This is a genomic window from Micromonospora sp. NPDC048871 (assembly GCF_043198155.1).
Lineage (GTDB): Bacteria > Actinomycetota > Actinomycetes > Mycobacteriales > Micromonosporaceae > Micromonospora.
The window spans coordinates 329454-444796 of the sequence record NZ_JBICUM010000002.1 but is presented as its reverse complement, the minus strand read 5'-3'; the positions used below and the strand labels follow the sequence as shown (position 1 = coordinate 444796).

The 115343-nt window shown below is 70.5% G+C and carries 100 protein-coding genes and 1 tRNA gene (1 of these 101 only partly in view); 54 read left to right on the top strand and 47 right to left on the bottom strand.

Annotated elements, in window-relative coordinates:
- Positions 1–593: 593 nt before the first annotated feature.
- The 5 genes from ACGFIK_RS06620 to ACGFIK_RS06600 all read right to left on the bottom strand — a co-directional run bounded on the left by ACGFIK_RS06620 (position 594) and on the right by ACGFIK_RS06600 (position 3752).
- Positions 594–1559 carry a hypothetical protein gene (locus ACGFIK_RS06620; RefSeq protein WP_393338068.1) on the bottom strand — a complete coding sequence of 322 codons (966 nt, stop codon included), beginning with the start codon at positions 1557–1559 and terminating at the stop codon, positions 594–596.
- 5 nt (positions 1560–1564) lie between these two features.
- Positions 1565–1885 (bottom strand): hypothetical protein, encoded by a 321-nt coding sequence (locus ACGFIK_RS06615; protein ID WP_393338066.1) that lies wholly within the window; start codon positions 1883–1885, stop codon positions 1565–1567.
- Between the two features lie 199 nt (positions 1886–2084).
- Positions 2085–2372 (bottom strand): hypothetical protein, encoded by a 288-nt coding sequence (locus ACGFIK_RS06610; protein WP_393338064.1) that lies wholly within the window; start codon positions 2370–2372, stop codon positions 2085–2087.
- A gap of 293 nt (positions 2373–2665) precedes the next feature.
- Positions 2666–2860 (bottom strand): DUF397 domain-containing protein, encoded by a 195-nt coding sequence (locus ACGFIK_RS06605; RefSeq protein WP_393338062.1) that lies wholly within the window; start codon positions 2858–2860, stop codon positions 2666–2668.
- The gene (locus tag ACGFIK_RS06600; RefSeq protein WP_393338060.1) at positions 2853–3752 is read right to left on the bottom strand and encodes a helix-turn-helix domain-containing protein; all 900 of its coding nucleotides are present in this window, start codon (positions 3750–3752) and stop codon (positions 2853–2855) included. Before ACGFIK_RS06600 ends, ACGFIK_RS06605 begins: the two co-directional genes overlap by 8 nt.
- A 651-nt stretch (positions 3753–4403) precedes the next feature.
- On the opposite strand from ACGFIK_RS06600, the gene ACGFIK_RS06595 reads away from it, so the two are divergent.
- From ACGFIK_RS06595 to ACGFIK_RS06575, 5 genes are read left to right on the top strand one after another with little or no spacing between them, the layout of a single operon-like run.
- Positions 4404–4658, top strand: coding sequence for a hypothetical protein (locus ACGFIK_RS06595; RefSeq protein WP_393338058.1), 255 nt, complete (start codon positions 4404–4406; stop codon positions 4656–4658).
- The gene (locus ACGFIK_RS06590; RefSeq protein WP_393338055.1) at positions 4655–4882 is read left to right on the top strand and encodes a hypothetical protein; all 228 of its coding nucleotides are present in this window, start codon (positions 4655–4657) and stop codon (positions 4880–4882) included. Before ACGFIK_RS06595 ends, ACGFIK_RS06590 begins: the two co-directional genes overlap by 4 nt.
- The gene (locus ACGFIK_RS06585; RefSeq protein ID WP_393338053.1) at positions 4879–5607 is read left to right on the top strand and encodes a GPP34 family phosphoprotein; all 729 of its coding nucleotides are present in this window, start codon (positions 4879–4881) and stop codon (positions 5605–5607) included. The genes ACGFIK_RS06590 and ACGFIK_RS06585 overlap by 4 nt, the downstream gene beginning before the upstream one ends.
- A 38-nt stretch (positions 5608–5645) precedes the next feature.
- Positions 5646–7139, top strand: coding sequence for an APC family permease (locus ACGFIK_RS06580; protein ID WP_393338050.1), 1494 nt, complete (start codon positions 5646–5648; stop codon positions 7137–7139).
- A 13-nt stretch (positions 7140–7152) separates the two neighbouring features.
- A complete protein-coding gene (locus ACGFIK_RS06575) occupies positions 7153–7809 on the top strand; it encodes a GNAT family N-acetyltransferase (protein WP_393338048.1) in 657 nt (218 codons plus the stop codon).
- Here the strand turns inward: ACGFIK_RS06575 and ACGFIK_RS06570 are convergent, their stop codons facing one another.
- A complete protein-coding gene (locus tag ACGFIK_RS06570) occupies positions 7810–8427 on the bottom strand; it encodes a TetR/AcrR family transcriptional regulator (protein ID WP_393338046.1) in 618 nt (205 codons plus the stop codon).
- A 93-nt stretch (positions 8428–8520) separates the two neighbouring features.
- Between ACGFIK_RS06570 and ACGFIK_RS06565 the strand changes: the two genes are divergently transcribed.
- Positions 8521–9441 carry an NmrA family NAD(P)-binding protein gene (locus ACGFIK_RS06565; protein ID WP_393338043.1) on the top strand — a complete coding sequence of 307 codons (921 nt, stop codon included), beginning with the start codon at positions 8521–8523 and terminating at the stop codon, positions 9439–9441.
- Positions 9442–9997: 556 nt separating this feature from the next.
- Here ACGFIK_RS06565 and ACGFIK_RS06560 read toward each other — a convergent pair.
- The 4 genes from ACGFIK_RS06560 to ACGFIK_RS06545 all read right to left on the bottom strand — a co-directional run bounded on the left by ACGFIK_RS06560 (position 9998) and on the right by ACGFIK_RS06545 (position 12879).
- Entirely contained in the window at positions 9998–10381 is a 384-nt protein-coding gene (locus tag ACGFIK_RS06560; protein ID WP_327025115.1) for a PIN domain-containing protein, read from the bottom strand.
- The gene (locus tag ACGFIK_RS06555; protein ID WP_102660696.1) at positions 10378–10626 is read right to left on the bottom strand and encodes a type II toxin-antitoxin system Phd/YefM family antitoxin; all 249 of its coding nucleotides are present in this window, start codon (positions 10624–10626) and stop codon (positions 10378–10380) included. Before ACGFIK_RS06555 ends, ACGFIK_RS06560 begins: the two co-directional genes overlap by 4 nt.
- A 147-nt stretch (positions 10627–10773) precedes the next feature.
- Positions 10774–11361: a DUF1707 domain-containing protein gene (locus ACGFIK_RS06550; protein WP_393338040.1), complete on the bottom strand. Its 588-nt coding sequence runs from the start codon at positions 11359–11361 to the stop codon at positions 10774–10776.
- Positions 11362–11550: 189 nt separating this feature from the next.
- A complete protein-coding gene (locus ACGFIK_RS06545) occupies positions 11551–12879 on the bottom strand; it encodes a glycosyltransferase family 4 protein (protein ID WP_393338037.1) in 1329 nt (442 codons plus the stop codon).
- A 315-nt stretch (positions 12880–13194) separates the two neighbouring features.
- On the opposite strand from ACGFIK_RS06545, the gene ACGFIK_RS06540 reads away from it, so the two are divergent.
- Positions 13195–15105 (top strand): Xaa-Pro dipeptidyl-peptidase, encoded by a 1911-nt coding sequence (locus ACGFIK_RS06540; protein WP_393338035.1) that lies wholly within the window; start codon positions 13195–13197, stop codon positions 15103–15105.
- Positions 15106–15181: 76 nt separating this feature from the next.
- Here ACGFIK_RS06540 and ACGFIK_RS06535 read toward each other — a convergent pair whose 3' ends face one another.
- The gene (locus ACGFIK_RS06535; RefSeq protein WP_393338033.1) at positions 15182–17116 is read right to left on the bottom strand and encodes an amylo-alpha-1,6-glucosidase; all 1935 of its coding nucleotides are present in this window, start codon (positions 17114–17116) and stop codon (positions 15182–15184) included.
- Between the two features lie 42 nt (positions 17117–17158).
- On the opposite strand from ACGFIK_RS06535, the gene ACGFIK_RS06530 reads away from it, so the two are divergent.
- The 4 genes from ACGFIK_RS06530 to ACGFIK_RS06515 all read left to right on the top strand — a co-directional run bounded on the left by ACGFIK_RS06530 (position 17159) and on the right by ACGFIK_RS06515 (position 22703).
- Positions 17159–19858: a glucosidase gene (locus ACGFIK_RS06530; RefSeq protein ID WP_393338031.1), complete on the top strand. Its 2700-nt coding sequence runs from the start codon at positions 17159–17161 to the stop codon at positions 19856–19858.
- Positions 19859–20017: 159 nt separating this feature from the next.
- Entirely contained in the window at positions 20018–20692 is a 675-nt protein-coding gene (locus tag ACGFIK_RS06525; protein WP_327027059.1) for an HAD family hydrolase, read from the top strand.
- Positions 20693–21061: 369 nt separating this feature from the next.
- Complete coding sequence (locus ACGFIK_RS06520; protein ID WP_327025121.1) at positions 21062–22063, top strand: hypothetical protein; 1002 nt, start codon at positions 21062–21064, stop codon at positions 22061–22063.
- A 79-nt stretch (positions 22064–22142) separates the two neighbouring features.
- Complete coding sequence (locus ACGFIK_RS06515) at positions 22143–22703, top strand: cysteine hydrolase family protein (protein WP_327025122.1); 561 nt, start codon at positions 22143–22145, stop codon at positions 22701–22703.
- Between the two features lie 35 nt (positions 22704–22738).
- Here ACGFIK_RS06515 and ACGFIK_RS06510 read toward each other — a convergent pair whose 3' ends face one another.
- From ACGFIK_RS06510 to ACGFIK_RS06500, 3 genes are all read right to left on the bottom strand, one after another.
- Positions 22739–23008 (bottom strand): hypothetical protein, encoded by a 270-nt coding sequence (locus ACGFIK_RS06510; RefSeq protein ID WP_327025123.1) that lies wholly within the window; start codon positions 23006–23008, stop codon positions 22739–22741.
- 47 nt (positions 23009–23055) lie between these two features.
- Positions 23056–23487: a hypothetical protein gene (locus ACGFIK_RS06505; protein ID WP_357531023.1), complete on the bottom strand. Its 432-nt coding sequence runs from the start codon at positions 23485–23487 to the stop codon at positions 23056–23058.
- A gap of 242 nt (positions 23488–23729) precedes the next feature.
- The gene (locus ACGFIK_RS06500; protein ID WP_327025124.1) at positions 23730–24308 is read right to left on the bottom strand and encodes a DsbA family protein; all 579 of its coding nucleotides are present in this window, start codon (positions 24306–24308) and stop codon (positions 23730–23732) included.
- Between the two features lie 246 nt (positions 24309–24554).
- Here ACGFIK_RS06500 and ACGFIK_RS06495 point away from each other — a divergent pair, with 246 nt between their 5' ends.
- The 5 genes from ACGFIK_RS06495 to ACGFIK_RS06475 all read left to right on the top strand — a co-directional run bounded on the left by ACGFIK_RS06495 (position 24555) and on the right by ACGFIK_RS06475 (position 29257).
- On the top strand, positions 24555–25835 hold the full coding sequence (locus ACGFIK_RS06495; RefSeq protein WP_327025125.1) for an ABC transporter substrate-binding protein: 1281 nt from the start codon (positions 24555–24557) through the stop codon (positions 25833–25835).
- Positions 25836–25863: 28 nt separating this feature from the next.
- The gene (locus ACGFIK_RS06490; protein ID WP_327025126.1) at positions 25864–26865 is read left to right on the top strand and encodes a sugar ABC transporter permease; all 1002 of its coding nucleotides are present in this window, start codon (positions 25864–25866) and stop codon (positions 26863–26865) included.
- A gap of 1 nt (position 26866) precedes the next feature.
- Positions 26867–27703 carry a carbohydrate ABC transporter permease gene (locus ACGFIK_RS06485; protein ID WP_327025127.1) on the top strand — a complete coding sequence of 279 codons (837 nt, stop codon included), beginning with the start codon at positions 26867–26869 and terminating at the stop codon, positions 27701–27703.
- A gap of 10 nt (positions 27704–27713) precedes the next feature.
- Positions 27714–28895 (top strand): sn-glycerol-3-phosphate ABC transporter ATP-binding protein UgpC, encoded by a 1182-nt coding sequence (locus tag ACGFIK_RS06480; RefSeq protein WP_327025128.1) that lies wholly within the window; start codon positions 27714–27716, stop codon positions 28893–28895.
- A gap of 149 nt (positions 28896–29044) precedes the next feature.
- Positions 29045–29257 (top strand): hypothetical protein, encoded by a 213-nt coding sequence (locus ACGFIK_RS06475; protein ID WP_327025129.1) that lies wholly within the window; start codon positions 29045–29047, stop codon positions 29255–29257.
- A 13-nt stretch (positions 29258–29270) separates the two neighbouring features.
- Here the strand turns inward: ACGFIK_RS06475 and ACGFIK_RS06470 are convergent, their stop codons facing one another.
- The 4 genes from ACGFIK_RS06470 to ACGFIK_RS06455 form a co-directional block, all read right to left on the bottom strand.
- Positions 29271–31001 carry an L-lactate permease gene (locus ACGFIK_RS06470; RefSeq protein WP_327025130.1) on the bottom strand — a complete coding sequence of 577 codons (1731 nt, stop codon included), beginning with the start codon at positions 30999–31001 and terminating at the stop codon, positions 29271–29273.
- Between the two features lie 243 nt (positions 31002–31244).
- Complete coding sequence (locus ACGFIK_RS06465; RefSeq protein ID WP_393338532.1) at positions 31245–32309, bottom strand: winged helix DNA-binding domain-containing protein; 1065 nt, start codon at positions 32307–32309, stop codon at positions 31245–31247.
- 327 nt (positions 32310–32636) lie between these two features.
- Positions 32637–33227 (bottom strand): HAD family phosphatase, encoded by a 591-nt coding sequence (locus ACGFIK_RS06460; RefSeq protein ID WP_327025132.1) that lies wholly within the window; start codon positions 33225–33227, stop codon positions 32637–32639.
- A gap of 37 nt (positions 33228–33264) precedes the next feature.
- Positions 33265–33753 (bottom strand): GNAT family N-acetyltransferase, encoded by a 489-nt coding sequence (locus tag ACGFIK_RS06455; protein WP_327025133.1) that lies wholly within the window; start codon positions 33751–33753, stop codon positions 33265–33267.
- Between the two features lie 145 nt (positions 33754–33898).
- Between ACGFIK_RS06455 and wrbA the strand changes: the two genes are divergently transcribed.
- Complete coding sequence (gene wrbA / locus ACGFIK_RS06450) at positions 33899–34516, top strand: NAD(P)H:quinone oxidoreductase (protein ID WP_357530971.1); 618 nt, start codon at positions 33899–33901, stop codon at positions 34514–34516.
- 88 nt (positions 34517–34604) lie between these two features.
- On the opposite strand, the gene ACGFIK_RS06445 is transcribed toward wrbA, so the two are convergent.
- Complete coding sequence (locus ACGFIK_RS06445; RefSeq protein WP_357530970.1) at positions 34605–36518, bottom strand: anthranilate synthase family protein; 1914 nt, start codon at positions 36516–36518, stop codon at positions 34605–34607.
- 255 nt (positions 36519–36773) lie between these two features.
- On the opposite strand from ACGFIK_RS06445, the gene ACGFIK_RS06440 reads away from it, so the two are divergent.
- The 3 genes from ACGFIK_RS06440 to ACGFIK_RS06430 all read left to right on the top strand — a co-directional run bounded on the left by ACGFIK_RS06440 (position 36774) and on the right by ACGFIK_RS06430 (position 41202).
- On the top strand, positions 36774–38159 hold the full coding sequence (locus ACGFIK_RS06440) for an FGGY family carbohydrate kinase (protein ID WP_393338021.1): 1386 nt from the start codon (positions 36774–36776) through the stop codon (positions 38157–38159).
- Between the two features lie 119 nt (positions 38160–38278).
- Positions 38279–40783, top strand: a complete 2505-nt coding sequence (locus ACGFIK_RS06435) for a nitrate- and nitrite sensing domain-containing protein (protein WP_393338018.1) — start codon at positions 38279–38281, stop codon at positions 40781–40783.
- A gap of 5 nt (positions 40784–40788) precedes the next feature.
- On the top strand, positions 40789–41202 hold the full coding sequence (locus ACGFIK_RS06430; RefSeq protein ID WP_327027061.1) for a roadblock/LC7 domain-containing protein: 414 nt from the start codon (positions 40789–40791) through the stop codon (positions 41200–41202).
- A 62-nt stretch (positions 41203–41264) separates the two neighbouring features.
- Here ACGFIK_RS06430 and ACGFIK_RS06425 read toward each other — a convergent pair whose 3' ends face one another.
- Both ACGFIK_RS06425 and ACGFIK_RS06420 read right to left on the bottom strand, forming a co-directional pair.
- Positions 41265–42491 carry an MFS transporter gene (locus ACGFIK_RS06425; protein WP_327025138.1) on the bottom strand — a complete coding sequence of 409 codons (1227 nt, stop codon included), beginning with the start codon at positions 42489–42491 and terminating at the stop codon, positions 41265–41267.
- Positions 42492–42611: 120 nt separating this feature from the next.
- Positions 42612–44105 carry a GH1 family beta-glucosidase gene (locus ACGFIK_RS06420; RefSeq protein ID WP_327025139.1) on the bottom strand — a complete coding sequence of 498 codons (1494 nt, stop codon included), beginning with the start codon at positions 44103–44105 and terminating at the stop codon, positions 42612–42614.
- A 948-nt stretch (positions 44106–45053) separates the two neighbouring features.
- On the opposite strand from ACGFIK_RS06420, the gene ACGFIK_RS06415 reads away from it, so the two are divergent.
- The 3 genes from ACGFIK_RS06415 to ACGFIK_RS06405 all read left to right on the top strand — a co-directional run bounded on the left by ACGFIK_RS06415 (position 45054) and on the right by ACGFIK_RS06405 (position 50531).
- Complete coding sequence (locus tag ACGFIK_RS06415; protein WP_327025141.1) at positions 45054–47954, top strand: glycoside hydrolase family 48 protein; 2901 nt, start codon at positions 45054–45056, stop codon at positions 47952–47954.
- A gap of 423 nt (positions 47955–48377) precedes the next feature.
- Positions 48378–49265 carry a phosphatase PAP2 family protein gene (locus ACGFIK_RS06410; protein WP_327025142.1) on the top strand — a complete coding sequence of 296 codons (888 nt, stop codon included), beginning with the start codon at positions 48378–48380 and terminating at the stop codon, positions 49263–49265.
- Between the two features lie 429 nt (positions 49266–49694).
- The gene (locus tag ACGFIK_RS06405; protein WP_393338527.1) at positions 49695–50531 is read left to right on the top strand and encodes a hypothetical protein; all 837 of its coding nucleotides are present in this window, start codon (positions 49695–49697) and stop codon (positions 50529–50531) included.
- A 38-nt stretch (positions 50532–50569) separates the two neighbouring features.
- On the opposite strand, the gene ACGFIK_RS06400 is transcribed toward ACGFIK_RS06405, so the two are convergent.
- A complete protein-coding gene (locus ACGFIK_RS06400; protein ID WP_393338013.1) occupies positions 50570–51481 on the bottom strand; it encodes a DUF1028 domain-containing protein in 912 nt (303 codons plus the stop codon).
- Positions 51482–51613: 132 nt separating this feature from the next.
- On the opposite strand from ACGFIK_RS06400, the gene ACGFIK_RS06395 reads away from it, so the two are divergent.
- Positions 51614–52594, top strand: coding sequence for an LLM class F420-dependent oxidoreductase (locus ACGFIK_RS06395; protein WP_357531021.1), 981 nt, complete (start codon positions 51614–51616; stop codon positions 52592–52594).
- Positions 52595–52621: 27 nt separating this feature from the next.
- On the opposite strand, the gene ACGFIK_RS06390 is transcribed toward ACGFIK_RS06395, so the two are convergent.
- From ACGFIK_RS06390 to ACGFIK_RS06370, 5 genes are all read right to left on the bottom strand, one after another.
- On the bottom strand, positions 52622–54976 hold the full coding sequence (locus ACGFIK_RS06390) for a transglutaminaseTgpA domain-containing protein (RefSeq protein WP_393338010.1): 2355 nt from the start codon (positions 54974–54976) through the stop codon (positions 52622–52624).
- Entirely contained in the window at positions 54952–56130 is a 1179-nt protein-coding gene (locus ACGFIK_RS06385; protein WP_393338007.1) for a DUF58 domain-containing protein, read from the bottom strand. Before ACGFIK_RS06385 ends, ACGFIK_RS06390 begins: the two co-directional genes overlap by 25 nt.
- Positions 56131–56144: 14 nt before the next feature.
- Positions 56145–57140 (bottom strand): AAA family ATPase, encoded by a 996-nt coding sequence (locus ACGFIK_RS06380; protein WP_393338004.1) that lies wholly within the window; start codon positions 57138–57140, stop codon positions 56145–56147.
- Positions 57141–57166: 26 nt separating this feature from the next.
- Positions 57167–59779 (bottom strand): fibronectin type III domain-containing protein, encoded by a 2613-nt coding sequence (locus ACGFIK_RS06375; RefSeq protein ID WP_393338524.1) that lies wholly within the window; start codon positions 59777–59779, stop codon positions 57167–57169.
- 195 nt (positions 59780–59974) lie between these two features.
- Positions 59975–62401, bottom strand: coding sequence for a tetratricopeptide repeat protein (locus ACGFIK_RS06370; protein WP_393338002.1), 2427 nt, complete (start codon positions 62399–62401; stop codon positions 59975–59977).
- A 184-nt stretch (positions 62402–62585) separates the two neighbouring features.
- On the opposite strand from ACGFIK_RS06370, the gene ACGFIK_RS06365 reads away from it, so the two are divergent.
- The 6 genes from ACGFIK_RS06365 (at position 62586) to ACGFIK_RS06340 (ending at position 68465) form a co-directional block, all read left to right on the top strand.
- Positions 62586–62669: transfer RNA gene (locus ACGFIK_RS06365), tRNA-Leu, on the top strand.
- 355 nt (positions 62670–63024) lie between these two features.
- A complete protein-coding gene (locus ACGFIK_RS06360; protein WP_327025196.1) occupies positions 63025–63753 on the top strand; it encodes an NUDIX domain-containing protein in 729 nt (242 codons plus the stop codon).
- Positions 63750–64907, top strand: coding sequence for a 5'-methylthioadenosine/S-adenosylhomocysteine nucleosidase (locus ACGFIK_RS06355; protein WP_327025197.1), 1158 nt, complete (start codon positions 63750–63752; stop codon positions 64905–64907). The genes ACGFIK_RS06360 and ACGFIK_RS06355 overlap by 4 nt, the downstream gene beginning before the upstream one ends.
- Positions 64904–66895: a hypothetical protein gene (locus ACGFIK_RS06350; protein WP_327025198.1), complete on the top strand. Its 1992-nt coding sequence runs from the start codon at positions 64904–64906 to the stop codon at positions 66893–66895. The genes ACGFIK_RS06355 and ACGFIK_RS06350 overlap by 4 nt, the downstream gene beginning before the upstream one ends.
- 36 nt (positions 66896–66931) lie before the next feature.
- Entirely contained in the window at positions 66932–67132 is a 201-nt protein-coding gene (locus tag ACGFIK_RS06345) for a hypothetical protein (protein WP_327025199.1), read from the top strand.
- Positions 67133–67433: 301 nt separating this feature from the next.
- The gene (locus ACGFIK_RS06340; protein ID WP_327025200.1) at positions 67434–68465 is read left to right on the top strand and encodes a hypothetical protein; all 1032 of its coding nucleotides are present in this window, start codon (positions 67434–67436) and stop codon (positions 68463–68465) included.
- Positions 68466–68913: 448 nt separating this feature from the next.
- Here the strand turns inward: ACGFIK_RS06340 and ACGFIK_RS06335 are convergent, their stop codons facing one another.
- A complete protein-coding gene (locus ACGFIK_RS06335) occupies positions 68914–70821 on the bottom strand; it encodes a BTAD domain-containing putative transcriptional regulator (protein ID WP_327025201.1) in 1908 nt (635 codons plus the stop codon).
- A 255-nt stretch (positions 70822–71076) separates the two neighbouring features.
- Entirely contained in the window at positions 71077–71931 is an 855-nt protein-coding gene (locus tag ACGFIK_RS06330) for an NAD(P)-dependent oxidoreductase (protein ID WP_327025203.1), read from the bottom strand.
- Positions 71932–72130: 199 nt separating this feature from the next.
- Between ACGFIK_RS06330 and ACGFIK_RS06325 the strand changes: the two genes are divergently transcribed.
- The 15 genes from ACGFIK_RS06325 to ACGFIK_RS06255 are packed head-to-tail and all read left to right on the top strand — an operon-like array spanning position 72131 to position 91918.
- The gene (locus ACGFIK_RS06325; RefSeq protein ID WP_327025204.1) at positions 72131–73924 is read left to right on the top strand and encodes a non-ribosomal peptide synthetase; all 1794 of its coding nucleotides are present in this window, start codon (positions 72131–72133) and stop codon (positions 73922–73924) included.
- Entirely contained in the window at positions 73921–75354 is a 1434-nt protein-coding gene (locus ACGFIK_RS06320) for a condensation domain-containing protein (protein ID WP_327025205.1), read from the top strand. Before ACGFIK_RS06325 ends, ACGFIK_RS06320 begins: the two co-directional genes overlap by 4 nt.
- Entirely contained in the window at positions 75351–78437 is a 3087-nt protein-coding gene (locus ACGFIK_RS06315) for an amino acid adenylation domain-containing protein (protein WP_327025206.1), read from the top strand. The genes ACGFIK_RS06320 and ACGFIK_RS06315 overlap by 4 nt, the downstream gene beginning before the upstream one ends.
- On the top strand, positions 78431–78751 hold the full coding sequence (locus tag ACGFIK_RS06310; RefSeq protein ID WP_327025207.1) for a phosphopantetheine-binding protein: 321 nt from the start codon (positions 78431–78433) through the stop codon (positions 78749–78751). Before ACGFIK_RS06315 ends, ACGFIK_RS06310 begins: the two co-directional genes overlap by 7 nt.
- Positions 78748–82179, top strand: a complete 3432-nt coding sequence (locus ACGFIK_RS06305) for a thioester reductase domain-containing protein (RefSeq protein ID WP_327025208.1) — start codon at positions 78748–78750, stop codon at positions 82177–82179. Before ACGFIK_RS06310 ends, ACGFIK_RS06305 begins: the two co-directional genes overlap by 4 nt.
- On the top strand, positions 82176–83042 hold the full coding sequence (locus tag ACGFIK_RS06300; protein WP_327025209.1) for a 3-hydroxyacyl-CoA dehydrogenase family protein: 867 nt from the start codon (positions 82176–82178) through the stop codon (positions 83040–83042). Before ACGFIK_RS06305 ends, ACGFIK_RS06300 begins: the two co-directional genes overlap by 4 nt.
- A complete protein-coding gene (locus ACGFIK_RS06295; protein ID WP_327025210.1) occupies positions 83039–83314 on the top strand; it encodes an acyl carrier protein in 276 nt (91 codons plus the stop codon). The genes ACGFIK_RS06300 and ACGFIK_RS06295 overlap by 4 nt, the downstream gene beginning before the upstream one ends.
- Positions 83307–84407 carry an acyl-CoA dehydrogenase family protein gene (locus ACGFIK_RS06290; protein WP_327025211.1) on the top strand — a complete coding sequence of 367 codons (1101 nt, stop codon included), beginning with the start codon at positions 83307–83309 and terminating at the stop codon, positions 84405–84407. The genes ACGFIK_RS06295 and ACGFIK_RS06290 overlap by 8 nt, the downstream gene beginning before the upstream one ends.
- Positions 84404–85369: a 3-oxoacyl-[acyl-carrier-protein] synthase III C-terminal domain-containing protein gene (locus tag ACGFIK_RS06285; RefSeq protein ID WP_327025212.1), complete on the top strand. Its 966-nt coding sequence runs from the start codon at positions 84404–84406 to the stop codon at positions 85367–85369. The genes ACGFIK_RS06290 and ACGFIK_RS06285 overlap by 4 nt, the downstream gene beginning before the upstream one ends.
- The gene (locus tag ACGFIK_RS06280; protein WP_327025213.1) at positions 85369–86481 is read left to right on the top strand and encodes an HAD-IIIC family phosphatase; all 1113 of its coding nucleotides are present in this window, start codon (positions 85369–85371) and stop codon (positions 86479–86481) included. The genes ACGFIK_RS06285 and ACGFIK_RS06280 overlap by 1 nt, the downstream gene beginning before the upstream one ends.
- Complete coding sequence (locus ACGFIK_RS06275) at positions 86441–88048, top strand: amino acid adenylation domain-containing protein (RefSeq protein ID WP_393337991.1); 1608 nt, start codon at positions 86441–86443, stop codon at positions 88046–88048. The genes ACGFIK_RS06280 and ACGFIK_RS06275 overlap by 41 nt, the downstream gene beginning before the upstream one ends.
- A complete protein-coding gene (locus tag ACGFIK_RS06270; RefSeq protein WP_327025215.1) occupies positions 88045–89346 on the top strand; it encodes an MFS transporter in 1302 nt (433 codons plus the stop codon). The genes ACGFIK_RS06275 and ACGFIK_RS06270 overlap by 4 nt, the downstream gene beginning before the upstream one ends.
- Entirely contained in the window at positions 89343–90287 is a 945-nt protein-coding gene (locus ACGFIK_RS06265; protein WP_327025216.1) for a hypothetical protein, read from the top strand. The genes ACGFIK_RS06270 and ACGFIK_RS06265 overlap by 4 nt, the downstream gene beginning before the upstream one ends.
- A gap of 12 nt (positions 90288–90299) precedes the next feature.
- On the top strand, positions 90300–91355 hold the full coding sequence (locus tag ACGFIK_RS06260; protein ID WP_327025217.1) for a MupA/Atu3671 family FMN-dependent luciferase-like monooxygenase: 1056 nt from the start codon (positions 90300–90302) through the stop codon (positions 91353–91355).
- Positions 91352–91918: a flavin reductase family protein gene (locus tag ACGFIK_RS06255; protein ID WP_327025218.1), complete on the top strand. Its 567-nt coding sequence runs from the start codon at positions 91352–91354 to the stop codon at positions 91916–91918. The genes ACGFIK_RS06260 and ACGFIK_RS06255 overlap by 4 nt, the downstream gene beginning before the upstream one ends.
- 49 nt (positions 91919–91967) lie before the next feature.
- Here ACGFIK_RS06255 and ACGFIK_RS06250 read toward each other — a convergent pair whose 3' ends face one another.
- On the bottom strand, positions 91968–92771 hold the full coding sequence (locus ACGFIK_RS06250) for a metallophosphoesterase (protein WP_327025219.1): 804 nt from the start codon (positions 92769–92771) through the stop codon (positions 91968–91970).
- Between the two features lie 756 nt (positions 92772–93527).
- Between ACGFIK_RS06250 and ACGFIK_RS06245 the strand changes: the two genes are divergently transcribed.
- Positions 93528–93884: a hypothetical protein gene (locus tag ACGFIK_RS06245; protein ID WP_327025220.1), complete on the top strand. Its 357-nt coding sequence runs from the start codon at positions 93528–93530 to the stop codon at positions 93882–93884.
- 155 nt (positions 93885–94039) lie between these two features.
- Here ACGFIK_RS06245 and ACGFIK_RS06240 read toward each other — a convergent pair whose 3' ends face one another.
- Positions 94040–94345, bottom strand: a complete 306-nt coding sequence (locus ACGFIK_RS06240) for a hypothetical protein (RefSeq protein WP_327025221.1) — start codon at positions 94343–94345, stop codon at positions 94040–94042.
- 102 nt (positions 94346–94447) lie between these two features.
- Entirely contained in the window at positions 94448–95035 is a 588-nt protein-coding gene (locus ACGFIK_RS06235) for a YdeI/OmpD-associated family protein (protein WP_327025222.1), read from the bottom strand.
- 129 nt (positions 95036–95164) lie between these two features.
- Between ACGFIK_RS06235 and ACGFIK_RS06230 the strand changes: the two genes are divergently transcribed.
- From ACGFIK_RS06230 to ACGFIK_RS06220, 3 genes are all read left to right on the top strand, one after another.
- Entirely contained in the window at positions 95165–96040 is an 876-nt protein-coding gene (locus ACGFIK_RS06230; RefSeq protein WP_327025223.1) for an alpha/beta hydrolase, read from the top strand.
- A gap of 65 nt (positions 96041–96105) precedes the next feature.
- Entirely contained in the window at positions 96106–96537 is a 432-nt protein-coding gene (locus ACGFIK_RS06225; RefSeq protein WP_327025224.1) for a hypothetical protein, read from the top strand.
- Entirely contained in the window at positions 96531–96659 is a 129-nt protein-coding gene (locus tag ACGFIK_RS06220) for a hypothetical protein (protein WP_327025225.1), read from the top strand. The genes ACGFIK_RS06225 and ACGFIK_RS06220 overlap by 7 nt, the downstream gene beginning before the upstream one ends.
- Before the next feature lie 51 nt (positions 96660–96710).
- On the opposite strand, the gene ACGFIK_RS06215 is transcribed toward ACGFIK_RS06220, so the two are convergent.
- The 5 genes from ACGFIK_RS06215 to ACGFIK_RS06195 form a co-directional block, all read right to left on the bottom strand.
- Positions 96711–97889 (bottom strand): serine hydrolase domain-containing protein, encoded by a 1179-nt coding sequence (locus ACGFIK_RS06215; protein WP_327025226.1) that lies wholly within the window; start codon positions 97887–97889, stop codon positions 96711–96713.
- A 65-nt stretch (positions 97890–97954) separates the two neighbouring features.
- Complete coding sequence (locus ACGFIK_RS06210; RefSeq protein WP_327025227.1) at positions 97955–100480, bottom strand: FtsX-like permease family protein; 2526 nt, start codon at positions 100478–100480, stop codon at positions 97955–97957.
- 3 nt (positions 100481–100483) lie between these two features.
- Positions 100484–101257: an ABC transporter ATP-binding protein gene (locus tag ACGFIK_RS06205; protein WP_327025228.1), complete on the bottom strand. Its 774-nt coding sequence runs from the start codon at positions 101255–101257 to the stop codon at positions 100484–100486.
- Between the two features lie 110 nt (positions 101258–101367).
- Positions 101368–102027 carry a response regulator transcription factor gene (locus ACGFIK_RS06200; RefSeq protein WP_327025229.1) on the bottom strand — a complete coding sequence of 220 codons (660 nt, stop codon included), beginning with the start codon at positions 102025–102027 and terminating at the stop codon, positions 101368–101370.
- Positions 102015–103283: a sensor histidine kinase gene (locus tag ACGFIK_RS06195; RefSeq protein ID WP_327025230.1), complete on the bottom strand. Its 1269-nt coding sequence runs from the start codon at positions 103281–103283 to the stop codon at positions 102015–102017. Before ACGFIK_RS06195 ends, ACGFIK_RS06200 begins: the two co-directional genes overlap by 13 nt.
- 168 nt (positions 103284–103451) lie before the next feature.
- Here ACGFIK_RS06195 and ACGFIK_RS06190 point away from each other — a divergent pair, with 168 nt between their 5' ends.
- Positions 103452–103658 (top strand): hypothetical protein, encoded by a 207-nt coding sequence (locus ACGFIK_RS06190; protein WP_327025231.1) that lies wholly within the window; start codon positions 103452–103454, stop codon positions 103656–103658.
- A gap of 128 nt (positions 103659–103786) precedes the next feature.
- Here the strand turns inward: ACGFIK_RS06190 and ACGFIK_RS06185 are convergent, their stop codons facing one another.
- Positions 103787–104719 carry a hypothetical protein gene (locus ACGFIK_RS06185; protein WP_327025232.1) on the bottom strand — a complete coding sequence of 311 codons (933 nt, stop codon included), beginning with the start codon at positions 104717–104719 and terminating at the stop codon, positions 103787–103789.
- Positions 104720–105011: 292 nt separating this feature from the next.
- Here ACGFIK_RS06185 and ACGFIK_RS06180 point away from each other — a divergent pair, with 292 nt between their 5' ends.
- The 3 genes from ACGFIK_RS06180 to ACGFIK_RS06170 are packed head-to-tail and all read left to right on the top strand — an operon-like array spanning position 105012 to position 106018.
- Positions 105012–105143 (top strand): hypothetical protein, encoded by a 132-nt coding sequence (locus ACGFIK_RS06180; RefSeq protein ID WP_327025233.1) that lies wholly within the window; start codon positions 105012–105014, stop codon positions 105141–105143.
- A gap of 12 nt (positions 105144–105155) precedes the next feature.
- Positions 105156–105419 (top strand): DUF4386 domain-containing protein, encoded by a 264-nt coding sequence (locus ACGFIK_RS06175; protein ID WP_327025234.1) that lies wholly within the window; start codon positions 105156–105158, stop codon positions 105417–105419.
- Between the two features lie 59 nt (positions 105420–105478).
- On the top strand, positions 105479–106018 hold the full coding sequence (locus ACGFIK_RS06170) for a hypothetical protein (RefSeq protein WP_327025235.1): 540 nt from the start codon (positions 105479–105481) through the stop codon (positions 106016–106018).
- On the opposite strand, the gene ACGFIK_RS06165 is transcribed toward ACGFIK_RS06170, so the two are convergent.
- The 6 genes from ACGFIK_RS06165 to ACGFIK_RS06140 all read right to left on the bottom strand — a co-directional run bounded on the left by ACGFIK_RS06165 (position 106002) and on the right by ACGFIK_RS06140 (position 109625).
- Positions 106002–106586 (bottom strand): TetR/AcrR family transcriptional regulator, encoded by a 585-nt coding sequence (locus ACGFIK_RS06165; protein WP_327025236.1) that lies wholly within the window; start codon positions 106584–106586, stop codon positions 106002–106004. The two genes, ACGFIK_RS06170 and ACGFIK_RS06165, sit on opposite strands and share 17 nt — an antisense overlap.
- A 91-nt stretch (positions 106587–106677) precedes the next feature.
- Positions 106678–107136, bottom strand: coding sequence for a hypothetical protein (locus tag ACGFIK_RS06160; protein ID WP_327025237.1), 459 nt, complete (start codon positions 107134–107136; stop codon positions 106678–106680).
- Between the two features lie 11 nt (positions 107137–107147).
- Positions 107148–107642: a hypothetical protein gene (locus ACGFIK_RS06155; protein WP_327025238.1), complete on the bottom strand. Its 495-nt coding sequence runs from the start codon at positions 107640–107642 to the stop codon at positions 107148–107150.
- Positions 107639–108034, bottom strand: coding sequence for a BlaI/MecI/CopY family transcriptional regulator (locus ACGFIK_RS06150; RefSeq protein ID WP_327025239.1), 396 nt, complete (start codon positions 108032–108034; stop codon positions 107639–107641). The genes ACGFIK_RS06155 and ACGFIK_RS06150 overlap by 4 nt, the downstream gene beginning before the upstream one ends.
- Entirely contained in the window at positions 108031–108984 is a 954-nt protein-coding gene (locus tag ACGFIK_RS06145; RefSeq protein WP_327025240.1) for a cytochrome c biogenesis CcdA family protein, read from the bottom strand. Before ACGFIK_RS06145 ends, ACGFIK_RS06150 begins: the two co-directional genes overlap by 4 nt.
- Positions 108981–109625 (bottom strand): thioredoxin domain-containing protein, encoded by a 645-nt coding sequence (locus ACGFIK_RS06140; protein WP_327025241.1) that lies wholly within the window; start codon positions 109623–109625, stop codon positions 108981–108983. Before ACGFIK_RS06140 ends, ACGFIK_RS06145 begins: the two co-directional genes overlap by 4 nt.
- Before the next feature lie 265 nt (positions 109626–109890).
- Here ACGFIK_RS06140 and ACGFIK_RS06135 point away from each other — a divergent pair, with 265 nt between their 5' ends.
- A complete protein-coding gene (locus ACGFIK_RS06135; RefSeq protein ID WP_327025242.1) occupies positions 109891–111309 on the top strand; it encodes an MBL fold metallo-hydrolase in 1419 nt (472 codons plus the stop codon).
- Positions 111310–111485: 176 nt separating this feature from the next.
- Here the strand turns inward: ACGFIK_RS06135 and ACGFIK_RS06130 are convergent, their stop codons facing one another.
- From ACGFIK_RS06130 to ACGFIK_RS06120, 3 genes are all read right to left on the bottom strand, one after another.
- Positions 111486–112718, bottom strand: a complete 1233-nt coding sequence (locus tag ACGFIK_RS06130) for a cellulose binding domain-containing protein (RefSeq protein WP_327025243.1) — start codon at positions 112716–112718, stop codon at positions 111486–111488.
- Positions 112719–112913: 195 nt separating this feature from the next.
- Positions 112914–113906, bottom strand: a complete 993-nt coding sequence (locus tag ACGFIK_RS06125; RefSeq protein ID WP_327025244.1) for a PaaX family transcriptional regulator C-terminal domain-containing protein — start codon at positions 113904–113906, stop codon at positions 112914–112916.
- 167 nt (positions 113907–114073) lie between these two features.
- Positions 114074–115343: the 3' portion of a DEAD/DEAH box helicase gene (locus ACGFIK_RS06120; protein WP_327025245.1), read on the bottom strand. The gene runs 125 nt beyond the window's last position; only the last 1270 of its 1395 coding nucleotides appear in the window; its start codon lies beyond the right edge, outside the window; its stop codon occupies positions 114074–114076.

Below are 115343 nucleotides of genomic sequence, written 5' to 3'. Positions count from 1 at the left end.
TGAGCTGATGGATCGGCCAGTCGTCGAATGACCACGGTAGTATTGGTGCGACGACTTCGACGTCGCTTGCTTCCCCAAGATCGACACTTGTCGCATTCTGCCTGCCAGAACATGGTGGCTGTCGCCTGGGCCTCGGGCCGCGTCCTCTCAGCCAGCGGGTCCGCCTGACGATTAACTCTGAAGTAGCCAGTCCCCGGGAAACCCTCTCGAGGTCCAGCGACGTGGACGACGAGGGAGTCAAGTGGAGGAAGACCCCTGGCGGCGCACCGGTGGTGGAACTGCTCCATGAATGTGGTTACGAGATGAGACTCGCCCCCAAAATGTAGGTTCTGAGGCGACGGCAGGCCAGCGGCCTCGAAGACCCGCGAGTAAGAGACTGTCTGACCGCGGTCCTCTGCGCCATTGGTCACAACATAATCAATCGCGGCGTCAACCTGGTCCGTAGTGAAGCTGTGTGTGGTTGGCATCACCGCAAGGTACGATGTCTTCATGCGGTGGGACACCGGCCTTTCGGTTGCACAGTGGGCCCTCATGTCGCCCCGTGCGCACGTCGCTGCCTGACGCCGCCACTGATAGCGGCTACCGCGCCGCTTTTAGATCGCTTCCTTGATCTCAAGGACTACCGGCCCTGTTGGCGTCGGAGCGATGATGGCATCGTAGTTGGTTGTACGGTTCTCGCCCTTCGCGGATCCGAGCGATTTGTAGCGCACTGTCAATCCGTAGGTGCCCTTTACATGCAGGATACCGAATTTCGGGTCAAACGAAGCGCGTGCCGTCAAGAGTGGATCGCCCGTCAAGGACCACTCGATCTTTGTGGCACCCGATGGCGGACGCCAGTCCGGACATCCGGCTGGCATGCCAGAGCCGGCACCGCGCACGCACTGTGTGAATGCATCCTTCAGCTTTGCCGCCACGGGGTCCCATGCCTGCTTCGGATCTTGTTTTGCTATTTCGGGATCGCCCAAGGCTGAGTGTTCTTTGATCTCCTGCACATCGAGCCGCCCATCCACCCAGTGCACCTTCGCCCAGTACTTCATTGGCGTCACCACGCGGCGTGACTCCTTGCGGACCGTGTAGTCGGCTGCCACCACGACCGTCCCCAACACGTCGAAGCGGGTCTCAGCCTCGTTGTAGTGGATCACCACAGCTTCGACGGGATTTCCATAGAATGTCCAGTGGACCTTGGAAACGTTGCCCGAGGTTTCTACGAGGGACTGAGGGCAGTTGGCGGGGCTTGGAGAATCGGACTTTTGGCACCTATCGAGCCAGTCGCTTGCAGCCGCAGCCACAGCTTGCTGCGTCACGCCATCTGGCCATGGGTCCGATTCGGTCGGGAATGGCTCATTTCCCCCAAAGAGAAAGTAGGCAAGAATCCCAAGGATGGCGATGACGCCGATCCCGCCGCCTGTTGCTGTCGCCGCAGCACCTGAACCGGATTCCGGCGACTCAGCTGCGACTTGGTCGTCGCCGACTCTCGATCCATTGAACGTGCAATTGACGTAGGCATCGCGTGCGGCATTAGCTTGGTCCCGTTCGGCGTAGCCAACCTGATCCCCCACGCTGGTCACCTGCCGTCGGAGCGCGAGCCATAGTAGTCGCGCCCCACGTTAATTTGATCACGCTGGGCAAAACCGATCTGCGTGTTGCCGTGCGCGCCGGAGGCCGGCGACATCGGGCGACCAAGCGTATTCCGATCTTGCGCTCTTGACCCTGCCCGAACATCACTTAGTCCGCGAAGCGTCAAGGTCACCCCAGTGATCGCTACTGGCAGCGCGATGATGTTTGCCCAGGCTGCGGCACCATCAAGGCTTCCACTGAAGATCATGACCAGCGAGGCAATGATGATCAGAAAGAGCGCAGAGATGGTCCAGAGTCGTTTGGGCACGACACCCATGATGAGACACGGGAGCAAGCCACGGAAGTATCGGCAAAGGGTGTCGCCGATTTGACACGCAACACCGAAGCTCGCTCTTCGCAAAGCGAGCGGCAGCGGAGCTGTCAGGCCGTCAGGGCGGCTTTCAGGTCGCGACGGGTAAGGCGGTGTGGAGTTGTAGCGCCTCGGCTGACAGGTTCTCGCGACCGCCCTACTCGCGGTCGATGGCGCAGACCACCGTGTCCACCCGGGCACCGATGGCGCGGAGCTGTCTCAACGACGCCAGTAGCGCGCTTCCGGTGGTCGTGCCGCTTTGATCAGGACGCCCCGCCGCCCGTTCGCGGATCGCCATCGGGGGACCTTTGGTGGTGCCGTACTCCTTGGCGCGATCGCGCACGAAGACGGTGGGAAGCCCGGTCGGCTGCGACATCACAGTGGTCAAGGGAGTGCCGCCCATCTCCATCCCCGCCAACACGTCGCACTCGGGCAGCAGGGCCACCGTAGCCTCGACGGCCTCACGTAACAGATCCGGCTGTCCCTCGAACAAGTACGTGTCGAAGTACTTGTTCGCTGACCTGTCCGGAAGACAGACGGAACCGTCCGGTCAAATGCAGGTGTCGTAGACGCGATGCGCAAGCGGGTAGGTCACCTACTCAGCCTCGCATGCCAGCGTGGACCGAGCAGGCCGTGCCCTACTTCAGGATCCTCGGGAACGTCTTCTCCTGAGCTGATGGTGGCCGCCGACTCGGCGGCCACCATCAGCAAGAGGTGGGTGGTTTGCTTTGCTGCGGGTTACGGGGTGGGGGAACGCAGGCTGGTGGTGAAGGTGGTCCAGGAGGTGGGGGAGAAGGTCAGTACGGGGCCGTTGGGGTCCTTGCTGTCGCGGACGCCCACGCCGCCACCGGGCAGCGCGTCGGCGACCTCGACGCAGGCTCCCTGGTTGCCGCTGCGGCTGCTCTTGCGCCACTGGACAGTCGTGTCAGCCACGGGTGAATGCCTCCATTGTTGCGGTTATCAACGTCCTCGACGACTCCTCGTCGAGTGCTCGTGAGGTCACGTCGTCCCACGCGAGTTTGTACGCCGCGACCTCGGTTGCCTTGTCGAGGTAGAGCGCACCGGTGAGGCTGTCGACGTAGACCAGCGGTGGCTCAAGGGGTTCCGAGGTGCCGGGCACATTCGGGAACTCCAAGATGAAGAACGCGGACGTCATGCCGCCATGCGCCCCGGCTGCGAAGGGGAGGATCCTGATCGTCACGCTGGGGGACCGGCTGACATCGAGCAGGTGTTGAAGCTGGGCTGCCATGACCTCCGGCCCGCCGACGGCTCGTCGGATGGCGCCTTCGCCCAACACGACCGCAAGGTGCGGTGGTCGCGGGTTGGTGAGCAGGCGTTGACGCTCCATCCGGAAGTCGACCTGCCGCTTTACATCCTCGGGGTCGATGAGGCCCTTCGGCACACCCGTCACGGCCGTGGCGTATTCACGGGTTTGGAGGAGTCCGGGCACCGCTTCGGGGCCGTACTCCCGGATTCGCTCGGCACTACTTTCCAGCCTGACGAACAACCCGAACCAGCTCGGTAGGCGGGTGTTGGTGTAGTCGTGCCACCAGGCGCTGGCGCCCTTGGTGCGGGTTTCGCCGCCGAGGGCGAGTAGTTCGGCGCGGTCTTCGGCGCTGGCCTCGTACAGCTCGCACATCGCCTTGATCTCGATGTCGCGGAACTTGATGCGGGGGTCGCCGGCTTCGATTCGGTGGATCGTTGCGGGGCTGCGTTGGAGAAGGATGGCAGCCCTCTCCTGACTCATCCCTGTCTCTCTGCGGAGGGCCGCCATCTTGCGGCCGATCCTCCGCCTCAACAGGGCCGATCCGTCCGTGTCGGACACGGAGCCTCCTATCACCACTTTGCCAAACAGCAGCATACAAACGATGGGCCACTTGATCACGTTGTGCGCATTGCTGCCCTGACCAGGGCTAACGTCTTGTGAAGGCGCTAATGTGCAATCCCTTTCATGATTTGAATTGATGTGCTGCATTGCATTCTGCCCTATCGCAGCCAGACGATGACTCTCAGCAAGTTGTCCGGCATCCCCGGCGACAGCAAAACCTCACTTGTGGACTGCCAGCGGCTGTCCGTTGAGGACTCACCCGCCCCACCGTGCCGCCCGCAGGCGCCGCGAACCGGGTGCGGGGATCGCACCGCTTCCCCCGATCGGAGCGGTCCCCGCACCCACCCCGTCGGGGTGCGCGGTCGGCGCCAGGGAAGGCCCGGCCGCGCATCTCTCGCAGAAAGGTGATGGCAGTGCGCCTCAAGTGGTTCGTTCCGGCCAACGCCGACCACCCGTTCCCCCCGTTCGGCCTCCACCCCACCCGCCACACCTCGGCCCCCACCCGCCCAGGTGATCAAGAGGTTTTGGTCGCCGATGGGCACTCCCGAAGACCAAAACCTCTTGATCAACCCCGAAACAGCGGGGGTGGCGACCAGGGCGGGCAATCCGGGCGGGGCGGGCAGGAGGGGGTGGAGCATGGGGCAGGCGGTGCCTGAGGTTGCGGCGGGGACGCTGCTGCGGCTCGATCCGGGTGACTGGTCGTACGGGCGCGACCTGACCCCCGGCACCGCCGTGGCCGTCACGGTCGCGTGCGTCCGTGAGCTGCCGAATCGGGCGGACGAGTGGGTGTGGGTGCTCGGTCACCGGCCGGAGTGCGAGTACCCGCACGTCGACCGGCATCCGCCCTGCATGGAGGTGCGGGTCAAGGTGGCCGCGCTGCGTGCCCGGAGGCAGGCGAGGTGACCGGGACCGACGACGGTGACCGGCCTGTCGATCGCTTCGAGGCCGCGCGCAACACCGTGCTTCAGCACCGCGACGGGCGCACCTGCTTCCACTGTCAGGGCGGCGGGTGCGGGCAGCACGCCTGGGCGGTCGAGGAACTCGGCCGTCATCCCGGCGGCCGAAAGCTCCTTCGGCGGCTCGGGTTTCCCATCGACGATTCGACCGAGGAAGGCCAGCCGCGGTGAACACCACACCCCACGGCGACGACTACGCCCCACACCTGCGGGAGCAGCCGGCCCGGCCGGTGCGTGCCGTCGGCAGCGCCGCGATGCCGAGCACCGTACGGCTCGCCGACGAGTTCTTCTACCTGGCGCACGACGACCAGACCGGCCGGTCGCGGCTGTTCGAGTCGGCGACGGCGTACGGCCTGTCCGCCGCGCTGCTCGCCGAGCTGTACGGCGAGGGCCGGGTCACCTTCGAGGGCCGGCGCCTACGGGTGATCAACACCTTCCCGCCTAAGGACTGGCTGCAACACCTCGTCCTCGATCGCCTGATCGCGGAGCCGCGTCACACCGAGACCCGTACCTGGTTGGCGTATTTCGCCACGGACGCCTACCAGCAGGTGGCCACCCGGATGTGGCAGCTCGGGCTGCTCCGTCAGCAGCAGGTCGGTCGGCTGTGGCGACAGCGCACCGTGTACGTACCGGCGGACATGAACACGGCCGCCTGGTCGTGGGCCCGGCTCTCCTTCCAGCTGCGCAACCACCAACACCTGAACGCCTTCGATGTTGCCCTCGCCGGTCTGGCGGTGCACACCCAGCTCGATCCGATCCTGCTCGACGGCACACCCCTCGCCGTCCGTGCGTTCCTGCGCCAGCAGGTCGAACAGGCCCCGCCGCCGCTGCGGGACCTGCTGGCCGACCTCGGTGCCGTCGTCGGCAGCGCCGTACTGAGTCACCGCACCACCTGACCACCCTCCGTTCATCCCTTCTCGTCGAGAGAGAACCCATGTCCCACTCGAAACCCGACACCGTCTCCGCCGTCCTCGCGCGTGGGCGGCTCGGTATCCCGTCGGTGGTGTTCTTCGTCATCGCCGCCGCCGCGCCGCTCACCGTCGTCGCGGGCGGCGCGACCACCGGGTACGCCGTCACCGGGGTCACCGGCATCCCGGTGTCCTATCTGCTGGTGGCGGCCGTGCTGGCGTTGTTCGCGGTCGGCTATGTGGCCATGTCCCGCCGGATCGTCAACGCGGGCGCCTTCTACACCTACGTCACCCGGGGGCTCGGTCGCCCGGCCGGGGTCGGTGCCGCCATGGTCGCGCTGCTCGCATACAACGCCATGCAGATCGGGCTCTACGGTGGGGCCGGCGCCGTCACCGCCCAGTTCCTCAACGACCGGTACGGCGTCGACCTGACCTGGTGGGCCTGCGCCCTCGCGGTGTGGGCGGTCGTCGCGGTGCTCGGCGTCGCCCGGATCGACCTCAACGGCCGGGTCCTCGCCGTCGTCCTGGTCGCCGAATGCGTCGTCGCCCTGACCTTCGACGCCATCATGGTCACCCACCCGGCCGACGGGACCGTCAGCTTCGACACCCTAGCCCCCTCGCACGTCTTCGCCGCCGGCATCGGCGCGGCCCTGGTCACCGCGATCACCGGGTTCGTCGGCTTCGAGGGCACCGTCGTGTTCAGCGAGGAGACCAAGGACCCACGGCGCACCATCGCCCGCGCCACCTACATCGCGGTCGCCGTCACCGGCCTGCTGTACGGGCTCTCCGCCTGGGCGATGTCGGTGGCCACCGGCCCGGACCGCATCGTGGCGGCGGCCCGCGCCGACGGCACCGACCTGATCTTCAATCTGGTGTCGCCGTACCTGGCCGACAGCATCGTCACCGTCGCCCGGGTCCTCTTCATCACCTCGCTGTTCGCCGCGCTGCTCAGCTTCCACCACACCGTGGCCCGGTACCTGTTCGCGCTCGGCCGGGAACGGGTGCTGCCCGCCGTGTTCGGTCGCACCAGCCGGCGTACCGGCGCCCCGAAGGTCGGCTCCCTCGTCCAGAGTGGGCTCGCCTTCGCCGTGCTGGTCGGCTACGCCGTGGCCGGGGCCGACCCGATCGTGCACCTGTTCTTCTGGGTCACCGTCACCGGTGGGCTAGGGGTGCTGATCCTGATGACGGTCACCTCCGCCGCCGTGATCGGCTTCTTCGCCCGCATCACCCACACCGAAGGACCCTGGCGGTCACTGATCGCACCGGGCCTGGCCACGGTCGCGCTGGGCGGGATCCTCACCGTGACGCTGCGGGAGTTCGCCACCCTGCTCGGCGTCGCACCGGACTCGCCGCTGCGCTGGGCGTTCCCCGCCGGGTACGCCGCCGTCGCGCTGCTCGGCATCGGGTGGGCGCTGGCCCTGCGCACCACAAACCCCGAGGTGTACGCCGCAGTCGGCCTGGGCGCGGACCGCGACACCGGACCCCTGCGTGCCCCCGACAGCCTCCGCCAACCCGCCTGACCAGGGAGAAGCCGTGACCGTCAGCAATCACGATCTGCTCGTCCGCCCCGCCGCCGAGGCCGACGCCGGGCCGCTGGTCGGCGTACTCGCCGAGGCGTTCCACGAAGGCCCCCTCGCCGACTGGCTCATTCCCGACCCGGTCGACCGGCGGACCGTCTACTACGAGTACTTCGCCGACGCCTTCCAGCACGGACTGGAACACGGGCAGGTCTACACCACCGGCGACCAGACGGCCGTCGCGATCTGGTACCCCCGCCTCGAACCCACCCCGGTCGACACCCACAGTCGACTGGCGACGCTGGAACGCATCGCGGGCCCGTACGCCCCGAAGTTCGTGCTGCTGGAGGAGATGTTCGACGCCTTCCACCCCGACGACCCGCACCACTACCTCGCCTACCTGGCCGTCGCCCCGACCCGGCAGAACCGGGGCATCGGCGCCGCGCTGCTCGCCGACCAGCACCGTCGTCTCGACCAGCTCGGCCTGCCGGTGTACCTGGAGGCCAGCAACATGCGTAACCGGCGGCTCTACCTCCGCCTCGGCTACCACGCCGGCCCCACCATCGTGCTGCCCACGGAAGGGCCGGTGATCTGGCGGATGTGGCGCGGCGCCCCCACCAGTGAGGGCCGGAGCCCCTTCCCGCGCACCCGGCTACACCGGCGGTCCCTGTGACTACCGCCCACCATCCGTATCCGAGGTCGCCGAGTCGGCCAGCGTCGAGCCGGTCCGGGGACTGATGCCGGTGATGGCCAGGTCGAGCAGGCGGGCGGCCTCGGCGGCGGGGTCGGGGTGGTGGGTGGTGGCCAGCGCGATGCCGGTCATCAGGGTGAGCAGGTCGTCGATCGTCACCCCCGGCGCGAGGGCCCCGGCGGCGGACGCGCGCCGGACCAGTGGCTCGCCCGCGGCGGTGAGTTGCGCGCAGGCGCAGTAGACGTGGGTGTCGTCGGGGCCGGCCACCCGGTCGCGATTCAGTGCCTCGGCCAATCCGCTGATGGTGGTGGCGGAGGCGATGACGGCCCTGAGCCACTCCAGCAGCGCGGCACGCGGGTCGACTCGTTCGGCCCGGTCGGCGGCGTGCGCCGCGAGGGCCTCGACGCGCTCGCGGAAGACCGCCGCCAGCAGTGCGTGGCGGCTGGGGAAGTGCCGCCGTACGGTGCCTGAGCCCACTCCGGCGACGCGGGCGATCTGCTCCAGGGAGGCGTCGGCACCGTGTGCGGCAACCTCCTCCACCGCGACGGCGAGCAGGCGGGCGTAGTTGCGCCGCGCGTCGGCGCGCTGCGCAGCGGTCATGGTCTCTCACCTCCGAGGTTGCTAAGTGGCGGGGTCCGCCGTATCTTACCGGAGTAGAAACGGCGGGCCACGCCGTTTAGCGAGAGGGGTCTCATGTCCAACGAACTCGTACCCGTCCTGGTCGTCGGCGCCACCGGCCGACAGGGCGGCGCGACCGTCCGCGCGTTACGGGCAGCGGGCGTACCCGTCCGAGCGTTGGTCCGTGACCCGGAGAGCGACCGGGCGCGCGCCGTCGCCGCGCTCGGCGCCGATCTGCGGACCGGTGACCTCAACGATCGTGGCTCCCTGATCGCGGCCGCGGAGGGAGCCCGCGCGGTCTTCTCGGTCCAGATGCCCGAGCTGAAGGGGGAGTCCCTCGACTTCGACGGCGAGGTGACCCAGGGGGTCAACCTGATCGAGGCGGCACTCGCCGCCGGGGTGCCACAGTTCGTGCACACGTCGGTCTCCGGCGCCGGGCAGCAGGCCGAGGCCCCCGGCTGGCACGAGGGCCGGTGGGCGGCCCTGAAGCCCTACTACGACGCCAAGACCGCGATCCAGGATCGGGTACGCACGGCCGGGTTCCAGCACTGGACCCTGATCAAGCCGGGGTGGTTCATGGAGAACTTCCTGCCCTCGATGGCCTACCTGCTTCCCCGGGGCGTCGAGGGCGGGCTGGTGACCGTACTGCGGCCGGAGACCCGGTTGTCCCTGGTCGCGGTCGACGACATCGGTCGAGCGGCGGCGGCGGCGATCGCGGCACCGGAGCGCTTCCACCAGGTCGAGTTGGAACTGGCCAGCGACTACCGGACGATGACGGAGATCGCCGAGGTCATGTCGCGCGCCCTGGGTGTGCAGCTGACCGCGCCGAGGATGACCGACGAGGAGGCGCTGGCGGCCGGCATGCCGGCGTTCGGGGCGGTCTCGCACCGCTTCGTGGAGGTGGCCGGGCAGCCCGCCCGCCCGGAGTTCGCCCGGGACCTGGGCATCCCGCTCACCTCCTTCGAGGAGTGGGCCGCGCAGTACCTGTCCCGCTGAGTGCGGCCGCGCGACGAGAAAGACCCGAGCCACGATCCGGGCCAGGACCCGGGCCAGGACCCGGGCCACGACCTGGGCCGCGATCCGGGCCGTGATCCGGGACAGGACTCGGGCAGCCAGGCCGCCGCGCTGGCCAGCGCGGCCGGTTGACCCGGTGATCGACTCCGTTTCGCCGAAACGGCGGTATCCCACCGCTCCGAACCCCGCCGTTTCGGCGAAACGGCGGGAGTCAGCGAAGCTCCACCGGAGGCGTCGGTACTGGCGGGATACCGCTCGGTCGGGATACCGCTCGGTCGGGATACCGCCACGCGGTCGAAAACGGCGGCGGCGATCCTGTCGTAGGGCTGCCGACGACAGGCCCGCTCGCTGCGTCGGGTGGGGCAGGCGGGCCCTGTCGAGCTGATGGCGCGAACGGGTCACGGCCCAGGTGGCAGATCCGTGGCCGCCGCGACGACGCCCTGCGGGATAGCACAACCGGTTCAGCTCGACAGGGGGCCACCCACCCCAGCGGCGAGCCCGGCTGACCTGCACCGCGTGCCACTGGCGGGCTGTGGAGTCAGATCGTGTGGATCGTGATGAGGTCTTCGAGTCCTGCAAGGTCGTCGGCGTTGCGGGTGTACACGGCGGCATCATGGGCGTGTGCGGTTGCTGCGATGAGCAGGTCCATCACCCTGGCTCGCGGCTGGCGGCCGGTCTCGACGACGCGTGCCGCCAATCGTGCGTAGCTGTCGGCGATGGCGTCGTCGATGGGCAGCGGATCAAATCGACGTTGAATGGCGCTCAACCGCGCCAACCGGAGTGCCCTCGCCTCAGCGGATTTCGCGACCAGGACACCGAACTGAAGTTCGGCGAGGCTGGCGACGCTGATAGCCAGTTCCCCGGGAATCGGAGTCACATCGTTGGCGATAAGGATGCTGGTGTCGAGGATGCCGCGACTCACCGCTCAACCCACGGATCGGTGACGGCGTCGTCGAGCAGGTCCCGATCACTTGCCCACCCCGGGTCTGTGGGTTGGTCGAAAACGCCGGCAAGGTCGTCCCACTCACGCCAGGTTCGAGGACTGACCGGGCCCAGCACGGCTGCCGGGCGCCCGGCGACGGTGATCGTCACCCGTTCGCCCCCCTGCGCGCGACGAACCAGGTCGCTTGCGTTCTGCCGCATCTCCCGCAACCCAACCTCGTACATACACCCAACGTAGCACATGTGCTACCTGTTGTCGGTGCATCCCAAGCGCAGGGCTCGGGGTGCCGAGGAGTGCGTGCTGGACGCTAGCGACCATCTACCCGGGCGCGCCCCCGCGCGGCATGTCGGCCAGCGGGGGAGTTGATCAGATCATCTCCAGCGCTTGCGGGGCGGGCGGACGGTCACGTCACCGAAGACGACGCGGCAGCGCACCTCGACGATCGGAGCGCCGGGGGTGACCGGGCCGCTCAGCTTCGACTTCTTGTCCCCGAAGACCGCAGAGCCGGTGAGCCGGACCTCGGTGCCTTCCGGTACGACGATGGTGATGCTGCCGAAGATCACGTTCGCCTCGATGGTGGTCACCTGCCGGGGCAGCCGGGCCTCGTGCAACTCGATCCGGCAGTCGCCGAAGACGGCCCGGGCGTCGATGTGTTCCGGCACCGGCCAGGCGCCCTTGCGCACCTCGCTGCCGAAAACCGCGAGCAGCTTCTCCGTCGCCGGGGCGAGCGCCCCGCCGGGGCGGGCGGGGGAGCGGCTGGGGGCGTTCGGCAGGTCCGTGGTCAGCCGGGCCAGCTCACCCCGGGTCTGCGCGGCGTGGGCCGCGCCGACCCGATCGGTGTACTCGTCGAGGGTGAGTCGGCCTTCGGCCGTGGCCTTGCCGAGCAGTTCCACGATCTCCTCCCGTTCCCGGTCGGAGACGCGCAGTCGGTCATCGTCGTTGTGCCGTTCCCACTCCACGCACCGAGCCTACTGGTGCCCCGCACCGACCTCGGCAGCCGATGGTCCGGGCTTGCCCTGCCCCACAGGCTGCGGGCCGGAGCCGGTCGCCGCGATCCGTTTGCGCCCTCAGCTCGACAGGGCTCGCCGACCACCTGTCGCCCTCCGCCCCACCACTGCGGGCGCGGGCCGGAGAGCTGGACGACAGAGCTAGCAGGCGGCCGTGCCGACGAGCAGATTGCCGTGCGGGATGGCGATCGGCCGCCGGGGGGCCGGCAGGTCGACGGCGGGACGGCGGGTCTGTGCCGGGGTGTGCGCCCGGCGGGCCACCGCGTAGGCCTGGGCGGTACGGGCGGCGATGGTGGCCCAGCCGTACCGCCGGCCGACCATGCTGCGGGCCTGCCGGGCTACCCGGCGGGCGAAGACCTCGTCGCCGATGAGCTGGTCGACCGCGCCGGCCAGGGCCGGTGGGTCGCTGTGCGGGAAGGTCACCCCGGTGACGCCCGGTTCGACGATCTCGGCCAGGCCACCGGTACGGGCCACGGCCAGCGGTGCTCCGGCCGCCGCCGCCTCCAGGGCCACCATCCCGAACGGCTCGTAGAGACTCGGTACGACGGTCGCGTCCGTGGCCCCGAGGACCGCCGGCAGTTGGGTGTTGTCCAGGAACCCGGCGAAGCGTACGGTCCCGCCCAGCCCTAGCTGCCGGGTCCGTTCCTCCAACTCGCCCCGGTAGGGTCCGTCCCCGGCGATCAGCACCCGCAGCCCCGGGTGCCGGGCGCGTAGCTGCGGCACGGCGTCCACCAGGTGCTGCACCCCCTTCTCGTAGACCAGCCGCCCGGCGTACCCGATCAACGGGCCGTCGGCGGCGAACCGGGCGCGGGCGGCGGCGACCGCGCGGGGGCGGGCCCGCCAGGCCCGGTCGTCCACCCCGTTGGGCACCACGGTGACCTTTTCCTGCGGCACCTCGAACAGGGTGGTGACCTGGTCGCGCATGTACCCGGAGCAGGTGATCAGCCGGGTGGAGGCGGTGCTGAGCCAGTGCTCTACACCGTGGATGGTGCGGTTCATCTCCTCCGGCAGCCAGCCCTGGTGTCGGCCCGCCTCGGTGGCGTGCATCGTGGTCACCAGGGGCAGGCGCAGATGCTCGGCCAGGGTGATCGCGGTGTGCGCGACCAGCCAGTCGTGGGCGTGGATGACATCGAAGTCGCCGGTGGCGGCGGCGTGCAGGGCGGTACGGGTCAGGGTGTGGTTGAACGCCATCGTCCAGGCCAGCAGCGATCCGGTGGCCAGCGGGAAGGTGACCGGGTCCTCGGCGGCCCGCAGGATGCGTACCCCGTCGCGGTGTTCGGACAGCGGCGCCCCCGCGGCGTGGCGGGTGACGACGGTGACCTCGTGGCCGGCGGCGGCCAGGGCCACCGACAGAGCGTGCACGTGCCGACCGAGGCCACCGACCAGGACCGGCGGATACTCCCAGGACAACATCAGGACCCGCTGCGGACGTACGGGGTTGATGTCGATCACGTCGGCGTCCGGTGACATACGCGCCCCCTTTGAGTTGTCTCTCCGCCCAGGACCAATCCTGCTGGCAGCTGGATAACCAGCGGAGACATCCCGATTGCGGGGCTGTAAAGCCCGTCGGTACTCCCGGTCTCGTCACCGGGAACGGACGCGAGGCGACATTGCGCCCACCTCTGCGACAGGCGTAGCACCAGCCGGTCTGCACCTCCCGCAACTGTCTGATGACCTGCCACGGCCTGGTTCGTAGGTTCTATCCGACGCAGCACCGAGGGGCTCATGGCCCGTGCGCCAGAACGGGCGGGCGGTGCCCGGCACCCGGTGCCTGGAAGGAGAAGCATGCGAACCACGAGGCGATGGTGGGGCAGTGCGGTGGCGGTCGCTATGACCGCGGCCATCCTGCCGGTGACCCCCGCGCTAGCCCAGCCCGCGCAGGCGAACCAGCTGGTCATCGCGGATGGCGTCACCCAGCCGGTCTTCGGCTACGCCGACGCGATCCGCGAACGGATCTTCGTCACTTCCGATGTCGACACCGACTCCAACGGTGAGCTCGACGTCGTGGCGATGGACATCATCCGGCCGAAGGCCAGCGACCAGGGCCTGCGGGTGCCGGTGGTCATGGACGCCAGCCCCTACTACTCGACGGTCTGCCGCGGCAACGAGACCGAGTGCAAGGCCGACCTGGACGGCGACGGCCTGCTCGACCGGTGGCCGCTGTTCTACGACAACTACTTCGTGCCGCGTGGCTACGCGGTCGTGCTGCTCGACATGATCGGCACCAACAACTCGACCGGCTGCCCGGTCACCGGCGGTCTCGGGGACAACATCAGCGCCCCGACCGCGATCGACTGGCTCAACGGCCGCCGCAAGGGTGTCGACGCCGACGGCAACGAGGTCGTCGCCAACTGGCACAACGGCAAGTCCGGCATGATCGGCAAGTCGTACGACGGCACCCTGGCCAACGCCGCCGCCGCCACCGGCGTCGAGGGCCTGTCCACCATCGTGCCGATCTCGGCCATCTCCAGCTGGTACGACTACTCGCGTAGCAACGGTCTGGTGACCCGGGCGAACAACTACTCGGGCAGCCTGTCCAACACCGTCACCAACCCGAACCGTCGGGCGTACTGCGCCCCGGTGCGGACCCAGCTCGGCGTGGGCGCCGACGACGCCACCGGTGACTACAGCGACTTCTGGGCCGAGCGGGACTACGTGCCGCACGCCGACAAGGTCAAGGCCAGTGTCCTGCTGGTGCACGGCATCAACGACGACAACGTGCGGGCCGACCACTTCAGCAAGTGGTGGTACGCCCTGGCCGAGAACAACGTGCCGCGCAAGCTGTGGCTGACCGGCACCGGGCACATCGACCCGTTCGACTTCCGTCGCGCGGAGTGGGTGGACACCCTGCACCGCTGGTTCGACTTCTGGCTCCAGGGCATCGACAACGGCATCATGCGTGAGCCGATGGTCGACCTGGAGCGGCTGCCGGACGTCTGGGAGACCCACGCCAACTGGCCGATCCCCAAGTCCCAGCCGACCCAGATCTGGCTGCGCCCCGGCACCAACGGCGACCCCGGCGACATCTCGGTGAAGCCCGGCCCCGGCAACAAGAAGGCCACCTTCACCGACACCCCGTCGATGAGCCAGACCAACGCGATCCGGCACCCCTCGGACCCGGCGGCTAACAAGAACAACCGGCTGGTGTTCCTGTCCGAGCCGCTGAAGGCGCCGCTGCACATCTCCGGCACCCCGATCGTGCGGATCAAGGCCTCGGTCAACGGCGAGGACACCAGCTTCGCCGGTCTGCTCGTCGACTACGGCACCCGGCAGCGCTTCAGCACCTCCGGTGACGGCGTCCGCACGGTGACCACCGAGGACTGCTGGGGCGAGTCGGCCAACTTCGGTGGGCACAACGAGGAGGCCTGCTACCGCCAGGTCGTCAAGAACGTGGCCAGCAACCCGCAGGAGTTGGTCACCAAGGGCATCTACGACGGGCTGAACCTCGACTCGCTCTACACCTCGACCCCGCTGGTGCCGGGTGAGAAGAACGCCGTCGACATCCCGCTGCAGCCCGAGGACTACGTCTTCGAGGCCGGCCACCAGATCGGTGTGGTCCTGCTCGGCTCGTACTCCGGCTACAGCAGCCGGGCCAAGCAGACCCGCGCCGAGATCACGGTGCACTTCGACAGCACCCGGATCACCCTGCCGATCGTCGGTGGCCGCCAGGCCGCCGTGGCAGCCGGTCTGAACTGATCGACCGGTGGGACGCCCGTGCGGGCGTCCCACCGAACCTACCTCCTCAGGGGCGCTACGGGCCCGTCGGTGCGTGTCACCGGCGGGCCCGCAGCAGTTCCGCCACCGACCAGGCCTGGAAGGGGCAACCGGTGGCGGTGTGCGGGGCCGAGCCGTCGGCGGTCTCGCTGACCGAGCCGAGGCCGTACTCGCTCAGGTGCGCCTCCAGACCGGTGAACAGCTCCGCCACCGACAGACCGGCCCGGCGGCCGGCGTCGGCGTACGGACCGATCAGCCAGGGCCAGACGGTGCCCTGGTGGTAGGCGCGGTCCCGCTCGGCCGGCCCGCCCCGGTGCCCCCCGGCGAAGCCGGGGGAGTCCGGGGAGAGGCTGCGCAGACCCAGGGGGGTGAGCAGCCCCGCGCCGACCAGAGCCACCGCCTGCGGGTCCGGCCGCAACGGCGCGTTCGGCAACGACCAGGCCAGCAGCTGGTTGGGTCGCAACAGGTCGTCGTCGTGGACGGCCGCACCCCCCAGGGGGTACGCGGGCGCGGGCGCGTCGACCACGTCGTGCAGCCAACCGGCCGGAGCGGGGAAGCGCTGCCGGAACGACTCGACCGCCTGCTCGTGCAGCCGGTGCAGCCCGTCGGCGTCCTGCCCGGCCAACTCGGTCAGCTCCGCCACCCCGGCCAACCCGTTGATCCACAGGGCGTTGACCTCGACCGGTTTGCCGTGCCGGGGGGTCACCGGCACCCCGTACACCCGGGCGTCCATCCAGGTCAGGGCGGCCCCGGGGGCCCCGCAGGTGAGCAGCCCGTCGGCCGGGTCCACTGCGATGCCGTACCGGGTGCCGGTCAGGTGGGCGTCGATGACCTCACGCAGCGCCGGCAGCAGTTCGTCCCCCAGGTCGGTGTCACCGGTGACGGTGACGTGTCGGCTGACCGCGTGCAGGAACCACAGGGTGCCGTCCACGGTGTTGTACTCCACCCGGCCGGTGTCGGCAGTGTTCGCCAGCATCCCCTCCGACAGGGTCCCCGCGTAGGTGCGCAGCAGTTCCCGGCCCAGGTCGGCGCGGCCGGTGCAGAGGAACAACCCCTCGTAGGAGATCATCGTGTCCCGGGACCAGGCGCCGAACCAGGGGTACCCGGCGACCACCTCCACCGGCGAGTCGTTCGTACGCACGACGAAGGCGTCGGCGGCCAACGCCAGGGTGGCCTCGACATCGTCGGTCGGCTTGGCCGCCGCCACCACCTCCCGGTTGCGTCGCCGGGCCGCCGCCACCACCTCGACGGCGGGTGGCGGTTCCGGGGCGGGGTCCTGGGCCCAGGCCAGCACGGACACCGTGTCGCCCGGCCGGCGCAGCAGGTCGCGGAACTGGCCCGCGTACCACAGGTCCTCCTCCGGATGCAGGCCCCGGGCGGCCTCCTCCCGGTGGTAGGCGCCCCGCCACCAGTGGCCCTGGGGGGTCCAGCCCGGCCCGGACAGCCGGTACGCCCCCTCGATCACCGCCCCACCCTCGACCGGATCCATTCGCAGTGCCGGCCCGTCCGCCCGCCGCTCGCCGTGCGCGTCGCGCCAGGTGCAGGCGGCGGCCAACTCCAGCTCGACCGGCCCGCCACTGACCAGCCGGTGTACCACCGCCACACAGGAGCGGCCGGGCAGCATGGCCAGCTCCCGCTCGATCACCACCTCGCCGATCCGCCACCGCCACCGGGGCAGCCCGTCGGTCAGGTCGAACCCCTCCAGCAACTCGAATCCCCGCGGGTCCACGTCGCCGGAGGCCCACTCGTGGGCACCCAGGCGTACCCGGGCCCCGGAGGGCAGCACCACGGCCGGATCGAGACTGGCCAGTCCCACCTTGCGGGAGGCCGGGGTTTCTCCCGGTACCACCAACAGCCCGTGATAGCGGCGGGTACGCAGCCCGGCGACCGTGCCCATCGCGTATCCGCCGAGGCCGTCGGCCACCAGCCACTCCCGACTGGCGGCGCTGGTCAGCTCACCGCAGACCTGGGTACCGAAACGAATCTCGATCAACTTTCCTCCACCGGCGGCGAGGTGTAACACGGCACGACGACAATGGTCGCTGTGGTGAAGTACCCCAGCGGCATCGAAGATGTAAAGGTGATCATTGACGGTTCGCCCTCCGCCCCCGACGCCGAACGAGTCCGGCTGGCCCAGGCCGATGCCGGTGAGCAGGACTGGCGGGCATGGGGTCCCTATCTGTCCGAACGGGCCTGGGGGACGGTACGGGAGGACTACAGCGAGCACGGCACAGCCTGGGACTACTTCCCCCACGACCACGCGCGGTCCCGAGCCTACCGGTGGTCCGAGGACGGCATGGCGGGCGTCTGCGACGACCGGCAGACCTTCTGCTTCGCCCTGGCGCTGTGGAACGGGCGCGATCCGATCATCAAGGAGCGGATGTTCGGTCTCGGTGGCGACGGGGGCAACCACGGCGAGGACGTCAAGGAGTACTGGTGGTACGAGGACTCCACCCCGACCCACTCCTGGATGCGCTGGCGCTACCACTACCCCCAGGCCGCCTTCCCGTACGACGAACTCGTCGCGGTCAACGGCCTGCGCGGCCGGGACGACACCGAGTACGAGCTGGTCGACACCGGCATCTTCGACGACGACCGGTACTGGGCGGTGACGGTCGACTACGCCAAGGCCGGCCCGACGGATCTGTGCATCACGGTGACCGTGGCCAACCGGGGGGCGGAGCCGGAACGGCTGCACGTACTGCCGCACCTGTGGTTCCGCAACACCTGGGGCTGGGGGCTGCCCGGCACGGACGAGCGGGTGCCCCGCCTGGTCGGGCAGGGTCGGCGGCTGGTCGGCGAGCACTGGGTGCTCGGGCAGATCGTGCTGGAGGGCGACGGTGAGCCGACCCCCCTGCTGTGCGACAACGACAGCAACGCCGAACGGCTCTGGGGGCTGCCCAGCCGCACCCCGTACCCGAAGGACGGCATCAACGACCACGTGGTGAACGGGGCGGACACGGTCAACCCGGAGCTGACCGGCACCAAGGGGGCCCTGCACTACGTACTGGAGGTGCCGGCCGGGGCGCAGCGACAGATCCGGCTGCGGCTGACCCGTACCGCTCCGCCGCCCGGCGACGGCGACCCGCCCCCGGCCGACCTGGGTGACGGCTTCGAGACCGTGGTGTGGGCCCGGCGGGCCGAGGCGAACCACTTCTTCGCCGGATTGATCCCCGAGCAGGCCAGCGCCGACGAGGCCGCCATCGCCCGGCAGGCCATCGCCGGGCTGATGTGGGGCAAGCAGTTCTACCACTTCGACGTCAAACGGTGGTTGGAGGGCGACCCGGGCTCCACCCCGCCGGCCGGGCGCCGGCACGGGCGCAACAGCGCCTGGTGGCACATGACCAGCTTCGACGTCATCTCCATGCCGGACCCCTGGGAATACCCCTGGTACGCGGCCTGGGACCTGGCCTTCCACTGCGTGAGCATCGCCCGGGTAGACCCCGGCTTCGCCAAGGAGCAACTGCTGCTCCTGCTGCGCGAGTGGTACCTGCACCCCAACGGCCAGATCCCGGCGTACGAGTGGGCCTTCGGGGACGTCAACCCGCCGGTGCACGCCTGGGCCGCGTTGAAGGTGTTCGAGATCGACGGCAGCCGGGACCACGACTTCCTGGCCCGGATGATGCACAAGCTGCTGATGAACTTCACCTGGTGGGTCAACCGCAAGGACACCGGCGGCAACAACGTCTTCGAGGGCGGCTTCCTGGGGCTGGACAATGTCGGCCCCTTCGACCGGTCGGCGGCCCTGCCGGTGGCCGGGGTGCTGGAGCAGTCCGACGGCACCGGCTGGATGGCGATGTACGCCCTCAACCTGCTCGACATCGCCATCGTGCTGGCCGAGCACGACCGGACCTGGGTGGACACCGCCACGAAGTTCTTCGAACACTTCGCGTACATCGCCGCAGCCGCGTACGACCAGGGGTTGTGGGACGAGGAGGACGCCTTCTTCTACGACGTGCTGCGGCTCGCCGACGGCACCAAGGTCCCGCTGAAGGTCCGCTCGGTGGTCGGGCTGCTGCCGCTGGCCGCAGTGACCCGGCTGCCCGCGCGTACCCTGCACCGGCTGCCCGAACTGGGTGCCCGGCTGCGCTGGTTCCTGACCAACCGACCCGAGTACGCCTCGGTCATCGGCGCCCGCCGGATCGGCCCGGACGGCCGTCAGCAGCGGCTGCTGTCCATGTGCGGCCCGGAGCAGATCGTCCGGCTGCTCGCCCGGATGCTGGACACCGACGAGTTCCTCTCCGAGTACGGCCTGCGTACCCTCTCCCGCGCCCACCTGGACAAGCCGTTCACGGTCACCCTCGGCGGCCAGGAGTTCTCCGTCGGCTACGAGCCGGCCGAGTCGACCAGCGGCCTGTTCGGCGGCAACTCCAACTGGCGCGGCCCGATCTGGATGCCGACGAACTTCCTGCTGATCAGCGCGTTGCGCGACCACGCGGCCTTCTTCGGCGACGACCTCCAGGTCGAGTACCCGACCCGCTCCGGAGTGAAGAAGACCCTCGACGAGATCGCCGACGACCTCTCCGCCCGGCTGATCGCCCTGTTCACCCGCGACGACTGGGGACGCCGGCCGATCTACGGGGCGGCGCAGCTGTTCCAGACCCACCCGGACTGGCGGGACCTGATCGCCTTCCCGGAGTACTTCCACGGCGACAACGGCGCCGGCCTGGGCGCCTGGCACCAGACCGGCTGGACCGCCCTGGTAGCCGACCTGATCCTCACCCTCCGCCGCTGACCCGCCCGGCACCGGCCCGCTCGCCGAGCTCGTTGATCACGGAAGACGGGGACGGGCGGGTGGGAGAGGGAGGGTGGGGTTATTGGGTCGTGGGGGAGGGGTGGGGGTGCTTAGAGTCGCGGGGTGACTGGTGAGGTGACCGGGGTCGAGCCGGGGCGGGTGCTGGTGTTCGACGCCGACGACACGCTGTGGGAGAACAATGTCGTCTTCGAGCGGGTGATCGACGACTTTCTGGCCTGGCTCGATCATCCGACGCTGGACCGGGTGCAGATCCGGGCCGTGCTGGATGACATCGAGCGGGCCAACGCGGTCGCCCACGGGTACGGCAGCAAGGTCTTCCTGCGGAGTCTGCGGGAGTGCCTGGAGCGGCTGCGGGAGCGACCGGCCACCATGGCGGAGCAGCGCGAGATCGACGAGTTGGCGATGGCGTTGGTGAACCACCAGGTCGAGTTGATGCCCGGGGTGGCCGCCGCCCTGGACGAGTTGGCCGGCCGCCACGAACTGTTGTTGCTGACGAAGGGCGAACGGGAGGAGCAGCAGCGCAAGCTGGACGCCTGCGGGCTGTTGCACCATTTCTCGGCCGCCCACATCGTGTCGGAGAAGAACGCCGACACCTACCGGTGGCTGGGCCGGGAACACGGGATCGACCCGGGACGGGCCTGGATGATCGGCAACTCGCCGCGCTCGGACATCCTGCCGGCCCGCGCCGCCGGGTGGCGTGCCGTGTTCATCCCGAACGACAACACCTGGGTGTTGGAGCACGACGAACTGGACCCGGCGGACGAGGGGGTACTGCACCTGCGGGCCTTCCCGGAACTGCTGCACCACTTCTGAGGTACGGCCCGATTTCGATCAGCGCTGGCGGCCTGCGTGCTGTTACCACCTCCGGCGGCTTTTGCACCCTGCTGGTAATCGTCGAATCGGGCGGGCCCGGGCCGCCCTCGGCCCACCTAATCTCCCCTGCGGTGTCGCGATTCGCCAGGGGTCGGTCGCGGCACCGAAGTTCGGTGTGGGCACCGTGGAGCTGAGTGCGGGCGTGCCGCCCGTTGCCCTGGTGACGGTCGATGGGCCGGACCGGGGCATTGGTCGGTCGCTGCCACGCCGAGCTTGGGGTCAGGGCCGGGGCGTGCGGAACCGGTCCTGACCCGACCCGGGCCCGCGGCGTGGACTTCGTGTCCCGTCGATGCCCTTTAGCCTGGTCGGATGTCGCGCCCCGCTCGGTTCCTGGTGGCAGCCGCCGTGCTGATCGGATGGACGGCTGCCGGCCTTGTCCTGACCCTGGTCGTCCTGGATGCCGGCAAATATGAGGGATATCGGCCCGAACTGGCCGAGCTGACGACGGCGGCGAAGCTGCTGGCGATCGGCACCGCTGTCGCGGCGGGCCACCTCTGCGTCGTACGCGATGGGCGGGTGCCGGGTCTGCGCGGTGCTCTGCTGCGGGTGCTCGTGGTCGCCGTCGGGACGGCGACGCTGTTCCTCGTCGGCAACATCCTGCTCTACCGGTACGTGGTTCCGCTCGGCGCGAGCCTCGACCTGGCCCGAACCTGGGCGCCGACCGTGGGGTGGACGACGCTGGCCGGCGCCCTCGGTGTCGGTGCGGGGGTGGCATGGCTGGTCACCAGGGGGCCGGCCGACCTCGGAGCACCCGGGAGTTCGTTCTGGGTACGCCGCTGGTGGGTGGTGGCCGGCCTGATCGGACTGGCCGGCCTGTTCGTGGTGCCGGAGTTCGTCCGGGTCGGCGCCGAACTGTCCGTCGTGCGGTTCGTGCCGGCCGATGCCGTGGCGGTCGGTCACGGCCAGGGGGTCGCCGTACGACTGAGCGAAGGGCGACACGCCGTCTACCGCTCGTACGAGCCGAATGCGTCGGCACGCCAGTGCACGATCGTCGATCAAAAGGGCGACGAGCTTGCGTTCTCCGAACCCGCGGTGCCGTTCACCGACAACAGCGACAGCATCGTGACCCTCCTGCTGGGCACCTTCGAGGTGCCGGAGGGCGGGCCGGTCTTCGTGACCTGCCACGCCGCCGGGTACGTCGATCACCAGGTCGCCGGGCTACCTGAGGCCCGCGGTCCGCTGCCGCGGCTGGTGTACGGACCGGCCGCCCTGGTGAGCGGGATCGGGATACTTCCGGGGGTACTGGTCGCCGCCGGCCTACTCACCTGTCGCCGGCGCCACCGGCGGACCGGGGCGGTGTCGCCGGGCTGATTCGGGTGGCGGCACCGCGCAAGACCGTCTGTCGGACCCCTCGTCTAGCGTGGTCACACATCGATCCGACGGGGGAGTCATGACCACTCTGAAGAACCGTCCGCACACCGCCTTACTCGTCATCGACGTGCAGAACGGGGTGGTCGCCACGGCGACCCGACGGGACGAGGTCGTGGCCAACATCGCCGTCCTGATCGACAGGGCACGTCAGGAGGGCGTGCCGGTGGTGTGGGTCCAGCATTCCGACAAGGGGCTGGCCCGGGGCAGCGAGGACTGGCGCATCGTCCCGGAGCTGACCCGGGAGGACGCCGAGCCACTCGTGGAGAAGAACTACGCCGACTCCTTCGAGGCGACCGACCTGGAGACCGTCCTGGTCGGGCTCGGGGTCGGCCGGCTCGTGGTCAGCGGGGCGCAGACCGACGTGTGCATCCGCTCCACCCTGCACGGGGCGTTCGTGCGGGGCTACGACGCGACCCTGGTCAGCGACGCGCACACCACGGAGGACCTCACCGCCTGGGGTGCGCCCCCGCCGGAGCAGGTCATCGCCCACACCAACCTGTACTGGGCGCACCATTCCGCCCCGGGCCGCACCGCCGGCACGGTCACCACGGCCGAGGCCACCTTCGCCACCGCACCCTGAACCTCGGCAGCCAGCCCGCGAGGTGCGCGGTCGTTTCAGGGGTTCTCGCCCCGCACGATGGCTACCGCGACCCGGCAGAACTCGTCCATGTCGGGTTGGAAGCCGGCGGCGATGTCGGGGTGCAGCCCTACGCGGGTCTCGTCCAGCAGTCGTTGGCAGACCATTTCGACCGGCTCCCCGGCGTACTGGCCGCGGACCCGGTCGATTGCTGCCTGAAGCGCCGAGGTCAGCTGCTGCTCCAGCGGCCCGCGCAGCTTCTCCTGCACCGGGTCACGGGGTTCCAGCGTGACATGTGGCTCCGACATCGGCGCTCCCTTCGTCGGCGGCTGCGGTACCCCACCGCAGCCGTCGGTCAAACCGCCTCTGGTATGGCCGCGACCCGTACCTGATACGAGAATTCCTCGGCGGGTTCCTCGGCGTACGACAGTCGGCGGATCTGCTTGTCGTCGTCGTAGACGGCGACATCGACCAGGACCCCGAGGTGGGCCAGCCCGATATTGGCGACCCGCTTCTTGTCCTGCAACACCGCGCACACCCCGCCCAGCAGGGTGCTCGCGTCGGAGGTACGACGCCCGGGTGGACAGCGCAGGGTCAGGTCCACCTCGATCGGGCCGGACAGTGAAGTCCAGCCGGTACGCTGCGCCGCCTCGCAGGCAGCCTGGAGCAGCGCGCGTACCCTGGTCGCCTGCCGGTGCCCGGCGGCGAAGATGGACAACGCCTCGGTTTTGACCGGTGGCAGGCCGCTCACCTCGAAGGTCAGGGCGAGAGTGCGGGTGTCCTGCACCACGACGGCACCTCCTCGTTGGAGATGATCCTGCCCAATCGGAGCGGCGGTGCGCTGTTCCCGGGAGAACCAACCGATCGGGCGGATCGGGGTCGGCCGGTGGCGTATCGACGGCGACGGCGTACGCGCTGACGGCGATGCGCGTTCAACGCTAGTGGGTCAGACAACTCCGGGGAAGATGTCCCCTGCCGGCGTGGCGAGGCGACACCTTCCCCGAAGTTGCCCGAGATCGCGAAAGCAGGTCAGCGGCGGCCGCGTTTGATCTCGTGGAAGGACGGCATGCGCATCAGGGGGACCATGTTGTCCCAGAGGGTCAGGGCGTCCTCGGTGCCGGGCACCTCGGTCAGGATCGGGCCGTGGATGCCCCGGTCGGCGCCGGGGACCATGAGCACCGGTGAGCCGATGTCCGGACCGGCGGAGGCGTACGCCTCCGCGTGGGAGGCGTGGACGGCCTCGTCCCAGCGTTCGTCGTCCAGGACGGCGGCCATGTCGTCTAGCCCGGCCGCTTCGACGGCCGATTCCACCAGCTTGCCGCTCGGCGGATTGCCGGCGTCGTGGGTGCGGGTGCCCAACTCGGTGTAGAACCGGCCGGCGTCGGCGTGGCGGCCCTCGGCCCGCAGCGCCTCTACCAGCCGCAACGCCCGGCCGGAGGCGGCCACCGCGTCGGCGTACTCCGGGGGGATGTTGCCGCCGCTGAGGATGCTCAGGCTGAAGGCCCGCCACTCGATGCTCAGGCCACGTGTCTCGGCGACGGCCACCAGCCAGCGGGAGGTTCGCCAGGTCCACGGGCAGGCAGGGTCGAAGAAGAAGGTCGCATCCATCGCCCGAGGGTAGCGCCGGGCGGTACGGGCACTCCTCGGGTGTGATCTGGGCCACCGAGGCGCCTGTCGATGTCGGCTCACCTGGGTCAGGTTTCGTGCCTGCGCAGGTCGGGCAGTGTTGCTGCCACGACACGTGGGGTCCGGAAACCAGCAGGTCACAGGCCCTGATCGTCTCGCCGTGCGCCGGGGCACGGGATCCTCCCCGGATGTTGGCCCACCTAGGAGGAGGGGGAGGGGGATGCCGACATGAATGACCCGGACGAGGGCCGGCGCCGACCCCGCGTACGTGTGGCGGCGGCTGCCGCGACGCTGACGGTGCTGGCGCCGCTGGCGGCCTGTGCCGCAGGCGACGACACCGGCGTACCCGAGATCAATCTTTACTACCCGCCCGAGCAGAACCTTCAGCAGGTGGTGGACCGGTGCAACACCGAGGCCGCCGGGCGGTACCGGATCGTCAACCGGGTGCTGCCCCGGGAGGCCGACGAGCAGCGGGTGCAGTTGGTCCGGCGGCTCGCCGCCTCCGACGACGGCATGGACGTGCTCGGTCTCGACGTGACCTGGACCCAGGAGTTCGCCGGCGCGAAATGGATCCTGGAGTGGACCGGATCCGACCGCGCCGAGGTGGAGGAGGGCACCCTGGAGGGCCCGCTGGAGACCGCGCGGTACGAGGACAAGCTCTACGGGGCGCCGAAGAACACGAATGTGCAGCTGCTGTGGTACCGCAAGGACCTGGTGCCGGAGCCGCCGACCAGCTGGGACGAGATGATCTCGACGGCGCAGCAGCTCAAGGAACAGGGCAAGCCGCATCAGGTGCTCACCATGGGGGCCCAGTACGAGGGCCTGGTGGTGCTCTTCAACACCCTGGTGGCCAGTGCCGGCGGCAACCTGCTCAACGAGGACGGCACCGAGGCCGTGGTCGACGAGGGTGCCGTGCGGGCCCTGGAGGTGCTGCGTACCTTCGCCACCTCGGGAGTGGCCTCGCCGTCGTTCAGCAACGCCACCGAGGACCCGGTACGGCTGGAGTTCCAGTCCGGCTCCGGGGCGTTCCAGGTGAACTGGCCGTTCGTCTACCCGGCGATGCAGGAGGCCAACCCGCAGCTCGCCGAGCAGGTGGGTTGGGCCCGGGTGCCCGGGGTCGACGGGAACGCCCCGGCTCGGGTGACCATCGGCGGGGTCAACCTGGCCGTCAGCCGCTACTCCAGGCATCCTGAGGAGTCCTTCGAGGCGGCCAAGTGCCTGCGCAACGCGGAGAACCAGAAGTTCTCCGCGATCAACGACGGGGTGCCGCCGACCATCGAGAGCGTCTACGACGACCCGGAGATGGACGAGGCGTACCCGATGAAGGAGACCATCCTCGAACAGCTGCGGGATCCGGCCGTCCGGCCGCTGACCCCGGCGTACCAGAGCATCTCCACGGTGACCTCGGCGATCCTGTCGCCGCCGGCGGCGATCGACCCGCAGAGCACCGCGAAGGAACTGCGTGCGGCGATCGCCGACGCCCTGGAGTCCAAGGGGGTCCTGCCATGAGCCGGCGACACCACACGGGGGTGCGGGCATGAGTATCAACGCCACCCCGGCGGGCGCGGAGGTGGCCGCCGACGGGACCGACACCCGCACCGAGGGTCGGCACGCCGCGGTCCCCGCGCAGCGGAACAACCGGCGGCGCAAGACGCCGCTGAGCGAGAACAAGCGGGCCGAGCGCCGGCTGGGTCTGCTGCTGTGCGCCCCGGCCGCGCTGGTCATGATCGCGGTGACCGCCTACCCGATCCTCTACTCGGTGTGGCTGTCGTTGCAGCGCTACGACCTGCGGTTCCCCGCCGAACGGGAGTTCGTCGGCCTGCAGAACTACGTGACCGTGCTGACCAACGAGTTCTGGTGGACGGCCTTCGGGGTGACCATGCTGATCACGGTGGTCACCGTGGCCGTGGAACTGGTGCTCGGCATGGGGCTGGCCCTGATCATGCACCGTACGCTCGTCGGTCGCGGCATCGTGCGGACCTCGGCCCTGATCCCGTACGGCATCGTCACGGTCGTCGCGGCCTTCTCCTGGCGGTACGCCTGGACCCCCGGCACCGGCTACCTGGCCAACCTCTTCTCCGACGGGGCGCCGTTGACCGAGCGGGCCAGCTCGCTGGCGATCATCATGCTGGCGGAGATATGGAAGACCACCCCCTTCATGGCGTTGCTGCTGATGGCGGGCCTGGCCCTGGTGCCGGAGGACCTGCTCAAGGCGGCCTCCACCGACGGAGCCACCGCCTGGCAGCGGTTCACCAAGGTGATGCTGCCGGTGATGAAGCCGGCCATCCTGGTCGCGCTGCTGTTCCGCACCCTGGACGCCTTCCGGGTCTTCGACAACATCTACGTGCTGACCTCCGGGGCCAACGACACCTCCTCGGTGTCGATGATCGCCTACAACAACCTGATCCGGGGGCTCAACCTCGGCATCGGCTCCACCATGTCGGTGCTGATCTTCATCACGGTGGCGATCATCGCGTTCATCTTCGTGAAGTTGTTCGGTACCGCTGCCCCCGGCAGCGACGACGGGGAGAGGCGTTGACATGGCTGACACCACCGCCCGCCGCGCCAAGCTGCAATGGGGCCTGCTGAACGCCGTAGTGGTCGTCTTCGCCCTGATCCCGGTGCTGTGGATCATGTCGCTGTCGTTCAAGACCCCGGCCACCCTCACCGACGGGAAGTTCATTCCCCGGGAGTGGACCCTGGACAACTACCGCAACATCTTCGGCACCGACCAGTTCGTCCGGGCCCTGGTCAACTCGATCGGCATCGCGATGATCGCGACCGTGATCGCCGTGGTGCTCGGCGCGATGGCCGCGTACGCGATCTCCCGGCTGGACTTCCCCGGCAAGCGGCTGCTGGTCGGGGTCTCCCTGCTGATCGCGATGTTCCCCCAGGTGTCGCTGGTCTCGCCGCTGTTCGAGATCGAGCGGCAGTTGGGTCTCTTCGACACCTGGCCCGGCCTGATCCTGCCGTACATCACCTTCGCGTTGCCGCTGGCGATCTACACCCTGTCGGCCTTCTTCAAGCAGATCCCCTGGGACCTGGAGAAGGCGGCCAAGATGGACGGCGCCACCCAGGCCCAGGCCTTCCGGCGGGTGATCGCCCCGCTGGCCGCGCCGGGGCTGTTCACCACGGCCATCCTGGTCTTCATCTTCTGCTGGAACGACTTCCTGTTCGCCATCTCGCTGACCTCCACCGAGCGGTCCCGCACGGTGCCGGTGGCGCTGTCGTTCTTCACCGGCGCCTCGCAGTTCGAGGACCCGACCGGGGCCATCTGCGCCGCCGCCGTGGTGATCACCGTACCGATCATCCTGTTCGTCCTCTTCTTCCAGCGCCGCATCGTCTCCGGCCTGACCTCCGGCGCCGTCAAGGGATAGGTGGTTTCTCATGGCTGACATCGTGCTCGACAAGGTGAGCAAGAAGTTCCCGGACGGCACCACGGCGGTGCGGGAGGTCGACCTGGAGATCGCCGACGGCGAGTTCGTGATCCTGGTCGGTCCCTCCGGTTGCGGCAAGTCCACCACCCTCAACATGATCGCCGGGCTGGAGGACATCAGCTCCGGTGAACTGCGCATCGACGGGCAGCGGGTGAACGACAAGGCGCCCCGGGATCGGGACATCGCGATGGTCTTCCAGTCCTACGCGCTGTACCCGAACATGACCGTGCGGGAGAACATGGCCTTTCCGCTGCGGCTGGCCAAGCTGGATCGCGCCACCATCGACCAGAAGGTGGACGAGGCCGCGAAGGTCCTGGAGCTGACCTCTCTGCTGGACCGCAAGCCGGCCAACCTCTCCGGTGGCCAGCGGCAGCGGGTGGCGATGGGCCGGGCCATCGTGCGTCAACCCAAGGCCTTCCTGATGGACGAGCCGCTGTCCAACCTGGACGCCAAGCTGCGGGTGCAGATGCGTACCGTGGTGTCCCGGCTGCAGAAGAAGCTCGGCACCACCACGGTCTACGTCACCCACGACCAGACCGAGGCGATGACCCTCGGCGACCGGGTAGTGATCATGCGGGGTGGGGCGGTCCAGCAGGTCGGCCCGCCGCAGGAGCTGTACGACCACCCGAACAACCTCTTCGTGGCCGGTTTCATCGGCTCGCCGTCGATGAACTTCCTGCCCGCGACCCTCGAGGAGGGCCGGCTGCGTACGGCCCTGGGTGACCTGCCGATCGGCGACCGGATCCGCCGGGAGCTCTCCGAGGCGGATGCCCCGCGTGAGCTGATCCTCGGCATCCGCCCCGAACACTTCGAAGACGCCGAACTGGTCGACGAGCAGAGCCGCGACCGGGGCATGGAGTTCAGCGCCCCGGTGGACATCGTCGAGTCGATGGGCTCGGACAAGTACGTCTACCTGACCGTCGAAGGGGGCCGGGCCACCGCCGCCGAGCTGGAGGAGTTGGCCGCCGACGCCGGTGCCGCCGACTTCGCCGGTGCCGGCTCCAACCTGGTCACCCGGCTGTCGGCCGAGTCCACCGTGACCGAGGGGGAGGACCGGCGCATCTGGTTCAACCTGGAAAAACTGCACCTGTTCGACCCCGCCAACGGCCGCAACCTGACCCTGCCCGACTGAATGTAAGGAAGGGCACCTTATTAACTCCTGCGGTAGAGGAAGGGCCCCTTGTTAACAGCGCCCATGGCGGGCCTACGGACGCCGCCGCCCGCGCCCGGCGACGGGGATGTCGCCAGCGTGGGCGGCGGCGCTGGTGCGATGATGCGGCCGTGAGTTCCACGGCCTCGGCTCCCGGTGAATCCGTCCCCTCGACCCCCGGCGGGTACGTCGGTGTGCGGCGTGCCTACGACACCGTGGCGCAGGACTACGCCGCCCACCTTGCGGCGGTCGGACTACGCGAGGTGGGCCGGATGGTACGACGTGCCCGGGAAGCCGAGCGGGACGATCAAGCTGCCCTGCTGGCCTCGGCCGGGCCGACCTGACCCGGCGGAGCCGTCACGGGATCATCCAGCTCAGCACCGGGGTGGCCTGCAAGCCGACCAGCAGGGCCATCGCGCAGATCAACACCACGCTCCAGCCGAACATCCGGCGGAACAGGTCGCCCTCGCGGCCGTCGAGCCCGACCGCGCTCGCCGCGATCGTCAGGTTCTGCAACGAGATCATCTTGCCGACCACTCCGCCGGAGGCGTTGGCGGCGGCGAGCAGCACCGGGTCCAGACCTGCGCGCTGCGCGGCGGTGACCTGGAGGGCACCGAACAGCGAGTTGGACGAGGTGTCCGAGCCGGTGAGCGCCACCCCCAGCCAGCCGAGCACCGGTGAGAGCAGCGCGAACAGGCCCCCGGCCCCGGCCATCCAGGTGCCCAGCGTCGCGGTCTGCCCACTGCCGTTCATCACGAAGGCCAGCGCCAGCAGTCCGCACACGGTGAGGATCGCCCAGCGCAGCGAGGCCAGGGTCTGTCCGTACGCGACCAGGGCGGTGCGTGGGGTGACCCGCAGGATCGCCATCGTCACCAGTCCGGCCAGCACCAGCAGGGTGCCGGTGGAGGAGAGCCAGTTGAACCGGAAGACCGGCAAGGTAGACGGGGCCCCCGACACGGTCAGCAGGTGCAGTCCGGGCCAGTTGAAGGTCACCGTTACCGCGTTGAGCGCCTCCGCGATCGCGGGCACCTGCGACAGACCGAAGATCGCCACGATCACCAGGTACGGGGCGTACGCCCGCCACACCTCGACCGGGGTGTCCGGCGGCTGCGAAGCCACTTCCGTACGGCTGGCGACCGCCACCGCAGGATCCGCCGGCCCGCCCGCCATGCCCCGCTTGCCCGGCCCGCCCGAGGTGGCCGGGGCCTGCCCGGGAGGCGTGCCGAGTTCCGCCGGGCCGTCGGCGTCGAGCACCCGGTCGTCGTGGCGTCGAGGCGGCCACACCCGTGCGGTCACGGTCACCACCACGGCGCTGACCAGCCCGGCGACGATGTCGGCCAGGGCCATCGCGAAGTAGTTCGAGGTGAGGAACTGGGCCAGGGCGAACGACACGCCGCAGGCGAGGGCGATGTGCCAGGTCCGGCGCAGCCCTCGGCGACCGCCGACCATGCCGACGAGCAGCAGGGGAATGAACAGTGCGATCACCGGTACCTGTCGTCCGGCCATCGCGCCCAGGTCACCGGTGGGCAGGTCGGTCACCCGGGCCAGGGTGGTGATCGGCAGGCCTAGCGGCCCGAAGGCGGCCGGTACGGTGTTGGCCACCAGCGCCACCGTGGCCGCCTTCATCGGCCGGAAGCCCAGCGCCAGCAGCATCACCGTGGTGATCGCGACCGGGGTGCCCTGGCCGGCCAGCCCCTCCAACAGGGAACCGAAGCAGAACGCGATCACCAGCGCCTGCACCTGCTGGTCGTCGCTGACCCGGGCGAAGGAGCGCCGGAGCACGTCGAAGTGTCCACTCGTCACGGTCATCCGGTAGATCCAGATGGCGGTGCCGAAGGTCCACACGAGCGGGAACAGCGCGAAGGTAGCGCCCTGGCTGGCGGTGAGCAGCGCCTGCCCGGTCGGCATCGAGTACGCCAGGACGGAGACCAGCAGCGCGACGGCGAGTGCGCCGAGTGCGGCCAGCCAGGCCCGTACCCGCAGCACGCCGAGCAACAGGAACAGGGTGACGATCGGCAGCCCGGCGACGAGGGCGCTCAACGCCAGCGAGTCGGCGAGCGGGTCCAGGATCGGACGGTACACACGCACCTCCGGGCACCATGTCGGCCAGCCGATCGCCGTACGAGAGTGCGCCTAGTGTGCTCGGTCGACCACGCCGCGTCTTCTTCGTGATTGCGCTGTCTGCGCACAAAGGGACTCCGTCATGATCACGCTCGATCCGGGATCGAGTGGTCTGGCAGCTCGACGAGACCACTCGATCCCAGATCGAGCACGATCTCCCTGACGTGGGCGCGCAGCCGGACCCGACGCCGCCAGCAGGCGGGGGAGGGGTCAGCTGTTCCAGGTGACCCGGGGCGGCAGGGCGAGGAAATCGGCGTACCGGCCGAGGGCCTGCTCGACCTGCGCCCGTCGGGCCGCAACCAGGTCGACCAGGGGCTGCACTGCCAGGGTGACCCGGGTCTTGGCCAGGCTGCGTTTCCAGGTGCCGACCACCCGGCCACCGACCACGACGGTGGCCTGGAAGACACCGTTGCCGCCGGGGATGATGGCCTGTTTGTGCTCCGGGTCGAGCATCAGCGTGCGGTCCTTGAAGCCGAGCAGGTACTCGTCGAAGCCGGGCAGCACCAGCACCTCGTCCGCCCCGACCCGGGGCGCGTCCAACAGCGGGGTGTGCAGCACCGCCTCGACGCCGTCCACCTGGACGGTGGTCAGGTCGTCCCCGGCGGCGGCGATGGCGCGTTTCGCGTCGGCGGCGGTCAGGCCGGTCCAGCCCGCGAAGTCCTGCCGGGTGGTGGGGCCGTGGCTGCGGAAGTAGCGCAGCGCCAGGGTGGCCAGGGCCTCGTCCCGGTCGAGCCGATGCTGGCCGGGGGCCCATTCGTCGAGCAGCGCGAAGGTCTGCTCGGTGTCGATGTTGGGGGCGATGCAGGTGACGCCGCGCTGGGCCGCGTACCACAGCAGGTGGTAGCCGCGCTGGCCGGCGCCATCGATACCGGCCGCGACCAGCGCGGCGACGCACTCGGTGCGGGTCAGGCGGGTGCCGCCGGCAAGGGCCGCGCCCAGCACGTCGACCGCGCGGTCGGCCTCGGCCTCGGACAGGCCGACGGACTCCCGTCGCCGGGCGGCACCGGCCAGGGCGCGTACCCCGGTCAACTCCAGCAGCCAGCGGGCGTCCCGGGCCGGTACGAGGTGGATGGTGCCGCGCATCGGCCAGGTCCGCAGGGCCTCCCGGCGCTCCAGGGCGGCGTGCACCTCCGCGTGGGTGGATCCGGGCAGTCGTACCCCCAACGACCACATGCCGCTGGCCAGGTCCTGTGCCTGCATGGCGCCGAACCACTCCACCACCTCGGCAACCGTGGCGGGCGCGGTGGCGGTGGGAGGCAGCAGCAGGCTGGTCATCCGCAGGGCGAGCGCCTCGGCGCCGGTCAGCGCCGTCGAAACGGTGGGTGCCACGAGGTAGGCCGCCTTCCCTTGCTGGTGGTCCACCGCAGCATAGGAGGGGCCACCGACATCAGCGGGCCACGCCATTCAGGTGAGCACACCCCTGATCGCGCTACGCCAGCATCGTTGGTGGCGGAGCGCGATCCCCCGTTCAGGTTCGCCGCCGCGGGGCGGCGATGCGAGTCGCCGGCAGCGGTCTTCTCAGGATGGCGCTTTCCACTGCGGCCGAGAACCATGTGTCGGGCACCTTGCGGAACTCTTGAGTAAAGGCGCGAGCCGTACCGCTCAGCCCTGGCGGGGCTGCGGCACCCGGACCGCCGCCATGCCGGCCGCCGTGGCGGCTTCGATGCCCAGGTCGGCGTCCTCGAAGACCAGGCAGGCCTGCGGGGGTACGCCGAGCAGCTCGGCGGCGCGCAGGAAGGGCTCCGGGTCGGGCTTGGGTCGGGTGTAGTCACCGGCGCAGACCAGCACCTCGAACCGGTCGAGGATGCCCAGGGCGCCCAGGGAGGCGGTGACCGCCTCGCGGGTGCTGCCGGAGACCACCGCGAAGGGGATCCGGCCGTGCGCGTCGTCGATGTGGTGCAGCACCCCGGGGATGCCGGCCGCGGTGGGCAGCAGCTGCTGGTAGAGCGCCTCCCGCCGGGCGATGACCGCCTCCAGGGGCATGTTCAGCCGCTGCTGCTCGTTGAGGGCGACCACGATGTCGGCGGTGGGTCGACCCGCCCAGGCGTAGAACAACTCCTCGGGGAAGTGGCAGCCCCACTCGTCCAGGGCCTGCCGCCACGCCGAGTAGTGCTGGGGCATCGAGTCGACGATGGTGCCGTCGCAGTCGAACAGGTACGCCTGGAAGTCGCCGGTGGGCAGGGGAAGCATCACGCCGCCCAGGCTATCCGGCCTTGAGGAAGCCCCTGGATCAGAGCCGCTGGTACATCACCAGCAGGTCGACATAGCTGTCGTCGGGACGCCGGAAGCCCTCCGGGATCCGCCCGACCACCTCGAACCCGAGTGAGCGCCACAGGGCCACCGCCCGGGTGTTGCCGGCCACCACGGCGTTGAACTGCATCCCCCGGTAGCCGTCCGCGCGGGCCAGGTCGAGCACGTGAGCGCCCAGGGCCCGGCCGATGCCCCGCCCAGAGGCCCAGGGGGCCACCATGAAGCTGGCGTTGGCCACATGGTCGCCGGGGCCCAACTGGTTGGGGGTCAGCTTCGCCGTGCCGAGCACGGTGCCGTCGGAATCGACCGCGACCACCGTACGACCGGGTGGGGACACCAGCCACATGCCGCGGGCCTGTTCCTCACCTACCTCGCGGGGCCAGGTGTACGTCTCCCCGGCCGCGACGATGTCGCGCAGGAAGGGCCAGATGCCCGGCCAGTCCGCGGCCGTCGCGATCCTGATCTCCATGGCCGCGAGGATGTCAGACGACACCCGCCCCGAGGTACGCAGGTCCCGGTGGCCCTTGTCCGTCGACCGGTGGACAACCCCGGTGTTTGTCGGCGCAAGCATCGGGTAGACGCCGAAGCTAACCCCGAGGCAGGAAGGACGCGTGATGGCGGCACAGGTCAAGGTAGCGGTGATCTATTACAGCGCTACCGGCATCACCTATCAGATGGCTCAGGCGGCCTGCGAGGCCGTGGGCGACGCGGGGGCGGAGGTACGCCTGCGCAAGGTGCGGGAGCTGGCACCGGACGAGGCGATCCGGTCCAACGCGGGATGGTCGGCCCACCACCTGGAGACCCAGCACGTCGAGGAGGCCCAGCCGGACGATCTCAGCTGGGCCGACGTGGTCATCTTCGGCTCGCCCACCCGGTACGGCATGATCGCCGCCCAGCTCAAGCAGTTCATCGACACCACCGGGCCGCTGTGGGCCAATGGCGCGCTGGCCAACAAGGTCTACTCGGCCTTCACCTCCACCGCCACCAAACACGGTGGGCAGGAGTCGACCCTGCTGTCCTTGTTCAACGTCTTCTACCACTGGGGCGGGATCGTGGTCACGCCCGGCTACACCGACCCCAGCCAGTTCGTCGCCGGCAACCCGTACGGCGCCTCGCACGTCAGCAACAACGGCGAGACCGCACCGGACGACATCGCCCTGGCCGCTACGGCCCTGACCGCCAAGCGGGCGGTGCAGATCGGCGCGGCCGTCAAGCAGGGCCTGGCCGGCTGACAGTCGGCGGACCGGTGGCCCGGGCGAGGGCTCTCAAACCCGCCCGGTCCACCGGTCCTGTCTCCAGCGCTACCCCCGATCGGGGCCGCTATGCCTGTCCGGCGGGGGACAGCTCACCGGCCGGTGCCGGCAGCAGCTCCGCCAGCAGGTCGGCCAGCACGGCCAGGCCGTCCGGACTGAGCACGGACTCCGGGTGGAACTGCACCCCGGCGAAGCCCCGGCCGCGCAGGGCGTGCACCGCCCCGTCGGTCTCGTCCCAGGCCAGCTCGACCGGACCGTACGGGCTGTCCTGACGGCCTCTGGCGGCCCGGGCGGTGAAGGTGGCGTAGAAGCCCAGCCGTCGGAGGGTGCCGAACACCGGCACCGTTCGTTGCAGCCCCTGGTAGGGCGCGGCCCGGCGGTCCACCGGCAACCCGAGCAGCCCGGCCAGCAGTTGATGACCCAGGCAGACCGCCAGGGTCGGTCGACCGTCGTCCAGCAGGGTGCCGAGCAGGCCGCGCAGACTGCGCATCTTCGGGGTGTCGCCGTTCGGGTCGCCGGGGCCGGGGCCGACCACCACCAGGTCGTACCCGGCGACCGGCGGGGCGGTGTGCCAGGGCGCCACGGTCACCGCCAGCCCCAGCGCCCCCAACTGGTGCGCCAGCATCCCGGTGAAGGTGTCCTCCCCGTCGACGATCAGGGCCCGGCGGCCGGTCAACCCGGGCACGGCGAGGGCCCCCGGCGGTCGCTGGTCCAGCCAGAACCGGGACAGCGGCGCGTTGCGGGCGGCCAGCGCCGCGCGTACCTCAGGATCGTCGGCCAGCCGGCGCACCGGGCCGGTGCCGGTGGTCGGTGCCTGCGGCCCCAGGCCCAGGGCGGCCAGCACCCCGGCGGCCTTGGCATGGGTCTCGGCGACCTCGGCCGCCGGGGTGGAGTGACGCACCAGGGTGGCCCCGACCGGCACCCGCAGGGCACCGTCCGGGGTGATCTCGGCGGTACGGATGAGGATCGGCGCGTCGAGGGTCTGCCGGCCGGTGTCGTCCTGCCCCAGCAGGGCCAGCACCCCGGCGTAGTAGCGGCGGCCGGTGCTCTCGTGCCGGGCGATCACCCGACAGGCGTTCTCCATCGGGCTGCCGGTCACCGTGGGGGCGAACATGGTCTCCCTAAGCACCTCGCGGACGTCCCGGGAACCGCGACCGGCCAGCAGGTACTCGGTGTGCGCCAGGTGGGACATCTCCTTCAGGTACGGCCCGACCACCTGGCCGCCGTGCTCGGCCACGGTCGCCATCATCTTCAGTTCCTCGTCGAGGACCATGTACAGCTCCTCGACCTCCTTGGTGTCGGCGAGGAACCGCAGCAGGGCGGCCCGGTCGGCCGCGACCCCGGTGTGCCGGAAGGTGCCGCTGATCGGGTTCATCATGACCAGCCCGTCCTCGACGCTGACGTGCCGTTCCGGGCTGGCCCCGACCAGGGTGCGGGTGCCGGTGTGCACCACGAAGGTCCAGTACGCCCCGCGCTCGCGCAGCAGCAGGGACCGCATCGCGGCCAGCGCGGCGGCCAGCGGTGCACCCTGCACCCGGGCGTGCAGGGTGCGGTGGATGACGAAGTTGGCCCCCTCGCCGCGGCCGATCTCCTCGGCGAGCACCCGGGCCACGATGTCGGCGTACTCGTCGTCGCCGATGTCGAAGGCCGCCTCGGTGGTGCGTACCGGGCCCTCGGGCAGGGCCGCCAGGGCCTCGGCCAGGGGCAGCCGTACCCGGCTGTCGATGCGCAGGCACTCCAGCGGCACTCCATCGTCCCGGCAGGCGAAGCCGCGCTCGGCCACCTGCCGAAAGGGCACCAGAGCCAGGGTGGCCGGGCCGGGCGGCCCGGCCGGTAACGGAATGTCGGCGAGCCGGTCGACCGTGCCCACCGGGCCGGTGAACAGGTCCAGATGCTCGGCACCCTCGCGGCGGATCAGGGCGAAAGGGCCCGGATCGACGCCTTCGGCGAGGGCGGTCAGCAGGTCGGTCAGCGGTGTCATCGGTTCTCCTCGGGCCGGGTGCCGCCGTAGGAGGCGGCCCGGGGGCCGGGAGAGTGGACCGGCGGCCGCCTCGTCGGGCGGCCGCGGGTGAAGCTAGGCGCGGAAGTGGGCCGCCGGGTCGGCGGGCCACCAGCAGGACAGTCGCGCAAGCATGCGCTCACCTTACGCGCGGAACCGGCGGTGGGGAAGCCGATCGGCGTACCCGGGTGCCCGGTGAGGTTGCCGCCCCGGAACCAGCGGGTACGTTGATCGGCGATGAGCATTCTGGGGCTGGACCTGGGCACCTCCTCGGTGCGGGGGCTCGTGCTGGACGGCGACCTTCAGCCGGTGCCGGGGGCCTTGGCCCGCCGCAAGATCGAGCTGACGGTCGACGACGACGGCACCGGCACCCTCGACGCGCGCGGCTACCTGGCCTGTCTGCTGGAGTGCCTGGACGAGTTGAGCGAGCAGGGATGGCTGCACGAGATCGAGATGGTGGCGGTCAGTGCCCAGTGGCACTCCGTGCTGCCCCTGGGCGCCGACGGCCATCCCCTGGGGCCGGTCCTCACCTGGATGGACACCCGGGCCGAGCCGCCGGCCACCCTGACCGGCCCGGCCGACGCCCACGCCTACCACCAACGGACCGGCACCTGGTGGCACCGCTGCTACTGGTCGGTGCGGCTGCCCTGGCTGCGGGCCCACTGCGGCAGCCCGGTGGCCGGGTTCACCGGCCTGGTCGAGTACGCCCTGAGTCAACTGCTCGACGAGGCCCCGATGTCGTTGTCCCAGGCCTCCGGCACCGGCCTGCTCGATCTGCGTACCCTCGACTGGGATCCGGAGGCCTGCGCCCTGGCCGGGGTGAGCCGCGACAGCCTGCCGAAGCTGGCACCGGCGTACTGGCAGGGACGGCTGCGCTCGGCGTACGCCGGCCGCTGGCCGGGCCTGGCGCGGGCGCGGTGGGCCCCACCGACCGGTGACGGTGCCGCCTCCAACGTCGGCTCCGGCTGCATCGACCACACCCGGGCGGCCGTGACCGTGGGCACCTCCTCGGCGGTACGGCTGCTCCAGCGGATGCCGGCCCACGCGCCGCTGGCACCCCTGCCCCCGAACCTGTGGCGGTACCGCGTCGATCACGATCATGTGGTCACCGGGGCGGCCTACTCCGCCGGGGGGAACCTGTTCGCCTGGGCCGACCGGGAACTGCGGCTCCCGCAGGGCCCGGCCCTGGAGGCGGCGCTGAGTCAGTTGGGGCCGGCGGACCGGCGTCCGGTCAGTGTGGCCTTCGGCGGTGACCGCCCGCCGGGCGGCCGCCGGGCCGGCGCGGGTGAGCTGGGCGGCCTGAGCTTCCACACCACCGCGGTGCAACTGCTGGCCGGACTGATGTACGGAGTGTGCGACCAGGTCGTCGATGACCTGGCCGCCCTGGAGTCCACAGTCTCCGCACCGGTGGAGGTGGTCCTCGGGGGCGGGGCGATGGCCGCCTCCCCCTGGTGGCGCGCGGCCTTCGCCGAGGTGCTGGCACCCCGACAGGTGTGGTTCGGACGGCACCCCGAGATCGGGGCCACCGGTGCCGCACTGGTGGCCTGTGGCCGAATCGCCGACGCCGTCGCGTTGACCGACATCGGCCAGACGGATGATCACTCCCCGGCGGGCACGGCATAGGGTGACGCCCGGCGGTGCACTCCTGAACCAACGTGAGGGCAGGACGTTGACACTGGTCCGGGGCCTGGTTGGATGGACGACGCTCCCCGGGCGGCGGTGGACGCGCGGGAGGAGGAGCGGTGGGGACAGGACCGGACCAGGACCCGACGGTGTCACAGCATCGTCGGCGTCGGTTCGATGTCCGGGTGGTGCCCCACCGTCGTCGTTCCGCCCTGCGCATCCACGACTGGCGGATGCGGACCAAGCTCGCCACCGTACTGGTGATCCCGTCGGTGGCCTTCCTGGTCCTGGCAGGGGTGCAGACCCAGAACCTGGTCAGCCAGGCCAACACCCTGAGTGACTTCTCCGCCCAGGTGGGCATCGGGCAGGAGATCGCCGAACTGGTGCACCGGTTGCAGCAGGAGCGCGACCGTACGGTCGGTGAGCTGCCCGCCATGCGGGCCGCCGCCTCCGAGGAGGAGACCGGCCAGGTGACCGCAACCCTGGCCCCCTACCGCGCCGACACCGACCAGGCGGCCCAGGCGCTGCGCCGGGTGGCCGAGCCGGTGGGCAGGGGGGACGCCGCCTGGCAGGACGCCTTCACGGTGGCGTACCAGGCATACCAGCAGGTCGGCTACATGCGCAGCGTCACGACCACTGTGGTGTTGAGCAACGACACCATCCTGGGCAACTACAACCGGGCGGTGGACGCCCTGCTCACCCTGCTCTCCCAGCCCGCCCCCGGCGCGGAGCGGCCGGACCTGTCCGAGGCGGTGGCCCGCTACGTGCAGTTCGCCCGGGCCAAGGAACTCACCTCGCGGGTACGCGCGGAACTCTATGCGGCGGCCCGCAGCGGCGGGTACGAGTCCAACGACCGGGCACAGATAAACGACCTGCGGGCCCGCCAGCAGACCGCCCTGGGCACCTTCCGCATCGCGGCCAGCCACGCCCAGGTGACCCGTTACGACCGGATGAGTCAGCACGACGCCTTCGTCCAGGCCGCCCGGCTGGAGGAACGGGCGCTGACCCAGAACCCGACCGCCCTGACCCTGCTGCCGGACGACGACTGGTGGACCTTCAGCGAGGTACGCCACGATCTGCTGCGGGAGTTCGAGGCCGGGGTGCTGGAGGACTCGGCCGCACAGGCCGAGACGGCCAGCGACACCCAGTGGCGGGAGACCCTGCTGATGGTCGGGGTGATCATCACGGTGCTGCTGGTGGCCGTACTGATCTCGGTGCTCATCGGCCGTTCGCTGGCCAGGTCGATCCGCATGCTGCGCTCCCAGGCGTTGAACATCGCGCAGGTCGAGCTGCCGGACGCGCTGGCCCGGCTGCGCTCGGTCTCCGGCGGCGTACCCCACATCGAGGTGGCCCCGGCGGTGGTGCGGTCCCTCGACGAGATCGGCGAACTGGCCGAGGCCTTCGTCGCGGTGCACCGCAGCGCGGTCGGGGTGGCCGTCGAGCAGGCCAACATGCGGCGCAACGTCAACGCGATGTTCGTCAACCTGGCCCGGCGTAGCCAGGTGCTGGTGGAGCGGCAACTGGAACTGCTCGACGACCTGGAACGCGAGGAGAACGACCCGGACCAGCTGGAGAACCTGTTCAAGCTGGACCATCTAGCGGCCCGGATGCGCCGTAACGACGAGAGCCTGCTGGTGCTGGCCGGCACGGAATCGACCCGCCGGTGGAACCGGCCGATCGGGTTGAACGCGGTGCTGTTGGCCGCCAGCGCGGAGATCGAGCAGTACCAGCGGGTGAGCTACGTGGAGGTGGCCGACCTGCATCTGGTGGGCCACGCCGTCGGCGAGGTGGTGCACCTGCTCGCCGAGTTGCTGGAGAACGCCACCGCCTTCTCCCGCCCCGACACGCTGGTGCGGGTCATGGCCCGTCAGGAGGGCAACGGGGCGACCATCGAGATCGCCGACCAGGGCCTGGGGATGAGCCAGACCGCACTGGCCGAGGCCAACGCCGTGCTGGCCACCCCGCCCGCGGCGGACGTGGCGACGGTCGAGCGGATGGGTCTGTTCGTGGTCAGCCATCTGGCCGCCCGGCACGGCATCGAGGTGCGGTTGCACGGCGGAACCGGCGGGCTGGTGGCCCGGGTCCGGCTGCCGGGTGCCCTGCTGGCGTCGCCGTCGTCGGAGTTGGAACCCTTCGTACCCCAGCGTCCGCTACCGGTACCCCGGTCGGCGCCGCCGGCGCAGATCGGCGACGCTCCGATGGAGCTGCCGGTGGCCGGGCGGCGACCGGCCACGGTGCCCCGACAGGCACACCCCGTGCCGGTACGCGCGGAGAACGTACTCCCCCCGGTGGCGGTCCCGGCGTCCGGCGGCGGCGGGTGGTGGTCCCGGGAGGGGCCCGCACCGACGAGCTCCGCCGGTGGCGAGGCACCGCCGGAGGTGCCGGTGACGGCGGGCACCAACGCCCGGGGACTGCCGATGCGGGTGCCGATGGCGCAGTTGCAGTCCGTCACCCAGCCGGCCCGTCCCGGCCAGCAGCAGAGCACCCGGCACGACCCGGACCCGGAGGCGGTCGGCGGCATGTTGTCGAAGTTGTACAGCGGTGTGCGACGGGCCGAGGCCGAGGAGACCACCGAAATACCGGTACCACCACCGGGGACGTGGAGTGAGGGAGGACTCAAGTGACAACGTTGTCTCAGGAGGCCCGGGACCTGAGCTGGCTGGTCAGCGGGTTCACGCAACGGGTGCCCGGTGTGGCGCACGCCGTGGTGGTGTCCTCCGACGGGCTGCTGGTCGCGATCTCCGACCATCTGCCGCGCGACCACGCGGACAAGCTGGCCGCGGTGACCTCGGGCCTGATGAGCATCACCGCCGGTGCGGCCCAGATGTTCGACGGTGACGTGGTCAAGCAGACCGTGGTCGAGATGGGTCGCGGCTACTTCCTGGTGATGCAGATCCGGGACGGCTCGATCCTGGCCACCCTGGCCGGGGCGGAGGCCGACATCGGGGTGGTGGGCTACGAGATGGCCCGGCTGGCCAAGCAGGCCGGGGAGATGTTGACCCCGGCCCTGCGCGCCGAACTCCAGCAGGCCCTGCCCCGCTGAGGTAAGGAAGGGCCCCTTGTTAACGCCTGCGGTAGTAGCGGGGCCCCTTCTTAACATCGGAATCAGCGCAGGCCGAGGGCGCCGGGCATGGTCGGCCGGGAGGCGAGCCACCAGGCTGCGGTGGCGGCCACGGCGACCGCGCCGCTGAACACGAACGGCGCACCCAGACCGGCGCGGGCGGCCAGGGCACCGCCGGCCAGCGCGCCCAGTGCCGTACAGCTGTAGGTGACCAGGCGGGAAGCGGCGATGACCCGACCCAGCAACCCGCCGGGCACCAGCCGCTGCCGTACCGACAGGGCGGCGACGTTGAGCACGGCGAACGCCGCGCTGGTGGCGACCACCACGACCACGGCCACGGCCCGGTCGGCGACGACCGCCAGCAGCACCGGTACGCCCGCGGTGGTCGCCATCGACCAGGTGAGTACGGTGCGGTGGCGGAACCGGGTGATCAGCCGGTCGGCGGTGAACGAGCCGAGCAGACCGCCGGCCGCCCCGGTGGCCAGCAGTAGTCCGAAGCCGAACGCCCCGAGGTCGAGGGCCTCGCGGGCGTAGAGCACGAAGATCGCGAACCAGGCGGTGTCGGCGGCGGCCACGGCGGCGGTGACCAGCACCAGGGTCCGCAGCATCGGTTGGCGCACCAGCCAGCGCAGGCCGGCCAGGACACCGTCGTCGGCGACCTGCGCCTCGTCGTCGATGCGGGGCCGGTGGGCCAGGGTCAGCGGCAGCGACAACACCAGCATCACCGCCAGGGCGAGCGTGGCGCCGTTGACCGCGAACGGGATGGCGGCGCCGACGACGAACAGCAGCGCCCCCACCGGCGGGCCGACGAACTCGTTGCCGACGATCTCACCGGCGACCAGCCGCCCGTTCGCCTTCTCCAACTGAGCGTCCGGGACGAGCCGAGGTACGGCGGTCTGGGCAGCCGTGTCGCGGATGGTCTCGCCGATGCCGAGTAGGAAGGCGGCGACCACCACGAGGGCGATGCTCGCCCAGCCGAGGGCGATCGCGGCGGCGAGCGTGCCGAGCACGACGACCCGTCCGGTGTCGGCGACGGTGAGCAGGCTCCGGGCCCCACGGCGGTCGGCGAGGGCACCGGCGAGCAGGCCGGACACCAGCCAGGGCAGGAACTGGGCGGCGGCCACGGCGGCGACCGCCAGCGGGTTGTCGGTGAGCGCCGCGGCCAGCAGCGGAAAGGCGGCCACCCGGATGCCGTCACCGAGGTTGGCCAGTGCGGCTGCGCTCCAGAACGTCCAGAACGGCCGGCCCAACGATCGTCGGTTCCGATCCATCCCGTGAGCCTAGGCGCAGCCCGCGTCCGGCACCGACGCCACCCTGGACGGCATCCTCACCCGCAACGCGCCGGGCCGGCGGCGCTGATCCGTACGCCGGCCCGGCGCGTCAACCGGGACTCACACCGCGTTGTCGGCGATTACCTGGCGGTACCAGTGGGCGCTGCGCTTGAGTACGCGCCGCTGGGTGGGGTAGTCGATGTAGATCAGTCCCCAGCGCTGGTCGTACCCCTCGGCCCACTCGAAGTTGTCCAGCAGCGACCAGACGTGGAAGCTCTCCAGGGGCACCCCGTCGGTGATGGCGCGGTGGGCGGCGGCCAGGTGGTCACGTAGGAAGGTGACCCGGCCGGTGTCCTCGACGGTGCCGTCGGCGGCGAGGACGTCCGGGGTGGGCAGTCCGTTCTCGGTGACGGTCAGCGGGATCGGGCCGTAGTCCCGGGTCACCCGGGTCAGGATGTCGTACATCCCGTCCGGGTAGATCTGCTGCCAGCTGGCCTCGGAGGTGGGCCACCGGCGGGTGGTGCCGCCGCCGCCGGTGACGTAGATCGGGGTGTAGTACTGCACGGCGAGCACGTCGACCGGCGAGGAGATGATCTCCAGGTCGCCGTCGCGGATGCCGCGCACCATCCGGCTGTCCGGCCCCAGGTCGGCCAGGACGTCCTCGGGATAGCTGCCCTTGAGCGCCGAGTCGAGGTAGAGGCGGTTCTCGTAACCGTCGTACAGCCGGGTGGCCTCGGCGGCGGCGGGGGAGTCGTCGGCGGGGTAGCAGGGGTGCAGGTTGAAGGCCGGGCCGATGCGACCCTCCCGGCCCTCGGCGCGCAGCGCCTGCACCGCGAGGCCGTGGGCCAGTTGCAGGTGGTGGGCGACCAGGTAGGCGGCGTCGGGATCCCGCCGGCCGGGGGCGTGGTGGCCGTACAGGTAGCCGTTCTGCACCACGGTCTTGGGCTCGTTGATGGTGAGCCAGACCGGCACCCGGTCGCCGAGGGCGTCGAAGAGGGTGGCGGCGTAGTCGGCGAAGCGGTAGGCGACTTCGCGGGACTCCCAGCCGCCGGCGTCCTGCAGGGTCTGCGGCAGGTCCCAGTGGAACAGGGTGGCCATCGGGGAGATGCCCCGCTCGTGCAGCCCGTCGATCAGGCGGCGGTAGAAGTCGAGACCACGTTGGTTGGCGGCACCGCTGCCGTCGGGCTGGATGCGCGGCCAGGAGATGGAGAACCGGTAGCTGCGCAGCCCCAGGTCGCGCATCAGATCGAGGTCTTCGGCGTAGCGGTGGTAGTGATCGGCGGCGACGTCACCGGTGTCGCCGTTGCGGGTGCGCCCGGGGGTACGGCTGAAGGTGTCCCAGACCGACTCGCCCCGGCCGTCCTCCTTGGCGGCCCCTTCGATCTGGTACGCCGAGGTGGCCGCGCCCCAGCCGAAGTCCACCGGGAACTGCAACCGGGCGGCGGCGCTGGTGGCCGGATCGGTGGGGGCGGTGCCGTCGTCGGTGGCGCAACCGGTGAGGGCGGTGGCGCCGGCTGCGGTGGCGACCGCGCCCAGGGCGGCACCGGCCGGTGTTACGGCGGTGGCCGACAGCGCCGCTTGGCGCAGCAGGTGTCGCCTGGTGAGCATCGACATGGATTCTCCTCGTGGGTGGGGTGGCCGCCGGCGCCCCTCGGGAGCGCTCCCAAGAAGGGTAAAGGGTAGGCGACCGCCGCCGGTGCATGATCGTCACGCATCACGGACGACCGCGTTGGCGGAGGTGACAAGGTGAGGGTTCTGGCGTCGGCCGGTCGGGCATCGGGTGTGGCGGGACCGGGAACGCCGAGTTCCGCGGGCGGACCGGCGGCGTGCTCCCGGAGGTGGTCGGCGGGGCAGCGCACGGTCGGCGGGCGGGGCTTACTGCCGTGCGGGGCGCGCGGGTGATGCGCGTCTGACCCGATCGGCCTCTTTTCCCATCGTGAACGGGGGTTTAGTGTGGGGACGGGGGAGGGCAACCCCCGTCCCCACCATGTTGCGGTACACGCACGTGCGGATTGGCGTCCCAGTCGTGCGTGTCGCGCGGGAGCCGGGCCACGCGAGTGGCTGAGGATCCACCTCCCCTCACTTCTCGTGGGGTGACGGCTGACGGCGGTGTCCGGGCTGGCCCGCCGTCGGCCTGCGGTCTTAGTACCCATTGCCGTGGGCACGGCGCCGGGTAATCCAATGCTTGGAACTCCGTCGATGGAAGCGCTCCCATCGACGTTGCTGCGACTGTAACGCCCGTCACGGCTTTGTGAAAGCCCCAAAATGAGATCGAAACAACCGAGTGCTTCCGGAAGTGCGGTCTCTGGTGCTGGGAGCGCTTCCATGGCACACTGTCGATCGACCACGTGGAGCCAGGTAGACGTGAGCGTGGGGCCGCCGAGGGCTTCCGGTGATCCGGACGGCGCCCTGATCGCAGTGGTGTGGAGCTCGTTCCCGCTGCTGCGTTCCGGCCGGTCGGCCGGCCACCACCATCCACCGACGTCTCGCGTCCTTCTCGTCTGCGAGACGTCTCGCCGGGGCGGCACCGCACCCGGCCTGGTTCGAGGAGACACCGCGCAGATGAGAGATCTGGCAAGACGCCGCCGCCTGGCGTGGCTCGCCGCCGCGGCGTTGGCGATCGGCGGGGTGACCGTACCCGCCGGCGCCGCACAGGCCGCACCGGCCTGCGACGTGGTCTATACGACCAACGACTGGAGCAACGGCTTCACCGCCAACATCACCCTCAAGAACCTCGGCGACCCGGTCAACGGCTGGACCCTGCGGTTCGCCTTCCCCGGCAACCAGCGGGTGACCAACGGCTGGTCGGCCCGGTGGAGCCAGAGCGGCAACGAGGTCACCGCCGTCAACGAGGCGTGGAACGGCAGCATGGCCACCGGGGCCAGCACCACGATCGGCTTCAACGGCTCCTACACCGGCAGCAACCCCAAGCCCACCTCGTTCTCCGTCAACGGGGTCACCTGCGGCGGCGTCACCGCGCAGCCCCCGACGGTGAGCCTGTCGATCCCCGCCGGGCCGTTCGTCGCCCCGGCGACCGTGCCGCTGACGGCCACCGCCAGCGACCCGGACGGCACGATCGCCCGGGTCGAGTTCTACCGCAACGGCCTGCTGGTCAACACCGACACCACCGCGCCGTACGCGTACACCATGGAGAGTCTGCCGGCCGGTGACTACACCGTGCAGGCCCGGGCGTACGACAACAGCGGTCTGTCGGCGATCGCCGAGCGGGCGTTCAGCGTGACCGCCGCGACCTCGCCGGCCCTGGTGGCCACCCCGACTACGCTCAGCGTGCCCGAGGGTGACAGCGCCACCTTCAACCTCAAGCTGAACCGGGAACCCACCGCCAACGTCGCGGCCAGCCTCGCCCGCACCGGCGACTCGGACATCACGGTCTCGCCGACCTCGGTGACCCTGACCCCGAGCAACTGGGAGACCGGCGTCAACGTGACCGTCCAGGCCGCCGAGGACTCCGACACGGTGGGCGGCACCGCGACGATCACCGCGTCGGCCACCGGCCACACCCCGGCCACGGTCACCGTCACCGAGATCGACAACGACGTGCCGGGCGGGGACGGCGAGTACGTCCAGCGCTTCCTCGAGCAGTACGGCAAGATCAAGAACTCCGGCTACTTCAGCCCGGAGGGGGTGCCCTACCACTCGATCGAGACCCTGATCGTCGAGGCGCCCGACCACGGTCACCAGACCACCTCGGAGGCGTTCAGCTTCTGGCTGTGGCTGGAGGCGTACTACGGTCGGGTCACCCAGAACTGGGCGCCGTTCAACAACGCCTGGACGGTGATGGAGACCTACATCATCCCGTCCACGGCCGACCAGCCGACCGCCGGCTCCGCCGGTGACGCCACCTACGCCGCCGAGAACGACCTGCCCAACCAGTACCCCTCGCAGCTGAACGCGAACGTGCCGGTCGGCAAGGACCCGCTGCGCGCGGAACTCCAGCAGACCTACGGCACCGGCAGCATCTACGGCATGCACTGGCTGCTGGACGTGGACAACGTCTACGGCTTCGGTCGCTGCGGCAACGGCACCACCCGCCCCGCGTACATCAACACCTTCCAGCGGGGCACCCAGGAGTCGGTGTGGGAGACCGTGCCGCACCCCTCCTGCGACACCTTCGCCCACGGCGGACCGAACGGCTACCTGGACCTGTTCATCAAGGAGTCCGGCACCCCGGCCAAGCAGTGGAAGTACACCAACGCCCCGGACGCCGACGCCCGCGCCGTGCAGGCCGCCTACTGGGCCCTGACCTGGGCCAAGGAGCAGAACAAGCAGGCCGACGTGGCGGCCACGGTGACCAAGGCCGCCAAGATGGGTGACTACCTGCGGTACGCCCTGTTCGACAAGTACTTCAAGCGCGTCGGCAACTGCGTCGGGGCCACCCAGTGCCCGGCCGGTAACAACCGCGAGTCCGCCCACTACCTGCTGTCCTGGTACTACGCCTGGGGCGGCGCGTACGAGACCAGCCAGAACTGGTCGTGGCGGATCGGTTCCAGCCACAGCCACTTCGGCTACCAGAACCCGTTCGCGGCCTGGGCGCTGACCAACGTCAACGAGCTCAAGCCGCGCTCGTCGACCGCGGCGGCGGACTGGAACAACAGCCTCACCCGGCAGTTGGAGCTCTACACCTGGCTCCAGTCGGCCGAGGGTGGCATCGCCGGTGGCGCGACCAACAGCTGGGGCGGGCACTACGGCACGCCGCCGGCCGGCACGGCCACCTTCTACGGCATGTTCTACGACGAGGACCCGGTCTACAACGACCCGCCCTCGAACCAGTGGTTCGGGATGCAGGCCTGGTCGATGCAGCGCATCGCCGAGCTGTACCTGGTCAGCGGCGACGCCCGCGCCAAGGCCCTGCTGGACAAGTGGGTGCCGTGGGCCATCGCCAACACCACCCTGGGTGAGGACTGGTCCATCCCGGCCGATCTGAAGTGGACCGGCCAGCCCAACAACTGGAACCCGACCAACCCGCAGCCGAACACCAACCTGCACGTCGAGGTGATCGCCAAGGGCCAGGACGTCGGTATCGCCGCCTCCTACGCCCGGACCCTGATCGCGTACGCGGCCAAGTCCGGCGACGTGGCGGCGAAGAACACCGCCAAGGGGCTGCTGGACGCGCTGCACGGCGAGAGCGACGCCCAGGGTGTGTCGACCGTGGAGAAGCGTGGCGACTACCGGCGCTTCGACGACGTCTACGACGCCTCCACCGGGCAGGGCCTGTACATCCCGCAGGGCTGGACCGGTCGGATGCCCAACGGTGACGTGATCGCCCCGGGCAAGAGCTTCATCGACATCCGGTCGTTCTACAAGAACGACCCGGCGTGGCCGAAGGTCCAGGCCTACCTCGACGGTGGGCCGGAGCCGGAGTTCCGTTACCACCGGTTCTGGGCCCAGGCGGACGTCGCGATGGCGTACGCCGACTACGGGAAGCTGTTCCCCAACGGCTGAACGACGTCCTCCGGGTGGGCGGTGACCCACCCGGAGGCTCCGGCCGGGCCTCGGGGGTAGAGGCAGGACCGGCCGGCGGCCTGACGCCCACGGTCAGGCCGGGGTGGGTCGGCCCTCTGGCCGACGCAGCGGAGAAGTCGACCCACCCCACCGCCCCCCGATCCGACAGGCACACCGCGCAGATCGCGGAAAAAGTCACCGTTCCGGGATCACAACACCGCCGGAGACGGAGTAACGTACATCACCGGAGAGGCCGCTCCCCCCGTGGCGGCCTCTCCCTTTTTGTCGCCGCGACCCCTGCCGCTGCGCAGGCGGCGGGCTCGGCCTGCCGGTCACCGTAGCCCCTGCTCAGCCGCCCTCGCGCGGCGCCGCCGATCCGGTCGGCGGGCCACTGGTGGGCGGCTCGGGCAGGGTCGCTAAGTTGTGCGGGTGCGCGTGACGCCCAGGGGTGGGACTGCGGTCTGGCTGGTCGGGTTGGCTCTGGTCCAGACGGCGGTCTTCATCGTGGTGTGGCGATTCGCCCTCTACAGCGAACTCGGGCAGTGGGTCGACACGGTCGCGCTGACCGGCAACCGGATCGGCCGCGACCACATCGAAGAACCGGTCAACCGGATCCTCAACGCGATGTCCGTGGTGTCGCTGCTGGCGGCCACGGTGATGATCGGGTTCATCGCCCTGATCCGAGGCCGGGTCGCCCTGGCGGTCGCGGCCACCCTGCTGATCGTCGGAGCCAACGTCACCACCCAGGTGCTGAAGTACGGCCTGGTCCGACCCGACTACGGCATCGACCCGGAACGGGCCGGCGTCGGCAACAGCCTGCCCAGCGGGCACACCACGGTAGCCGCCTCCGTGGCGGTGGCGTTGGTGCTCGTACTGCCGCCCAAGGTCCGGGCCTTCGCCGCCGTGGTCGGTGCCGCCTACTCGGCGGTGGCCGGGGTGGCGACCCTCTCGGCGGGCTGGCACCGGCCCAGTGACGCGGTGGCCGCGTACCTCGTCGTCGGCGTGTGGGCGGCCCTGGCGGGCATCCTGCTGCTGATCACCCAGCGGGAACAGGCGCAGGTGTCCTCCGCCGACGCGCACCGGGGAGTGGCCCTGCTGCTCGGCATCGGTGGGCTGCTGCTGATCCTGGCCTGCGCGCTGGCGCTGTTCTGGCTGACCAGCCTGCGCCCCACCGCGGCGGCCGACCTGTCCCGCCAACCCCTGTTCGTCGGGTACGCCGGCAGCGCCGCCGGCATCGCCGGAACGATGGGGGTGGTCATGGCGCTGGCCATCGCCGCCGTGCACCGCATCGTCCCCCGCCACAAGGGCTGACCGCTGCCGGCCTCCACCTGCGCGACCCCCTGACGGCGCGGATCCCGCCGAACGGCAACCCCCATCCGGTCCCGGCCACGCGCACCGACCACCTCGACCCGCCCCACCACCACCGCCGCGTCCGCCCTCGCCGTGCCCCGCCACCACCGCGCCCCGCCACCACCGCGCCCCGCCCGCAAGATCGCGCTCGATGCAGGATCGAGTGGTTAAGTTTGAAGACGAGGCCACTCGATCCTGGATCGAGCGCGATCATGAACGGTCGGCGACGAGGCGGGGACGTCCCGGCCGGGGGTGGGGGAGGCGGGGTTGGGCGAGGGATGGTGGGTCGAGGTGGGGGAGGGTGTGGGGGACGCCGACCTTGTTCGGGCGGCTTTCCGTGAGGAGTGCCTGCGGCTGGGTGAGGTGCTGGCCACCCTCGATCGGAAGAACCTGGCCCGGCCGACCGGTTGCGTGCCGTGGACGGTGGCCGAACTGCTGGCACATGTCCGCACCGGTGCGGGCCGGCTGACCGACATGCTGGCCGCACCGGCGCCGACCGGTGCCCTGATCGACGCCGCCGGCTACTTCGGCGCGGCCAAGTTCACCCCCGAGGTCGACGCCGCCCGCATCGAGGCGGCCCGCATCGAGGCCGCTGGTGCCGAGTCCGATCGCATCGAAGCTGCTCGTGGCGCTGCTCATGCCGAGGCCGGTCGCATTGAGGCCGCTGGTGCCGCGTCGGCCCGCGCCGAGGCTGCTCCGGTCGAGGCGGCCCGCGCCGAGGCTGCTCCGGTCGAGGCGGCTCGGGTCGACGTGGCTCGGGTCGAGGGCGCACCGGGGGGAGCGGTTCGGGCGGGAGACGGGCGGGTCGAGGGTGGCGAGGAGAGCTTCGACTCGGGCGGCACGCGTCGAGGGGTCGGGGTGGGCGCGGACTTCGACCGGGCATGGCGCGCTGCCTTCGCGGCCGTCGAGGCGTACCCACCGGAACGGGTGGTGCGCACCCGACACGACGATGCGATGACGGTGACGGAGTTCCTGCGTACCCGGGTGGTGGAGGTCGGGGTGCACGGGCTGGACCTGGCCGCGGCGCTGGATCGGCCGCCGTGGCTGACCACGCCCGCCAGCCGGGTCATCGCCGATCTGCTCACTGGGGGCCGGTCCCTGCCGGCGGAGCTGGGCTGGGACCGGCTGACCCTGATCGCCAAGCTGACCGGGCGCACTCCGTGCAGCCTGGCCGAGCAGGCGGCCCTCGCCCGGGTCGGCCTGCCGCTGCTGGCCTTCGGCCGCTGATCCGCGCTGATGATGTCGGCTGCGTCGAAGCGGGCGGGTTACCGTGCCGGCTCGCTGCCCGACTGGGCGGCGACGTCACCATCCGCTGACGCCGCACTTCGGGGTGCGGGTACGTGGGGGAGGGCGGCGCGCAGTTGGGCCAGCACCACCGGGTCGATGCGGCCGGGGGCCAGCCGCTCCTCCAGGTTCTCCAGTCCGGCCCAGGCCACCAGCGCGTCCTCCGGGTCGGTTGGGTCGGCCGGGTAGCCGAGCGCGGTGAGCAGCCCGGCCACCTCGACGGCCACCGCCCCGGTCAGGTCGAGCAGGGTGGCCGGGTCGGGACGGCTGAACATGAGGGTGTGCACGGCCAGCAGCCGGTCGAGTTCGGTGATCGGATCGGGGTGGTCGTCGACCCGCAGGTCGATCATGAGATCGCCGGTGCCGCCGTACCCTCCGCCGCGTCGGACCACGACCAACCCGGCGCTCTGCTGCCCCCGGCGGTCGCCCCCGGCCTGCTGTCCGGCGCGTAGCGCGGCGAGCAGGCGTTGCGCGAAGGGCAGGTCGGTACGGGCCAGCCAGGTGTCCCGCAGGGCGTCGATCACCTCGGGGCCGGTGAGGATGTTGCCCTGGGCGGCCCAGCCGTCGCCCGCCTGGCCGCCCGCCCAGTCCCGGCAGTGCTCCCCGGTGTAGGTGGCACCGGGACCGGTGGCGGCCACCACACCCACCTGGCGATGATCGCGTTCCGGGTCGGCGGCCACCAGAGCGGCCACCACACCGGCCGCCGTCACCCCGGTCCGCAGCAGGGCCAGCCCCTGCGGCCGGTAGGCCAGGTTCACATGCGCCTGGGTGGCGATCGCGCCGAGGTCGGCCTCGGCCGCCGGGACCAGAGCACCGGCAGCCAGGAAGCGGCTCGCCACGGCCACACCATGCAGGTGGCCGTCGGTGGAGCGGGCGACGAGCGAGAAGGTCACGCGGCAAGATTAGCGCTGGTCAGAGCCCTGCCCCAGGGTCGGCGCAGCCGCCCGGTGGACCGGTAGGGCACCAAGATCTTGCTAGGGAGGCCGCCCGCCGGGCAGGATCGATCGATGACGACACGATGGGCGATGACGGTGCCCCTGGACGGGGTGGGGCTGGCCGACCACGCGACGGTGTACGCGGCCCTGGCCGAGGCGGGTTTCACCGAGGTGTGGTCCTCCGAGGTCAACGGGGCCGACGCCTTCACCCCACTGGCGTTGGCCGCCGCCTGGGCGCCGCAGCTCCGGCTGGGCACCGCGATCGCGCCGGTGTTCACCCGTGGGCCCGGCCTGCTGGCGATGAGCGCCGCGGCCCTGGCCGACGTGGCACCCGGTCGGTTCGCCCTGGGCATCGGGGCCTCCTCGCCGGTGCTGGTGTCCGACTGGAACGCGATCGAGTTCACCGATCCGTTCCGGCGTACCCGGGACGTGTTGCGGTTCCTGCGGGCGGCGCTGCGGGGAGAGGCCGTCGACGGGGCCTTCGACACCTTCGCGGTGCGGCGGTTCAGCCTGCAACGACCCCCGGCCGTACCCCCGCCGGTCCTGCTGGGCGCGCTGCGGCCGGGCATGCTGCGGCTGGCCGCCGCCGAGGCCGACGGGGTGATCCTCAACTGGCTGGCCGCCACCGACGTCCCCCGGGCGATGGCCGAACTGGGCGAGCGCCGCCCGCAGTTCGAGGTGGTGGCCCGCATCTTCGTCTGTCCCACCGAGGACACCGGGTACGCCCGCACCCTGGGCCGCCGCATGATCACCAGCTATCTGACCGTGCCCGCGTACGCGGAATTCCACCGCTGGCTGGGCCGCCATGAGGCGCTGGCGCCGATGTGGCAGGCCTGGGCGGCCGGTGACCGGCGGGGTGCCCTGGCGGCCATCCCGGACGAGGTGGTCGACGCGCTGATCGTGCACGGCTCACCCGAGCAGTGCCGGGCCCAGGTCCGCCGCTACGCCGAGGCCGGGGTGGACGTCCCCGTGATGGCCCTGCTGCCCACCCCCGAACTGGCTGCCGGCGGGGTGGCGGCCCGGACGACCATGATCGCCCGGCTCGGCCCGGACACCGGGGAGTCGACCTGAGCCCCACTTGGCGGTGCTGATCACCGCTCAGTCTCGCCAGCGCAGCGGCCCCGGGTGCACCGACCAGAGCAACCGCCGCCACCGGGGCCGGTCCGCGCGCAGCGCCCGGGTGCATACCCTGGCCGCCTCGGCGGCGGCCTCGGCCTGCGCCTCGGCCACCTGACCGGGGGCGAACCCGACCTGGTTGACCAGGCGAGCCAACTCCTCCACCGCCCGGTGGGCGGCCTCCGACTGAGATCCGACCCGACCCGCCGCACCCTCGGGATGAGTCGCGGCCCGACCCACCTCGGCCTCCAATCGAGTCCCGACCCGCCCCATCTCGGCCTCCGGTTGAGTCCCGGCCCGGGCCGCTTCGGTCGGCGGTGCTGCGTCGGACAGGGCGCGGCGGGCGGCCTCGGCCACCTCGGTGGCGGACAGGTCGGCGGGGACCGGATGCCCGGCCAGCCGCAGGGCGTCCGTCAGCTCCCGCCAGGCCCCGGCGACCCGCAGGTCGGCCGGGCCCCGGTGCAGCCGGTTGCGGGTCAGGGCGCGGCGCATCCCGGCCAGGACGGCCAGCGCCACCACGACCAGCAGCGCAACCCCTCCGGCTACAGCGGCGACCAGCACCGGGGTGGACACCCCCGCTCGACCCTCGCCCTCCTCGGGGGCGGCCTGGGGTGGGGGTGCGGTGCTCGGCTCCACGGTCGGTTCCGGCTGCTCCGAGGGCGGCGGCTTCTCCGGCTGCGGGCGGAAGTCCTCCTCCACCGGCCGGGGCTCGTCCTCCGGGCGGGGCAGGGGGTCGAAGGGTACCCACCCCACCCCCTCGAAAAGCACCTCCGGCCAGGCGTAGGCGTCGCCCGCCCGTACCGGCCCGTCACCCGGGGCGGCGAACCCGACCACCACCCGGGTCGGCAACCCGGCCAACCGGCCCAGCACCGCGAAGGACGCCGCGAACTGTTCCGAGGTACCCCGCTGCCCGCCGCCGTTGCGCGGACCGAACAGGAAGAACGCCAGATTCGGGTACGCGTGGCCACTGGGGGCGTCGGCGACCAGCCGGTAGTGCTCCGCCAGCCACTGCTCGATCGCCATCGCCCGGGCGTACGGGGCGCCGTTGTCCTGGGCCAACTGGGTGGCCAGCCGACGCAACTGGTCGGGCGCCCCCTCCGGCACCTGGAGCACCCGGGCCACCTCGTCCCCGGCCGGGGTGTTCGCGGTGGCCAGCAGGTTCGCATCCGGGCGTTCCCGGGCCGAGGTCACCGTGTAGCGCAGCCCCGGGCTGAGCCCGTCGGGACGGATCAGGGTGCCGGTGCCCGGGTCGTACGCCACCCGGGCGCCGCTGACCTCGCGGGGAGTGGGCACCGCCGGCAGCAACTGTCCACTGAGCTCACCGATGGTGATCTCCTGCCGGAGGGTCTCCACGGTGGCGTACGGTGCCGGCGGCACGGTGGGCAGGATCCGGCCGGCGTTGCGGTAGGTGGCCCCGACCCGCCAGGTCACCCCGTCGTAGTCACTGAGCACGGCCAGCCGGATCCGGGTCCCCCCGCCGGCATCGGCGGTCTTCACCTGGAACAGCTGCTGGTCGGGGTTGAGGGCCCACCCGGAGATCCGGATCAGCGGGTTCTCGTCCAAGGTCTGGACCTGCGGCGGCTCCACGTAGCGGCGGGGGTCCACCGGCCGCACCTCCACCAGGGCGGCCACCGCCGGGCCCAGCAGGGTGGCCGCTGCGACCACCACCGCCGTACCGGCGGCCGAGGTCACCGCCAACCGGGCCCGCACCCCGGACGGCACCGTCGGCGCCGGGCCGTCGACCGGGTCACCCTCGCGTCGCGTCGAGGCGGCCAGCCCGAGCCCGGCCACCACCACCAGGGCCACGGTCGGACCGATCGCCGGCTCGGCGTTCGGCCCGACCACGTACACCGCCCCGACGTGCAGCAGCACCGGCGGCAGGTAACCCAGCAGCACCCGGCCGGCGCGCAACGCCACCTCCGCGCCGGCCAGCCCGGCCAGCCAGGCGCCCACCACCGGCACCAGGACGGTGTCCGGGACCGGCTCCACCGGGATCATCGCGGTCAGCAGCCGGGGAATGCCGTTTGCGGCGGCTTCCCGGGCCACCTCGGCGAAGCCGCCCGGCAACCCGGCCCGGTCAGCGGTCAGGTGCAGACACCACCCCGTCCAACCCGCCATGACCAGCACGGACACCGGGGCGACCAGCCAGGAGGGCAGTCGCCGCGCGGCCACCGAGACCAGCACCGAGCCGAGGGCCGCCCCGGCCACCAGGAGGGTCAGCAGGGAGCCCGCGTACACCCGGTCCAGGGTCACCCCGGCCAGGACGACCATCCCGACCAGCGCCGTCGGCACCGCCAGGGCCCGCAGCAGCCTCACCACCGGCGTACCCCGTCCCACTCGGCCGCGAAGGCCGCCCCGTCGGCCGCGTCCACCACGAGCAGGCCGCCCGTACCCGCCGGGGTCGGGTCCGCCGCCCCGAAAACCCCGACCACCACCGAGGGGTACGCCCCACGCAGGGCCCCGACATGTCCCAGGTCCTCACGCCCACCCGGCCCGGTGAGCACCACGAGGGTGTCGCCGAGCCGCTCCCGGCGCAGCCGGGCCACCGCGGCCTCCAGGGTCCCCTCCCCGGTCAGCGAGACCGCCGCCAACCGGTCCAGCGGCCCGGTCGGTCCTTCCTGGGCCGCCGGGCTCTCCTGCCCGGTGCCCACCTCGGAAGCGTCAGCCGCGACGAACAGCAGCACCACCGGCAGGTCCTCCCGGACCGCCGCGGTGACCACCGAGGCGGCGGCCTCACAGGCCGACTCGAAGGACTCGGCCGTCCCGCGTACCCGCTGCGGATGCGCGGCCATCCGGTTGTCCAGCAGCACCACGATCCGGGGCAGACTGGTGTCCACGTTCTCCCGCACCATCAGCTCACCGACCCGGGCACTGGTACGCCAGTGCACCCGCCGCAGTTCGTCGCCGACGACGTACTCCCGCAACGAGTCGAAGGTGATCGAGCCGTGCGGTACCGCGTCGACCTGCCCGTCCAGGCTGCGGCCGGCACCGGTGGGCACCGCCCGCAACGGGTGGATGCGGGGGTGCACCCACACCGGCACACTGTCGCCGTAGGTGCGGGCCAGCACGACCAGACCCAGGGGATCACGGCGGGTCACCCGCAGCGGGCCCACCGGCACCACCCCCCGGCGGGCGGTCGGCACCTCGTACCGGACCGTGGTGTCCGCCCCCGGGCGCAGCCGCAGCACCGGCACCGGCACCACCTGGTCGCCGCAGCGGTCGACGGCCAGCAGACTCGCCGCACCCAGCCGACCGGTGTTGCGCAGAGTCAAGGTCATCGTCGCCGGCTCACCCCGCGCCACCCGGTCCGGATCCGCCTGCCGCCGCACCTGCAACCGGGGCCGCCACGCGGCCGTCAGCACCGCGATCGCCACGGCTACCCCGGCCGCCGCCCCCAGCACGGTCAACTCCGGATACCCGAAACGGAAGCCGGCCCCGAGCAGCAGCACCCCGGCGACGAGCAGACCGAGGCCCCGGGCGGTGATTCCCACGCCCTCCCCGCCGATCAGGGGTACGCCGAGGCCGGCTGCCCCGACGGCAGCGGCACCGGCACGGACGCGATGGCCTGGCGCAGCACCTCCCCGGCGGTCACCCCACGGACCTGGGCGTCCGGAGTGAGCAGCAGCCGGTGGGCGAAGACCGGCTCGGCCAGGGCCTTCAGATCCTCCGGCATGATCCAACCCCGGCCGTCGATCAGGGCGTACGCACACGCCGCCCGGGTCAGGGCGATCACCCCACGGGGACTGACCCCGACCCGCACCTGCGGATGGGTACGGGTGGCCGCGGCCAGCCGCACCGCGTACGTGTAAAGGGGCTCGGCGATGTGCACCCGCCGGGCCATCCGGACCATCTCCCCGACCGTGGCCGTGTCGGTGACCGGGGCCAGGGCCTCGGGGGACCGGACCGTGGCCCCCCGCAGCACCTCCACCTCGACCGCCTCGTCGGGGTAGCCGACGGAGAGCTTGACCAGGAACCGGTCCAGCTGCGCCTCCGGCAGCCGGTAGGTGCCGTCCATCTCCACCGGGTTCTGGGTCGCCACCACCAGGAACGGCTGCGGCACCGGATGGCGTACCCCGTCCACGGTGACCGTCCGCTCCTCCATCACCTCCAGCAGCGCCGACTGGGTCTTCGGGGAGGCCCGGTTGATCTCGTCGGCGATGACGATGTTGGCGAACACCGGGCCGGCGTGGAACTCGAACCCCCGGGTGGCCTGGTTGAAGATGGTCACCCCGGACACGTCCGAGGGCAGCAGGTCGGGGGTGAACTGGATGCGCCGCCACTGCCCCTTCACGGTGGCCGCGATGGCCCGGGCCAGGGTCGTCTTACCCACCCCGGGCACGTCCTCCAGCAGCACATGCCCCTGGGCGAACAGCGCCGTCAACGCCAGCCGGACCACCTGCGGCTTACCGAGCACCACTGCGTTGACGGTCTCGGCCAGCCGGGCGGCCAGGGCGGCGAAGCCCTGCACCTCCTGCTGGCTGAGGGGTTCCTGGCTGTTCACGGCGGTGCTCCTTGCCTGGGGGCGGATCAGCAGGTGGGCAGAACGTTGATCTTGTCGCCGCCCTCCAGGTTCAACCAGACCCACGGGATGTAGTTGCGTCCGCTGTACTCGACCCGCACCCACCAGGTGCTGCGCTTGTCGTCGTTGTAGACGAACGCGTACACCTCCTCGCCGCGGACCCGACACAGCGCCTTCAGTCGGGTCCCCGGTTTGGCCCAGCCGACCTGCCGGTCGTTGTCCTGCCGGGGCACCGAGAAGATCTCATTGCCGTTGCGGCCGTCGCGGTCCCGGTCACAGTAGGTGCGCTGCTCCGGCTCGCTGCCGTTGACACAGGTGGCGATGCCGTAGAGAGCGTCGGTCTGCTGCGCCCGGGTGGCCGCACCCGACCCGGCGGCGTTGGTGGCCGTCACCGTGAAGGTGTAACCGGTACCCGGGGTCAGCCCCTCCATGGTGATCCGCGAACACGGACCGCTGACGGCCGCCTCACCGGACCGGGTCAGGGTGCAGGCCGCCTGCCCACCACCGGCATCCACCGTGAAGGCCACCGTCGCCGAGGTGGCGGTCGCCGAGGAGCCGGTCACGGTCACCCGGGGCGGCGCCACCGTCCGCGCCGTCGTCGTCGCCTGGGGACCCTCACCGGCCTCGTTGACCGCCCAGACCCGTACGGTCACATTCTGCCCGTCGCCCAGGCCCTCCACCCGGGTACGGGTGTCCGTGACCTCGCTGCGCTTGTCGCCCACCTCCACCAGGTACCCGGTGATCGGTCGGCCGTTGGCCTCCGCCGGTGCCCACTGCACCGCCACCGTGCCCGGACGGTCCGCCACCGTGCTCGCGGTCAACTCCACCGGCTCCCCGGGGACCGTGAAGGGCACCACGGTGTCGCTGACCGGCGAGGACTCCGAGGCCGCACCCTTGTCGTTGACCGCCACCACCGTGAAGGCGTACTGGGTGCCGTACTCCAACTCACCGGCCTCGATCACCAACTCGGTGCCCTCGGACTCCCCGGCCGGGGCGTTCGCACCCGCCGAGGTGGCCGTCACCGCGTACCGGGCGATCTTGTTGCCCTGCCCGTTCGCCTCCGGCCAGGTCACCACCACGGTGCCGTCCGGGCGGGCCTGCGCGGAGACGCTCGTCGGCGGGTCCGGCACCTCCGCCGTCGGGGTCACCGGGTTGCTCTTACGGGACGGACCCGCACCCTTCGCGTTCACCGCATGCACCGAGAAGGTGTACGTCTCCCCGTTGGTCAGCTCCTTGACCTGCACCGACCGCTGGTTGGCACCCACCTCCAGACGCTGCCCGGCACCCTCCACCACATAACGGGTGACCTCCGCACCGTTGGACGCCGCCGGACGCCAACTCACCCGCGCCTGCGCGTCACCGGCCGAGGCGGTCACGCTGCGCGGCGCCCCCGGCTTGCTGACCTGGGGCTTCTTCGGCGGGGGAGGCGGGGGCGGTGGCGCCTCCTCCGGCGGGTCACCACCGAGCACGTCATTGGCGTACTTGTCGACCTCACGCACCTCGTGCCGGTCGTTGACCACCCGGGCGGTCGCCGCGTTCGGGGCGTTGATGAACAGGTGGTTCTCCCGCACCTCCAACTCCAGCGGCCCACCCCAACGACCCCGGATGGTCTCCACCACCTGACCGGTGGCGTCGAAGGCGTACACCGCCCCGGTCGCCTCGTCGGCACAGTAGATGCGACCCGCCCAGGCCACCGCGGCACCCAGCCGGTCACCCTCACCCGGCACCGTGAACGACCGCACCTCGCCCTCGGTGACCGCGTGCACCTGCCGTTGACCGGGCACGGTCACCGGCACCACCGGCCCGCTGGTCCGCGCCGGCAAGGTGCCCGGCCGGGCCAACTGCTCACCCAAGGGGGTACGCCGGGTCTCCCCACGGACCACCGTGACCAGACTCCCGGCCGTACGATCCAGCACCGCCACCCCGTCATCCAGGGTGGAGACCACCAACTCGTGACTGGGCTCGGCCACGTCATGGGTCTCGACCTTGCTGGGGGAGACCGACGCATCCGCTGCCGGCGAGGAGGACAGCTTGGCGGCCGTGATCGCCGACACCGTGCCCTCGGCCGGCACCGCGATCCACAACCGACCCTTGCCGTCGAAGGTGCCACCGGTGATACCCGGCGGATACCGCACCGGCTCACCCACCGGGGCCAGGGACCGGGGATCCAACTGCCGCACCACACCCTGCACCGCGTCCACCACGAACGCGGCATCCTCGTGCAGGGCCACGCTGACCCCGAGGCCCGGGGTGGTGGGGGTGGTCGCGGTGATCTGCAAGGTGGCCAGGTCCAGGGCGCTGATCTGACCGGTGTGCAGGTCACGCAGCACCAGCATCCGATCCGTCTGCACCACCTGCATCGGGTGCCGCCGCGCGGCCGGCACCTCCATCCGGGTGTCCACCCGGGCGGTCACCCCGTTGACCCGGGCCAGTTCGCTGCGCGTCGCACTCCACAACCAGGAACTGGCGTCGTAACTGGCCACCGCATTGTCCGCCGAACCCAGCCCGAGCACGGTGAGGCCCATCGCCGCCAGGAGGGCCAACACCGTGGCCACGGTGACCAGTCCACCCCGCAGTCGGGATCGGGATCGGGTCGCGCGGATCGGATCGACCTCGTCCATGATCGCCACAGCTGGCGCCTCCCGTGTCGTCCTGGCAGGTGGCGCCCCCCGTACGGCGACCCCTCCCCTGAGCCGGGAGCCATCATATGGTCACGCTACGAACGGCGGGTACCCGCATTGTCCGTTGCCGGACACCCAGGGTGGCGTGTCGTCGGCGTGTCCTGGCTGCACTGTCGGACCACGACGGTGCCCCGGTCAGTCGGCCGGACCGGCGCCCTTGCGACTCGTACACACCTGGCCGGAGGTGGCGAACTGGTCCGTTCCGTAGACGGCCAGCACGGTGAAGCAGTAGTCCACCCGGGAGTTCAATCCGTTCACGGTGTACCTGGTCTCCCCGGGACTCACCGTGGCCATCACCCCCAGGGGCTGGCCGGAGCGCCCCCCGGCCACCATGAAGGGCACCAGCCCGTCCGCCGGGTCGGTCCAGGTCAACGTGATCGTGGTGGTGTCGTCGCGCAACACGAGTTGGGTGGGCGGCGCACCGCCCTGCGGCTGCCCCGACGAGGCCGGTGTCGTCGGGGCCTCGCCGGACCACCGGTCGAGGAGCAGCAACCCGACCCCGATCACCGCCGCCAGCGCCACCACCACCGCGATCACCGCCACCACCACGGCCACCCGACCACGCCCGCGCGCCGGCTCCCCCGGGTACGCCTGAGCGACCGGTTGTGCCGGTTGCTGCCCCCATCCCGCGGAGTAGGCCGGCCCACCGGAGACGGGCGGGGGATAGGCCTGCGCCGTCGGCGGGTGCACCGGCGTCGGATAGGCCCCGGGCTGCCCGGGGGCAGCCGGTGATGCTGGGGGGTACGCCTGCTGCCCCGGCGGCGGGTACGTGTGCTGCTGTGGGGGTGTCGGGTAGGTCTGCTGTGCCGGTGGGTGCTGGGGGTAGGCAGAGGGCGTGGGCTCCGGCGGGTAGGCGCTACCCGGGTACTGCTGCGGGCCGTCGGCCAGGGGCGACCCGGGTGGGCTGCTGATCGGGTGGCCGTGTCGCGCCCCATCGGTCGGACCGTACGGCGGTCCGCTGATCGGCGCGGGACCGGCTGGGGTGATTCTGTCCTGCTGGTCCGGCTGCGTGCCGGCCGTTCCGAACGGGAGCGGCACCCGGCCCGGAGGGCCGCTGGTCGGTCCCGGCTGGGGCAGGGCGGCGGTCAACTCGTGCGCCGGTGGGCCGCCCGGGGCGGATCCTCCTGCCACGCCGAACTCGGGCGCCTGGTGCCTCGGAGACTGCGGCCGGGACAGATCGACGGTTGGTGCGGTGGGCGGCGCACTGACCGGCGGCCCGCTGACGGGCGCTGCGTTGTTCGGTGGAGGCGTGTTCGGGGGGCCGCTGCGGGGTGGCCCGCTGCTCGGTGTCGCGGTGGCGGGCGACGCGGCGCTCGACGGCCCGCTGGTGGGTGAGGCGGCCTGGGCGCCCGGTGTCCTGGCCTGCTCACCGGGGCTGCGCCGGGCCGCTTCCTCGGCCAGCAGCGGCCCGATCTGCTGGACCGCGATCGTGGGAGTTGCCCACTGCGGCGCGGCCGGTCGGTCGACTCCCTGCTGCGCCGGGTCGACAGGCAGTGGTGTCGTCGTCCTGCCGACTACGTCCGTGCCCTCCACCGCCCCCGGCGACGGTGCCGTGCGGGACCCCGTCGCAGCTGAGCCCTCCGCTGGCACACCCGCCTCTGACAGCGCCGGGACGGGCGGGAAAGGCCGGGTGGGCTCATCGTGGACGCCGGCCCTGGGGGCGGGCACCGGCGGCACCACCGGTACGGGCGGCCCGGCCGGTGCCGGTCGCACCGAAGCCGGCGGCGCGCTGCTGACGGAGGGTGCGTTCGTGACTGACGAGGCGATGGTGCCGATTGGTGGTCCGGTGAAAGGCGGTGCGCTGGTGACCGGCGGCACGACACTCGGGGAGGGCGACGGTGCCGGCGGGACCGTCGGCGCGGAAGGCGACACAGTGGGCACCGGGGGCACAGCGGGCACCGGGGGCACGGGGGGCCCGGGAGGCACGGCCGGGGCATCGGGAGTCACCGGGCGTAGCGGGGCGGTGGCGGTGGCCGCGTCGTGCGGCTGCCAGGCGGTCGACAGGACGGCCAGGGACATCGTCGGCTCGGCGAGCGCGTCATGCGGCGCCGGGCCGACCGCCGTCGGCTGACCGGCAGGGGGAACCGCCGGCGGAAGGGCGGGAGCGGCATCGCCGAGATACTCGCGGGACGCGCGTACCGCAGGATGATCCACACCGAGCACGGCGGGGCCGGCGGTCGCGACGCGCAGGAAGTTGCGTCGGGCCTCATGACGGTTGCCCAGCTCGTCCGCGACGGACCCCAGCTCATACGACAAGGCCAGCATCAGCGGGTCCGAGGTGGGCCATCGCCGCTCACCGGCCGCGAACGCCTCCTCCAACACCCGGCGGGCGGCGCTGGGGTCGTCCGCCTCCCGATGCAGTCGAGCCAGCAGGTGCGCGGTGCTGAGGACGTCCGGATGATCCTTGCCGTACGGCGGTCGGGCAGACTCGAAGGCGTCGGTGAGCAGGTCACGGGCCGCGGCAAGGTTGCCTGCCCCGCGCAGTGCTAGGGCGCGCTGCTGGGTGATGGCCAGGGGAGAGGCGTGGGGCACGTGGCCCATGCTGCCGGGTACCGCCGCCATGCCGCTACCCGACCCGGGTACCTCCTACGCGCTGCCACAACCCCGGCTGCTCGCGCACCGGCGGGCGGCGGACGCCGATGTGCATGATCCATCTGGGGCGTGTACAGTAACTCCCCGTGCGGCCCACTGGGCCGCCCTCGGATGGTGGACCACCGAGGGCGGCAGAGTAGGCTGAACGAAGCAAGTCCGGGTGGCGGAATGGCAGACGCGCTAGCTTGAGGTGCTAGTGCCCGTATAGGGCGTGGGGGTTCAAGTCCCCCCTCGGACACAACTCAATACCCCACGGTACGCGCTGAGAGTTACATCGGCGCGTACCGTTTGCGTTTCCGGCCATAGGCGAGCCTGAGGCCGGGTTGCCGGCAGACCCAAGCCTTGTCGCGGGGTCGGCGCCGCGGAGCGCAAGTCCGTCTTGAGGCGGAGTCGAGAGTCCCACCAGCATCGTTCGGTTTCCCCGATGCTTTCAGCGCTCAGCGAGGCAGCTGGCTGCGCCCGGCCACCGCGCCAAGCGCGGATCGCAACCCGGACATGATCAGGCGTCAAAGGACATCAACAACGTGCGTGGCGCTGAAATCCGACACTCTACGAGCTTCCTGTCACAGTGACAGTAAGTCTATGGTCGATTCATGTCTGACGATCATTGGGTTCCGCCGCCCGTTCTTGTTGCGGTGGATCTCGTCATCCTCACCCTGCGGGAATCCCGCCTGCATGTGCTGTTGATCGAGCGCGGTATCGAGCCCTTTCAGGGTGCTTTGGCTCTGCCCGGTGGTTTCCTCAGCGACGAGAAGGAAGACCTCGTGGCGGCTGCCCATCGGGAGCTTGCCGAGGAGGCCGGCTTGGGGCCGGATCAGTTGCACCTCGAACAACTTGGTTTCTACGGCGCACCAGACCGTGACCCTCGAGGGCGGGTGGTCGCGGCGGCTTACCTGGCTATCGCCCCTCGGCTACCCGAGCCGGTGGCCGGCACCGACGCCTCCGAAGCTTGTTGGATCCCGGTGGCACAGGTGCTGGCCGGTGATGCGCAACTCGCCTTCGATCACGAACAGATCCTGTCCGATGGTGTCGACCGGGCTCGGGAGAAGTTGGAGCGGACGGCGCTCGCCACCGCGTTTTGTGGTCCGACCTTCACGATCGCGGAGCTTCAGGACGTCTATGAAGCGGTGTGGGGCATGCGGCTGGATCCGCGGAACTTCTATCGGAAAGTGCAAAGCGTGGATGAGTTCATCGTCTCCGCTGGCACGACTCGCAAGACCGATGGAGGGCGTCCCGCCCGGCTGTTCCGCCCCGGACCCTGCGCGGTTTTGCACCCTCCGATGATCCGACCTCGCGGCCAGGCAGACAAGGAGACAGCGTGAGCGCGAACAGTGGCCTCGTCGTGATCCTCACGGCGCTGAACCTTGAGTACGAGGCGGTTCACGAACAACTGACCGACGTTCGGGTGCGCCGGCACCCAGCCGGCACCCGATTCGAGGTCGGCCGGCTCGGGCAGAGCCACTGCCGGGTCGCGTTGGGATTGGTCGGCAAAGGCAACCATCCGGCAGCGGTGCTCGCGGAGCGGGCGATGGCCGAATTCTCCCCGGCCGCAGTGCTGTTCGTGGGAGTCGCCGGTGGCCTGTGGCCCAACATTCGGCTCGGCGATGTTGTCGTCGCCAGCAAAATCTACGCGTACCACGGTGGAACCAGCGAGGACGACGGACTGAAGGCCCGACCGAAGGCGTGGGAGATCCCTCACGAGGCCGACCAGATCGCCCAGCACGTCGCCAGGTCCACTGCCTGGCGTCGCGGTCTACCCGCAGATGTAGCACCTTACGTTCATTTCGGGCCGATTGCCGCTGGTGAGGTGGTCCAGGACTCGGGGATCTCGGATCAGGCCCGCTGGATCCGTCAGCACTACAACGACGCCGTGGCGATCGAAATGGAAGCCGCAGGTGTGGCCCAGGCGGGCCATCTCAACCGTGCCCTGCCCGTCGTGGTCGTACGGGGCATCAGCGACCACGCCGATGGCAGCAAGGCAGCCAGTGACGGACAGAACTGGCAACCGAAGGCCGCACGCCACGCTGCCGCCTTCGCCGCCGCCTTGGCGCGAGAACTCATCATCGACGCGCCGGCTGGCCGAGGCGGCGCGGACCGGGACGGGAGTCGCACGATGCCGATGACCAACAGCAACATCGCCAGTGGGAGCGCCCGTGTCGGGGTGCAGGCCGGACAGATCTACGGCAACGTCACCGTTGGCACTGACATCGGGCGACCGGTCGACCTGGCAGCGAGCATCGCGGACCTGCGAACCCATATCAAACAGGCCCATCTCGACGGACAGTTGGACGAAGAAACCTACGCGGCCGCCGAGTCGGAACTGGAGAAGGCAACGGACTGTGTCTCGGCGGAAGCGCCGGCGAAGAACAGTGGCCTGATGGTCGCGCTGAAGCGGTTGCGGGGTTTGGTCGCCGACGTGTCTGAGCTGGCGGCGCGGATTGCGGCGATCATCGCCGTGGTGCGGGGCATGTCGTGACGGCCTCGGCGACGACCAATGTGGCCCAAGGAGATGCGTACGTCGAAGTGCAGGCGGGCATCGTGCACGGCGACATCAACTTCTACCGGCTGCCGCCCAATGCAAGTCCGCAGGAGCAGTTCGCCCTCGCGTTGAAGTATCTCGACGCGCGAGTTCGTGATCAGGCACGCACGCTCATCGAGAAGGCGGTCGCCGGTGGATTCGCGACTACCGAGGTTCAGTTCTATCGCCTCATCGCCCTGTTGAGCGGACGTACCCTGCGCCAGCTCGCGCCCGAGGAACTGGATCGCCTTACCGCGATCTGCGCCAGTCTGCCCCACCTCGACGACCATGACCAGTGGGCAGCGGGTTTGAAGGTGATCCGTCGCCTGCTGGAGCCGGTCCGCGCCGCCGAGACAGATCTCGTGGTAGAGGACATCGACGCGCTGGGTCAGCGTCAACGCGACGGGATATACGGCCACCTTGAGGCGCTGCTCGAAGGCGCGATGCAGGAAGAGATATGGCGGAGGTCCGTCGCCTTGGCTGCTTCGCGGCGTGCAGAGGGCGACCGTTTCAACCGAATCTGGAAATTCTTCCACCCCAAACCCGCGCAGCCTCGGACCCTGCCTGTGCAGCCCGCCACTGTCGCGTTACGCGATTGGCTGCGCGCCGGCGTCGGCGCTGCCGTGTTCACCCTCGCCGTGGTGCAGTTAATCATGCTGGTAGCGGCGCGCGGCATGCTCAATCCACTGCTCGCTATGGGCTTCGGTCTGGTCGGGCTCGGCGCCTTCTGCGTCGGTGGGGCGGACCGGTACTACCGCAGGGTGCGGCTGCGCGCGAAGGAGGCACAGATTCGCCCACCCCAGCAGCGGCGACGAGAAGGGGCACCGGCAGGCTTCGCCAGCAAGGTCGACCGGCTTTTCAACCGATACTTCAGCCGGTACGTCCCGCGGGGCACTGACCGGGCCTACTGGCGGGCACAGACAGCAGGGATTCAGCGGCAGCTCCGCGACGAGGTGGTAGAGCTCTACCGGGAAACGCGCATCGACGCCGACCGACTGGCCTGGCTCGTCCGATACCTGGTGGGCGACGTGCGGAGGCAATGGGAACGAGGCACCTTGACCGCATTCCGCCAGCGACTGCGGGTCCCTACCAGAACCAGAGCCCTCCACATCGGCGGACTGACCCTCCTCGTCGCCGGGAGCCTCTGGGCCGCGCCAGCCATCCTGGTCCGGGCCCCTATGCCCGGCGCCGGGTGGCTTCTGCTCGCGTCGGTATCTGCGGTGCCAGCTGTGCGCTCCTCGTTCCGGATCGTCGCCGAACGGCGCAGAGTCGCCGACGATCAGGCGGAACGAGACGACAAGGACGTAGCCCGCTGGGAGGCCTACCACCGGTGGTGCCAGAAGCTGTCCGACAAGCCGTCGGACACCGAGATGGCCGCTTGGTTGGAAAGCGACCGCAAAGTCCTGGTCGATCGAGTCATGCGACAGTACCGACTTCAACCCAGCCACGTTATCGCACACGCCTTCATCGAGGCACCGGCTCCCTCGGGTAAGAGGGCTCGATATCCCCAGGGGCCGTGGCGATACTCCCGATACCGGCTACTGCTGTTCCTGCTCACCGATGATGGTGTCCGACAAGCCAACATCGACCTTGACTTCGAAACCGCCGCGAGCCACACCACCCAGCGCCTCAACTATCGCTTCGACGCCGTCGCCGCCGTCCGAATCGACGGCATCGCCACCGGGCAGCAGACCTTCGAACTGACCCTCGTCAACGGCGAGCCCATCAGCATTCGAGTGAGCGAACGCGACAACGAAGCGCTCCAGCATGACGAGGACGCAACCAAGATCGCAGAGCTGTCGCTGGATGCCGCCGGGCTCAATCACACCCTGCACGTGCTTGAAGGCGTCGCCGCGGAAGGCAAAGAATGGATCAAACACCGACGCCGCCGCGCCGACGAGAGACTCACCAACCTAGCCGGCTCCCTACAGGGGCTACTCGACTAAAGCAGGGTCGAACCATCGAACTGCGCGGTACAAGCGTTGCTCGTCGAAGATCTGTACCAGCTGATGAACGGTTCCGGAGTGGGCGAGTACGATCGCGAACTGTTTAGCCGGGAACAGTGGCAGCAATTCGACGGCCGCTGGTTCGCCGACCGGATAACCGGAGTTGGCGAACACCTGTCGCTGCCAGCCGCACCGCCGACTGGTCAAGCCCCGCCAGCACACTCGGATTACGCCTGACCGACCTGACCACCGACCGCGGACTGGTGTGTCTGACCGAGAAAGGTGTCACCCTGCGCTGGCGACCAAGCACGCGCGGCTTGGCCACCTGTCGGAGTACGGGATGGAGTACGAGGGAGCGAGTACCCCGACAGATTGTGATCGGCGGAGTTTGGGTTGTGGTCCGCTTCTGCACTTGACAGGAATGCTAGGTTGATGTCCTGCGAAGCGGAGTCTGCGGAAGCACCGGGACAACCAGCGCGACCCCTGTTCATTCTTCGGTAACCCAGTGTGTCCTCATGCACGTTCGGGAGGAGTCGCCATGTCCAGAAAAGTGATCGCCTTCGTGCCACAACACACCACCACCAAGTCGCGCGTCATGGCCATCGTCGACAAGGGCAGAGGCAACGAGCTCGATGCCATCGCAACGGTGGATTGGCCGCACGAGGCGGTCGCCATCTGCAACATGTTGAATTCCTCGGTCAGAGGTCAGGAAGACCTTTCCGGCCTCTGGCTCAGCCTCCCCGCAAGCGTCCGAGCTGGGCTCAAGCAAGCAGCCCAGCAGCGCGTCGACGATACCGACGAGCGGCAGTTCCTTGCCACATGGTTTGTCACCGAACTCGACGTCCCCGACCTGCCGGGGGACGGCAGCGATATCGATTGGGCCCGGCTGTTTCCCGTCGCCCAGTGTCCTGCTGATGGGTGCGACTACTGCGACGGCTGTCCACCACACGCGCAACGCCGAGGCGATGACGCCAGCAGCAACCAGTGCGGCCCCGGCGGATCGTGCCGTTGCCTGACGGAGAGCCTGGACGAAGAAGACGACCCTTGCCCGTGCGGATTCTGGGATGTCGGCCCCCGCTGGGCCGCCGCGCTCTACCAGTCGTTGAGCGGAACTGCGGAGGTCCTCATCAATCAGGCGGAAGGCCTCATGTGGGGGAACGAAGGTCCCGCAGTCGGGTTTCCGCGCTCGTTGATCGCGCAGCCGCCGGAATTCTTCGTTCGGCTCGCACGAACCTGCATCGATCTGTGCACGCTGTTGGCCAAGGGGATGACGCCGGTGCCGCACACCATCGCTGAGCTGCTAATGCTCGACGAGGCCGCCCGTTCCCACCTCGGCGGCTATATGACGGGCGCCGGCCTCGACGTCGAAGCTATGAAGCAGGACTTCGAGCACCTTCCCGAAGGACACGGTGACTTCGAGATGGATGCCCTGTGGATGTTCCAGTTCACCGACTCCGACTGGGACAAGATCGCCGAGTCCGAGACTATATACGAGCCCTACTCCATGGACCGCATCTTCGACACGCTCCCTGAGGCTGCGCAGTGGCCTCGGAACGCGGACGGTGGGTGAGGCAGGGACAGACGATCGTCGTTGGGTCGGTCCGCAGCGGGGGCCGACCTAGCGGGGCCGGCACCGCTGTCGGTGACAGGTCGGGGTGAGTGACTGGTGGAGGCGGGAACACGTGCACCCACCGCAGGACCCCCGCGATGAGTAGAGCCGGGTAGTCTGCCTGCCGGCATGCAGCGCGGTTGATCTCCGGAGTGGTCAACCGCCCCGGGTTTAGTGAAGACCGATGATGTCCCTGGGGATCGCGTAGCCGTGTTGGCTGGGCGTCAGGCCACGGACAGGGCGATCGCGCGGAGCGGCTCGACCGGAGTGATCACGCCCATCCGACTCCACCCAATCCGTAACATCGAAATCTCTACAAAATCCGGGGCGGTTCGACCGCGGTATCGCTACTAACCGTGATCGGGCCGGTAGGTGCCGCCAGCGCCAATCCGCAGCGGTTCCCTGGTGGTCACGCGGCGGAGCCGTCCGCTGGGTGCGGGCCGTCTGCCGCCGACCGACACGACACGACTGAAGCGCGACCGAAGCTCGCGTGTCCGATCGCCTCGATGCTCACCGCTGTAGTGGATTTTTCGCGGTCGTTGAGTTCTATTGCGAGGTCACGCAGCAGTGGATGCAACTGGTAGCGCTTGCGGTCGCAGGCGGTGATGAGGTTGTCGTCAGCCAACGTCTCGAGCCCCTGTTCCAGTGCGGCGAGGGGCATCCGGGCGGTTGCGGCGCAACTCCGGGCGCTTAGCCGGGGGCCACTCTGCCGGCCTAGGAGCCGGAACAGGCGTTGGTGTGCGTCGCTCAAACGGTGGTATGAGGTGAGCAGGGTGTCGGAGACGGTCTGCTCGTGCGGCCCGAGTAGGCGCAGCCGCTGACTCGGGTGCTGAAGTTGCCTGACCAGATCCGCAACCGTCCACATAGGACGGTGACGCAGTCGGGAGCCCGCTGCTCGAACGGCGAGGGGCAGGTGCCCGCAGAGCCGGACGACCTCCTTGCTCGCTGCGAGTTCCTCCGTGACCCGGTTTTGGCCGCAGGTGGTCTTGAACAGTTGGAGGGCGCAGTCCGGTCCGAGCGGACGAAGGCTCACCGGGTGCGAATCCGGCAGGGCTATCAGTTGTCGCCGGCTGGTGACGAGCACCAGAGAACCCGGGGTTCCCGGCAGCAGAGCCGGCACGAGGGTCGTGTCCGCGACATTGTCGAGGAGCATCAGCACGCGACGTCCCGCCAATGCAGCCCGAAGCCGCGCGGCCTCCGCGTCGAATTCGAAGGGCTTGAGCGCCGGCGGCAGCCCTGCCTGACGCAGCAGTGCGTCCACCACCGCCTCGGGACTGAGCGGATGCTGCCGAGCGCTGAAGCCTCGCAGGTCGACGAAGTACTGCCCATCGGGGTACCGCTCGGCCATTCGATGAGCCAGGTGGACGGCGAATGCGGTTTTACCCACCCCGCCCATGCCATCGATGACCAGGACGGTGGGGCGGTTGGCTTCGGCAGCCCACTCGACCGCCTCGGTCGCCTGAGCGATCGAATCCTGCCGTCCGACGAAGTCGGACAGTCGCGGTGGCAGGTAGGAGGTGCAGGTGGCCGGGGTGGCGGCGGGGGCCGCAGGCTCGTAGGCCTTCCGGGCTGGCGGATGACCTGTGCCGCGCAGCACGGCAGTGTGGATGCGGCGCAACTCGACACCTGGGTCGAGACCGAGATCCTCGGCCAGGCGGTGGCGGCCCTCATCGAAGGTGGCCAACGCCTCTGCTTGTCGGCCACTGCGGTAGAGCGCAAGCATCATGGAGCCCCGCAAGGACTCCCGGAGCGGGTAGCGAGCGACGTACTCCTTGAGCTCGCTGACCAGGCTGGAGCCCTCGCCAGCGGCTAGCCGTAGCTCGGCCAGCCTCTCCACCAGGCCTATCCGCTGCTCATCGAAGCGTGCCGCCACGCTGTCGAGCAGGGGCGTCCTCGAACCGTCCAGGGTGTTGCCTCGCCACTGGCTCACCGCGGCGGCCAGCAGGTGTATGGCGTCCTGGTTGCGACCCTGGGCCACCGCCCGGTCAGCCTCGGCGATTCGCTGGCGGACCAGGTCAGCGTCCAGGACCGCCTGGTCGAGTCGGATGCGGTAGCCCCCTGCCTCGGTGTGCAGGGCTGTCGATGGGAAGCCGGCCTCCACCAATCGTCGCCGAAGTGCGGCGACCCCGTTGTAGACCTGCCGCCGAGCCGTTCTGGGCGGGTCGCTCCACAGCTCGTCCACCATCCGTTCCACCGGGACGCTGAGATTGGCGTTGACGAGCAGAATTGCCAGCAACTTCCGTTGTCGGTCACCGCCGAGATCGACTAGACCCGAGGCGCCGTGCACCTCCAGCGGGCCAAGAATGGAAAACTCCATGGAACATCCCCCCGTGCCTGTTGCGCATTCGCGCCGTTGATCGTCTCCAAGTTATACGGATACGGTGCACTCAGAGTCAGCGACAGTCTTCTGACAGAGTCCACGGCTCGCTGAGCGGCGGTCCGGTGCTGGACCCTACCCGCTTATGCGGGCGATAGCGTCTGAAAAACGTCTGCCGTGAGTGGTCGCAGATGAACCCCCACCCCTGGGTTCCATCTGCTGGTCGCGCAATGACACAAAATCGCCCGAATCGCTTTAGTGATCCTTCCCGCCGCGCAGAAAAGCGGGGAGGACCGTAATGTCCATCTCGCCGTAGCCGGCGTCCGCCGCTGCGGTCAGCATGCGCTCCGCGCCTGCGACCGCGCCGTCGTCGAGCGCTCCGGTGGCACCGATCAGGCGCAGGTCCTTGGCAGCGAGGCCTACCGAGAACTGCGTGGGCGCGTCAGGGTTCGACAGGCGGGCGCGCAACCTCGGCACCAGGGAACCCACGGCGGTCCCGGTGAGCACGTCCAGCATCATCTCGGCATCGAGGTCGAGCTGATCGCTGAGCCGGAGCGCCTCGCCGAGTACGACGAACGAGCTACCGAGAGCCAGGTTGACCACGAGCTTCGCCGCGGCACCCGCCCCTAGCGGTCCCACATGGCGCAGCTTCCCGAGCGACTCTAGGGCGGGTCGGCAATGGTCGACGTCGACCGGAGCACCACCGGCAAGGATGACCAACTCGCCCGCGCGGGCCTTGGGTGTGCTGCCCTGCACGGGTGCGTCGATGAACCGCAGCTGCGGTGCGAGTCGCGCCCGCAACTCGGCGACGGCGGCGGGTCCGATGGTGGACATGTCGACCAGCACCGCCTCCGGGCTCAGCCCGTTGACGGCCCCGTGCGAGCCGAAGAGCACGTCGGTGACCGCCGCTCCGTCGGTCAGCATCGTGATGACGATTTCGGCCCCTCGCGCCGCCTCGCTCGGCGTCGGAGCCGCGGTGGCGTCGGTTCCTTGCAGAACATCGGGAACCCCGCTTCGGTTCCACAAGGTCAGCTGGTGGCCCTCGTCGAGTAGCCGGAGAGCCATCTGGCTGCCCATACGGCCGAGGCCGAGAAGCGCTATACGTGACATTGATCAACCTAACCTGGCGACACGTGAATTGATCAACCTGACCTGCCTGGGTATCGGTCAGATCATAGGGGCTCCCTCGCCTGCGTGCATTACCCCAACGTGTTGAACAGTGCACGATCGATGCGTGAACGGTGCCTGAACGGTGCACGCCGATTCGACCATTGAGCGTCGGGTTGACCGAGCGGATGGGGGCGCCGAGGTGAATCGAGACAACGATGCCGCAGATCAGAATGTCGCGTGCCTGGTGCAGCAGTGGGCCGCTGTCCAGCCCGCCGCGCCTGCCGCATGCGACGGCACCTCGTCGGTCCTGACCTATGCGCAGTTGTGGGAGCGCGCCGGTGAGGTCGCCGACCAACTGGCCGGCGGCGGTGTCGCTGCCGGTGAGTACGTCGCTGTCCGGGGGCCCCGTTCGCTAGATCTGCTTGTCGCCGTCCTCGGCATCGTCCGGGCCGGCGCCGCGTACGTCCCGCTGGACGCGCACGCGCCGGCCGAGCGAATCGGCGCGATTCTCGACGAGACGGCCGCACGCGCGGTGGTCGACGTGCACAACGGGGCGCTGACCGTCGAGTGGACGCGGCAGGCCGGGCACCTCGGCGAGGCCGGTGCATCACGCACGCGAAGCGCTGACGATCCGATCTACGTGGCGTACACCTCGGGTTCCACCGGCCGGCCGAAGGGTGTCGTCATTCCGCACCGGGCGGTGCGCCGGCTGGTGTTGGACCAGCCTTACTGCCCGCTGGCCCCCGGCGACCGGGTCGCCAACTCCTCCAACCCGGCGTTCGACGCGACGACCTTCGAAATCTGGAGCACCTGGTGCGCTGGTGCCACCGTCGTGGTGCTGCCCGCCCTCACCGACCTTGGGATCGAGAGCTGGGTCGAGGAGACCCGGCGGCTCCACATCACGACGATGTTCCTGACCACATCGCTGTTCCACGCGGTCGCCCGCGAGCGGCCGGACGCGTTCCGGTCGGTACGGGATCTGTTGGTGGGTGGCGAGCAGATGGAGATCGGCGCGGCCCGCGCCGTGCTGGCCTCCGATCCGCCGAAGCGGTTGATCAACGCTTACGGGCCCACCGAGACGACGACTTTCGCCAGCTTCTTCACCTGTACGCCCGCCACCCTGAACGGCCTCGATCAAGTCCCGGTGGGCTTCGCTCTGGAGAACACTGACCTGTCCATCGTGGACGAAAATGGGCACGGGGTGAGCGACGGCGAGGTCGGCGAGCTGTGGATCGGTGGCCCCGGCGTCGCCACCGGATACCTGGGACAGGACGATCTGACCGCTCAACGCTTCGTTTCGGACCCACGGACCGGACGAACCATGTACCGCACCGGTGACCTCGCTCGTCGGCGATCCGACGGGGCGGTGGAACTGCTCGGCCGGCGCGACCGCCAGGTCAAGATGCGGGGTTACCGCATTGAGTTGGAGGAGATCGAGCGAGCCGCTACCGGCACCGGCCTGGCCGCCGCAGCTTTCGTCGAGCGGGTGGGCGAGGGGCCCTCGGCCATGCTCGTCGGCTTCGTGCTGCCCCCGGCCAATGCGTCTGTCGACCTGCCCGGGTTGACCGAGGCGCTCAGCCGGCGGTTGCCGGACTACATGGTGCCGGCGCGGTGGGTCGAGCTGACCCACCTGCCCGTCGGTCCCACCGGGAAGGTCGACCGTGACTACCTGAGGGCGCTGCTCGACGCCGACGCCCGGGAGTTGGAGCCGACGCCGGAGGTGGACGATCCGGTACTCCAACAGGTGCGGGTGATCTGGCGCGAGGTTCTCGGCCGGCCCGGCGTGTCCCCCGGGGACAACTTCATCGACCTAGGCGGCAACTCGATCCTGGCCGTACAGGTGATGTCGCGACTTCAGCAACAACTGTCGGTCGAGGTCGAGGCGGCGGACGTGCTGCTGGCGGATTCCATGGCCGACCTGGCCAGGTCCCTTCGATCCGGGGCGCGGACGCCCCTCACCAGTCACCTCGATCTTCAGCGGGAATCATCGTGATCACAGCGAATGTCGAACCAGTCCTGCGACCCACCGGTCTGTCCAAGGCCCCGCTGTCGCACGCCCAGCAGCGCCTGTGGTTCATCGACGCAGCCGACCCCGGCGCTGCCACGTACAACGTTCCGCTGCTCATGCGTTGGCTCGAGCCGCTCGATCCGGCGGCGCTGTCCGCCGCGCTGACCGCGGTGGCCGACCGACACGCGGTGCTGCGAACCCGGTATCACCTCGTCGAGGGTCAGCCCGTCCAGGAAGTGACGCAGAGCGTGACTCCTCGTCTGGACGTGGTGGATCTGACGGGCGACCCCGATGCCGAAGACCGGCTGCACACCGAGGCCGCCGCGGCGGGGTGCGAGCCATTCGACCTAGCGGGTGGAATTCCGGTGCGCTGCCGGGTGTGGCGGGGCGTACCCGGGGGAGACGCCGCCCTGATCACCTTCCACCACATCGCCATCGACGGCTGGTCACTGTCGGTGTTCTTCGCCGATTTGGAGGAGGCGTACGCCGCGGTGCTCGCCGGGCGTCCCGTCGAGTGGGCCGAGCCGGAGATTCGGTACATCGACTTCGCCGTCTGGGACCGTGAGGTCACCGGGGGCGACGCCGCCCGCAACCGGCTCACCGCCCGCGCCGCCGAGCTGCGCCCGTACGCCAGTCCGCTGGTACTCGGGCTGGGGGAGGTACGCCGGGGCGGGGCCCCGACCCGTCCGGGCGGGCAGGTGGTGTTCGAGGTCGGCGACCCGCTGCGCGCCGAGGTCCACGGCCTCGCGGCCCGGCTGCGCGTGACCCCCTTCGTCGTTCTGCTCGCGGCCTACCAGGAGGTGCTGCGGCGCTGGTCGGGACGGAGCGAGTTCCTCGTCGGTACGGTCACGGCCAACCGGCCCCATCCGGCCACGGAGAAGCTGGTCGGCTTCTTCGTCAACACCGTGCCGCTGCGCTGCGCGCCTCAGGCGGAGGATTCGTTCAGTGCCCTCTGCGGCGAGGTCCGCAAGGAGGCCTTCCGGTCGCTGACCCACCAGTTGATCCCCTTCGACCAGCTCAGCGCGGAGATCGGCGGCAACGGCCCACTGGTGCAGGTCGGCTTCGCGCTGCAGAACATGCCGGCCTGGGACTCCGTCCGACCGCGTTGGGGGGCGCCGGTCCAGCTTCCCACCGGGACGGCGAAGTTCGACCTGCTCCTCATCCTCGAGGAACGGCCGGACGCCATCGTGGGCACCGTCGAGTACGCCGACGACATGTACTCCTCGGACCTCGCCGTCGAGTTCGCCGGGCACTTTCAGGTGTTGCTCGCCGCCGCGGTGGCCAACCCCGACCAGCAGGTGTGCCATCTGCCCCTCACCAGACGGGAGCCAGACCTCGTGCCGCCCTGCGTACTGATCGGCCCGGTCAGCGATCTCGCTGGAGCCCGTGCGGCGATGATCGGGGGAGCGGCGTGACCACCATCGCGGACCTGGTCGTAGCGCAACTGCGCTCCCGCGACATGACGGCCGTGCGCGTTGGCCAGACCAGTCTCTCGTCGGCTGGCCTCGACGCCTGGTCCGGCGCGGTCGCCTCCCACCTGCAGGGCCGGGGGACCGGTCGGGGTCACTTCGTGCCGGTGCTCGCCGCGCGCGGCGGCGCCCTCGTGGCCGGCTGCCTGGGCGTTCTGCGCAGTGGCGCGGCATTCGCCCCGCTGAGCCTGGACACCCCGAAGCATCGGCTGCGCCACATCCTCAGCGAGCTCGACGCACGAGTGGTGCTCACCGACGAGGCAGGCCGGTCGATGCTCGACGAGCTGGCCGTGGACCTCACTCTGCTGGAGGACCTGCGGGGGGTGGACGGGTTGCCGGCGGCCGTGGGCACCGAACCCGACGACCCGGCCGTCGTCATCTACACCTCCGGCACCACCGGCCGGCCCAAGGGCGTGCTCGTGCCGCACCGCGGGTTGCTCAACACGGCGCTGTGGTGGGCCGCCGACAACGCGCTGACCGTGTCGGACCGGGTGCTGTGCACCTGGTCGACGGCGTTCGACGGGGCGACCTTCGAAGCGTTCCGCACCCTGGTCAGCGGTGCCACCCTGGTCTACGCCGACGACCTCGAGCGGCGCGACCCGAGGGCCCTCACCCGCCTGGTACGCGGCCCGCTCGGGGCGACCGTGACCTCCATGACCCCCAGCCTGGCCAGGGCGATGTTGGACAGTGACGAAGGTGGCCCGACCACGCTGCGCACGCTCTATCTCGGCGGTGAGGCGGTCACCCGTCAGCTCGCCAAGGACTGCAGCGAGGCGTGGGGCGTCGAGGTCCGCAACATCTACGGCCCCACGGAGGCGTCCTGCATCGGCACGTTCGCGCCGGTCGACCTGGCCGAGGAACGGCCGCCGATCGGCGGCCCGCTGCCCAACACCCGCGCGTACGTGCTCGGGCCCCACGGGGAGGAACTGCCCAGGGAGGTCCCCGGCGAGCTGTATCTGGCGGGTACCGGCATCGCCCTGGGCTACCTAGGGCAACCGGAGCTGACGGCGGCGGCCTTCCGGCCCGACCCGTACTGCGACGAGCCGGGCGCCCGGATGTACGCCACCGGCGACCGCGCGGTGCTGCGCCAGGACGGCGCCATCCTCTGCCTCGGGCGGGTGGACGACCAGGTGAAGATTCTGGGCCACCGGGTGGAGCCGAACGAGGTCGCGCGCCTCATCGAGGAGCAACCGGGCATCCGCGGCGCGGTGGTCCTCGCCGAGGGGGAACCTCGTCGACTTGTCGCATTCGTCGAACTCGACGACGTCGACGCGCCGTCCAGCCGAGAGGACGTCCTGCGCCCACTGCAGCGCTGGCTGCCTCCGGCCGTGCTGCCGACCGAGGTGTACGCCGTGCCGGCGATCCCCATGACGGTCAACGACAAGGCCGACCTGACGGCGCTGCGTGGGATGCGGGATGTGCGACTGGCCCACGCCGCCGGACCCAGCGTGCAACTGCACGGGGACGAACTGCGCGCCGCGCGGATCTTCGCCACCGCACTGGCCGGCACCGGGCAGAACCGGCGTCCGGTCGACGCCCTGGCCCTCGCGCCGGACACGGACTTCTTCGTGCTCGGCGGCCACTCGCTGCTGGCCGTCAACATGCTCGCGGCCGCCGAACGGCAGGTGGGCCACCCGCTTCCGCTCGGGCAGTTCCTCGCCGAACCCACGGTCGCCGGTCTCGGCCGGCTCCTCGCCGGCGGGCGTTCCGTGACAGCCGAGGCCCCGACGTCCGACGAGGTGTACCCGGCCTCCTCGGCGCAGCGCCGGTTCTGGCTGATCGACCGGGTGGAGCAACTGCGCAGTGCGTACCTCGCACCGACCGTGCTCGAGTTCGACTCCGCCGGATTCGGTGACCGCGACGTGGAACTGCTCGCCGAAGCCACCCGCCAGGTGCTCGCACGGCATCCGGCGCTGCGTTCCCGGTTCCGGCTCGACACCACCGCACGGGCGGTGGTCTACACCACCGACGGCCCGCCTCCACCACTCCAGATCACCTCCGCGCGGGGCTGGGACGAGCAACGGCTGGCCGCGCACCTCGCGACCGCCTGTTGGAGCCCGTTCGACCTGGCGGAGCAGGCACCGGCCCGCGCCGAGATCCTCGTCGGCGAGGAGGGGGTGCTGCTCATCCTGGCCATCCACCACATCGTGATCGACGGCTGGGGCCAGGCCGAGTTGCTCGACCAGATCGCGGCGGTCTACCGGGCCCGCCGAGATGGGGCCACCGCTGACCTGCCGCCGGCGATTCACCCCGCCGCGGTGCTGACCGGTAGCCCGGTGCCGGCGGCGGAGTCGGTGCTGGCTCACCTGCGCGGCGCGCCCACCGACATCGAGCTGCGGCATGACCGGCCACGACCCACCGTCCAATCGACCACCGCCGCGACCCGGACTCGCACCCTGGACGAGGGGCTCGCGGCGCGGCTGCGGGAGACCATGAACGACCTGGGCGTCACCACCTTCATGACGACCGCGGCCCTCCTGGGGGCGGTGCTGGCAAGGTCCGGCGGGCAGCGGGACTTCCTGTTCGCGTTCCCGTGGCTGGGCCGCGAGACGGGCGAGACCGCGCATGCGGTCGGGATGTTCGTCAACACCCTCGTGCTGCGGGTCGACCTGCGGGGCGAGCCCAGTTGGCGAGAGCTGCTGGGCCGGGTCCGGGACAGCGCGATGACCGCCTACCGCGCCGCTGCGGTGCCGTTCGACGCGGTGGCCGCCGCCATCCACCCCGGGCGGGACCTGAGCCGCCCACCCGTCACACCGGTGTACCTCGCCGCCCTGGATGCCCCTCCGGCCATCCCGGACTTCGGGCCGGACGCCACCGTACGGTTCCGCCAACTCGTCCCGCTGCACCTGAAGTACGAGCTGGAGCTTGTCGCGACCGACCTCCCGGACAGCGTCTCGTACACCGCGACCTATGCGACCGGCCTGTTCGACGCCGCGACCATCGACGCCCTGCTCGACAGCATCGAGCGCTGCGTCACCGACCTCACCACCGATCTGAACGCTGGAGTCACGAAGGAGAGCTCGTGGTAATCGTCGAATCAGAGATCGTCGAGAAGGTGCGGCGCGCCTGGGAACAGGTCCTCGACGTGGCGCACGTGCCACTGGACGTGTCCTTCTTCGAGGCCGGCGGCGACTCGCTGCTGCTGATCCTGCTGCTCGACCAGCTCAATCCGCTCGCGGACGGCCGGCTCGACGCCGCCGACCTGTTCCAGCACACCACCGTCGTGGCGCAGGCCGACCTCATCTGCGGTGGCCGTGCTCCGGTGACTCGGGCGAAGGTGGGGCCCGGCGAGCGCTCAGCCCTGTTCAATCGCGCCCGCCGTGACCCGAAGGACAGCCAGTGAGCAGCACCGACATCGCGATCGTGGCAGTCGGTTGCCGATTCCCCGACGCCACCACACCGGAAACGTTCTGGCGCAACCTGGACAGCGGGCTGGTGTCCACCCGGCCGCTGGACGAGGAGACCCTCCGGACGGCCGGGGTCAGCGACGACACCCTGCGGGATCCGGCGTTCGTCCGGGTCGCCGCCACCCTGCCGGAGGCGGCGGACTTCGCCTCGGAGTTCTTCAACTATCCGCCCGCCGAGGCGGAGTTGATCGACCCCCAGCAGCGACTGTTCCTCGAGGCCTGCTGGGAGGCGCTCGAGTCCGCCGGGCATCCCGCCCGTCCCGACGGGCCGGTGACCGGCGTCTTCGCCGGGGGCGCGTCGAGCACCTACTCCTCGGCCGTGTTCGCCGCGAAGGTGCGCGAGTCGGGCCTGGCTGCCGCGGTGGACGACATGGGGCTGCACCTCGGTGGCCTCGGCGACTTCCTCAGCTCCCGGGTGGCGTACAAGCTGGGCCTGCGGGGGCCGAGCGTCGGCGTCCAGACGGCCTGTTCGTCGTCCCTGTACGCCCTGCACTACGCAGTGCTCAGCCTGCTGTCCGGTGAATGCGACATCGCGCTGGCCGGTGGTGCCACCGTGCTGGAGCCGGTGATGGGCTACCGCTACCAGGCGGGTGGGCTGATGTCGGAGGACGGCTTCTGCCGCGCCTTCGACTCCCGGGCCACCGGCACCTCGTTCAGCTCCGGGGTAGGGGTCGTGGTGCTGCGGCGGCTGACGGACGCGCTCGCCGACGGCGACAACGTCCTGGCGGTGGTTCGCGGCTCCGCGGTGGGCAACGACGGATCCGCCCGCTCCGGATTCACCGCGCCGAGCCCGTCCGGGGTGGCCGACGTGGTCAGCGGGGCGCTGCGGGTCGCCGACGCCTCCGGACGCGACCTGCGCTACGTCGAGGCCCACGGCTCGGGCACCGCGCTCGGTGACCAGATCGAACTGCGCGGGCTCAGCGACGGCCTGCGGCATTACGGTGCCGACACCGGTTACTGTGGGCTGGGTTCGGTGAAGGTGAACATCGGCCACCCGGGGCCGGCTGCCGGCATCGCGGGCCTCATCAAGGCCGTGCATGTCGTGCGGACCGGCAACCTTCCCCCGCACCCCTTGTTCCGGCATCCGCGTCACCCGGGCATGCTCGCCGAAAGTCCGTTCTTCGTCAGCACCGAGTCAGGGCACACCGCCGACCCGGCGCGACTCGTCCTGGTCAACTCGATGGGCCTCGGTGGCACCAACGCCGCCGTGGTCCTGGCACCGCCCCCCGCGCCGGTGCGGCCCAGCGCGCCCCTTCGGCCGACGATCACCCTGATGCTCTCCGCCCGCAACCGCGGCGAGCTGGACGCCATGTCCCGTAATCTCGCCGACCGGCTGGAACAGGGTGAGCTGCCTCCGGCCGACGTCGCGCACACCTTGCGGGTGGGACGCCACGACTTCGATGTGCGCCGCGCCGTCGTCGCGCCACCGGAGCGGTTGGCGGCCACGCTACGGCTGCCCCGGCCGCCGGCCGCCCGTACCGTTACCTCGACCGAACGAGCGGTCACCGTGGTGGCTGGCGACTCGTCCAACGCTGTGGTGGAGCGGCTCCGGCGGGTCTTCGGCGCCGACTGCGAGGTCGCCGACAGGGTTCCCGAGGTCGTACCGCCCGGTCGGTTCCTCATTCAGGTCGGGGCCGGGGAAGCCGGTACCGATCGATTCGTCCTGCCTGCTGACGCGGACGACGTACAGATCGAAGCGGCTGTCACCGCCGCCTGGCTGCACGGCGTACGGGTGGACTGGGAGCCACTGAGTCGCGGCACCGGACGGCGGGTGGCCCTGCCGACGTACCCGTTCACCCGTCGGCGGCACTGGATCCTCGACCGGTACCCGTCCGCTGCGGAGGCCTCCGCCCCGGCCACCGGACCTGCTCCGGCGCTGCCGGCCGGCACGGGCTCCGGTGAGGTCGAGGACGAGCTGCTGGCGATCTGGCGTGACCTGTTCGGCGTCGAGGGCATCGGCGTCGACCACGAATTCGGTGCCCTGGGCGGATCTTCCCTGCTGTCGGTGCAGATGGCGCTGGAGGTGCAGCGACGCCTGGGGGTGCTGGTTAACCTGCACCGCGCCGGCGGCAGCCGAGCGACGATCCGTCGCATCGGCGAGATCGTCCGTGGGGTCCGGGCCGGTGCCGCGCGGGGGGCCGATGACATCGATCCGATCGCGGACGGCGACGGGGAGCTGATCGACCTCGATCTGCAACTTCCCCTGGGCGAGGTCAACCCGCGCCCGGCCGCCGGCACCGATGTGCTCCTCACCGGCGCTACCGGGTTCCTCGGTACCTTCCTGCTGCACGAGCTGCTCAAGGCTAGTGCCGGCCGGGTCTACTGCATCGTGCGGGCCGAGGACGAGGATCAGGCGTGGGCCCGGCTCGACGCCGCTGCCACCTCCCTCCTCCTGCCGGCACCGGACCGGTCCAGGGTCCACCTGGTCCTCGGCGACCTCAGTGACGTGGGCACCCTGTGTGAGACGTACCGGAACGGCGAGTTGGCTCGACGCGTCGGCACGGTCGTGCACTGCGCCGCGAAGGTGGTGTTCACCGAGCCGTACCGGGTGCTGCGTACCGACAACGTGCTGACCATGGTGGAACTGCTGCGCTGGATGCGCCGGCACGGCATCGCGGACTTCGGCTTCGTCTCCACTGTGGCCGCCACCCATCACGCGCTGGGCGCGGACGGCAGGATCCTGGAGACCCGGGAACAGCCGCTGGACCCCCAGCAGGGCGGGTACGGCGTGGGCAAGTGGGTGTGCGAGCGGATCCTCGAACGGAGCGAAACCGACGGCATGCGGGTCCGCATCTTCCGTCCCGGTTTCATCCTCGGTTCCACCGAGACCGGCGCCTGCAACCACAAGGACCTGGTGTGGCACATCGCCGCCAGCGGCCTGGCGGTGGGTGCCCACCCCATGGACGACCGGGCCATGCCGATGGCCCCGGTAGACCTGGTTTCCCGGGCGATCGCCGAGCTGTCCCTCGACCCGGGCTCCGCAGGCCGGGTGTACCACTTGACCGACGAGGTCGCGGTGAGCCCACAACGCCTCTTCGCGCTGCTCACCGAGGTCGGGCTTCCCACCACCGCGGTCACCCCTGAGGAGTGGCAGCGGAGGGTCGCCGACCGCTCCCTGGCCACCGGCAACGAACTCCTCGCCACCATGGCCCTCTACGAGTTGGAGGGGCACGCCCTCGGCGAGCGCGACCTGGAGGCGGTCGCCTGGCGGCGGTGGCTAGCCGCTCGTGGCCTGGACCCGGCACCGACCGGTGACCTGCTGCGCCGCTGCCTGACCTTCCTCGCCCGCACCACCACCAAGTTCGGCGAGCTGATCGCCGAGGACCTCGAGTCCGCCCAGAAGATCGAAGTGGGGGCGCCGTGACCAGCACCGCATTCGCACACCGGCTCGCCGTGGTCGGTGCCGGGACGATGGGTACCGGCATCGCCGCGCTGGCGGTCGGCCACGGTATACCCACTGTGCTGATCGACATCGACGAGGCTCAGCTGGACCGGGCCCGGTCGGAGGTCTTCCGGCTGACGCGGTTGGGTCAGATGATGGGCGGCCTGCCGCGCGGTGCGCAGGCCGGCGAGCTGGTGACGACCGGGCTGGTCGGGGACCTGGCCGAGGCCACCGCCGTCGTGGAGTGCGTCACCGAACGGGCCGACCTCAAGGCTGAGGTGCTGGCCGAGGTTACCAAGGTCGTGGCGCCCGGCACTCCGGTGCTGAGCAACACCTCGGGGATCCCGGTCGACGAACTGGCTGAGGCGGCGGCCCGGCCGGCCGACGTACTCGGTGCCCATTTCATGAACCCGCCGTACATCATCCGGGCGGTTGAGGTGATCCGGGGCCGGCGCACCAGTCCCACCGCGCTGGAACGCGGCCTGGACCTGCTGACCAGCGTCACCCGGGAACCGATCGTGGTCGGTGACGCGCCCGGCTTCGTCATCAACCGCATCCTCCAGTGGAGCATCAACCGGGCGGCGCACCTCGTGGAGGAGGGGGTGAGTACCCCGGCCGACGTCGACGCGCTCTTCGTCGGCTGCCTGGGTCACCGCACCGGCCCGCTGGCTACCGCCGACCTCATCGGCCTGGACAACGTCGTGGACTCCCTCTGGGTCCTACAGGAACGCACGGGCGACGCCGGGTACCAGCCGGCGCAGCTGCTGCAACGCATGGTTCGGGAAGGCAAGCTCGGCCGCAAGAGCGGTCAGGGCTTCTTCGAGTACGGAGGCACCCGCTCATGACCGCGTCAATCGACCAGAGCACCGACGCCTGGGTGCAGTCGGAACTGCTGGCCTTCCTGTCGGCCCGGACGAAGACAGAGCTGGAGCCGGACCGCGACCTGTTCGCCTCGGGACTGGTGTCGTCGCTGTTCGCGATGGAGCTCGTGGCGTACGTCGAGGACCACTTCGGCGTGGTGGTCGGTGGAGACGACCTGCGGCTGGACACCTTCCGCACGGTCGATCGGATCACCGCACTGGTGCGGCGACTGCGGTCGGAGGCGGCAGGTGGGTGACGACCTGACCCGCACGGTCGCCGACCTGGTCGCCGGACGCGCCGACGATTGGGACCGGGCCGGTGAGATTCCCCGATCGGTGATCCGGGAGCTGGCCGGGCAGGGGCTGCTCTGCGCCGAGGTGGACGTCGCCTACGGCGGGCTGGGGCTCTCCAGCCGGGACAACGGCGAGTACACCGCAGGGGTCGGTGCCATCTGCAGCTCCCTGCGCAGCCTGATGACCTCGCAGGGGATGGCCGCCTGGGTCATCCAGCGCTTCGGTGACCAGGGGCAGCGCAGGGAGTACCTCACCCGGCTGGCCGGCGGGGACACCGCGGCGGTCGCGTTCAGCGAGGCCGGCGCGGGAAGTGACCTGACCAGCATGCGCACCCGGGTCACCGTCGAGGGTGACCGTGCGGTGGTGACCGGGCAGAAGGTGTGGGTGACCGGTGCCGCCTACGCCGATCTGCTGGTGGTGGTCGGTCGGTACGGTGACGGCGGCGCCGCCGTGGTGGTGCCGACCACCTCGCCCGGCGTGCGGGTCGAACGCATCGCCCAACCGCTCGGCTGTCGCGCGGCCGGGCACGCGATGGTGACCCTCGACGAGGTCGTGCTGCCCGCGGCGAACGTGCTGCGCGGTGCCGGTCAGCCGCTGAGCTGGCTCGTCACCTCCGCCTTGAGCTACGGCCGCCTGTCGGTGGCGTGGGGGTGCGTGGGAATCCTGCGCGCCTGCCTGGCCGCCGCGACCGGGCACGCCCGGGTCCGGGAACAGTTCGGCAAACCGCTGGCCCAGCACCAGTTGGTCGCCCGGCACCTAGCTGAGCTGTTCGTGGCCGAGCAGGTGGCGACCCGCATGTGCGAACACGCCAGCCTGTGCTGGGACTCCAACTCCCTCGATCTCGCCGCCACCGTGGTCGCCGCCAAGCATGTCGCCGCCCGCGGGGCCGCGCGGGGCGCCGCGACGGCCGTGCAGGTGCTCGCCTCCGCCGGCGCGGTGGACGGCTCCCCGACCGCACGGGCGTACCGCGACGCGAAGCTCATGGAGATCATCGAGGGCAGTAACGAGATCAGTCAGCTGCTGCTCGCCGAACACGCCCTGGCGGTGACGCCATGACCGCCATCGGCATCGGGGCTGTGCACTGCCTGCTGCCCGACACCCAGCAGAAGGTCCTCGACCTGCCGGAGTTCCCCACCCTCGGCCATGAGGAGGCGGAGTTCGTCCGTGGCAGCGGGGTGTCGACGGTGGGACTGTTCGAGAACGCGACGGCAGCGGAGCTGGCCGCGAAGGCTTGCCGGGAGGTGTCAGCGGGCGGGTCGCCACCACCGGAGATGCTTCTGCTCGTCGCCCCACGCTCGCCGGACGTTCTGCTCGGCTCGGACGCCTGCCGGGTGCAGGCCGACGCCGCGCTGACCTCGGCCTTCGCCTTCGAGGTCGACGGCCTGGGCTGCACCGGCTCCAGCGCGGCCTGGGCACTCGCCCGGGACCTGCTGGTCGCCGACTCCAGCCGCGACACCATCATGATCGCCCACGGCAGCCGCCCCACCGGGGTGGATCGCATCCGGTTCCCGGTGGCGGTGATCGGTGACGGCGCGTACGCCATGACCATGGTGCGCGGTGGCCGGCCGGCCCTGCGCGCCCACCGCATGCAGACCGACGGCAGCTTCCACGACCTCTTCCGAGTCGACTACAAGCAGGCCCCCTGGTACGAGTGGCGCGAGGAGTGCCTCTCGCCCGACCGCTACCGCTTCGACCTGGCGATGCACAGCAGGCTGCGGCTGAGCAAACTGGTCGAGGGAGTGCTCGCCGACGCGGGCGTCGACAAGGGCGGGGTCGCCGCGACCCTCATGCAGAACGTCACTGCCAGCGCGTTCGACTTCTACGAGACGCTGCTCGGCCTGCCCATCCATCAGGTGTGCCGAGACAACCTGGCCCGGTGGGGTCACCTCGGCGCGATGGATGTCGTGCTCAACCTCCAGGATCTGCTCGCCACCGGCGAGGTGGCCGAGGGTGACCTCGTCCTGGTGCTCAACAACAGCCCGGTCGCCGCCTGGTCGGCGACCATCTGGGAGGTGTGATGACCCTCGACAACGGCCCCGCCACGATCAAGTGTCTCGTCTGGGACCTCGACAACACCCTGTGGAAGGGAACTCTGCTCGAGGACGGTGAGGTCCACCTCAGTGACGAGATCCGTCAGATCGTCATCGATCTGGACGCCCGGGGCATCCTGCAGTCGGTGGCCAGCCGCAATGACCACGACGAGGCCTGGGCCCAACTGGAGAAGCTCGGGTTGGCGGAATACTTCGTCGTTCCGCAGATCAGTTGGGGACGCAAGTCGGACGCGGTGCGTCATATCGCGGACACGTTGAAGTTCGCCCAGCACACCATCGCTTTCATCGACGACCACCCGGCCGAGCGGGCGGAGGTCGCCTTCCACCTGCCGGAGGTCCGGTGCTACCCGGCGGAGGAGGCCCTCCGCCTCGCCGAGCTGCCCGAGTTCAACCCGCCGGTGATCACCGCCGACTCTCGGCGACGCCGTGAGATGTACCAGGCGAGCAACCGTCGGGACACCGAGCGCGCCAGCTTCGACGGGCCGGAGGAGGAGTTCCTGCGCTCGCTCGACCTGCGGATGGGCATCGACCGGGCCACCGACGCGGACATCGCGCGGCTGGAGGAACTCACCCTGCGCACCAGCCAGATGAACGCCACCGGGGTGCACTACTCGGAGGAGACACTGCGGGGGATGGTCGCCACCGGCGGCCACGACGTGCTGGTGGTGTCGATGACCGACCGGTTCGGCCCGCACGGCGCCGTCGGCGTGATCCTCCTGGAGCGGTACCCCGGGGTCTATCACCTGAAGCTGCTCGCCACCTCATGCCGGGTCGTCGCCTTCGGCGCCGGCGCGGTGATCCTGCGGTGGCTGACCGATCAGGCGGCTCGGGCCGACGCTCACCTGGTCGCCGATTTCCGACGCAGCGACCGCAACCGGATGATGGAGGTCGCCTACCGGTTCGCCGGCTTCGACGAGCAGCCCTGCGACTGCCTCGCCGCGCTTCCTGCCGCGGACGACCTGCAACGGCTGCACCTGTCGCCGCAGCCCCAGCTCGCCCCGACGACGATCACCGTTGTCGCGGTCGACCTGAGGGGCGGTGACGAAGTTGCAGCCGACTGGACCTGCGCTCTTACCTGAGGAAACCCTGTACGAGTGGTTCGCCGCGTCGGCCCGACGGTGGCCGGACTCCGAGGCGTTGCGCATCCGCCGATCCTCCATCAGCTACCGGCGGCTGGCGGACCTCGCCGACACCATCGCGGCGTACATCGTGCGTGAGCACGGCGCCGTGCCCCGGCGGGTAGCGCTCCTGGCCTCGCGCAGCATCGTCGCGTACGCCGGTTACCTGGCCGTACAGCGTCTCGGTGCCGCCGTCGTCCCGCTCAATCCGCGCTACCCGGCCGTCCGCAACACCACCGTCTGCGAGATGGCCGAGGTGGACCTGGTCCTGTCCGACGGGGCCGTCGCCGCTGCGGTCGCCGCCGAGCTGCACTCCCACGTGCTGACCGTCACCGACGAGGAGCTGCTGGCGGCGCACGTCACGCATGCGCTGCCCCCCTACCGCACCGCGCCGGACGATGTGGCCTACGTGCTGTTCACCTCGGGCTCGACCGGGCAGCCGAAGGGGGTGCCCATCCGCCACCACAACCTGTCCGGGTACCTGGCGCACAACATCGACCGCTACCGGGTACGCCCCGGCTGCCGGATGTCGCACACCTTCGACCTGACCTTCGACCTGTCGGTGTTCGACCTCTTCGTCACCTGGGGCGGCGGTGCGGCCCTGATCGTTCCCACCCGCGACGAACTGCTGAGCCCGGTCGACTACCTGGTCGAGCACGCGATCACGCACTGGTTCTCCGTCCCCTCCGTCATCACGGTGACCGGTGGGCTCGGAAACCTGCCGGCCGGGCGGGTGACCGAGCTGAAGTACGCGATCTTCTGCGGCGAGCAGCTCACCTACGCCCAGGCCCGAGCATGGCGGGGGGTAGCGCCGCGCGCGATCGTCGACAACGTGTACGGGCCCACGGAACTGACCCTGGCGTGCAGCGAGTACCGCCTGGGTCCGGATCCGGAGACCTGGCCGCCGACCTCCAACGACACCGTGCCGATCGGCGCCGTCTACCCGTCGCTGGAATACCTCGTCGTCGACGAGGACGGGGTCCCCGGCAGCGAGGGAGAGTTGGTGGTACGCGGGCAGCAACGTTTCACCGGATACCTCGACCCGGCGGACGACCGGGGCCGTTTCTGCACCCTCGACGACCGGGGGGTGGTCACACCGACCCTGGGGAGTCCCTCGGCGGCGGACTACTACCGCACCGGGGACCGGGTCCGGGTGGAACATGGCCAGCTCGTGCACCTGGGTCGGCTGGACAACCAGGTGAAGATCCGGGGGTACCGGATCGAGCTGGGTGAGATCGAGGCCGCGCTGCGCCACCATCCCGCGGTCGACCACGCCGTCGTCGTCGCGGCTCCCCAGGGTGAGGACGTCGTGCTGGCCGCCTTCTACACCGGCGGGATGGTCGCCGACAACGAACTGCTCACCTGGCTACGCCGTCGGGTCCCGGTATATATGGTCCCCCGTCGTTACCGTTGCCTCACCGAGTTTCCACTCAACAGCAACGGCAAGGTCGACCGGGGTCGGCTGCTAGCCCTCCTGGCCGCTCCGTCACCGGAAGCCGAACGCTCGACCGCGGGGGTGCGTACGTGAAACTGCTAGAACATCTGGTCCCGCCGCAGGGTCCGGTGCGGGTGCTGGCCGTCAGCAACCTGGCCCGCACATTCGGCAACGGCATTCTCCTCTCTGTCAGCGTTCTGTACTTCATCCGCTCGGTGGGTATCTCGCCGACCCGGGTAGGGCTAGGCCTGTCCCTCGCCGCCGCGTTCGGCATGCTGATCAGCATCCCGGCGGGCCATGTCGCCGACCGGCTGGGCGCCCGCAACACCGCGATAGCTTTCGTCGCCCTGCAGGGCGCGTTGGTCTGCGGGTACACCTTCGTCGGCGGGTTTACGAGCTTCGTGGTCCTGGCCGCGCTCGTGGTCGGTGCGGAGGCGGGAGCCGACGCGTCACGGGGGGCGCTGGTCGCCCAGGCGGTTCCCCGGGAGCAGCGGGTGAAGGCTCGGGCCTACCTGCGCTCCGTGACCAACATCGGCATCTCGCTGGGCACGGTGGTGGGTGGCGTCGCGCTACAGCTCAACACCGGTGCCGCCTACCGGACGATGCTGCTGGTCAGCGGTGCCGCCTTCGTCCTCGGCGCCCTGCTCTTCCTGCGTCTGCGCAACGAGCACATCACCCGGCACGAGGAGAAGGCCTCGGTCGGGCTGGTGCTCAAGGACCGGCCCTATCTCGCCGTTACCGCGTTGACGGCGATCCTGGCCATGAACGACGGGCTGCTGACGGTGGCCCTGCCGCTCTGGATCGCGGACCGAACGGACGCACCGGTAGCTGTGTTCTCGGCGATCCTGCTGGTCAACACCATCATGGTGATCCTGTTCCAGGTGCGGGCCAGCGCCGGCGCCGAGACCGTCCAGGGCGGTGCCCGGGCGCTGCGCCGCTCCGGGCTGCTTCTGGCGGTGTGCTGCGGGTTCTTCGCCCTGGCCGCCGGGGCGCCGGCCTGGCTGGCGGTGGTCGTCCTCATCATCGGAGCGCTCATCCACGTGCTCGGGGAACTGCTCTACGCCGCCGGTTCCTGGGCGCTGTCGTACGAGCTCGCACCGGAGCACGCGCAGGGGCAGTATCAGGGCCTGTTCGGTATGGGGGGCAAGGTGGCCAAGATGGTCACCCCGGCGATCACCGCGGTCCTCATCATCGGCGTCGGCCGCCCCGGCTGGCTGATCTTCGGCGCCCTGCTGTTCGCCGCAGGCGCGATAACACCATTCGTGGCGCGCTGGGCCGAGCGCACCCGCCCTCCTGCCCGCGACGCCGCCGCCGCACCCGCCACCAGCGTGGACAGCGGCATGGGCTCGGTCCCCGGTACACCCCCACGTCAGGAAGAGGCCGCGCGATGAACGAGACCTACCGGGAGATCTACGGGATTTCAGTGCACTGCGTAGCGGATCCACGCGCGGCCACGGTGGTGGACGCCTTCTTCGGCGCGCCGGTAGCGCCACGCGCGGACGCGCCCAGCCTCAGGCTGACCGTCCGGGTGGTGGACCATCCTGCCGCAGCCACCGCGGAGCCGCCGCACACCGAGGAGGTGATCGCCGCTGATCCGATCATCATCGACACGGGCGGCTCCAGGTGCGAGTTCGACGTGGCAGCGGGGGTCGCCAGGGTGACCCTGTGCGCGGCGGACCTCACGAACCCGATCGTGTGGGGTCGGTGGATCTTCGAGCGACTCGCGCTGTACCTGGTGTGTCGCTCCTCGCGGCTCTACCCCCTGCACGCCGGGGCGTTCGTCGCTGACGGGCACGCTGTGCTGGTCAGCGGGCCCACCGGCATGGGTAAGTCGACCTTCGTCCACACCGCTCTGCGGCACGGCGCCGAACTCGTCGGCGAGGACATCATGGTCCGTGACCTGCGTGACGAGGTACCGGGACGGCTGTGGGGTTACCCCCAGGCCCTCTACGTCACCCCGGAGCGGCTAGCCGGCAACGCGGACCTGGCGCAGGCGGTGACCGCACCGGTCAACGACGGCGAGAAGCTTCGCGTGACCATCAGCGGACCGCTGGCCGCCAGGCTGCGGTCCTCGGTCGTGCCGGACAGCGTGGTTTTCCTGAGCCGCGGAGACGCCACCATACGGCCGTTGACGGTCGACGAGGCGGTGCAGCGATGCCGCGACGACTTCGCCACCGGCAAGGCCGATCCGGTGCTCCTCGGTGAAATCGAAGACGACCTGCGGAGCTTGCTGGCCGACCGACTGATCTGGGAGTTGGCCATGTCGAGCGACCTCGACGCCAGCTACGACCGGCTGTTGGACATGGTGCGCTCACTCGCACCCACGAACTGAACGGAGACACCGGTGGACTTCAGCCTTTTCTACTTCGCCAGCGACGAGCGCGACGCCGGACACGACCGTTATCGGATGCTGCTCGACGGAGCCAGGTTCGCCGACGAGCACGGCTTCACGGCCGTCTGGACTCCCGAGCGACACTTCCACCCGTTCGGTGCGATCTATCCGAACCCGGCTGTGACGGCCGCTGCCGTCGCCGCGGTCACCCGGCGAGTCGCGGTGCGGGCCGGCAGTGTCGTGGCCCCCCTGCACCACCCGCTGCGTATCGCGGAGGAGTGGGCGATGGTCGACAATCTCTCCGGAGGTCGGGCCGGAGTCTCCTTCGCCTCCGGCTGGCACGCGGTCGACTTCGCGTTGCGGCCGGAGAATTACCAGACTCGCCGCGAACTCACCCTGGAGTACGCCCAGCAGGTGCGGCGGCTGTGGCGTGGCGAGCCGATGCCGGTCACCGACGGAGTGGGTGCGGCCACTGAGGTGCGTGCGTTCCCGGCCCCCGTACAGCACGACATCCCGATCTGGATCACCAGTGCCGGTGGGGTGGAAACCTTCCGCGCCGCCGGGCAGATCGGCGCGGGGGTGCTGACCCACCTGCTGGGGCAGGACCTGGACGACGTCGCCACCAAGATCGAGGCGTATCGCGAAGCGATCGCCGAGCGGCCAGGGGCGGACGGGTGGCCCGGTCACGTCGTGCTCATGGTGCACACCTTCCTGGGCGCCGACGACCACGTTCGCAATCTGGTACGCGAGCCACTCAGTGCATACCTGCGGAGCTCACTCGGCCTGCTACTCGGCTCGCAGACCGGTACCGCCCGCCGGATCGATCCCTCCAAGCTGCGGGAGCGCGACATCGATGCGCTCGTGCAGCGGGCCTTCGACCGGTACTACGACGAGAGTGGCCTGCTCGGCACGGTCGAGAAGGCACAGCACACCGTCGAGCGTTTCGCCAAGGCCGGGGTCGACGAGGTCGCCTGCCTCATCGATTTCGGAGTACCCGCCGATCAGGTGATGGCAGGTCTCGAGCACCTCGACCGGCTCCGCGCGTTGACATCGGCGGAGACCCCATGACCTCGCAGGCGACCAGGATCCCCGACTCGACCAGCCTCCGCTTCCGGCGTGCCGCCGGCCGGTTCCCGACCGGGGTGGCCGTCGTCAGCACCCTCAACGACGGCCAGCCGCACGCCATGACGGTCAACTCGTTCGTCACGGTCTCACTGGAACCGCTGATGGTGCTGGTGTCACTCGGCCTGACCTGTCGCACCTACGAGCGGATTCACTCGTCGGGCATCTTCGCCGTCACGGTGCTCGGCGCCCACCAGCAGCCGGTCGCAGACTGGTTCGCAAGCTCCCGCCGGGGGACCGGGGCCGGCGCTTTCACCGGCGTCGACTGGCGGCCGGCACCGTGCTCCTCGGCACCGATCCTGGAGCAGGGTGTCAGCTACTTCGACTGTGAGGTGGTGGATGTCCGTGTGGCCGGCGACCATGCCGTCGTGTTCGGCGCTGTCCAAGCCTTCGACATCCTGTCGGACGGGCCGGCGCTGATGTTCGCCGACAGCCGCTATGTAGCCTGCCCGCCGCCAGCGGCCGCCGTGACCGGCGCGGCGACCCCAGCCGTGCCATCGCAGCGGTAACCATCGTGGTTGGGCGGCAGATGTCGCCGCCCGACCACGATGGTGGCGCTCACCGCAGCCGGGTGACAATGATGCGGCCGCCCTCGTAGACGCCGCCGTCGATGGCCAACACTCGGCCGCCGGCGTATCGCAGTGGCCCCTTGACCTCCTCGGGCACCACTCCGAAGTGCTTTGTCAGGGTGCTGTGGCCGTGCACGATCTCCGTGCCGCCCAAGCGGTCGAGCATGGCGGAAACCGCAGCCTCGACCTTCGCCGAGTCGTCGCCGCGGAACGCGCCACGATCACTCATCTGATACGACAGTTTCAGCCATATCTTGGCGTCGCGCGTCTGTAGGGCGGTCCGCACACTGGTATTGACGGCTTCCACATCGGATCCATGCTCTAGGTACCGCACGGAATCGGAGTGCACGAGCAGGATGTCGTCGACGACCGCCACGGCCGGCAGGGCGGACATCCAGGCCAGGTGCTCGTCGGTCAACCGGCGCAGATCCTCGTCGCAACCGCCGAATCTGGCCCAACCACTGTGGAAACCGCCCGGCTCGTTGAGCCCGACAACTGGCGTCGTGCCGAAGTGGTGGGCGGCGAGTAGCTGCACCTCGTGGTTGCCCAGCAGGCACCGTACCTCGCCGCCAACGGCGGCTGCTTCCGCAGCCAGGGTCCAGATGTCCTCGATCACACCGATTCCGTCGGGGCCACGATCGACGTAATCACCGAGCAGCCACAATCGAGCAGGTCCGCCGCACCAACGGCCGTTCGGGCCGACAAGGCCCGCCTCGACGAGCGCGCGACCGAACTCCTTGCGGTGGCCATGAATGTCCGCAGCGACGTAGAGCGGCGCGGTAGGGTCCGTCACCGCACCGACTCTACCGTAGCCGCTACCGCAGGGAATGCGACGACCGAGCGACCGCCGCAGCCGCAATCAGGAAGCATTCGACGACCTGTGCCGACCGCTGCCGGAGAGGAGGCGATTCGCGCGGCGATTGTCAGCCAAGGCGAAGCAGCGCTTGGGGGTTGCGAGCGGCCCCAGGCGTCGGCGTCAGATTTGCATCCGATGGGCCGAGGGAGCAGGACTATTCAGACGATACGGATCTGAATCCGCGGTGGCGCTATGAGATCAACAACGGAGACGGTGCGCTATTCCCACCACCGAAACGAGGCAGCGAAGCTACGGGGGGATCACAACTCTCACTTAATGATATTGGGCCGGGACGTGAGGGTCGTTCTGTCTGAACATGAGGAGGTGAGTAGCCACCATGGATCGTCTCCGACGTTCTCGAGGGCTGAGATCGCCCCGCTGCGGCCAGCCAGCTCATGCCCCTGGTCGACAAGATTCCCCTGAATAGAGGTGCTTGCGGCAGGCCCTAGCAACGGCCGAAAAGCACGATCTTGACAACCCGTCTGTCCAAAGGAGGTGCTGGTTGTGCAGTGGCTGAGGCACTGGGTAATCGAACGCGGGAAGCGTTCAGGGCGAGTCTGATGCCACCTCTGAAGTTTGAGGATCACGAGGTGGTCGACCCCGAACAATGGCCTTGTGTAAGGCGAGTTCGAACGCGCCGGTCGCCTCCAAGTATTCACCAGCAGCGCGCTCCCATACGTCATTTGCAGCGTCATGTGCAGCGCGTACAGCGCGGTGCGCGGTGAGAACCCGCTCGGCATGAGGTCCAAGGGCTCGGCTGCCTGGGTTGGCGTAGAAGCGGCTGTACGCCTGGAGGCGATCCGCCCGGCCGGCGTGCGGATTCTCCACCTGCCTGGCCGTATCGCGGGCTTCGATGAGTTCGCCGAAGCTACCGTGCAGGAGCACAACGAGGTCCGTGCCGCTGGCGGCGAGTCTCTTCACAAGTTCGCGTTGCCATTCGACTCGGCGGCGCAGCAGGTCGCTAACCAGCACCAAGAGGCCACCTATCAGAACACCTACGAGCGGGGCGACAGCATCCATCCCTCGATGATTGTTGGGCCGGTCAAATGACGAGCGAGGGAAGCAGGATCCCAACCCCCGGTCGGAAGACCTATTCATAACGCCGACGCCGGACGATCTGCCGGATTCGCAATGGGCTCGACCCCACGGCTGGCGGGTCGGTCGCTGTGGCGTGCCCTCGGCTGACCGCAGCAACCGGAGAAGGGTCAGATGCCGCCGAGGGCGTACGAGCCGACCACGGTCGCCTGGGTGAACTGGGGTGGGGTGGCGCAGCGGGCGCGGATGCCTTCCTGGAAACGTCGGAAGGCGGCCGTGTCGGTCAGCGCGGTCGAGCCTTCCTCGGACACCAGCAGGTGCATGAACTCCGTGCCGTCGCCCAGCCGGAAGGTGGCGTAGTGCAGGCCGTCCGGTCGGGTCTGCGCCAGTTCGGCGAAGACCTCCTCGACCAGCTTGGCGTTCTCCTCGGCGACTTCCGGTCTGGTGGTGTAGCGGATGACGGTGGCCTGTCCCATTCGTCTCCCCTTCGGATGGTCGACAGGCAAACGATGACGCACGGCCGCCGGGTGCGCATCTTCTGCCATGCGGCCAGGAACCAGGGGGCGGGCAGCAGCCGATCACGGCTTGGCCTTCTGGGGGTAGATGGTCTCGTGGCGGGCCAGCATGGCGACGAACTCGGCGATCTTCCGTTCCCGGGTCTGGGCCCGTTTCACCGCGCCGAGGCGGTGGATGAGGGCGTACCGGTTGGTCTTGGTGAGGACCTCGAACATGGCCTGGGCGGCGGGCTCGGCGGCCAGGGCGACCAGCAGGTCGGCCGGCACCTCGGCCTCCGAGGGTGGGGCGTAGGCGGCCGCCCAGCGTCCGTCCGCCTTGGCGGCCTCCACCGCGGCCCGGCCGGAGGGCTGCATCCGCCCTTCCTGCTCCAGGCGGGCCACATGGGCGACATTGCGTTGTGACCAGGAGCTGCGGGGCTTGCGGGGGGTGAACCGGATCAAGGAGGTCTCCTGGTCCCGTTTGCGGGCCTGCCCGTCGATCCAGCCGAAGCAGAGGGCCTCCTCGACCGCCTGCTGCCAGGTCAGGGTCGTCACCGTGCCACCCTTGCGCCCCAGGGCCAGCCAGACCCCGGGGGAGCGGGCATGGTTTTCCGACAACCAGTCCCGCAGCGCCGCGGCGTCGGCGACGATCAGTTCCTCCAGTTCGGCCATGCCGGCAGGGTAGCGCCGGGCCCTGACAGTGACCCGGCCGTTGGTCTGGTGTCGCAACGGGCGGTCAATCAGGGTGCCGGTCCGCCACGATGGGGCTGGTGAGCGATGCCAACCGCCGGGAGGCCGACGATGCAGAGCGTCCAGAAGGTCCGGCACCGACAGGTCGACCTCGACGGCCTGGAGGTGTTCTTCCGCGAGGCCGGGCGCACCGACCAGCCGACCCTCCTGCTGCTGCACGGATTCCCCAGTTCCTCGCACACCTTCCGCGAGGTGATGCCCACCCTGGCCGAGGTCGCCCGGGTGATCGCCCCCGACCTGCCCGGCTTCGGCATGTCCTCCGCGCCGATCATCGAGGACTACGACTACACCTTCGACAATCTCTCGCGGACCGTCGAACACCTGCTCGACCGCCTCGGGGTGGAGCGCTTCTTCGTCTACCTGCACGATTTCGGGGCACCGGTGGGATACCACCTGGCCACCCGGGCCCCGGAACGCATTCGGGGCCTGATCGTGCAGAGCGGTAACGCCCACCAGGAGGGCCTGGGGGAGCAGTGGGACAGCGCCAGGGCGTACTGGGCCGATCCGACCGAGGAACGGCGCGCGGACCTACCGGACTGGTTGAACTTCGCCGGCACCCGCGATCAGTATCTCGCCGGGCTGCCCGAGCACCTGCGCATCCTGCACCCACCGGAGTCGTGGCATCTCGACTGGGAGCGGATGAGCCGACCTGGCAACCTCGACGCCCAGTTCGCCCTCTTCACCGACTACGCCCAGCATGTGGCCCGCTTCGAGGAGATCGCCGGGTACCACCGCGCTCACCAGCCGCCGGCCCTGGTGCTGTGGGGACGACACGATGCCTACTTCGACGTCGAGGAGGTCCTCGCGTACCACCGGGTCCTCGACCGCATGGACGCCCACATCTACGACGGTGGACATCTGCTGCTGGAGACCCACGCGGCCGAGTGCGCCTACCTCATGCGGGCCTTCGTCCGCGACCACACCTGAGCCGCCCCACGCCACCACGGGCCACCACCACCGCACGGGCCACCGGTTCCGCCGGCAAACCCTCCGTGTTGCTGGCCGACGCCTTCGTCACCGGCTGGCACGCCGCGGCCACCCTGGCCGACGTCCAGGCGGGGGAGACCGTCGCCGTGTTCGGGGCCGGCACCATCGGACTGCTCGCCGCGTACTCCGCCGGTCTGCTCGGTGCCCGCAGGGTCTACAGCGTGGACCATGTCGACGCCCGGCTGGGCAAGGCCGAGGAGGTGGGGGCGGCGCCGGTCGACTTCCGAGCGGGGGATCCGGTCGAGCAGATCCGCGCCGACCGGGCCCGAGCGGGTCTGCCGCTGGGGGAGGAGAAGCTGCCGGGGGTGGACAAGGTCATCGACGCGGTCGGCTTCCAGGCCCACGACCGGGCCCACCCGGACCGGGAGCGGGCCGACCAGGTGCTCGCCGACGCGGCCCGCCTGGTCAACCCGGGCGGCGGGGGCGGGACATGGTGACCTCCGGCCGGGCCCGACCCGGCCGGATCGTCACCCACCACGGCAGCCTGGCCGACGCCCCCGGCTGCTACCAACGCTTCGACCGACGCCAAGAGGTGCTCAAAGCGGTCCTGCACCCCTGACAGGAGAAGCCGCCCCCGCGGAATCCGCAGGGGCGGCCGATCAGGGTACGGCTACCGGCCGGCGCACAACGCGGCGTCGAAGGCGTCGAGCACCCGGAACACCCCGTCCTGCACCGGGCTGGAGTCCGCGGTCACCACCAGGGTCACCGCCCGACCGTCCGCGGTGATCGCGGTACGGCTGGAGTATCCGTCGATGTCGCCGCCGTGCCCCCAGGCCCGACCGCCACAACTGAGCTCGAACCCGATGGTGCCCAGCCCGTAGTGCCACACCAGCTCGGGCAGGTCCTCCCCGCCCGGGTAGAACGGGTTGCCGGCGCGCATCTGGGCCAGGGTCGCTGGCTTGATCAGTTTGCCGTTCTGCAACGCCACCAGGAACCGGTTGAGGTCACTCGGGGTGGAGATCATCTGCCCGGCGGCCCCGCCGATGGAGGGGTCCAGTCGGGTGATCTCGGTCCACTTCCCGGTCTCCGGGTGGGGGAGATAGCCGTTGGCGTACGGCTTGCGGATGCTCTGGTCGCCGACCCCCGGCCAGTAGGTGTTCCGCAGTCCGGCCCGGTCGAGAATCCGGGTGGTGATCACCTCGCTGATCGGCCGTCCGGTGACCTTCTGCACGAGCAGGCCGGCCAGGATGTAGTTGGTGTTGCTGTAGTGCATCGTCGCGCCGGGGACCGGGCTGGTCGCCTCCTTCGCGAAGGCCGAGTCGAGCAGGTCGCGCGCTTCGAAGTACCGGTCGCGCCACTGGAAGACGTGCGGCAGGTCGTAACCCGGCAGGCCGCTGGTGTGCTCCAGCACCTGCCGGACGGTGATCGTCCGCCCGTCGAAGCCCGTGCCGCGGACGAGACCCGGCAGGTACGTCTCGATCGGCTCGTCGAGGCGGACCTTGCCGTCGTCGACGAGTTGCAGGACGGCGACGGCGGCGTACATCTTGGTGTTGCTGGCCATCCGGAAGTACCCGTCGGCGGGAACCTTCCCCCGGGTGCGCAGGTCGGCCACCCCGGCGGTGTAGTGGGTCACCCGGCCGGTGCGGTCCCGTACCGAGGCGAATGCTCCCGGCGCGACACCGGCGCCCACCAACTCGTTCAGGCTTACCTGGATGGTGTCCTTCGGCGGCTTGGCCACGGCCGGATCGGCCGACCGTACGCCGACCACGGCCAGCCCGATCATCGTGCAGGCGGCCAGCAGGGCGATGCCCCGTCGGGCGATGGACTTCTCTGTCGTTGACGTTGACACGGGACCTCCTGGTGAGTTGTCGGATCGGCGGCCGGGTGCCGCGATCCACGAGACGGATTCCGGGGTCATTCCTTGATCCCGATGCCGTTGACCGGCGGGGTGCGCAGCAGCGCGCCGATGGGCAGGACGGTGGTGGTCAGCGCCAGCAGGGTGGCGCCGCCGATGATGGCCAGCCCGCCGGCCAGTGGGACGTAGGGCACCGGTTGCCCGGTCAGGGTCCGGACCACCGAGGTCAGGGTGACCACGGCGATGACCCCGCCGATGAGCAGTGCGGTACCGAGCAGGCCTACCTGTTCGGCGTGCACCATCCGCTTGACCTGGCGTCTGGTCATCCCCACCAGCCGCAGCAGGGCCAGCTCACGACCCCGGGCCAGGGCGGCCATCACCATCGTGTTGGCGGCGGCCAGCGCGGCGTAGCCGACCATGACCCCGATGAGCATCTTGTTCAGCCAGGCGCTGATCGCCAGGTCCTGCGCCAACTGACCGTTGATGGTGCCGGTGTCGATCAGTCCGCTGCCCGGATGACGATCGACCAGGTCGGCCAGGGGGACCGAACCCCCCTCGGTGCGGATCAGCACCTGGTCGTCCAGGTCGGTGGCGGTGTGTCCGGTGATGATCTCCCGATTCACGGTGACGTCGGCGAAGCCGAGCCCTCGTTCGTAGAGGGCCACCACCCGCAAGCGCACCGGGGTGCCGTCGCCCAGCCACATCGCCACCTGGTCGCCGACCTTCGCCCCCTGGGAGGCGGCCTGCAGGGTGGACAGGGCCACGGTGGCGCCGTGCAGGTCGGCCAGCCGGCCCTCGGTGACCTTGAGGTCCAGGGTGTGTTCGACACCGGCGGGGTCGATGCCCTGCGCGCTGACCTCCTGAGTCTCATCCAGCACCCGAGTGAGCACCGAGGTCCGTCGGATCGGGGTCGCGGCCAGGACTCCGGGCATCGCGCGGGCGTCGGTGACGGCGGTCCGGGCCAGCCCCACCGGCGAGACCAGCGAGTGTTGGGCGAGCATTCCGGTGCGGCTCTGGGCCAGGGTCTGCCGTTCCAGGTTGTCCTGGAGGAACCAGATCGAGCCCCCGAAGCCCACCGACAGCACCAGGGCGGTCAGCACGGTCACCATGCCCTGGGCGTTGGCCCGCAGGTTGGCTGCGGCCAGGTATCCGCTGTCCCGCCAGACGGTCCGCAGCACCGGGCCCAGGGCCCGTGCGGCGTACCGGTTGATCCAGGGCGCCAGCAGGGCGGCGGCCAGCACGAGGACGTACAGCATGCCGAGCGCCGCGCCGAGGGCGGCCGGGCCCCGGGCGGCCGTGGTGACCATGGTGAGGGAGATCCCGGCGGCCAGGGTCACCAGCCCGACGATCAGCCGGGTCCGGCTGTTGCGGGCCGGCTCCACGGCGACCTCACCGAGGGCCTCGGTGGGGCGGATGCGTACGGTGCGCCCAGCGGCGATCAGGGCCGCCGTCACCGCCACCAGCATGATCGTCACGGTCACCGCCAGGGCGGAGAGCAGGCCGCCGGTGAGCGGGAAGCCCTCGGGAATGAAGCCCCGGGCGATCAACTGCCGGTGCACCCAGCCGGTGGCGAACAGCCCGGCCGGGATGCCCAACCCGACCGCCACGAGGCTCAGTTGCAGCACCTCGGCGACGATCATCACCCGGATCTGGCCGGGGGTCGCCGCGATGGCCCGCAACAGGGCCAGGTCCCGGCGGCGGTGGCGGACCGCCAGCCCGACCGTGCCGGCCACGACGAACATCACCAGCCCGGCGACGTACCCGCCGAAGACCGCACCCACCTCCACCAGCAGCTCGCTGGCCGCCAGGGCCTCGGACTGGGCCAGTCGCCCGCGCTCGGCACCGGTGAACACCCGCGCTCCGGCCTCGGTGGACAGCCGCCGCACCTCGGCCAGTACGGCGGAGGTGTCCGCGCCGGAGGCCACCACGATCCCGATCGCCCCGGCCCGACCCGGGTACGGGCTCAGCGCGGCGGCGTGCCGGTCGGTGAAGAACACCGCGGCGGGCCAGTCGCCCTCCACGGCGCGTTCCACCACCGCACTGACGGTGTACCTGCGCATCCCGCCCTGCACGATCACCGGAATCCGGTCGCCGGGGCGCACCTCGGTCTCGGCGGTTCTGGCCAGCCGCAGGTCGACGGCCACCTCGTCCGCTGCGGTCGGCGGGCGGCCGTCGACGATCCGGTAGGGGGTCAGGGCGGCACTGCTCCACCCGTGGGCGGCCGTCCGCTGTGGCGCCACGGTCGGTACGACCGCCCGCATCGTGTGGTCGACCGCGACCATCGTGATTCCGGGTACCTGCCGGAGTTGCTCGGCCAGGGTGACCGGCACCGTCCCACCCTCGGGCAGGGGCACCCTGGTCGTGGTGGTCGTTCCGTCGAACTCCCGGCCGGTGATCGTGATGTCGTGGTTCGCTACGACGATGTCGGCGGCGGCGTACCGCTGGGGGGCGGGGGTGTAGCGCAGGCCGGACTCGACCAGCAGCCCCACCGACATCAGGATCATGACCCCGCAGGCCAGGGCGACCAGGGTGGCTACCGCGCTTCCGATCCGGTGCCGCAGCATCCGGACAGCCAGGCTCAGCATGGCTCAGCTCCCCTGCGCGACGAGCTGACGGCGTCCGAGCAGCGCCAACTGCTCGGCGATCCGCTCCGGACCCGGCTGCGGCATGTCGTGCACGATCCGGCCGTCCGCGAGGACCATCACCCGGTCGGCGTACGAGGCGGCCACCGGGTCGTGGGTCACCATGATCACCGTCTGCCGGCTCTGGTCCACCACGGACCGCAGCAGGGCCAGCACCTCCGCGGCGGTCTGGGTGTCCAGGGCGCCGGTGGGCTCGTCGCAGAAGATCACCTCGGGGCGCATGGCCAGGGCCCGGGCGATCGCCACCCGCTGCTGCTGCCCACCGGACAGCTCGGCCGGACGGTGGTGCAACCGGTCGACGAGCCCGACCCGGTCCAGGACCTGCCCGAGCCAGGCGGGGTCCGGACTGGCACCGGACAGCCGCAGGGGCAGGTGGATGTTCTCCTCCACGGTCAACGCCCCGATCAGGTTGAAGGCCTGGAAGACGAAACCGATCCGGCTGCGACGCAGCTTGGTCAGCTTCGTCTCGGACAGCCGGGACAGCTCCTGGTCACCGATCCACACCTCACCGGAGGTGGGCCGGTCCAGACCGGCCGCGGTCTGCAACAGGGTGCTCTTGCCGGAGCCCGAGGGACCCATCACCGCGGTGAAGGTGCCGCGGTGGAACTCCGCGTCGATGCCGGCCAGGGCGGTGACCGCCTGGGGCCCGGTGCCGTAGGTGCGGGTGAGTCCTCCGACGCGTACCGCCGGCTCGGCGGGTCGTCCAGCAATGGCGGACATGAATATCGGCCTCTCCGTGAGCTCGGCAGATCGAGTACACGGAAAAGCTATGGCGCTACGGCGTCCCGGACGATCTAGCGTACGGGCCAACCGGGGTACAGCAGGCTGTACTAAACGCGGCCCTGGGTGTCCTTGAGGTACCGCAGGACGGCGGTCACCCGACGGTCGGCCGAGTCGTCCGGGGCCAGGCCGAGCTTGGCGAAGATGTTGCGGATGTGCTTGTGCACGGCCCCTTCGGTGACGAACAGCCGTTCCGCGATCGCGGTGTTGCCCAGCCCTTCGGCCATCAGCGCGAGCACCTCCCGTTCCCGGGCGCTCAGCAGGCTGAGGGTGCTGTCCGGGCGGCTGCGGGCGAAGAGTTGGCTGACCACCTCGGGGTCGATCGCCGTACCGCCCTCGGCTACCCGGTGCAGCGCGCCGAGGAACTCCTCGACCCGACCCACCCGTTCCTTGAGCAGGTAACCCAGCCGTACCGCGCCGGCGGCCAGCAGGTCGGTGGCGAAGGCCTGCTCGACGTACGCCGACAGGACCAGCACCGCCAGGCCGGGGTGCCGACGCCGGGCCTCGACGGCGGCCACGATCCCCTCGTCGGTGTGGGTGGGGGGCATCCGCACGTCGACGATCGCCACCTCCGGCCGATGGGTGTCCACCGCGGACAGGAAGGTGGTCGGGGAGTCCGTGGTGGCCACCACGTCCAGGCCCTCGGCCCGCAGCAGCAGGGCCAGCCCCTCGCGCAGCAGGGCGTCGTCCTCGGCGATCACGATCCGCACGGCAACTCCACGAGTATCGTCGTCGGCCCACCGGGTGGGCTGGTCAGGGTGAACCGGCCGTCATGGGCCTCGACCCGGCGCCGGATGCCACCGATGCCGGAGCCCTGGCGCTCGTCCGCGCCACCCCGACCGTCGTCCGTGATCGACAGGTGCAGCCGGTCGGCCTCGCGTCGGACGGTGACGGCGGCCGTGCTGGCGCCGCTGTGCCGGGCGACGTTGGTCAGCGCCTCCGCCACCACGAAGTAGGCCGTGGTCTCGACGGACGCGGCGCACCGGCCCGGTACCTCGACCTCCACCGTGCAGGGCACCCCGCAGCCGGCGGCCAGCCCGTGCAGGGCACCGGCCAGCCCTCGGTCGTCCAGCACCGGGGGCAGGATCCCCCGCACCACCGTACGCAGTTCCGCCAGGGCCAACTCGGCCGCGTCCTGGGCCCGGTCCAGCACCTGCGCCGCCTGCGCCGGATCGCGGGCCAGTGCCCGCCGGGCGGCACCGAGCAGCACGGTGACCGCGACCAGCCGGTTCTGCGCCCCGTCGTGCAGGGAGCGTTCGATGCGGCGCAACTCCACCGCGTGGGCGTCCAGGGCCGCCGCCCGGGTGGCGGTCAGCTCGGCGATCCGCAGGGAGGCGTCGACGTCGGGGGGCGGGGCCAGCAGCCGTCGCCCCGGCAGCGCCTGGAGGCGGGCCAGGCGCGGCCCGAGCGCCACCGTCACGGCGAGCCAGCCGACCCCGATCAGGGCGACCACCAGGGCGTCGGGCAGCCCGTCGATGCGCCAGTTGACCAGACCCGGGCCACCCTCCTCCGGAGGCAGCAACCAGAAGTAGAACGGGAACAGCAGGTTCTGCACGGCGGACAGCGGCAGGGACAACCCGAACACGCCCAGGGCGAGACCGACCGTGCCGTGGAGGGCCACGAACCCGCACTCCCGCCGCACCCACGGATCGCGCAGGGCCTGCCGCAGGCCGGCGGGCACCGGTGGCGGCTCGGGCAGTCGGAACCCCCATCGGGACAGCCGGGCCCGTTCCCGCCGGGCGGCCGACCGTACCGCCTTCAACGCCGACGGGATCACCGGCAGACCGATCCCGACCAGGCAGGCCAGTGCCACCACGGAGAGCAGCAGCAGCGCCGCGAACGCCAGGATCGCCGTACCGAGGCCGCCGACCAGGTGTTCCAGGGCGTCGACGGAGATCCGTACCCGGTCGCGCAGATACCGCCGCACCCCGCGTTCGCGGCTCCCGCCGGTGTCTGCCTCCGCCATGTGCACCTCCCCGGCACAGACCATAGGTGACCGAGGTCGGAGCCGGCCCACGGCGGGGGGAAAGGTACAGCCTGCTGTACCCGGGTCGGGCGGCTGACTGGATCGTCGGCGGCCCTCCGCAGCCCTAGCGTTGTCCTCGTCGCCGACCACACAACCCAGGGAGCAACCATGGCCGACCGCATCGCCCCCGTCGAGACCGCCACCCGCAGCCTGTTCCGCCCGGTGCTCTGGCTGGTGCTGATCGTCAGCGCGGTCATCAACGCCAGCATGTCGATCGCCGACGCGAACGTCTTCGTCGGCGCCGGGTTCGGACTGGTCACCCTGACCTGCGCGGTGCTGCTGGTAGTGCACCATTACCGCAATCGTCGGGACTGACCTAGACGGCGAGGTCCTCGGCCGCACCGAGGACCTCGCCGCCGGTCACCGAGGGGCCGGGGAGTCGAGCAGCATGGAAGATGCCACCGGCAAGGCCCCACCGCGACGATGGAGTGGACGGATGCGGATCAGCGGTACGGCATCATCGGGAACCAGCCGAACCCGAACATCGCCGGGACCCGCAGATCCCAGTAGACGACGGTGAAGACCCCCAGCATGAGCATCAGCCCTCCGGTCACCACGACGCTGCGCGAGGGGTCGGAGGCCCACGCCAGGAAACGTCCCCGGGTGACGAGCACGATGAGGGCGAACAGCAGGGCCACGATCAGGATGTTGCCCAGGGACTGAAGGACGAAGGCCATGGCGCCGTTCAGCGGGTTGCCGGTGTCCACGGCCCAGTGGAACAGCTTGTTGAACAGCGGGTACGGCCGGCCGATGAGGAAGCCGCCGATGAGGGCACCGATGGTGACCACCCGGGCCACCGGACGACGGGCGAACACGTCCGGCAGGAAGCCCAGGGCGGCCAGGCCCAGGTAGGCCAGGGCCAGCCCGATGAGGCCGAACACGACGGACGACTGGATGATCCGGACCGGCATCTCGCCGATCGTCTCGGTCGACAGCTGCGGCAGCCGGTCACCGAGCATCACCCCGACCGCGCCGTACAGCGCGGACACCGTCACCATGCCGACCGTCATCCAGCCCACCGGGCGCAGGAGGGCGGCGATGGTGTGCCGGGCCCTCCCGGTGCGTTCCGTACTGGCCTGGGTCAGCGGGCCGACCGAGGCCATCATGGCGATGTTGCAGGCGGTGAAGGTGCCGGCCAGCCCGGACACGAAGGCGAACAGCAGGCCGGCGGCCGTCCCCGCGATGGGGGTGGTCTTCGCGTCATGGCCCAGCGCCGCGTTGGCCACGGTGTCGCCGATGACCGAGTCGACGAGTTCGAACGACCACACCACCGCCAGCAGGATGCCTCCGAGGGTGGCGATGAGTGCCGCCCGTACCGGTGGCCGGGACCTCGGTGGGTCTATGAGCGCCTTGTGGCGGCTGTCAAGGTGGGCCATGTCGATAGTCCTTCCTTCGTTCTCTTTTCCGATGACGCGTTGCGCTCGTTGCCGTGCTTGCGCAGACAGCATCGAAGGTTCGCTCTCCGAAGACGTCTCGTATCGTGCGGACTTCGGCCCTGAACAGCGACAACGGTCGCCGTTCGGTAGCACTGTGCGGCTTTCGAGAGAACTGTCGTCCTTCCATATGGCCCAGGATCGCCCAAGTGGCCGATTCGCCGTGGCGGCGATCCGCCCGAGGGGTGCGGTACGACCACCGTCTATTGAGTGGCCGCACCGAAGAGGAGCGCCGATGGACGTACTGAGAAAGACCTCACTGGTCGCGGGTGGGTGCTATGTGCTCACCTTCGTCTCGATTCCGACCGTCGCGCTCTACCGGCCGGTACGCGACGCGGATTACCTGCTGGCGTGGCGAGTCTGCTGACGGTGGTCGCTGTTGTACCAGGCACGCCTGGTGCCCAGGGTTCTTCCGGTGCTCGGGCTCGTCGGGGCACCCCTGCTCATCGTCTCGGACCTGTGCGTGCTGTTCGGTCTCTGGGACCGGTTGTCCCCGGTGACGGCGATCGGGGCCCTGCCCATCGCCGTCTGGGAGTTCTCGCTGGGTGTCTACCTGATCGTCCGGGGCTTCCGGCCGTCCGCGATCACGGCGGGAAACCGCGCCGCCGGCACCCCTGCCCGGGAAACCGAGCCCGTGACATAACTCGTACAACAGCGTACGGTTTATCTCGAACATGAATGTTCGAGATGGAGGTGCGGGGCATGACCGGCGACAAGCTCCTGCGACATTGGCCCGCTGCCCTGGGGGTGCTGGTCGCGGCCGGTACCGTGCTCGGCGTCGAGCATGGCGGCCAGATCGCCTCCGTGGTGGCGGCCTCCGGGTTCGTCTACCTCGCCGCAGCGGCCATCGGGCGCCCCGGCGCGGCATGGCCCGCCTTCGGTGTCACCTTCGTGCTCATCGGGCTGAGCCTTCGTACCGGCTTCGATGCCGTGCTCTGGGTCTGCGTCGCGGCTGCCGCCCTAGCCGTCATCGGCCTCCTGCGGGCGGGCGTACGTCCAGTGTGGTCGCTGCCGCTCCAGTCGGCGGCGATGGTCGTGCTCGGGGCGGCCGCGCTGTTAGCGGTCCGGGCCGACCCGGTCATCGCCGGGGTGATCGTCAGTGTCGCCCTGTTCGCCCACGCGGCATGGGATGTGTGGCACCACCGCACCGGGCGCGTCGTCGCGCGTTCCCTGGCGGAGTTCTGCTGCGTACTGGACGTGCTGGTCGGGGTGGGGGTGCTCGTCGTCACCCTGACGTTGTGACGGCCAGCGCCGCCAGCAGGGTGTCGCGGACCAGTCCGGTGGCCTCCTCGGCGGTCACGTCCCCCCGATGCACCGCGGCCGATGCCCCGTGCAACACCCCCTGGATGGTGGTGAGCTGCCACGACAGCGGCATGTCGGCCCGGAACACCCCCTCGTCCCGACCGCGGGCGACCAGCGCACGCATCCGGCGAGCCGGCTCCTCGTGCACCCGCCGCATCTCCTCCGGGGTCAGGGCATCGCTCGCCGCGACCACGATCGCCCCGAACCGGTAGGTCAGCTGCCAGGTCGCCTCCAGCAGGCGGGCCATCGCCTCCCGTGGATCACCGTCGAGATCGACCGCACCCAGGGCCTGGTCGGTACTGGCGATCACCCGGCGGCTGACCGCCTCGACCAGTGCCCCCCGGGACGGGAAGTGACCATAGAGGGTCACCCGGCCCACCCCCGCCGCCCTAGCGATCTCGTTGACACTCACCGCCGGGTCGGTGGCGAGCAGGGTGGTCGCGGCCTCAAGGATCGACTCGACATTGCGCCGGGCGTCCGCGCGCCGGGCCGTCCCCTCGGTAGCCATCGCGCCTCACCCATCTTGAACAGGGATGTACGCCTTGAGTGTAGGGCGCGGAGGTCCGCGCCGCGCCGATCGACCGCGCGGCGCGGCCCGCTCACCTCGGGTGGGTGGCGGTACCTCCGCCGGGCGGGGGCGGGCCGATCGGACAGGTGGCGCCCTCCAAGGCCACCCCGGCGGAGGCCACCGTCACGGCCGTGGGCCCGGCCAGGAGCAGGGCGATCACGGTGGCGGCGACCAGGCGGTGGCGGATGCGGGGCCGGGTCGGCGGGGCCAGCATCCGGCGTACCCGTTCCACCGCACCGGTAGCGGCGCCGAGGGCGTGCCGGGGGGTGTGGTCGGCCAGCCGCACGATGGCGGTGGCCACCGCCTGCCGTCCGTGCTGCTCACTCGCCCGGTCGTCCGCCAGATGCTCCACCAGCCGCCGGATCTCCCGCTCGGCGGTCTCGGCCATCGGCAGTCCCGGCAGCGTGCGATGGAAGGCGGCGGCCAGGGCGACCAGGAGGTGGTGCCGGCCGCGCAGGTGGGCCCGCTCGTGCCGCAGTACGGCCGCCAACTCCTCCGGGGTCAGGCCTCCACCGCGGCGCTGGTGACGACGACCGTGCCCGGACGGCCGGGCAGACAGTAGACCGCCGCCGCCGAGTGGTCGACCATCGTCCAACCCTCGGCCTCCTGCCGGCTCAGGGGCAGCAGCGCGGCCCGGTGCCGTCGGCGCCAGCGGGAGGCGGACCCGAAGGTGCGGAGGAAACTGACCACCAGGCGGGCCAGGAGGACCGCGGTGGCCAGCAGGGCGGTCACCGCCAGGGTCTCGTTCAGGGCACCCAGGCCCGCCACGGCCCGTACGCACGCCGTGACGATGCCGTCCAGGCCGGCGGCCAGGGTGGCCGGCGGTACGGCGACGAACAGCCCGGCGGAGAGGACGGCTACGGTCACGGACAGTTCCGCACCCAGCCACAGCCCGATCGTGAACCGGGGCAGGGAGGTCGTCCACCGTACGGTCAGGGCAGCAGGGGCCAGGGCCGCCACCAGGGTCGCCCAGGCCAGCAGGACCAGGCTGGTCACGAACCCGACCCCCCACGCTGATCCAGCAACTCGCGCAGCGCCGCCGCCTCCTCGGGTCGCATGGCGTCCACGAACCGGGCCAGCGCGGCGTGCTGGTCGGCGGCCGAGGAGAGCGCCTCGGCCATGAGCTGCCCGACATGCTCCTCCCGGCTGGCCCTCGGGCGGTAGCGGTAGGCCCGGCCGGCCAGGTCGCGGTCCGCCCAGCCCTTGCGGTGCAGGTTGTCCAGCACCGTCATCACCGTGGTGTAGGCGAGGTTGCGGTCCGCCATCGCGTCGACCATCTGCCGTACGGTCAGCGGCTCGGCCGCCGCCCACAGCGCGTCCATCACCGCGGCTTCCAGTGGACCCAGTGGACGGTCGTTGCCCGGGTCCTTCCGTCGATCTCGGCTCACCGGTCGACCGTACCGTCGGCGGCGAGCAGCTTCGACCCGGCCGGAGTGGGGCAGGCCCGCTCGCCGGCCGCCGGGGCGGTGCTGGTGCTCTGCGGGCTGGTTGCCTGTTCGGCGGTGGTGCTCTGCCGGTCGGCGGCGGCGCGACGGCGGCGACGTACCAGGACGGCCGCTGCGGCCAGCGCCACGGCCAGGAGGACAAACTCGTCCGGTACCTGACCGAGGGTGTTGGTGACCCACCGTTGCGCGGTGCTCTCGAGGTCGGTCAGGCCGAGGCCCCCGGCCAGTCCGGCCGTGCCGTCGAAGGCCAGGAAGAAGGCGCCCAACGCGATGAAGATCAGGCCGGAGATGGCCGAGGTGGTGTGCAGACGCAGCCGGCCCACCGTGAAGGACCGGCCGCGCAACCAGCGCCGTTCGGCGATGCGCCACCGGCCCCAGACCAGGGCCAGCAGCAGCAGGGGCAGCGTCATGCCCAGCGCGTAGACGGCCAGCAGGGCACCACCGATCGCCGGTCGCGCCGAGGTGGCGGCCACCGTGAGGATTCCGCCCAGGATCGGACCGGAACAGAAGCCGGCCAGCCCGTACACCGCGCCCAGCGCGAAGACCGACAGGGGGGAGTTCCCGGTGATCCGGCCCAGCAGCCGTTGCGCCGGCCCGAAGGCGAACCCCATGCCGGCCAGCTGCACGACCCCGAGGGCGATGATCGACCAGCCGGCGACCAGGATCAGGGTGTCGCGGTGTTGGAAGAAGGCGTTGGCCACCACGGTGGACCCCACCCCGAGGGGCACCAGGACGGCGGCCAGGCCCAGGTAGAAGACCCCGGTGCGGGCCAGCAACCGACGCGGGTTCTGGAAGGCGTACGCGAAGAAGGCCGGCAGCAGCATGGCGCTGCACGGGCTGAGCAGGGCGAGCACCCCGCCCAGCAGGGCGGCCAGGTAGCCGATCTCGCTCACGGGGTGTCCAGCTGCTCGTCGATGGCCTGCTTGAAGGCCTCGTACGGCTGGGCGCCGATGATGAGGGTGTCCCCGATGCTGAAGGCCGGAGTGCCGGTCAGACCCATCGAGGTGGCCTCCCGCTGGTCCCGGTCGATGGCCTCCCGGATGCCCGGGGAGGCCCGGTCGGCGTCGAAGCGGGTCAGGTCCAGCCCGATCCGGGTGGCGATGTCCCGCAGGGCGGCGTCGTTGAGCGCTCCACTGTTGACCCGGCGCTGGCTGGCGTACAGCGCGTCGTGGAACTCCCAGAATCTGCCCTGGGCGGCGGCGGCTCGCGCGGCGGTGGCAGCGGCCCGGGACTCCTCGCCGAGGTAGGGCAGGTCACGCCACTCGATGCGGACCAGCCCCTGGTCGACGTAGTCCCGGATCAGCCGGGGTGTGGTCTCCCGGGCGTGCTTGCCGCAGAAGGGGCACTGGAAGTCGGCGTACTCGATGACCACGACGGGGGCGTCCGGTGCGCCGAGGGCCAGCGGATCGCCGGGGGTACGCCGGGCCAGGCTGGCGAAGGGGCTCTCCTCCTGTCCACCGGCGGCGGCCGGGCCGGCGGGCTGGTCGGACGGCCTGGCGATGATCGCCAGGACCGCGACGATCGCGATGACCACGACTGGACCAAGCCATCCGGCTGCCCGGCGAATCGGCGGCCGGGTCTTCCCGGAGCCTGCACGGGTCGGCTTCATCGGCGTCTCCTCCAGCCTGATCGAAGGCTACTAGCAGCCTTAGTACTAAGCAGCATAGTACTAAGGCTGCTAGTAGCGACATCCCCACGCGCGTGCCGGCGGCGGGGGCGGGTAGTCAAGCCGGTGCGGAGAAGGCTGTCCGCGCAGCACATCCCCTTGGGCGTACGCGGGATGGGAAGGGAGAGCGGTAATGGCGGTAGAGGTGTTCGTCATCGCGACATCCTCACTCGGCGACCGCAGCTACCTGGCCTCGGACGGGCGACAGGCGGTCGTGGTCGACCCCCAGCGTGACATCGACCGGGTGCTGTATCTGGCCGGCGAGAAGGGGGTGCGGATCACCCATGTGCTGGAGACCCACATCCACAACGACTATGTCTCCGGCGGTCTGGAACTGGCCCGGATGACCGGGGCGCAGTACCTGGTCGCCGCGGCCGACGAGGTCGACTTCGGGCATTCCCCGGTCGTCGACGGCGAGGTGGTGCCGGTCTCGGACCAGCTGCGGCTGCGGGTGGTCGCCACCCCGGGCCACACCTTCCACCACCTGTCGTACGTCCTGGAGGAGGCGACCGGTGGTGACTGGCGGCCGGTGGGGGTGTTCACCGGCGGATCGCTGCTGTTCGGCACGACCGGCCGCACCGACCTGCTCGGCAAGCAGTACGCCCACGACCTGGCCCACCAGCAGTACGCCTCGGCGAAGCGACTGGCCGACCTGCTGCCGGACGGGGTGCAGGTGTGGCCGACCCACGGCTTCGGCAGCTTCTGCTCGGCCGGCCAGGCCGACGCCCCGGACTCGACCATCGGCCGGGAGAAGCAGGTGAACCCGGTGCTGCGCCTGGCGGCGGACGAGTTCGTCGAACAGACCCTGGCCGGGCTGGACGACTACCCGGCGTACTACGCCCACATGGGGGTGGCGAACTTCGCCGGCCCGGCCCCGGTGGACCTCAGCCCGGTGACCCGGGCGGAACCCACCGCCCTGCGGAAGCGCATCGCCGCCGGCGAGTGGGTCGTGGACCTGCGACACCGCAAGGCGTACGCGGCCTCCCATCTGACCGGAACGGTCAGCCTGGGGCTCGACGGCCCGATGTCGACCTGGCTGGGTTGGCTGATCGACTGGGGTGCCCCGGTCACTCTGCTGGCCGAGACCCCGGAACAGGTGGCCGACGCCCAGCGGGAGCTGGTCCGCATCGGCATCGACCGGCCGGCCGCGCAGGCCACCGGCGAGGCCGAGCAGTGGGCGGCCGAGCCCGGGCAGCTCCGCGAACTGCGGATGGCCGACTTTCCGGCTCTCGCCGCCGCTCGCAAGGGGAGACTGCCGGCCGGCCTGGCCGCCCCGGACGTGGTCCTCGACGTGCGGATGACCAACGAGTGGCGCGGCGGCCACGTTGACGGGGCCGTGCACGTCCCGTTACCGGACCTGCCCGAGCGGCTCGCCGACGTGCCCGCCGGCACCGTCTGGGTGCACTGTGGCTCCGGCTACCGCGCCACCGCCGCAGCGTCGCTGCTGGTCAACGCGGGCCGCGAGGTCGTCGTCATCGACGACAGGTTCGACCGGGCCGAGGCGGCGGGCCTTGCCATGGTCGCGCCGACGACGCCGACCGGCGGTCGGTGACCGAAAGAGGCACGCCGGGACCGGATGTCTCGTTCCGGCTGCCCGCCTGCCTGCCGCGTGATCAATCAACCAGCGGCGTCCCAACTCTGAGTCCGGCCTCGTGGCGCGGAACACGCTCGAACGGGCCGGTGCCGTGGCATCGGCCCGTTCGAGGCCCTGGTTGGTTACCGGTGCCCTCAGCTACCGCTACAGACGGCGGCGGTTCCGCTACCGTTTCCGGTGCCCTGGAAACCGAAACTGGTGGTCTGACCGGCGCCCACCTGTCCGTTGTAGTGCTCGTTCCTCACGGTGATGATGCCGCTGCTGCCGGTGGACACACCGTTCCAGACGTTGCTGACCGACACGCCGCTCGGCAGGTTCAGGGTGACTGTCCAGCCGTTGAGGGCGGTGCTTCCCGCGGTGACGTTGACGTTGGCGACGAAGCCGCCGTTCCACTGGTCCTGCACCGTGAAGACCGCCGTGCAGCCGCTTCCGCCGGGCGGCGGGCTGGCGGGTGGTGGGGTGGTCGGCGGCGGGGTGGTCGGTGGTGGGGTGGTCGGTGGTGGGGTGGTCGGCGGCGGGGTGGTGTCGAGGGTCAGGTTCTTCTGCTGGACTTGCCACTGGGTGCCGCACAACCCGCAGTTGGGGCCGACGAAGTTGGCCCCGGCGGCGGTGTCGCCCTTCAGCCGCCACTTGAAGTAGAGCGTCGCCACCCGACCGAACTCACCGCCGTTGGGCTGGTCGTAGGTGGCACCGTGCCCGACGTTCAGGTTGCCCATGAAGGCGGGCAGCCCGGCCGGCAGCTTGCCCCAGTCGTCCATGGCGTTGGGGTAGGCGATGTCGCTGGGCCCGCCGATGAAGTAGGCGATCGGCTTGGTCAACCGCCTGAGCTGGTAGTCGTCGGCGTCGTTCAGCAGGCCGCTGTTGAAGATGCCGGTCGTGGTGATCCGGGGGTCGTTGGAGACGGCGTACGCCTCCACACCTCCGCAGGAGAAGCCCGCCACGGCGATCTTGGTGGTGTCCAGCCGGTTGTAGTACTTGCTGCCGGCCCGGGAGTTCTCCGCCACCGCCCAGTCGATGGTCTGGGTCAGCATCTGGGCGTTGGTGGATCCGCCACCGTTCGGTGCCCCGTTGGCCACGGCGAGGAAGCCGTGCGAGGCGATCTCACGCAGGAAGTTGTGTTGCGAGAGGCCGTTGCCCGAACAGGCCCCGTTGCCCCAGGCGAGGATGGGCAGCCGCTCGGACGGTAGGTTCTGCGGCCGGTAGATGGTGTGGTTGGCCAGGCTGGGGGAGGTCTCGTAGTCGGCCGGGTAGGGGCCGGAGCCCCCGACCGCGGCGCTGGCCGGGGCCACGCTGATCGCCATGATCACAGAGGTGACCGGGACGACGAGGGCGGCGAGTCCCGCGTAGACCTTCGTTCTCCTTTTCATGCACCCTCCAGGGGGATGTCACTGGTGGCACTCCCTGCGGTGGCGGTGGCCGCTGTCCATCCGTGCCCTGACCGGGGTCGGCACCGGCCAACGAGTCGAATCGGTGTGGCTGCCCTGACCGCCCGGCTGCGGTCCCCACAGGCGACTCAAGGGGAGCGGTGTGTGCAGTAACTATTACCAGAGCAATGAAAAGTGTCAATGCGAGGTCTGCTTCTGGTCGGCCTGCGGGGGCTGGCCGGCCGGCTCGCCGCGCACCGGTTCCGGCCGTGCGGGGTCCCTCGATGCCTGGAAGTAGGTGATCCACGAAGCGGCGTCCGGCCAGTGCGGGGCCACCACCTCGATGAGGCGGGCCTGCGCCAGCGCGCCGAGCGTGGTGTGGATGTCCAGGAAGGTCTCTCTGGCCCGCTGACGCGGCCACGGCTGCGGAAGCAGATGCTGCGGCAGATCCGGATCGGAGTCCGCGAACCTGCGCCAGGAGTTCATCGCGGAGGTGCGGGCCACCAGGGCACTGGCCGGGTCCACCTCTCCGCTGCGGGCGGCCCTGCGCAGCTCGGCGTACTGCTGGATGAACCGGGAGTACCCGGCAGCCAGAGCGGCCAGGTCGTACGCCCCGGCCGGTCCGTGCGGCCCGGCCTCCTCGTCGAACCGGACGTGCATGACCGACCATCGGGCATCCTTGGCGTGCTCCAGCAACTCCGCCAACGCCCTGCGCACCGGTGCGGCGTCGGAGCCCGGCCGGATCCACACGCTGTCGTACAGGCCCACGAAACGCAGCGCGCTCAACGCCCTGCGTACGGTGTGCCGCAAGGCCTGACCGGAACGCGGAATCGAGAAGGACACCATCACCCAGGCGCCGGTCCACTGCGGGGGACCGGCCCCGAAGTTCAGGAAATGCTGCATCCGTACGCGATGCTTGGCGATCGCCTGCGCCGTCAGGTGGTAGACCGGCGGCCGGGCGTCCCGCCGCCCGGCGATCAGACCGCGCTTGACCAGTCGCGACAGCGCGGCCCGGGCGCTGGACTCGCTGACTCCGAACTCCCGCAGCATCGCGATGACCGCGGTCGAGGGCAGCTCGGCCTCAGACGAGTCGAGATACTCGCCGAGCAGGGTGGTCAGCAGGTGTTGCGGGCTGGACCCGACCTGGGCCCGGGGTAATCGGAGGTGATCGGCGGATTCTTCGGCGTGCACCTCATCAGGGTGCCGCACCGGGTCGCCCACCGTTCCCTCAGGCGGTCGCCCGACCCGGCGTGATCTGCGGCCGTCGCCTCCCACCAGGACATCTGGAAGGCGACGCCGCCGACCGCTTCACCCGGTAACCGGCGGCCGGGGTGGACCGGGAGGCTCGACCGGTGGGGTCAGCGCCCGCTGCGGCGGGCGCTGGGCCGGGCCCGGGCGGAGAAGGCAGCCGCGCCGCCGCGCGCCGGTGCGGACCGCGTCGAGGTCGCCGCGGCCGTGGCCGGCTTGCCGCCGCCGCGTCGGCCCCGGCCGCCGTTGGCGGAGGGCACCTCGTGCCGAAGCTCGGCCGCCGGGGTCACCGGCCGGGGGGCGAGGATCCGTTCCCCCGGAGCGAGTTCCCGCAGCAGGGCGTCACCCGGGCGCAATCGGGTGGTGGTCGCCTTGATGCCGGCCTTGCGGGTCAACTCCCGCACCTCGGGCACCTGCCCGTCGGTCATCAGGGTGACGACCGTCCCGGCGGCGCCGGCCCGGGCGGTACGGCCCGAGCGGTGCAGGTACGCCTTGTGCTCCACCGGCGGATCGGCGTGCACGACCAGGGCCACGTCGTCGACATGGATGCCCCGGGCGGCGATGTCGGTGGCGACCAGGGTGTGCGCCTGGCCGTCGGAGAAGGCCTGGAGATTGCGGGTACGCGCACCCTGGGCCAGGTTGCCGTGCAGTTCGACCGCGGTCACCCCGGCGGCCACCAGCCGGCGGGTGAGGGTCTTGGCGCCTCGCTTGGTCCGGGTGAACACCACCGTACGGCCCGGGGCGGCGGTCAACTCGACGAGCACCTCGAACCGGTCCTCGGCGTTGACGTGCAGCACGTGGTGCGCCATCGCGGTGACCGGCGACAGGGTGGAGTCGACACTGTGCGTGGCCGGATCGACCAGGAACCGCCGCACCAGGACATCGACCCCGGCGTCCAGGGTCGCGGAGAACAGCAGGCGCTGCCCGCTGCGGGGGGTCTGCTCCAGCAGCCGCCGCACCGTCGGCAGGAAGCCGAGGTCGGCCATGTGGTCGGCCTCGTCCAACACGGTGATCTCGACGGCGTCGAGGTGGGCGTTGCCGGTCCCGACATGGTCGGCCAGGCGGCCCGGGCAGGCCACCAGGACGTCCACCCCGGCCCGGAGCCCGGCGATCTGGGGCCGCGCGGCGACTCCGCCGAAGATGGTCATCGTGCGCAGTGACAGGGCCTGGGCCAGGGGCGCCATCACGCTGTCGATCTGGGTGGCCAGCTCACGGGTGGGCACCAGGATCAGGGCCCGGGGGCGCCCGGCCCGCCGTGGCTTCGGGCTGGCGGCCAGGCGGCTCAACACCGCCAGGACGAAGGCGTAGGTCTTTCCCGACCCGGTGCGCCCCCGGCCCAGCACGTCCCGCCCGGCCAGGGCGTCCGGCAGGGTCGCGGCC

Bases quoted from the DNA above. Each gene is read 5' to 3' on its own strand.
- ACGFIK_RS06230 (WP_327025223.1), top strand. From the start codon at position 95,165: ATGCAGAGCGTCCAGAAGGTCCGGCACCGACAGGTCGACCTCGACGGC.
- ACGFIK_RS06530 (WP_393338031.1), top strand. From the start codon at position 17,159: ATGGTCGCTGTGGTGAAGTACCCCAGCGGCATCGAAGATGTAAAGGTG.
- ACGFIK_RS06520 (WP_327025121.1), top strand. From the start codon at position 21,062: ATGTCGCGCCCCGCTCGGTTCCTGGTGGCAGCCGCCGTGCTGATCGGA.
- ACGFIK_RS06245 (WP_327025220.1), top strand. From the start codon at position 93,528: ATGTGCAGCGCGTACAGCGCGGTGCGCGGTGAGAACCCGCTCGGCATG.
- ACGFIK_RS06555 (WP_102660696.1), bottom strand. From the start codon at position 10,626: ATGTACGAGGTTGGGTTGCGGGAGATGCGGCAGAACGCAAGCGACCTG.
- ACGFIK_RS06480 (WP_327025128.1), top strand. From the start codon at position 27,714: ATGGCTGACATCGTGCTCGACAAGGTGAGCAAGAAGTTCCCGGACGGC.
- ACGFIK_RS06255 (WP_327025218.1), top strand. From the start codon at position 91,352: ATGACCTCGCAGGCGACCAGGATCCCCGACTCGACCAGCCTCCGCTTC.
- ACGFIK_RS06370 (WP_393338002.1), bottom strand. From the start codon at position 62,401: ATGGCGGCGGTACCCGGCAGCATGGGCCACGTGCCCCACGCCTCTCCC.
- ACGFIK_RS06130 (WP_327025243.1), bottom strand. From the start codon at position 112,718: ATGAAAAGGAGAACGAAGGTCTACGCGGGACTCGCCGCCCTCGTCGTC.
- ACGFIK_RS06205 (WP_327025228.1), bottom strand. From the start codon at position 101,257: ATGTCCGCCATTGCTGGACGACCCGCCGAGCCGGCGGTACGCGTCGGA.
- ACGFIK_RS06485 (WP_327025127.1), top strand. From the start codon at position 26,867: ATGGCTGACACCACCGCCCGCCGCGCCAAGCTGCAATGGGGCCTGCTG.
- ACGFIK_RS06580 (WP_393338050.1), top strand. From the start codon at position 5,646: ATGTCCCACTCGAAACCCGACACCGTCTCCGCCGTCCTCGCGCGTGGG.
- ACGFIK_RS06220 (WP_327025225.1), top strand. From the start codon at position 96,531: ATGGTGACCTCCGGCCGGGCCCGACCCGGCCGGATCGTCACCCACCAC.
- ACGFIK_RS06515 (WP_327025122.1), top strand. From the start codon at position 22,143: ATGACCACTCTGAAGAACCGTCCGCACACCGCCTTACTCGTCATCGAC.
- ACGFIK_RS06570 (WP_393338046.1), bottom strand. From the start codon at position 8,427: ATGACCGCTGCGCAGCGCGCCGACGCGCGGCGCAACTACGCCCGCCTG.
- ACGFIK_RS06500 (WP_327025124.1), bottom strand. From the start codon at position 24,308: ATGGATGCGACCTTCTTCTTCGACCCTGCCTGCCCGTGGACCTGGCGA.
- ACGFIK_RS06295 (WP_327025210.1), top strand. From the start codon at position 83,039: ATGACCGCGTCAATCGACCAGAGCACCGACGCCTGGGTGCAGTCGGAA.
- ACGFIK_RS06545 (WP_393338037.1), bottom strand. From the start codon at position 12,879: ATGTCACCGGACGCCGACGTGATCGACATCAACCCCGTACGTCCGCAG.
- ACGFIK_RS06490 (WP_327025126.1), top strand. From the start codon at position 25,864: ATGAGTATCAACGCCACCCCGGCGGGCGCGGAGGTGGCCGCCGACGGG.
- ACGFIK_RS06375 (WP_393338524.1), bottom strand. From the start codon at position 59,779: ATGGACGAGGTCGATCCGATCCGCGCGACCCGATCCCGATCCCGACTG.
- ACGFIK_RS06240 (WP_327025221.1), bottom strand. From the start codon at position 94,345: ATGGGACAGGCCACCGTCATCCGCTACACCACCAGACCGGAAGTCGCC.
- ACGFIK_RS06565 (WP_393338043.1), top strand. From the start codon at position 8,521: ATGTCCAACGAACTCGTACCCGTCCTGGTCGTCGGCGCCACCGGCCGA.
- ACGFIK_RS06540 (WP_393338035.1), top strand. From the start codon at position 13,195: ATGCGAACCACGAGGCGATGGTGGGGCAGTGCGGTGGCGGTCGCTATG.
- ACGFIK_RS06465 (WP_393338532.1), bottom strand. From the start codon at position 32,309: ATGACCAGCCTGCTGCTGCCTCCCACCGCCACCGCGCCCGCCACGGTT.
- ACGFIK_RS06395 (WP_357531021.1), top strand. From the start codon at position 51,614: ATGACGGTGCCCCTGGACGGGGTGGGGCTGGCCGACCACGCGACGGTG.
- ACGFIK_RS06285 (WP_327025212.1), top strand. From the start codon at position 84,404: ATGACCGCCATCGGCATCGGGGCTGTGCACTGCCTGCTGCCCGACACC.
- ACGFIK_RS06135 (WP_327025242.1), top strand. From the start codon at position 109,891: ATGGCGGTAGAGGTGTTCGTCATCGCGACATCCTCACTCGGCGACCGC.
- ACGFIK_RS06360 (WP_327025196.1), top strand. From the start codon at position 63,025: ATGTCTGACGATCATTGGGTTCCGCCGCCCGTTCTTGTTGCGGTGGAT.
- ACGFIK_RS06165 (WP_327025236.1), bottom strand. From the start codon at position 106,586: ATGGCTACCGAGGGGACGGCCCGGCGCGCGGACGCCCGGCGCAATGTC.
- ACGFIK_RS06280 (WP_327025213.1), top strand. From the start codon at position 85,369: ATGACCCTCGACAACGGCCCCGCCACGATCAAGTGTCTCGTCTGGGAC.
- ACGFIK_RS06455 (WP_327025133.1), bottom strand. From the start codon at position 33,753: ATGGAGATCAGGATCGCGACGGCCGCGGACTGGCCGGGCATCTGGCCC.
- wrbA (WP_357530971.1), top strand. From the start codon at position 33,899: ATGGCGGCACAGGTCAAGGTAGCGGTGATCTATTACAGCGCTACCGGC.
- ACGFIK_RS06335 (WP_327025201.1), bottom strand. From the start codon at position 70,821: ATGGAGTTTTCCATTCTTGGCCCGCTGGAGGTGCACGGCGCCTCGGGT.
- ACGFIK_RS06190 (WP_327025231.1), top strand. From the start codon at position 103,452: ATGGCCGACCGCATCGCCCCCGTCGAGACCGCCACCCGCAGCCTGTTC.
- ACGFIK_RS06340 (WP_327025200.1), top strand. From the start codon at position 67,434: ATGTCCAGAAAAGTGATCGCCTTCGTGCCACAACACACCACCACCAAG.
- ACGFIK_RS06440 (WP_393338021.1), top strand. From the start codon at position 36,774: ATGAGCATTCTGGGGCTGGACCTGGGCACCTCCTCGGTGCGGGGGCTC.
- ACGFIK_RS06170 (WP_327025235.1), top strand. From the start codon at position 105,479: ATGACCGGCGACAAGCTCCTGCGACATTGGCCCGCTGCCCTGGGGGTG.
- ACGFIK_RS06195 (WP_327025230.1), bottom strand. From the start codon at position 103,283: ATGGCGGAGGCAGACACCGGCGGGAGCCGCGAACGCGGGGTGCGGCGG.
- ACGFIK_RS06185 (WP_327025232.1), bottom strand. From the start codon at position 104,719: ATGGCCCACCTTGACAGCCGCCACAAGGCGCTCATAGACCCACCGAGG.
- ACGFIK_RS06210 (WP_327025227.1), bottom strand. From the start codon at position 100,480: ATGCTGAGCCTGGCTGTCCGGATGCTGCGGCACCGGATCGGAAGCGCG.
- ACGFIK_RS06180 (WP_327025233.1), top strand. From the start codon at position 105,012: ATGGACGTACTGAGAAAGACCTCACTGGTCGCGGGTGGGTGCTATGTG.
- ACGFIK_RS06265 (WP_327025216.1), top strand. From the start codon at position 89,343: ATGAACGAGACCTACCGGGAGATCTACGGGATTTCAGTGCACTGCGTA.
- ACGFIK_RS06420 (WP_327025139.1), bottom strand. From the start codon at position 44,105: ATGTCGATGCTCACCAGGCGACACCTGCTGCGCCAAGCGGCGCTGTCG.
- ACGFIK_RS06495 (WP_327025125.1), top strand. From the start codon at position 24,555: ATGAATGACCCGGACGAGGGCCGGCGCCGACCCCGCGTACGTGTGGCG.
- ACGFIK_RS06415 (WP_327025141.1), top strand. From the start codon at position 45,054: ATGAGAGATCTGGCAAGACGCCGCCGCCTGGCGTGGCTCGCCGCCGCG.
- ACGFIK_RS06330 (WP_327025203.1), bottom strand. From the start codon at position 71,931: ATGTCACGTATAGCGCTTCTCGGCCTCGGCCGTATGGGCAGCCAGATG.
- ACGFIK_RS06235 (WP_327025222.1), bottom strand. From the start codon at position 95,035: ATGGCCGAACTGGAGGAACTGATCGTCGCCGACGCCGCGGCGCTGCGG.
- ACGFIK_RS06510 (WP_327025123.1), bottom strand. From the start codon at position 23,008: ATGTCGGAGCCACATGTCACGCTGGAACCCCGTGACCCGGTGCAGGAG.
- ACGFIK_RS06445 (WP_357530970.1), bottom strand. From the start codon at position 36,518: ATGACACCGCTGACCGACCTGCTGACCGCCCTCGCCGAAGGCGTCGAT.
- ACGFIK_RS06425 (WP_327025138.1), bottom strand. From the start codon at position 42,491: ATGGATCGGAACCGACGATCGTTGGGCCGGCCGTTCTGGACGTTCTGG.